Consider the following 115,343-nt stretch of genomic DNA (forward strand, 5'->3'; position numbering starts at 1 on the left):
CGCCGGCCCTCCGGCTCCCGGGCAGGCGACGGCGAGCGCCTCGCCGGCCGGTCCTGGTGCGCCCTCACCCGGGGCGGACGGCGGACGCCAGAGCGCCGGAACCGGCACGCCGGCCAACAGCCGGCCGGGAAGCGACGGGACGACGGGGCGCGCCGGGCCTGGACGGAGCGCGCCGGACGTCCCGAAATGGCAGACCGAGACGTGGGTGGTCGCCGGCGGCCTGCTCGGCGCCGCGTCCGTCGCCTCGGTCTCCTCCTCCCGGCGCCGCCGTCGGGAGGAGGAGGCAGCGGACACGATCTCGGTGGCCGGCTCCGACGGCCCTTACCCGGACGGCGGGCCGATCTCGGTGGAGGTGCTGCGGCCGGCCACCCCTCCCCCATCGCCACCCACCGTCGCGGCGGATGCCGACGCCGTCCGCCGCCACAAGGTCGTGCGGGCCGCGCTCCTTCTGGGTGAGCAACACCTGCGGTCCGGCAATCCCGACGCCGCCCTGGCCGCCACACAGCGTGGTCTCGCCGTCCATCCCGCGCATCCCGACCTGTTCGCGCTGCGGATGCGTGCCTACGCGGCAGCCGGCGATCACGTCGCGGTGACCGGCGAGTACGGCGCCTTTCTCTTCGCCGAACAGGCAAGCCCGTCGTGGACCGGCGAGACCAACCGGGGTCTGGAGAGTCTCTACTGGTCGCTGCGCCAGGAGCTGGAACCACCCGTCGGCTCCTGAACGAGCCGCGGGCGGACGGCCCGTCAGGCGGCGGCGGAGGCGACGGAGCGGAGCGAGGCGAGGGCGGAACTCCAGGCGACGACCTGGTCGAGCATCGTGCGCAGAGCGGCCAGGTCCTCGTCGCTGGCCTCGAAGCCGACGGAGGGTTCAAACGCGGCGGAGGGTTCGAAGGCGGCGGAGCGCCCGACATCGACCGTCGACGACAGCACGACCCGCTCACGGACATCGGCCATCATCAGCTCACCGGCGATCAGCCGCAGCCGTTCGACGGCCTGGACGTCCACATCGCCATACGACACGAACCCGACGGCCTTGTTGCTCCATTCCGTATGCACGCGATCGATATCCAGGCGGTCGATCGCGCCCTCGAACATTCTGGAGGTGCCGCGACCGCTGCCCGAGGCGACCATGACAAAACCGTCGAAAGACGCGATCTTGGCCGCCCACGCCGACGCGCGGTCGTGCTGGCAAGGGCCGGCCGATGACGGCGGCGCCGCGGCCGGCGCAGGCGGCGGGTAGTCGCCAGGGTCGACCAGTTCGAACTCGGCGTCATCGCGGCGCGAGGCCACCCCGCAGACCCAGGTCGCCACCTGCTCGCCGACCCGCCGTGGCCGCTCCGAACCCAGGATGACGCCGATCCTGATCGGCGCGGGTTCTCCTGATCGGCGCGGCCCCGTCAGCGCGGTACCGGTACCGGTGGCGGTGGCGGTCAGGGCTTGCGGACCAGCTGGTGGTCGGGGCGGCTCGGGATCGGCCCGAATCGGGCCTTGTTCCGACCGCGGCAGCGATGGAAGCAGCCGGTAGCCGCGGTAGATGAGGAAGGCGGCCAGGGGAAGCTCGACGAAACCTGCGAGCGCGGCCGACACCCAGACATCGGATGTGCCGACATCAAACGAGATGTCGAACCAGGCGTCACAGATGAGCAGGACAGCGGTGGCCGGCCCGGTCAGGAAAACAGCACGGTGGCGTCGCCAGCCGAGCACGGCCGTGGCCGCCATCGCCGCGATGAGCATCGCGTCGAAGCCCACCCACGCGGCACGCCACTGGTGGACCTCACGGTTCGCCGGCAGCGTCACGGCGAGAAGGATCGTCCACGGAACGAGGCTGGCGGCGCAGACCGCGAGAAGCTCCAGCGTGCGGCGGGACCGCGGCCCCATGGGGGCGGCCGGCGCGGCGCGGCGGGATGATCGGGGCGTCGCCGCCCGGGGCGTCGCCGCTCCGGCCGACGAGCCGCTTGACAGGTCAGGAACGACGCCGGCCTCGAGCAGAGCGCGCAGCCTCCCGGCCCGCCCGACGGCCCGCCCGACGAGCCCGGACACAACTCGTTCGATCTTGCCGTCGCCGCGGGCAGCCATGGTCGCCTCCTGGGCCGGGCCGTTGTCACACTGACGAGTACACGTCCGCCGACAGTCGACAACAATTGGAAACCGTCGCCTCGTTCTGACCGGTGCCGCCTGTCGCGGAGCTCACCCATCGCCAGCGCCGACCTGGTGACGGCGAGCGACGACACAAGTGGATCTTGAAGTGGCCACGGCGATGGCCACGGTGGACGACGCGGGCGGATCCGGGCCACCTGCGGCGGCACCGGATACCTGGCTTGGAGAGGCGGAAACGTGGGTGAGTTCGACGGTCTGACCCGTCCGGATCAGGTCGGTCCGTTACTGGCCGAGACGGTGGGCGACGACAGGTGGCGCACGATCGAGCCCCGGCTGATCGCGGGCGGGAAGTCGAACCTGACGTTCGAACTGGTGAGCCCGGCGGGGTCGGTCGTGCTACGGCGGCCCCCGTCGGGGCACATCCTGCGGGGCGCGCACGACATGGGCCGGGAGGCGCGGGTGCAGGCCGCACTCGCCGGCACGGACGTCCCGGTCGCGCGCGTCCTGCTCGTCCGCGACGAGTCCGGCCCGCTGGGCGTGCCGTTCTACGTGATGGAGAAGGTCGAGGGGCACGCGATCCGCGACGTGCTCCCGCCCGGTTACGCCGAGGACGACACCAGCAGGGCGGCGATCGCGAACGCGCTGGTCGACACGCTCGCGGCACTGCACGCGGTCGACCCGATCGCGGTCGGGCTGGGCGACTACGGGCGGCACTCCGGGTTCATGGCCAGGCAGGTGCGGACCTGGACGCGCCAGTGGGAGGCCGCGAAGACCCGCGACGTGCCGGTGATGGACGAGCTCGGACGCCGGCTGGCGGCGCACCCGTTCGCCGAGCCCACCCGCCCGTCCATCGTGCACGGCGACTACCGCCTCGACAACGTGCTCATGCACCCCGCGGACCCGAGCACGATCAGCGCGGTGCTGGACTGGGAGCTCTCCACGCTCGGCGACCCGCTGGCCGACCTGGGGATGCTCCTCTTCTACTGGACTGAGCCCGGGGAACAGTCACCGCTGCTGATCCCGGCGGTCGTCGCAAAACCTGGCTTCCCGGGCCGGGCCGCCCTCGTCGAGCGCTACGCGTCCCGCAGCGGCGCGGACCTGGCGGACCTCGGCGCCTACCTCGCCTTCGCTCACTTCAAGTTCGCCGCGATCGCGCAGGGTGTCGCCGCCCGGGTGGCCGCCGGCGTGATGGCCGGCCAGGACTTCGGCGACCTGTCCGACGCGCCCGAACGGATCGCCCGGGACGGCCTCGACCGCTGGAAAGGATGAACCTGCGCGCCGATGCGGCGATCATCCCGGGAGGGCCCGCACCGGTCGCCCGGGAGGGCGACGCCTGAACCGCCGAGAAAGGTTCGACCGCCGAGAAGGTTCGACTGCTGGGAAGGACGGGAGACGGCCATGGACTTCGAGCTGTCGGCCCAGGCGCACGACGCCTGCGAGCGGATGTGGGACTTCATGCGGGCGGAGGTGTTCCCGGCCGAGCCGGTGTGGCACGCCTGGCTGCGTGAGCATGGTGAGCACGCATACCCGCCGGTGATGGAGGACCTGAAGGCGTCGGCGCGCAAACGCGGCCTGTGGAACCTCTTCCTGCCAGCGTGGTCGGGCCTGTCGAACGTGGACTACGCGTCGGTGGCGGAGATCTCCGGCTGGTCGCCGGTAATCGCCCCGGAGGCGATCAACTGCCAGGCACCCGATACCGGCAACATGGAGACCCTGGAGCTTTTCGGCACGCCCGAGCAGAAGGACCGGTGGCTGGAGCCGCTGAAGGAGGGGCGGATCCGGTCGGCATTCGCGATGACCGAGCCCGCCGTCGCGTCGTCGGACGCGACGAATATCCGGACGTCGATCCTCCGCAACGGCGACGAGTACGTCATCAACGGACGCAAGTGGTTCATTACCGGGGTCGCGGACGAACGATGCGAAATCCTCATCGTGATGGGCCAGACCGATCCGGACGCCGACCCGCACCGACGGCAGTCGATGATCCTGGTGCCGCTGGCCACCCCGGGGGTCACCGTCGTGCGCCACCTGCCTGTGTTCGGCTTCCAGGACCAGCATGGCCATTCCGAGATCGTGTTCGAGGATGTCCGGGTGCCGGCCTCGAACCTGCTCTCGGGCGAGGGCCGGGGGTTCGCGATCTCGCAGGCGCGTCTCGGCCCCGGGCGCATCCACCACGCGATGCGGGCGATCGGGATGGCCGAACGGGCGCTCGCGCTGATGGTCGAGCGGGCCAAGAGCAGGACGGCGTTCGGCGGGCCGCTCTCCGACCAGGGCGTGGTCCGGGACCTGATCGCCCAGTCGCGGATCGAGATCGACCAGGTGCGGCTGTACGTGCTCAAGACGGCCTGGCTGATCGACCGGCACGGCGCCCGGGGTGCCGCCACGGAGATCTCCGGGATCAAGGTCGCCGCGCCGGCGGTGGCGACCGCGGTCATCGACCGGGCGATCGAGGTCCATGGCGCCGCCGGCGTCAGCGACGACACCCCGCTGGCCCATTTCTACGCCTCGGCGCGCGCCCTGCGCATCGTCGACGGCCCGGACGCGGTCCACCGCCGCACCATCGCCCGCCGCGAGCTGCGCGCCGACCGCCCCTACCTCGGCTGACGTCCGCGCCGAGCCGGTCAGTCGGCGGAGCCGGGGTGGGTGCGGATCCACTCGTCGATGAGGCAGGTCGCCAGCCAGTGGCCGCTGGCCACGGCCATATGCCGCGCGGACACGCCGCTTCCGCCCTCGGCCCGCCGGCGTGGGTCAGCCCCGCGGGCAAGAAGGTACGCCGTCATGTCGACATGAAGTGGTTCACCGGTCAACGAGTGCGCGTCCAACTCCATGTCTATCGCGCGGTGCAGGAGCGTAAGCCCGTCGCGTTCCTCGTGAATGTCGGCGCCGGCGTCCAGGAGGTCTCGAAGGGCGGGCAGGTCCTCCATCTCCACCGCGCGGTGCGTGGGAGTCAAGTCGTCGAGCATGCCGCTTACTCCTGAACCTTGCACCAGAGCCCACGAGCCCCTTCCTGGTGACGTGCCTCGACCGGGCACGGCTACAGATCGATGACCCTATCCGGGCCTCAGGAGCGACGTTCCGCCTGGTAGGCCGGATACGGCCTACCAGCGGATCAGCGTGAAGCCCTCATAGCGGAGCAACACCCGGTGGACTACTGTCCGCCAGGTATGCCCGCTGTCGCCAAGTGAATACCAAAGGTAAATGCGGTGCGAGCTCCGGGCGGATCCCGGGCCTACCCCGGTCTCGGGGCAGCCTGCCAGGTAAGGGCTTCCCGCCCATATCGGATAGATATACGGGTGTGGTCCGGCCGCGGCACTCGGGCGGACCTGGTAGGACATCGGAGCATGGCCAGAGTTGAGCTCGGGGTGCTTTACGTCCTCGTCTGCGGTGGGCAGCCGGCGCACGCGGTCGAGCCGTTCGTCGAGCGGTCACTCGCCGCCGGCTGGGACGTGTGCGTGATCGCGACGCCGTCCGGGACGAGGTTCCTGGACGTGGCGCGCCTGACCGAGCTGACGGGGCACCCGGTGCGCTCCGAATACAAGCGCCCCGAGGAGCCGGACGTGCTTCCGCCCCCGGACGCGTTCGTCGTGGCGCCGGCGACCTTCAACACGGTGAACAAGCTCGCCGCCGGCATCTCCGACACCCTCGTCCTCGGACTGGTCAACGAGGGCCTCGGCGCCGGCAGACCGATCCTGCTGGCGCCGTTTCCCAACCGGGACCTCGCGCGGCACCCCGCCTTCGCCGCGAGCCTCGCCGCGCTGCGTTCCTGGGGCGTGCGCGTCCTGTTCGACGAGGACGACTTCGCCCCGGTCCGGCCGGGCGAAACCGCCACGAGAGACGAAGCGGCCGGAAGAGACGAAGCGGTGGCCAGCGGCCCGCGGTTTCCCTGGGAGGCGCTGACCGCGGAGCTGGCCCACCTCGCCGCCGAGGTCCGCGCCCGGCCCACCGACTGACGCGCTACGGGCAGCCCGCGGCCGGCGGCCGGCCTGGTGGTCGGGGCACGGCGGTCGACGGCGGCGGTCGACGTTTGGCGGTCGACGTTTGACTTGGAGCACGCTCGAAGTTCTAGCGTCGAGGCATGGTCGATGGTCGCACCGCACCGAGGCTGCCCGAGCTATCCGCGCTGACCGAGCTGCCCGAGCTGCCCGAGCTGCCCGAGCTGCCCGAGCTCCGCGCCGCCGTCGGCGGCGGCGGCGTCCGGAGCGACGCGGACCGCCCGGACGCCGGCACCTCGTCCTGCGCCCTGGTCGACGCGCGGATCGGTCCCGGGCTGAGCATCACCGAGGCGGCCCGGGTCAGCGGCGTGACCGCGCACACGCTGCGCTACTACGAACGGGCCGGGCTGATGCGCGACCGGGTGGCCCGGGCGTCATCGAGCCACCGGCGCTATTCGGTCGACGACCTGCGCTGGATCGGCACGCTGACGGCGCTGCGGCGCACCGGGATGCCGATCCGCCAGATCGCCGAGTACGCGGCCCTGGTCCGGGCAGGGGACGGCAACGAGGCCCGGCGCCTGGAACTGCTCGCCGGGCACCGCCGCCGGGTCGCCGAGCGGCTGGCCGAGGTCAGCCGCCACCTCGAGGCCATCGACACCAAGATCGAGATGTATGCGAGCAAGAGCGAGCTCAAAACGGAGAGGACGCTCACCTGATGTCATCGACACCGCCATCCGCGTCGACCACGCCGACGCTGGCCCAGGTCCCGCTGGGCGGCCAGGGGCTGGTCGTCTCGGCCCAGGGCCTCGGCTGCATGGGGATGTCCGCCTTCTACAGCGGACGAGACGACGACGAGTCCATTGTCACCATCCACCGCGCGCTCGACCTGGGCGTGACGTTCCTCGACACCGCCGACATGTACGGCCCACACACCAACGAGCGGCTCGTCGGCCAGGCGATCGCAGGCCGCCGCGACGAGGTGGTCGTGGCGACGAAGTTCGGCATCGTCTACGACGCCGAGAACCCGCTGGCGCGCCCCGTCAACGGCAGGCCGGAGTACGTCAGGTCGGCCTGCGACGGGTCCCTGCGCCGGCTCGGGATCGACCACATCGACCTCTACTACCAGCACCGGGTCGACCCGAAGGTGCCGATCGAGGAGACCGTCGGCGCGATGGCCGAGCTGGTCGCCGCCGGCAAGGTCCGTTACCTGGGGCTGTCCGAGGCGGCGCCCGCGACGATCCGCCGGGCGCACGCGGTGCACCCGATCACCGCGCTGCAGACGGAGTACTCGATCTGGTCCCGTGAGCCGGAGGCGGAGATCCTGCCGACGACCCGCGAGCTCGGGATCGGCTTCGTGCCCTACAGCCCGCTCGGCCGTGGCTTCCTGACGGGCACCTTCCGCAAGGCGGCCGACATCGCCGCCGACGACTTCCGCGCGAACATGCCCCGGCTGACCGGTGACAACCTCGCCGCGAACCTCGCCGTGGTCGCGAAGGTCGAGCGGATCGCCGCGGCGCACGGCGCCACCCCGGCCCAGGTCGCGCTCGCCTGGGTGCTCGCCCAGGGCACCGACATGGTCCCCATCCCGGGGACGAAGCGGCGCCGTTACCTGGAGGAGAACGTGGCGGCGTCCGCCGTCGAGCTCACCCCGGAGGACCTGGCCGAGCTCGCCACGGCCGGCGACGCCGTCCAGGGCGACCGCTACGCCGACATGTCCACGGTCAACAGGTAGCCACGATCAACCGGTAGCCGCGGTCAATCCGTGGACCCGGTCACCCATAGGACCGGTCAGTAGAGCTCTCCGGCGGAGGCACGGGCGATGACCTGCGCGGCGATGACGCCCCGCTGGATCTCGTTCGTGCCCTCGCCGAGGATCATCAGCGGGGCGTCGCGGAAGTAGCGCTCGACGTCGAACTCCTGGGAGTAGCCGTAACCACCGTGCACCCGCATGGCGTCGAGCGCTACCTTCATCGCCGTCTCGGAGGCGAACAGCTTCGCCATCCCCGCCTCCAGGTCGGACCGCTTCCCGGAGTCGAACCGCGCCGCGGCATCGAGGGTCAGCAGGCGGGCGGCCCGCAGCTGGGTCGCCATGTCGGCGATCAGGTTGCCCACGCTCTGGTGCTTCCAGATCGGCTGCCCGAACGTCTCGCGCTGCTGGGCGTAGGAGACGGCCGCCTCCAGCGCCGCCTGGCCGACGCCGAGGGCGCGGGCGGCGACCTGGATGCGCCCGACCTCCAGGCCACGCATCATCTGCGCCCAGCCCCTGTTCGGTGGGCCGCCGAGCACGGCGTCCGCCGGGACTCGCATCGCGTCGAAGGAGAGCGTGCACGCCTCGACGCCCTTGTAGCCGAGTTTCGGGATCTTCCCGGAGATCTCCAGACCGGGGCCTGGCTCGACGAGCAGGACGCTGATCCCCCGGTGGGCCGGTCTCGCGTCCCGGTCGGTACGGCAGAGCAGGCCGATGAGGCCGGAATGGGCGGCGTTGGAGATCCAGGTCTTGGCGCCGTCGACCACCCAGGCGTCGCCGTCCCGGGCGGCGTGGGTCTTCATCCCCTGCAGGTCCGAGCCACCGGCCGGCTCGGTGAGCGCCATCGTCGCGCGGATCTCGCCGGTCGCCATCCGCGGCAGGTAACGCAACCTCTGCTCGTCGGTCCCGAACGTCCTGACGAGGTACGTGATGACGGAATGGCCGCCGACGGCGCCGGCGAGGCTCATCCAGCCGCGAGCCAGCTCCTCGGTCACCCGGGCGAACGCCGCCATCGAGATGTCCACTCCGCCGTGCTCGGCCGGCACGAGCAGGCCGAAGAAGCCGAGCTTCTTCATCTGTTCGATGAAGTCGTGCGGATAGGTGTCGGTCGCCTCGAAGCGGCGTACGTCCGGTCTGACCCGCTCGTCGACGAACTGCCGCACGACCGCGATCATGTCCAGCTCGTCCTGGGTCAGCTCGGTCACCGCTCTGTCCTCCCACCCGCCGATCTAGCTGGCGCCTCCGGTCATGCCCGGTCATGCCCCTGCCGACCGGAAACAGCCTGCCGGAGGTGCCGTTCCTGACGCTCGTCGACATTCTGGACGGCGGGACGACGGGACGCCCGCGGGACGATGGGACGCCCGGGCGGTTGCGCGCTCGCCGGGTGTTGCGTCAGAATGACGTTCCGATGAAAGAGAATGCAGTTCCCTTGCCGGGTGAGGTCAACGGGGCGGGGCCCGTCGGCGTCCCAACCCGGGTCGTGGCGCTCCAGGGAGCGGTGAACATCCGCGATCTCGGGGGTTACCCGACTCTCGACGGCGGCCGGGTGCGATGGGGCCAGGTATACCGGTCGGCGGGGCTGCACCGGCTCACCACCGAGGACGTGGCGACGCTGGAGCGACTCGGACTGCGCGTCGTCTACGACTTCCGCACCGAGGCCGAGCAGGTCAAGTCTCCCTCCTTGCTGCCCGTCGGGATCCGGCACGAGGCGCTGCCGATCGGCGGCACCGCGTCCCGCAACCAGGACCTGGCCGACCTGCTGGTCGCGGGCCGGTTGGGTGACGTCCCGCCGGACTTCCTGACGCGCACCTACGTCACCATGGCCGAGACCGCCGCGTCGACGTTCGGCAGCTTCCTCACGAAGCTCGCCGACCAGGACGGCTCGCCGGCCCTGTTCCACTGTCACGCGGGCAAGGACCGCACGGGCATGAGCGCGGCGCTGCTGCTCTCGGCGCTCGGCGTCGACGAGGCGACGATCCTCGACGACTACGAGCTCAGCGCCACCCACTTCACCGCGAGCCAGCTGGCGAAGCTCCAGGTCAAGCTCGACGCCGCGGGCATCGACCTGGCGCACTACGACGCCGTGTTCGGCGCCCCCCGCCACGCCATGGCGGTGACGCTGGATACCCTGCGCGCGCAACATGGCTCGGTCATCGCCTACCTGGAGGCCGAGGCGGGCGTGACCGCCGAGGTCGTGACCGCGCTGCGGGCCCGCCTCGTCGAAGCACCGACACCGGTGCTGGCACCGGACCGGGCCTGAGCCACCCGCGTCCACCCGGGCGCGGGTCTGTCGTTCCGTCTCTGCGCGAGGTGGCCGTGACCGATTCCGAGCCCGTCGTCCGCTACGAGGTGGCGGACCGCGTCGCGACCGTGACGCTGAACCGTCCCAAGGCGCGCAACGCGCTCAGCCGCGCGGTGACGTACGCGCTCTGGGACGCCGTGGGCGCCGCCGAGGACGATCCGGGCGTCGACGCGGTGATCATCACCGGCGCGGACCCGGCCTTCTGCGCGGGCGTCGATCTCAAGGAGATCTCGGGCGAGACCGCGCCCTCGGCCGAGCAACGGCCCGCGGACTCCGGCCCCACGCGCGGCGAGGACGGCCTCTTCCGGTTCCTGCCCGTCATCTCGAAGCCCGTGATCGGGGCCATCAACGGCGTCGCGGTCACCGGTGGCCTCGAGGTCGCCCTGCAGTGCACGTTCCTGGTCGCGTCGGAACGCGCCCGGTTCGCCGACACCCACGCCCGGGTCGGGATCATGCCCGGTGGCGGCCTCACCGTGCTGCTCGCCCAGTCCGTCGGCCTGCGCCGGGCGATCGAGATGTCGCTGACCGGCAACTTCGTCACGGCCGAGGAGGCCAGGGACCTCGGTCTCGTCAACCACGTCGTGCCGCACGAGGAGCTGCTGCCGTTCGCCCGGCGCCTGGCCGCCGACATCGTCAGCAACGACCAGCGCGGCGTGCGCCGGCTGCTGCGGCACTATCGCCAGCTGGCCGACACGGCCACCCTCACCGAGGCGCATCTGCTCGAAGGTGTGCTGGCCGAGACGTGGGTGCCGGGAACGCGCGACGTCGCGTCCAGGCGGGCCGCGGTCACCGCCCGCGGCCGCGCCCAGTCCACCTCCTGACCTGCGTCGCGGGCCTGTCCGCGCCATGGCGCATCCGGGATTCCCGCCGCCCAGCGGGCGCAGGCCGGCCCTCGACCGGCGTAACGATCGACAGGGACGAGACAGCGCGATCTACTGAATGAACGTTCAGCAACGGCGGCGCCGAGAGCCTCCGCGGTCTAGCGTGAAATGACCGGCGCTGCTCGAGGACGGAGGCGACGGTGGTGGCAGACAGACGGGCAATCATGCGGGTCGACCGGGGCGGGATCGGCGTCTACGTCGACCTCGCGGGGCCCGCTGACGGCCGGCCGGTCGTGTTCCTGCACGGCGTGGCCGCGAGCGGCACCGTGTGGGACTGGCTGCCGCCGGCGGTCACGGCCGGACGCCGGGTCGTCAAGATCGACTTCCGCGGGCATGGCCGCTCCGACCGCGCTCCCGGCACCTACCTGCTCCCCTACTTCGCCGACGACGTCGCCGCGGTGCTGCGGGACGTCGTCGGCGGCGCGGCGACGTTGGTGGGGCACTCGCTCGGCGGAGCTGTCGCCTGGTCCGTGGCCCAGCGCCACCCCGACCTCGCCACCGCGCTCTTCCTGGAGGACCCGCCGCTGTTCGCCGGGTCCCGCGCCGACACCGCCGGCTCGCCGGCCGGGGCCGTCTTCGCGGGGATGCGGTCCGCCGCCGACCAGTGGCAGCGCGAGGGGCTGTCCATCGACGAGATCGCGAAGCGGGTGGCCAGGACCTCGTTCGGCCCGCCGCCCACGCCGGCGATGGGCGCCGCCTACACCGCCGACGCGATCGAGGCGACCGCCTTCAACCTCAAGCACCTCGACGTGCGGGTGATCGACGCGGTCCTCGACGGCTCCATGCTGGCCGCGCTCGACACGTCCTCGCCCATGCCCGTGCCGGTCTTCCTGCTCGCCGCCGATGAGGCGCTCGGCGCCGCGTTCACCACCGCCCACACCAAGCAGCTGACTGAGGACCACCCGTCGGTCGAGGTCGTCCACCTGACCGGCGCCGGCCACCGCATCCACCTCGAACGCCGCACCCGCCCCGTCTTCACCCGCCACCTCGTCGACTTCCTCACCCGCCACGCCTGATCTGATCATGAAGACGGCGCCGGGCACGGCCGCTGACGGCGGGGTCAGTCCGCCTGCGGTCCGGTCGGGCGACGGGGTCCCCGCCGGGCGTGCGGCGTCCGAACGTGTCCCCTCCCGTCGAGCCGGCTGGGCGGGACGCCTACCGTGGTGGCCTTGCCAGCGGCGCGCCGCCGCCCCGGCGGTCCACACCGCCGCCTTTACCGGTCGTTTAATCCCGATCTCGGTAGGCTTGACAGGAGCTGGGTACCAGCGGTGCGGGGGACGGGAATGACGGGCGGTTCGGCGGGCTACAGGTCCGACCACGACCTCCCGCCCAACTTCCGCCAGTTGGTGCCCGTCGGGTCCGGGTCGGCCGGGCAGGTGTACCGGGCGTACGACGAGGCGCTGAGCCGCACCGTCGCGCTGAAGCTGTTCACCGGGCCGCTCACGGACGACCCGGCGGCGCTCGCCGCGTTCCGTCTCGAGTGCGCGACGCTGGGCCGCCTCTCAGCCCACCCGGGTGTCGTCTCCGTCCACAGCGCCGGGCTCACTCCCGGCGGCCGTCCCTGGCTGTGCATGCAGTTCGTCGCGGGCGGCACCCTGTCCAGGGCGCTGCGCCGCGACGGGCCGCTCGCCCGGGCCGAGGCCCTGCGGATCGGCGCCCTCCTCGCCGACACGCTCGCCTGGGCACACGAGCTCACCCCGCCGGTCCTGCACTGTGACGTGAAGCCGGGGAACATCCTGCTCACCGGCGACGGGCATCCTCTGCTCAGCGACTTCGGCGTCTCCGTCTGGGTGGCGTCGGGCCGCTCGTCCGTCACCGTCAAGGGCTTCACCCAGGCCTACGCGGCGCCGGAGGTGCTCTTCCATGGCCGGTTCTCGCCGCGGTCGGAGGTGTGGAGCCTCGCCGCGACGCTGTTCGAGATGCTGACGGGCGCACCGCCGTTCGAGCAGCTGCCCGGGGAGGGCACGGGCGCCTTCATCGAGCGGGTCGGCTACGGCCTGCCCAGCGACGCCGACCTGGGCCTGTCGGGGCCGCTGCGCACGCTGCTGCGCCGCGGCCTCGCCGTCGACCGGGAGATCCGGTGGCCGTCGGCAGCCGCCTTCGCCGCGGCGATCCGTGAGACACAGGCCATGCTCGGCCTGCCCGTCACGCCCGCCGTTCCGGCGCCGGCACCGTTCCCTTCCGACGACGTCCTCGTCGCCGACGCGCCCGCCATCCACGCCGCGCAACCGCAACCGCAACCGCAACCGGCCATCCTCGCCGGCCGGCCGATGTGGTCCAACGGGAGTGCACCCGCGCGCGGCACCGCCGCGGACGACCGGCCCCCGCACCCGAGCCAGGAGCCGGCGCGGCCGGGCCGGGAGCCCGGGGCCTCCGGCGACGGGGCCTCCGGCGACGGGACGGGCGCCGCGGGGCAGCTGGCGCCGGACACCGCCGGGAGGCAGCCAGGTACCGGGCCGCGCCGCGCGGTGCCGCACTGGTGGATACCGGCCGCGTTCACCGCCCTCGTGGTCGTCGCCCTCACCCTGATGCTGGTACCGCGCAGCCGTGGGCCGAGCACGCAAAGCGAGCCATCGCTTGGCACCACCCTCAGCGCCAGCCTGCCCGCCAGCGCGGTGCCGACGTCCTCGCCGCTGGCCGAGACGGAGACGGCGCCGGGGCCGGCGGCGGGCGGCACGCTCTCGCAGCTCCCGCCCTCGCAGGCCGGCCAGCCCGGCCCGGCACAGGCCGTCCTCCAGCCCGGCCAGCGGATGGAACGGGGCCAGCGGCTGGTGTCGGGCAACGGCCGGTTCGTCGCGGCCATGCAGTCCGACGGGAACCTCGTCGTGTACTCCGAAGGCTCCGGCGCGGTCACCCCCACCTGGCAGTCAGGGACCAGCGGAACCAGCGCGTCCTACGCCGCGATGCGCGACGACGGCGACCTCGTGCTCTACGGCGACGACGGGACGACCGTGTACTGGAGCTCGGGTACCCACGGGTCCGACGTCTACCTCTGGATGCGTGACAACGGTGAGCTCGTCGTCTGCCTCGAGGACGGCACCGTCCTGTGGGCCCGCCGGAGCGGGACCGGCTAGTCCCGGCCTCGGGGATCGCCGGCGAAACCGCCCGGCTCCTGTCCTGGACGCGATCGATGGTCGATGATGGCGGCATGCCCACGAGCACCTGGCCGGTTCGGGTCGTCCTCGCCGTCGTGACGCTCACGGCCGCGGTGACGCTGGCCGGCTGCGGTGGCGGGAACAAGGCCGCGAGCTCCGCGCCCGACGACGCCAAGGCCGCCTGCTCGGCGCTCGCGCGGACCAAGCCGAACCTGAACCATCCCGTCGACGTCGACTGGCGGCGGCTGCGGGCCGCCGGTGACCTCGGTGTCGCCGCCGCCACCGCCGACAAGAAGAAGTACGGCGACCTCTCCCAGCCGTTCGCTGTGGTCTACCGGGACGCGCTGAACTCCGAGACGACCTCCATCTACACCGACGTCCGCGCCGCCCTCTCCATCTGCGCCGACAAGAACCTGCCCCACTGACCCACTCGCGCCGGCTCGCTTGGCGGCCCGCGGCGCGAGGCGCCAGCCGTGGCGGCGGCCGTGGCGGCGGCGATCAGGCGACGGTGGCCGCGTTCGCGCGTTCGAGCAGGTAGTGGCCGGCGACGATCGGGGCGTAGGCCGTGCCGGCGACGAGTGGCTCGACGACCGTGTCGACGTCGGCCTCGAGGAACACGATGAGGGAGACCAGCTCCTCGTCGGGCGCCTCGGCCGGCGGCGGGAGCACCCGGTGGCGGGTGGACCGCCAGCGGTCGCCGGTCCAGCGGGCCAGCAGGTCGCCCACGTTGACGGTGAACGCGTCCGGCTCGTAGGGGGCGTCCATCCAGCGGCCGGCGCGATCCTCGACCTGGAGGCCGCCGTAGCCGGGCTGACGGTCGAGGATGGTGAGAACGCCCCAGTCGGTGTGCGGGGCGACCCGGAACTGGCCGTCGAGCGGGGTCCCGGTCTGCGAGCGCGCCGGGTAGCGGTTGATGTTGAGGGTGTGCGGGCTGGCGCGCACTCGCTCGGCGAACCACGGCTCGGGCAGGCCGAACGCGACGGCGCAGGCGCGCAGCAGGTCGTCGTAGAGGGCGCGGACCTCGTCCGTGTAGCGCTCGCACAGCGCCCTGAGCTCGGGGCTCTCGGCCGGCCAGACGTTTGCGGGAAACCACGTCCGGTCGAGATCCGCGTCGCCCGTGGAGAAGGCGCGCCCGAAGGTCAGGCTCTCCTTGAGGTCGGCGCGGGTGGAGTCGGCGACCTGGCCGTAGTAGGCGTTGGCCTCGCTGCCGGGCGGGATCCAGCCGCGCCCGCCGACCGACGTCGCGTAGGCGGTCTTCGCCCCGGGCGGCAGGGCGAAGAAGCGCGCGGCGGCGGCGCGGATGTCCGCCCGCAGCCCGGCGCTGATCCCGTGCCCCCCGACCAGCAGGAATCCGGACTGGCGCAGCGCCACATCCAGCTCGCAGGCGAACCGGTAGCGCTGGTCGCCGGTGCCCGCGCGCCAGCGGCCGATGTCGAGCAGCGGAAAGTCCGGTGTCGTCGTCACCTAGGTCCTCGCCTCCGCGGCCCCTGGTCAGGGCCGTCCAGTCCTCGGCCGGAGCGTTGGCGCGACCCGCCCTTACTCGGCCCACGCCGCGGCGGCGAACAGCCGCCACGCGGGGTCGGTACTGGCGGGCCGCGCGTCACCGGCAGGCAGCGGCGCCGCGCGGTGGTACCCGTCTACCTGCCATTACGGCCCATCGACGTTTCACCAGGCGGCCCCGCGGGTTACGGGACGGTGGCCATCAAGGACCCGGACGCGACACCCAGGCGCGCCGGCGCAGCCTCAGCCGTCGCGGTCGCGCCGGACCTGCTTGCAGGTGCAGCCCTGCGGTCGGCGGCCGGGCGGCCAGGTCAGCACGACCTGGCGGTCCAGTCCGCGTGCGCGCTCTCGTTGGAAGTCCCTGCAAGCCTCGCAGGGCAGGTTCACCTGCGGCCCGGTCGTCTCGCGATTTCTGTACGTGTCCCCCATGCTTCGGAGAGTAGCGCGATTGACGGGCGTTCCGGAGATGCGCAGCCTCGGCGTGGCTGCCTTCCGGCGGTTCGGACCACGGGCGGCACGGCCGATGGCCCGGTGGCGGCACGCGCGGGACCGGTCTCGCCCTGGTCCGGATGGTTGGCTCTCGCGCGCCCCCCGGCGGCCGGCGTGGCCGGGGGCCCGTCAGCGGGACAGGCGGTCGGTCGCGGGGCCGGCGAACGGGTCCGGGCCGGCGGGAAGGCGGATCCACGGTGCGCCGCCATTTGTCCCGGCCGCGGCCGTCCAATTGGACCGTCCAAAAGCGCCGATGTGCGCCTTACCACCCGGTGTACCAGCTCACACCGCGACGGCCGGCCGTCGGGAAATTGACAATTCCCGGGCCGATGACCACGACCGAGGGGCCGGGTGGCTAAACAGTGTCCGTACCCGGTGCAAACGGCGGGACAACCCGACACTCGTCGGCCGAGTACGGTTCAGGCGCTCCTGCGCGCCGAGGCGGTGGCCGGCTCGTCGGCGGTCGCGGGGTCGGCCCCGGTGATGGTCCAGCGGCGGTCGCGCGATGCCGCGACGCCGAGATCCTGCATGTGACGCAGCTCGGCGGTCACCTCGGCGGCGGGGAGGCCGAGGTCATAGGCGAGGGACCGAGCCCGAAGTGGGCGGTCAGCGCTGGCGAGGGCCGCGTGCAGGCGGACGGCCACCCAGCTGGGGCGGCCGGGCGCGGCCGCGGCGGGCGGCTGGTGAAGCCGCCTCGGCTGGCTTGGAACGGACGGGGCCTCGGCTACTAACCGAGGCTTCCGCCGAGCAGAAGAAGTGTTGCCGCTCACAGCATGCATCAGATTCACCCATCCAGAATTCGGTTCCCCCCAACAATGCTTCACGGCCGCCCCTCAGTCACGGTGAGGTTCATCGCGCAACAGCCCGTAACCACGCGAATACGTAATATTCAAGACATCTGAGCGAGCGCCCGCGGGACACCGGACAGCGGTCAGCCTCCCCCGGTCCGGCGCGGTCGGCGCCCACTCCAGTCGGCACCAGGTGAGGTTCACCGCCACCTCCAGCCCGCTCGCGACATCGCTCCGTGGTCGAGGGCCAACTCTATATGGCCACCGCCCGACCGCAAGACGTAGTCACGTCCGCGCCTTTCGTCGACCATTCGATCGAAAGGTGACAGAAAGACCACAGCGCGCGGCCACCGGCCGGAGCGGCGCCGCGACCGAGCGCGGCACGGCCGACCGAAGACGTGCCACCACGGCCGGCCGGCGAGGCGGGCACTCACGGTCGCGAGCCCACCTCTTTCGGCACCCTCAACGCCCGTCACCCCACCACCGGTAGCCGAACGTGACCACCCGCATCGGGCTTACCCGCCCGACCAAGCATCCACGTCGACAGCCCTTGCGGCGAAGCGCACATTAGGGAAACCTAACTTAACCAACCAACAACCTCGCCGATCAGGTCGGCGCGCCGCCTCACGGGTGGAGCCGCGAGCCCGGCTGGCAGGACAGCGATCGGAGGTCCGCCACGAGCCGCGAGCCCAACCCACCGACGAGCCCCGACGACGGCACGCAGTGGCGCGCTCCCGAGGCGCTGCCACATGACATCAACGGATGCTTAGGCTAGCCTAACTTTAGGAACCGCAAAATGCACCGGTCTGGTCACTATGCGTCTACCGACCCGAACCGAACCGACCGACCGACGCGTGCGCACCGCCGCCGCCAGCGCGCGGGTGCCACCAGGCCGCCGCCTCCGCGTGCCGTCGCACCAACCGCCGCTCGCGGCACCGCCCCACCCGCCGACCCGGCAGCACCGCTCCACCGCCGCGCCGCGGCACCGCCCAGCAGCCCGACGCCTCACCCAGGGAGTACATCCCCGTGTACCGGTCCTTGCTTACAAGCAAGATCCATCGTGCACCCGCACCCATATCCCACCGGAGGCACCCGTGGTAGGGCGACCGCATCCCGCGGTACCGCAGTCAACGCAGACGACGGAATCGGAGCTCTACGACGTCATCGGCGTCGGGTTCGGGCCGGCGAACCTGGCCCTGGCGATCGCGATCGAGGAACACAACGCGCGCGCCGACGAGCGGAACCATCGGCGCGCCGTCTTCCTGGAGACTCAGGAGCGGTTCGGCTGGCACCGCGGAATGCTCATCGACGGCGCCACGATGCAGGTCTCCTACCTCAAGGACCTGGTGACGCTGCGCAATCCGACGAGCGACTTCAGCTTTCTGGCCTACCTGCACGGCTGCGGGCGGCTGGTCGACTTCATCAACCACAAGACGATGTTCCCGTTGCGCCACGAGTTCCACGACTACCTGGAGTGGGCCGCCGGCCGGCTCGACCATCTGGTCGAGTATGGCCAGACCGTGACGGCCCTGCGCCCGGTCGTGGAGGAAGGCGAGATCACCCACGTCGATGTCGTGAGTCAGGACGGCGACGGCCGAACCGTCGTCCGCCGCGCCCGCGACGTCGTCGTCGCGCTCGGGCTGGAGCCGCGGCTCCCCACGGGCGTCGCGCTGGATGACCGGGTCTGGCACAACCGCGACCTGCTCGACCGGCTCGCCGACCTGCCGCCGCTGCGGCACCGCCGGTTCATGGTCATCGGTGCCGGCCAGAGCGGCGCGGAGGTCACCGATCACCTGCACCGGGCGTTCCCCACCGCCGAGGTCCACGCCGTCTTCTCCCGTTACGGCTACAGCCCGGCGGACAACAGCCCGTTCGCCAACCAGATCTTCGACCCGGACGCCGTCGACGACTTCTTCGAGGCGTCGCCGGACGTCCGCCGGATGCTCACCGACTACCACCGCTCGACCAACTACTCCGTCGTCGACATGGATCTCATCGAGGACCTGTACCGGCGGGTCTACCAGGAGAAGGTGCGCGGCCCGCGCCGCCTGCACCTGGTGCGTGCCTCCCGGCTCGCCCAACTGGAGCGGCTGGACGAGGGCGTGCGCGCGACGGTCGAGTTCCTGCCGACGGGCGAGCGACGCGACCTGGACGTCGACGTCGTCGTGTTCGCCACCGGTTACCGGCCGCGGGAGCCGCGGGCGCTGCTCGGTGAGGCCGCCGAGGCGTACCGGGTCGACGACGCGGGCCGTCCGCTGTTCACCCGCGACTACCGCCTGGTCGCCGCCGGTCCCGCCACCGCGGCCGTCTACATCACGGGAGCGACCGAGCACACCCACGGCATCTCGTCGACCCTGCTGTCCAACGTCGCCGTCCGCGCCGGCGAGATCCTCGCCTCCATCCTCGCCCGCGCCGGCTCGCCGGCCGGGGACGACGCCGTGGCTCGCGACCATCGCCTGGTCTCCGCGCTCGGCTGACGCCGCGGCCTCGGGCACAGCCCGGCCTCCCGTCCTTGGCCGGCACCCGCATTGGCTGGCGCCCGGAGTAGCTGGCCTACGCCGAGTGGCGGCCGCCGAGCAGGAGGTGCTGGTAGCTCGGGAGGTCGGGGTGGCCGGTGGCCTGGTAGAGCGCGTCGGCCACGGCGCGGGCGAAGGTGTCCGCGGCGGCGACCAGCAGCTCGTTGAGGTTGGCCGCCGGGCGGGCGCCGGTGGCCAGGGCGAAGACGGAGTCGCCGTCGACCATCGTGTGCGCCGGGCGGATCGCCCGCGCCATCCCGTCGTGCGCGCTCGAGGCGAGTCGCGAGCACTGCGCCTTCGTCAGCACCGCGTCGGTCGCGACGACACCGATCGTGGTGTTCATGAGCAGGCCCGGGATCGGCGGCGACGGGGGCGGAGACGGCGAACTCGGAGATGGGGAGTTCGGGGACGGCGGGTTCGGGTGGCGGGGGTCGGAGTCGCGGGCCGCCGTGGCGAAGTCGGGCGGGAACGGCCTCGGTGCTCGGTCCGAGGCCAGCCAGGCGGCGAGCAGCGCGGGGTCCGGCGGGGGAAGCTCGCCGTCCAGGTCGCCGTAGAGACGGCCGGTGCGCGGGTCGACGGCGGAGCCCGCCGAGTTGACCACGGCCAGCGCCGCCACGATCGTCCCGTCGCCCAGCACCGTCGACGCCCCGCCGACCCCGCCCGCGAGGGCGTCACTGACCGCGCCCGTCCCGGCGCCGACGGTGCCACGGGCCATGGGCCCGGCGGTCGCGTTGTCGTAGGCCAGCGCGCCCAGCTCCGGCCCGGGTACCGCGTGCGAGGCCGGCGAGGCGCCACCGCGACCCAGGTCGAAGATCACCGCCCCCGGGACGATCGGGACCACTCCCGCTGGCCCGACCGGGAAGCCGATGCCCGCGTCCGCGAGCCGGCGCATCACGCCGTCGGCGGCGGCCAGCCCGAAGGCGCTCCCCCCGGTCAGCACGACGGCGTGTACCAGCTCGACGGCGTTGCGGGGGTCGAGCAGGTCGGTCTCCCGCGTCCCCGGTGCTCCGCCGGCGACGTCGACCCCGCCGACCGCCCCGGCCGGCGGCGCGAGCACGACGGTCACCCCGGTCCGCCACCCGTCGCCGACCCGCTGCGCGTGCCCGACGGCGATTCCCGGCACGTCCGTCAGCGACCCGGCGAGACCCGAGGCGCCCCGGTCCCTGGCCGCGCCCGCAACCGCGTCCGGGGACCCGGCCCACGCTGGTCGGCCCGAATGCTTCATCACCCACATCCTGCCGACCCCCGACCGCTCGCGCGACCGGTGCCACGCCACGAGCCAGCTGGGCTTTCGTGAGCCTCGCCACCTGGCGGATGCGCTCCAGGGCGGGCTGGAGACCGGTGGGTGGGCTAGTTCAGCCGACGGAGGCCGGCAAGGCGGCGGTCGTCGATCGCGCGCAGCCGCTCGGCGACCCGCTCCAGCAATGCGGGGTCATCCAGGAACGTCACCGGATGCTGGGCGGGCGGCACCGGTTTGGCCACCCGCCGCGGCAACGGCGCGGCCTCTCCCCCGGGACGTCCTCCAGTCCGGCGCACGAGCTCCCTCCGCCCACATGGATCTACACATAGCCGACAAAAGCCCTGATTCCTCCACCTTGCCATCCCGGTCGGCTGGGTACCAGGGGAACCCCTGACATCATCGCCTATCGACCCGCTCATCGAGCGGCTCAGGGGAAGATCAGGAACGCAGCGCGTCGCGGCCCATATGCTCCACCAGGTCGTCGGGCAGATCCGGTGTTGGGGTCTCCTCGACCAGCTTCTGATGGTGGCGCTGCACCGAGCAGTCGCGGGGTCACAGGTCCAGGAAGGCCGACGCCTCGACGCTGAGGACCTGGTGACGCGGCGTACGGCAGGGGCAAAGCTGGGTCCGGGCTGACGAGGTGGCTTGGTTGGTGCCGCGCTGATGCGCCGTCGCCTTCGACCACCTGGGGACACCGTCGATGGGAATCCGCGCGCCACGGATTCCACTGAACCCGCGCGGTCACGGATGACGGCACGGCTATGATTCCGCTACGCGGCGCATCCGTGATCAACGGGGGTCCGGACGGCGTGGCATCGGGGGGTGCCATGCATATCCACATGTGGTCGTTACGGATGCCCTGGACACGGGCGGTAGCCGTTCTGGCCAGTCTGTTCCTAACGATCACGCTCGCCAGCTGTGGTGGGGAGTCGAACGGCGCGGAGCCGAACAGCGGGGACGGCGCGTCAGTGGAATCCTCGACACCGTCGGCCTCGACCCGTCCGCCGATATCGGGTTCGTCCTCGCCGACGCCGACGGCGACCGGGTGCCCGCGAGGTCCGGCCGCGCCGGACCTCGAACCGGCCGCTGACCAACGGGCCGGAGTGAAAGACCTGCGTGTGTCCCTGTAGCGGGCCGGCCACCGGGGCCGGCCCTGCTCGCCAGGGGATGATCGCCGGCCTGGTAACCACGCCCGTCAGATTCGGTGACGGGGACGCGTCACGAAGCTTCCACCCAATCGCGGTCGATCGTCACGCTGAGACCTCACGGAGCGAGGGATGCGCCCGGCGGGGTCGACATCAACGGTCCGCGGCACTCGTTCGGTGAAAGACGCGCCAGCACCCCCGCAGCCGGCATGAGCGGTGGTCCCGCCGGTCCGCGCCGCGGCTTTCCTCAGACTGAAGTTGCCTTCGTCTGAAAGAACGCCGAGGGCCATGATGATCACCGTGGAGAGGACGGTGAACGTCACGACGCATACCGCCAGGCTCATGGCGATGGGATCCGCGCCCGTCATCGGCGCGCTGCCGTCCATGTGCTCGACGCGCACAGCTGTCATCGCGGTGTAGTGCATCCCGCACACCGCGGCCGTCATAATCACCGAGGCAAGCACGACATGGGTCCGGCTACGCACGCGGAAGGCGATGACGAGCGCGGCGAGCGCGGCCCCGATGGCGATTCCGATCGACAGGACGACTCGCGTCGGGTCATAGGTGATCCTGGATCCAGTTTGCATCGCCGCCATCCCCGTGTAATGCATCGCGGCGATTCCGAGGCCCGCCGTGACTCCGCCGCCGAGGACACGGCCGAGACTGCGCGGGTTGGTGCCCACGATGCCGATTCCCAGCGCCGACGCCGCGACCGCGATGACGAGCGACAGGGCGGTCAGGGGCACGTTGTAGACGATTCCCATGGTGCCGAGGTGATAGGCGGCCATCCCGATGAAATGCATCGACCAGATCGCCCCGCCGCCGAGGCTGACCGAGGCGGCCATGATCCACCGCAGTCGGCGCCGGCCGGAGTTCAACGGGATCCTGATGGCGCTCACGAGCGCGGCGAAACAGCCCAGGAATGACAGTGCAACCGATATGGCCACGGACAGCGTGTCGAAGCTTGCGTGCTGGTACGTCATCCACTCTTCCCAAGGGGCATTTTCTGTCTCACCTGTGTCGATCGGGGTTCCGCGGGCCCGGAACCCCGGTGGAAAGAGTCCACCGGCCGGACGTCGCCTCGGCCCGCGGCGAGAGCAACGTCCCACCGATCCCCCTCCTGGAACGGAGGAACCGCTGCCCTCGCCGCTGAAAACGGGTCGCGCACTCCGGAACCGCGCGCCTGCGGCTAGCTCCCGTGACCGCCGGCCAGCTGCCCGAGGAAGCCGGTGTTGTCGTAGTAGTTGTGCACCTCGACGAGCCGGAGGTCATCGGACACGCGAGCCACGGTGACCCCGAACATCTCGATCCGATCACCGGTCGGCTGGACACCCTTGTACGGCCCGCTGAACGTCCCCCAGTGACGCCATTTGAACGTTATGGTGGGCGGCGCCGAGTAGACCTCGAGGACCTCCCAGAAGAATCCACCCGGGAACGCCTCATGGAAGATGTCGTGAGAGGACTCGAACGTCTCGTCGCCCGCGGAGTAGTACGGGTTCTCGCCGATGAGGATGTTGTAGCTTCCGCGCTCCGCCAGCTCCGCGCTACCGACGGCTTGGCCTCCGTTGACGCTGACCTGCAGCTGGTCGGTGACCGTGCTCACCCATTGCGCGGGATCCTTCTTGTGGGAAAGTTCCATCTCGAAGACCTGGACGACCCTCTCCACTACGTCGGAGAGCGAGCCGGCGGGGTGATGTACGGATTTCTCCAACGGCATCACCTGGTGGGACAGGTGGTAGTCGGGCGGGGCGCCGTCACGCCAGACCACACCCTCCGAGCCCGCGATTACCGCGTCTCGCCCGCGCAGGTGCGGTGGCGTGCTCTCGAGTCCGTCCTCGCTCACGTGGTCATTCTCCTTGTCGGTTGAACGAAGAAATCTGGACCGCGGACGCCGATGGCCAGGACGAAGCCAGGCGCGACCCGGCACTCTTGGACATGTCGGCGAGCGTCATGACAGAGTTGGGACCTCGTCGCTGGCGGCGCCCGCGCGCGACCGATCAGGAGATCGAGCGTTCCTGTTCGGTGGCGGAGGTCACCAAGCAGCCTCCTGGCCCGGGAAAGGCCGAGACCATGGACGCGCGGCGCCGAACGTCGCACTCATGGCCCCACAGAGCACGGAGTCATAGAGAAGGGAAGCCCTAGACCAGCGCCACACCGCGTAGCGCGGAGGCAGGCAGGAGAGCAAGCGCCTTCCCCCCATCGCCGATCTCCATCCCCGCTCCCCTGGGCCCCGTCCAGAGGCAAGCCCGATGGTGGCGACTCCGAGTCCGCGCACAGTCCGTGCGCCTGGAGCAACCGTCGCATCACGGTAGGCCAAGATCGAGAATGTCGAAACCCCCATTCGGGGGTATTCGATATCGTTTCTGGAACAACTTGTTGCGTTAAGTAACTGCAATCATGTAATCGTAACGACCAGTAAACGGCTAGACCGTTGCGTGCCGCCGACATCGTCGCGACCGGGCCCGGTACGCGCGGCCACGTGTCGCCGGTTTTGGAGAACGGCTACGTCGGACCGCGGACTGCGGACCGCGGACTGCGGACTGCGGACTGCCAGCACGAACGCGGGGCGTACATCGCGCCCCGCGTCGGCTGACGACACCGGTCAGCGCAGGATGCCGGCGGCGCGGGCGGCGGACAGCCAGGTGGGGAACTCGGCGAGGAGCTGGTCGTAGAGCTCGCCGGTAGGCAGTTCGCCCGGGACGCGGCCGGTGGCGAGGAAGCCGGCGTTGTCGACCAGCCGTCCTCCCATGGTGTCCAAATCCTGCAGGAACTTCAGGTGACGGCCCTTCCCGAATCCCACGAACTGCCAGAAGATCGGCAGGTTGCTGCTCTGCTGGATCAGGGAGCGCGCCGCGCGCCTGTCGAACGGCGCGCCGTCGGTCTGGAACACGACGAACGCCGGGTAGGCGCCACCGGTCGCCCGGTGGTGGTCGATCACCGCCCGCATCGCCGGGAGGTAGGTGGTGCCGCCCCACGGCAGCTTCGCGTGCAGCGCCTGGATCCTGCCGTGGTAGTTGTCCAGGCCGATCTCGTCGACCAGGCTGACCTTGTCGGAGAAGAACACCAGCGGCACGACGCCGTCGTCGTCGAGGTTCGCGGACAGGCCGAGCACCTGCTCCGCGAAGTGCTGCATCGTCCCGTTCCGGTAGTGGCCGGCCATGCTGTGCGAGTGGTCCAGGACCAGGTAGACGGCCGCGCGCAGCCCGGTCGCGCCCTGCTTGCGCAGGCTTACCCCGGCCGCCTTGTACAGGTCGACGAGGCCCGGCGCGGTCCGCGCGACCTTGTCGAGGCTGATGGCGGGCGCACCCGCCGGCACGGGGCCGCCAGGAGCGTTCCCCGGCGCGGGCTGCCACGGTCCCCCCACCGGCGCGGCCTGCCACCCGCCCGGAGTCGGCGGTCCCCAGGCCGGTGCTGGCTGCACGGGTGCCGGCCGCACGGGCTGTCCCGTCGGCGCGGGCCATGCCGCCGGGGCGGGCGGCGCGAACGGCGTGGCCGGCGTACTCGGCGGGCCGGGAGGCCGCGGCGTGGCTCCACCGGCCGTCCGGGTGGCCGGCGCGGTGGGCGTGCCGGGGTCGTCCACCACGACTCCGAAGTCGGCCGCCAGCCCCGCGAGGCCGGTCGCGTATCCCTGGCCGATGGCCCGGACCTTCCAACCGCCGTCGCGCCGGTAGAACTCCGCCAGCAGCACGACGGTCTCTCCGTGCGTGAGCGGCGTCGGGGTGAACTGATAGCGGCGCGCGCCGTCGTCGACGTCGACCCAGGGCGTCGTGGCGCCGTCGAACACCTCGCCGGGCCGCGCCGCGTCGACGCTCGCGGCGACCACCACCTTGGCGACGTCGCCCGGGACCCGCGCGAGGTCGACCGTCACGCACGCCCCGTCGAGTCGCACGCCGTCCTGCGCCGGATGGTTGAAGAAGACGAGGTCGTCGTCGCCACGCACCTTGCCCGCCGCCGCCAGCAGCACCGCGGACACGTCGATGGACCCACCGGCGACCGCGACCGTCGCCGCGGGCCGGCCGCCGACCAGCGGCGCGTTCGCGCCAGGCGTCAGGCGAGTCACTGCGTTCATGGCGGCGTCTCCCTGGCACTCGACGATGCGCGAGTCCAGGATGGGGGCCCGGCGCCGGGGCCGTCCAGCGGTCAGCCGGCCGGAGCGGCGCCGCCGGGCACGGCCGCCGCCGGCCCCGGCACCCCGGCGGCGAGGTCGGCCAGCAGCGTCCGGAGGACGAGTTCCTCGTCGACCCGGATGCCGTGGCGTTCGAGGGCGGGTCGCAGCGCGGGATCCCAGGACGCGTCGACGGGGCGGCCGGTCAGCGGTCCGCCGGTCGCGGTCGCGATTCCGGCCGCGGCTCTGGCCACGGTTCCCGCCACGGCTCTGGCCATGGTTCCCGTCGCTGTCCCGGCCCCAACCGTGGTCCCGCTTCCGGCCTCGGGCGTGGCCTCGCCCCCGGTCCCCGTCGTGGTCTCGCCTCCGGTCGCGGTCGCCAGGGCGAGGGCCGCGGCGTAGGCCTCGGCGTCGTAGCGCCAGGGGCGCCATCCGACGCGGTCGCGCAGGCCACCCGCGAGGCGCAGGGCGGCCCAGTCGAAGTCGCCGTGGTAGGCGAAGCTCGCGCCCTGGGCCGCGAGCAGCTCGAGCAGGCCCAGGACGGCCGCCGACGGATGCTCGCCCACGCAGACCAACGGCGGGGTGCCCGGCCCGAGCTCGTCGGCCGCGCTGGCGAGCACGATCGGCTGCTGGCAGACGAAGACGAGGCCGGCGCCGACGCCCAGGGCCGCCCGTTCGCCGCCCCGACCGATGACCTGGCGCAGCGTCAGCACGCACGGCTCGCCCGCCTCGTGGGCGGCGGCGAGGACACGGCCGGTCGCGTCCGTCGTACCACCCGGCAGCCCCAGGCACAGCACGGTCGACGTCAGCTCGTCCAGGTGCACCCCGACGGCGGCCCAGGCGGCACGCCGCCCGGCCGCCGACGCGTCGCCCGCCGGCTCGGACCCGGCGAGCACCCGAACGGCGGCGAGCGCCAGCGTCGCTAGCGGCCGGCCGTCGTCGAGCGCGTGCGCGTCGCCCGTGGCCGCCGCGGCCAGCCCGTCGAGCGCCACCCCGCCGGACGGCAGCGCGTCGAGCACCGCCACCAGCCGCGCGACCAGTCCTGCCGCCGTGTCCGGGTCGCCGGCGAGCCGGCGCAGCGCCCCCGTCCCGTCCAGCCAGGCGAGAAACGGCGAGAGCTCCGGGCGCCGGCTGGTGAACGTGTCCAGCGGTGCCCGGGCGGCCACCCAGACCGCGCTCCCGGTGGCGGGCACCGCGGCCTCATCGACTACCGGCCCGGTCAGCAGCACCACCGCAGCCGCGAGCCCCTCCGGGGCCGCACCGCTGGCCCGCAGGATCCGGTCCACCTCGTCCAGCGGGACCGACAGCGAATAGCCCCGACCGGCACGCCGTCCGAGCAGCCGCTCGGCGGCCCGGCGCTGCTCGTGGCTCGCCTTCGGCAGGGTCACGACGCCGGTCAACGGCTGTCTCTGGGCCATCCGCCTACGGGCACGATCGACCAGCCATGCCAGTTGCTCCCCGCCCAGCAGCCGCCGCAGCCGCTCGATGTCCCCGGCCACGCGAGCCGGTACCGATGCACCGCCGATGGCGGCGGTCTGTGAGGCCATGCCATCCCGGGAGGCCGCGGAGTCCGACGGCGGGATCTCGGTCTCAAGGTCGGGCGCGGGCTCGTCGGGTCCGACCGGGCCCGTCGCGACGACGGCGGGGCTCACCGCGCCGCCCACGCGCGCCTCGCGGGATGGTGCGCTGTCCGGTCTGTCCCCTGCTGCCTCATCACCCACGATGGTGGCACCCCCGGAGCGCCACGGTGACGCAGATGGGCACGCGATCGCCTGGGAGTATCGGTCACGCACGCCACCCGCCGCGGCACGCCGGGCTGGCACGGCGAGTTCGGACGTCCTCCTCGCCGCCCACCGTCACGGTCGCTACCCAACCCCGGGGCGCCCGGCGGCCCATGACCGTGATCTGGTGGGATCCTCGGGCCTAGAGCGAGGAAACGAATTACTCAAGTCCGGGCCAGCAGATCTGCGTGACGTCGGTCATGCCTGTACCTCGCCTGAACTACCTGTCTCTCCCGGTCAGCGGCGGTCTGCCACTCTCCTGACGGCGTTGTCGGCCGCCTCGTGTCTCGGGTCCGCGGGGCCTAGGTCCTTCATGCCCCGAGCTAAGCGGGGTTCCTGGGGCAACCCTCGGATGCTTGCTTGGCAGCAGAGACAGGCGTCGTCGCGCCTTTCCTCGCCGCTGGTGGCTGGTCGGCGTCCGGGGCTGAGCCCTGGGGCTCCTCCTTGACTATCGGCGACGGTGCCGGCGATGAGGGCTGCGCCCCTGACCTGCATGAGGATGAGATCGGGTCGGGCCGGTCAGGCTCTCTGCTGACCGGTCGAGGTCGGCCTGGGTGAGCACCGGACGCCCGAGTCGGGTCGACAGCCAACGGCGCTGGTAGGCGCTCAGATCATTGAGGAAGATGACGGCGTCGATGTTCCTGCTCGAACAGGTCGCCGCGATCTGGTCAAGTTTCCCCGGGCCGATGAGGAAGCGGCGGGACAGGGGGCGGTCATCAGCCGTACCCCGCCGTCGGAGACGCCCCGGCGCTGGACGAACCGCTCCAGCACATTTCCTCCCAGCGCCGTCACCCGCACGTCGAGGACATCGAGCCGGGCCTGGTAGTCGCGCTCCTTCGCCGAGAACAGCCCCACCAAAACCACGGAACGGATCGCGGTCACCTGGAAAGCATCCCAGGTCAGCAGCTTCGCGCCGCAGGGATATTCGACGGTCGGCGGGTGCCGCGGCCCCGCGTGAACGAGCGTGCATGATGGCCGACGGCCGGTCCGCCACCGGGTCGACCGGGTCACTAACCCGGCACAGATCGGGCGGACCTACCGCAAGCTGCACAGGAAACCCGACGAGCGCACGCCCCGGTTCACCGAGCGGATGGTGATGATCTCTGACCGGCCGGCCGAGATCGCCGACAGGGCCGTGCCCGGGCACTGGGAAGGCGACCTGATCATGGGTGCCGGCTACGCGTCGGCGATCGTGACCCTGGTCGAACGCACCACCCGCTTGTGTTGCTCGGGCACCTGCCTGGCGGGCACCGCCGAGGAGGTCCGGGACCTGCTCGTGCCCTGATCGGATCACTACCCGACCACCTGCGCGGCTCGCTGACCTGGACCAGGGCGCGGAGATGGCCGCACACCGACAGTTCTCCGTCGCCACCGGCGTCCCGGTCTACTTCTGCGACCCGCACCCCCTGGCAACGCGGATCGAACGAGAACACCGACGGACTGCTACGCCAGTACTTCCCCAAGAGAACCGACCTGTTTGCCCACAAACCCGAAGACCTCGAGCACGTCACCCAGGAACTCAACGGTCGACCACGACAGACACTCGACTGGGCTACCCCAGCCGAGCGCCTACGTGATCTACTGACAGCCACATAGACCATCAGGTGTTGCGAGGACCGCTAGAAACAGCCCTATCGGGAGAAGTATGCCTTGAGGCTGACGGCAGGCCCATCTGAGAACTTCTCCACGGCCACCTTGCCGTTTCCCGGCACAATTGTCGACGCCGCCTCCGGGCTGGACAACGAGGCTGCCTTGGTCGCTCCCGAAGGCGGTGGTGACACGCACGTCAGGCAGATCCCTCCCTGCGTTGTCCAACGCCGTGATCACCAGAGTTGGCACCACGCTCATCCGTCCGTCGTTGTTGATAGAGAGTGTCTGGTCGATGTACCCCGTCTTGCCGAACGCCTGGTAACTGAACGACAACGATGCGATCGTCGCCCTCGCAGAGGCACCACTTAGACTGCAGCCGGCCAGTGCCACGACGCTGAGGACAATGCCTGCGACTGTCGCACCCCACCAGCGCCGAACGAAAGATCGATCAATGCTTGGCATTGCCGGAGAGTAGCCCAATAGAGGGATACGAGAGTCAGCGCGCCTCACGCTTCGCTCCCGGTCTCAGTCGGAGTTCGGCTACACCAAGCGCTCGAGATGGTCACACCGTCGTCGGTGTTCCGGGCCCGGATCAAAACCGTCCGCTCGCACCGGTCCGTCGACGCCCTCGCCGCACGCGGCCGCCGCCCGGTCGACCTCGGTCCCGCTGCCTCCGGCCGAGCCCGGCACCGCGATCGAGGTCGACTGGACCCCCACCAACATCGACACGTTCGCACTCGGCGGGCGGACCTGACCACGGCCCAAGCGTCCACGCTCGCCCGTAGTCCTCCGCGCCAGATCGGCTGTCAGCCTGGCGGCCACAGCACTTGAGTGGGCGGTCTCGGTCTGCCTCGGGCACGGCTTCAGACCGCTTCGACCGCCGGCCCGCAGACCGTGGCGCGCTACACGGGGTCGCGGTCGTGCTGTACGAGGACGACGGCGCGAGCCGGGCCGTCGTCGGCCCATTCGACACGTCTATCGAAGCGGCTGCCCACGGCGCGCTGACGGGCGCGTCTACCCATGATCGGGTGGGATGTTCGGAGTCAGAGCGAGGAAACGAAATTACTCAAGCCCGGACCAGAAGATCCGCATGACGTCGGTCACCTACGCGTAGGGCACGCCGAAGCGGCATCCGACCCGCGCCGACTCGTGCTCCCACCAGCCCGGACGGCCTGCCTGCCACCAGCCTCTGGCGGACCGTGGCGGATGAATGACCCCATAGGCCCAATCATCTGACACACACCGACAGCAGTACGGCGAAGTGTGTTGGTTCAGGCTGTCTATGGACACGCCGAAATGCCACGATCCCGCTTCGGAACCAGGGCGCGGTCAAGGGCACTCCAGATTGCCCGCGGCGCGACCCAGGCAGTCACACCAGCCGGCCACAACGAGCCGTCAGCGACCACCTCAGCCGCGTTCTCCCAGTCACACCCCATACACCACGTCCGTCAGACTCCGCCCTCTGGGATCGTCAAGGCGTTCGTAAAGCAATTGGGTTCTCGCGTGCCAGAGCGAGGAAACCTAATTACCCAGTTCCCTCATCGGATCCGGTCATGGCTTGTGGGGCGGATTCCGGCTTTCCGCCCGCCACAGCCCATGGATGGATGAGCGGGCAGCGCGCAGCGCCACCCAGGCCGCCTCCGTCCCGCGTCGCGTCAGGCACCCGCGGGATCCCGGGCGTCGCGTCAGACGTCAGGGGCGCCAAACGGCGCTGGTCGTGACTCTGACGTCGGACAGGACGAGCACCCAGCCGCCCGAGCGCCCGAGCGGCACCCCGACCGAGCCCGGGCCGGGCTCCAAGCGGGGTTGACTCCGCGATCGCCAGGACGTTCCCAGGGTAATTGCGTTCTTGCGTGCCAGAGCGAGGAAACGAAATTACTCCGGTCGTTGCCTGGTCGGGTCCTTGGCCGAGCACATCTGAACTGGTTCGGAGATCCGCGGCGCTCATCTGCTGGTGGTGTGTGGGCCGGTCGCGGAACGGGGGCCAGCCGGCTTGGGCGCCTCGGGCTTGGCGAGGACGACCAACCGGTCGGCAATCGCCTCGAGATCGGCCTTGCCCTGTGCCGTGTCCATCACGAGGTCGAAGGCTGCGTCGTCAGTCATTTCCACGACCAACCCGTTGAGGTCGAGGAAGACGGCCGCCGCGAGCCAGGCGAGCCGCTTGTTTCCGTCGATCAGCGCGTGGTTGCGGACCAGCGACTGGAGCAGCGCGGCGGCCTTGAGCGTGATCGTCGGGTAGGCATCCCGTCCGAAGGCACTCGATCGGGGCCGGGCCGCGCCTGCGTCGAGCAGGCCCACATCGCGCACCGGACCCACGCCAAGAGTGCGGGTGAGCGCCAATAGGTCATCGAGATCCAGGTAAATCGCCGGGCTTCGCGTCACTCGCCCGCTCCGTCGTCCGCTTGCGCGGGCACGGTGCGGCCTCCCCCTGGGTGAGGCCGCCGTTCGCATGGTCCTGCGCCCACGAACGCTGTCACACCGTGCCAAGACGGTGCAGCACGTCGCCCCAACGTTCGATCATCCGGTTGGCGCTGTCCTGAACCTGGACGGCGTGGCCAGTGCGTTCGTACCGCTCCAGCACGGCCCGTCGGATGATCTCCTGGCGGGATGTCCCCTCGGCGGCGGCCAGCGCGGTGAGGGCGCGCTCAAGTTCGTCGTCTGTTCGCACGGTCAGCGCCATGGCCGACATGCTACCAATCTGATACCATGATCGACACTTGGCGTGATCGTGTGCCCGCCGCGCGGGCACGGCCGCGCCGAGACCGAGCTGGAAGCGAGGACCGCTCCGACGCCGCGCAGGCCGTTCGACGTTGCTTCCGGGCTGGCGGCCGAGCGGCCCGCTCATCTTGTCCCCGCACGCTCCAGCGGGATCCTCGGAGTCAGAGCGAGGAACCCTAATTACTCAGGTCTCGCATCGGATCTGGTCATGGGTTGTGGGGCGGATCCCGGCTTCCCGCCCGCCACAGCCCATGGGTGGATGGACGTGCGCAGCGGAGCGGCGGCCCGGGCGCCCGGGAAATCCCGGGCGTCGCGTCAGACGTCAGGGGCGCCAAACGGCGCTGGTCGTGACTCTGACGTCGGACAGGACGAGCACCCAGCCGCCCGAGCGCCCGGGCGGCGCCCCGACCGGGCCCGGGCCGGGCTCCAGGCGGGGTTGACTCCGCGATCGCCAAGACAATCCCAGGGCGATTGCGTTCTTGCGTGCCAGGACGCCGAAAATCCCACCGGATCGAGAAATCCGACGAGGTCCGAGCCCGCGCACCGCCCTAGCACTCGCCCGCTGGTGACTTCGGGTAACTCTTGAGCCCGGGCGCCCGAGACGAGGCGACGACGTGGCGGCCTACCCGCCGGCGCTCCTGGCGCCTCGCCCGGCCGGCCGTCCTGGATCACCGCGACAGCCGGCGCAGCGAGAGCAGACCATCGGGGTCGAGATCGAACCCGGCGCCGAACCGGCGGCTGATCCGGTCGAGCGTCGCGTGCAGCCACGCGGTGTCCTCGGCGAGTGCGCGGCCCAGCCGCATGCGCCACGTCCGCAGCGGCACCACCCGCAGGCCGGCCAGCCGGCCGGTGTCCGCCTCGACCGAGACCAGATAGGCGGGCCGCAGGTCGTCCCGGAAACTCTCGTAGCCGGTGATGCCCTCGTAGTCGTCGACGAAGTCCCCGCAGCCATAGAGGATCAGCCGATCCCGGTACACCTCGACCGGGCGCGGATGGTGCGACGAGTGCCCGTGCACGAGGTCGACGCCGCCGTCGACCAGCCGGTGCGCGAACCGGATCTGGTCGTCGTCGATGCCATACCCCCAGTTGTCCCCCCAGTGGATCGACGCGACGACCACGTCCCCTGGCTGCTTGTTCCGCCGCGCGCGGGCGGCGATCTCGTCGGCCGCCGCGTCCGACAGTTCCGGGACGACGTCGACGCCCGGCCGGTCGTCGACCGCGGCCCACGTCCGCGGGATGCCACTGGACGGGACACCGAACGCGAGAACCAGCAGACGCAGCCCGCCCTCGACGGGGACGATCGCCGGCTGGCGCGCCTCGTCCGCGCTCCGCCCGGCGCCCGCTGTCCTCAGCCCCGCGGCGGCCAGCGTGTCGAGCGTCTCGATGAGCCCGCGCCGCCCGAAGTCCAGCACATGATTGTTCGCCAGCACGCACACGTCGGGCCGGGCCGCGGCCAGGCAGGGAAGGTTGTCCGGATTCATCCGGTAGTGCACAGCTTTCCCCGGAGCAAAATCGTCGGATCGTGTAACGCTCGTCTCCAGGTTCACCACCCGGACATCGGGCGCGGCGCTCTCCAACGCGTCCAGCGCGTCTCCCCAGGGCCAGGAGAAGCCAACCGGATACCCGATCCGCCCGTTCACCGCCTCGGCCAGGTCGACGTAGGCCAGAGCATCCCGGCTGAACCCCTCGTGCAACGCCGGGTCGCCCGGATGCGGCAGGATCTGGTCGACTCCTCGCCCCAGCATCACGTCGCCGCACAGGAACACGGTCAGGACACCCGGATCCATCGCGTGCATCACGTCCCCCAGCCCGCGCCGTTCTCCTCCGGCGTTCCCGGCGTGCTCCGCCCGAACACACCGGCGGCGATGCTCGCCAGCCGACTCGCTTCGGCCCTCGACAGCCGCGGATCTCCCAGCCACGCCCGGCGCCGGAGCCGTGTCCCCGGCGCCGGGTGACGGCCTGAAAGCTCAGCGTCCCCGGCGCCGGCCGCCGGGGACGTCGGGATGCTTGGCTGTCAGTCGTCGATCAGTCGTCGACGAGCTCGACGAGGGTGGCGTTGGCGGTGCCACCGCCTTCGCACATGGTCTGCAGGCCGTAACGCAGGCCGTTGTCACGCAGGTGGTGGACGAGGCGGGTCATCAGGATCGCGCCGGAGGCGCCGAGCGGGTGGCCGACGGCGATCGCGCCGCCGAGCGGGTTCATCCGCTTCGGGTCGGCGCCGGTCTCGGCGAGCCAGGCCAGTGGCACGGAGGCGAACGCCTCGTTGACCTCGAACGCGTCGATGTCGTCGATCGTCAGGCCGGCCCTGGCCAGCAGCTTCCGGGTGGCCGGGATCGGCCCGGTCAGGACCATCACCGGGTCAGCGCCGACGACGGTGCCGGCGACATAGCGGGCGATCGGTGCGAGGCCCAGCTCGCGCGCCTTCTCCGGTGTGGTGATCAGAATCGCGGCGGCACCGTCGGAGATCTGCGACGAGCTGCCGGCGTGGTGCAGGCCGTCCGCGCCCGCCACCGCCTTGAGCGCGGCCAGCGTGTCGGCGGTGGTGCCACGTCGCAGGCCCTGGTCGACGCCGACCGGGCCGGCCTCGGTCGGCACGGTCACGATCTGGGCGTCGAAGGCGCCCGCGTCGATCGCGGCGGCGGCCCGCTCGTGGCTCTGCGCCGAGAACTCGTCGAGCTGGCGGCGGTCGAGCCCCCACCTGCGGGCGATCAGCTCGGCGCCGGTGAGCTGGTTGAAGTCGGAGCCGTCGTAGCGGTTACGGGCCGTGGCGCCGTAGGGCTCACCGCTCTGGCGGGAGGCGCCCAGCGGGATGCGGCTCATGCTCTCGATGCCGCCGGCGACGACGACTTCCTGCTGGCCGGACATCACGGCCATCGCGGCGTAGTCGATCGCCTGCTGGCTCGACCCGCAGGCCCGGTTGATCGTGACGGCGGGCACGGACTCCGGCCAGCCGGCGGCGAGCACGGCGAACCGGCCGACGTTGCTGGACTGGTCGCCGAGCTGCCCGACGCAGCCCCAGTGGACGTCGTCGACCACGGCCGGGTCGATCCCCGTCCGGGCGACCAGCTCCCGCAGGACGAGCGCGGACAGGTCCACCGGGTGCACCCCGGCGAGCGCCCCGTTCCGCTTGCCGATCGGCGTGCGCACCGCCTCGACGATCACCGCTTCCGGCACTGCCGTACCCCTTCCCGACGCTCACATCCCACGGCCCGGCACCACCGACCGAAATTCGCTTCTCGCCAGACGATAGGACGGTTTCCACTACCAGGCCGGCACATGTGCCGCACAGAACGTCGTACGCCGGCCACCCACGAGGCAACCAATGGCTTGCGCGAAGCCCGCTGGCGGCTCCCCGTCGAAGCCCGTCGGTGGTTCCTCGCAAAGCCCCACCGGGCGCGGGCTACGGTCAGGGCGTGCGCCTTGGGGTCTCTCCGTACGGCTCGGACCGCGACGAGACCGTCGCGTTCACGGACACGGCGGTCGCCGGCGGGCTCGACACCCTCTGGCTCGGCGACGGGATGTTCCGCCGGCCGGACTTCTCCGGCTGGCGGGGCGGCCTGGAGTCGATGGTCGAGCTCGCCTGGTTCGCCGGCCGGCACCCGGGCACGCGGATCGGGATCACGGCCGCCGTGCTGCCGGTGCGGGACATGGACTGGCTGACGCGCCAGGCGGCCACCCTCGACCAGCTCACCGCGGGCCGGTTCGTGCTCGCGGTCGCCGCCGGCTTCTGGGACGACGAGCTGGTCCACCGGGGCGTGGCGCCGGCCGAGCGCGGCCGTCGCTTCCGCGCCTGCCTGGACCAGCTGCGCGCCGGCCTGACCGGGGACGTCCTCTCGCCCGAGCCGTTCACGCCCGGTGGGCCACCGATCTGGCTCGCCGGCGCCGACGCGACGATGCGCCTGGCCGCCCGTCTCGGCCTGCCCTACCAGGCATCACGGGCGTTGCCGGACGACCTTGCCCCCCTCGCCGCCCGCTGGCGCGACCTCGGCGGTGGCCTGCTCGCCCACCGCATCTACGTCGAGGCCGGCACGGCCGTGCCCGACGGCGTCCAGGTCGCCCGCCACGTCCTCGCCGGCTCGGCCGGCCAGCTCCTCGACGGCCTGTCCCGCTACCGCGAGCTGGGCGTGGGCGACCTGTCGATGGTCCTCGGCCACGACGACGTCACCGCCCGCCGCACTCTCGACGTCCTGCTCGCCGACGTCCTCCCGGGCCTCCGGTAGCGGCCGGAGAGCTCGCCGCGCCGCCCACCAGGCCTGACGGGTAGTCAGGACGGGACGCGATCATCGGCGGGCACTCGACCGTGGTGCACGCAGGCAGGTAATGCGCGCAGGCAGGTAATAGGCGCGTCCACGTTGGCCTTCCGGCTGACCCCGGTGTTCACGGGCCGAGGTGACGCCCATTGACATCTAACATACTAGTCCCCTATACCTGACACCGCATCAGGAACAGGTCCGGGTCAGGTTGGGGGCGCCGGTGGACTTCGTCAACGACGTGGTGTGGCCGGGGCTGGTGTCCGGCTCCCTGTTCGCGCTGGTCGCGCTCGGGATCAACATGGTCGAGCGGGTCACGAAGGTGGTCAACTTCGCGCATGCGCAGCTGATCTACTGGGCGCCGCTGGCCACCCTCCTGCTGGCCCGTCAGTTCCACCTGCCGGTGGCGCTCGCGTTCGTGCTGGCGACGGTGGGCGTCGTCGCGGCGTCGCTCGTCGAGGAACGCGTCGCGATCCGGCCGTTCCTGCGGCGCGGGGCGGCGCTGCCGTGGATCCTGTCGACGCTCGCCGTCGGCACGCTGTTGGAGCGGGCGGCGCACTACCAGTTCTCCGGTGAGCCGCAGGCGTTCACCTACAACTTCGGCCAGGGGCCGGTCGACCTGTTCGGCATCCGCACCACCGGCGCCGAGATCGCGATCATCGTCGTCGCGCTGGTGCTCGTCGGCGTCGTGTCGCTGCTGTGGCGGATGACGCTGCTCGGCCGGCGGTTGCACGCGGTCGCCGAGGACCTCGACGGCGCGACCTCGGTCGGCATCTCGGCGGCCCGCGCCTCGCAGCTGGTCATGGCCGGCTCCGCGCTCGTCGCCGCCGTCACCGGCTTCGTCGCCGCGCCGTCGCTGCAGGTGGGCCCGTCGCTGGGGCTGACCCTGCTGTTCAACGGGTTCGTCGCCGCCGCGATCGGCGGGATCGGCAGCCTGCACGGCAGCCTGGTCGGCGGCCTGGTGCTCGGCTTCCTGCTGCAGTACGCGAACGCCAACTTCGGCACCCTCGCCCTGAACTCGGTCCTGTTCGGCACGCTCCTGGTCGTCTACCTGGTGCGCCCGCAGGGCCTGTTCGGCGATCGCGCGCTGCGGAGCGTGTGATGACGACGGCGAGGCGCGCGACCGCGCGGCTGTTACCCGCCGGCCGGGCCGCCGCCGGCCGGGCCGCGGTCGGGAAGGCCTGGACGGCGGCGGTGCCCGCCGGCAGCGCCCAGGCCCGGGTGCTCGGCACCGGGTGGTCCGTCGTCGCCCGGCCCTACGTCCACGTCGTCCTGCTGGCCGGCCTCGCCGTCCTGCTGGCAGGATCCTTCGGCTACGGCAGCTATCGCGGCGTCATCGTGCTCACCCTGGTGATGTACGCGACGGCCGCCCTCGGGCTCGACATCCCGGTCGGGTACTCCGGCGTGCTGTCGATCGGGCATGGTGCCTCGTTCGCCGTCGGCATGTACGCGGCGGCGGTCACGTCCGGAAGCCATGCCCTGCCGGTCTGGCTCGCGCTGCCGATCGCCTTCGGGGTCGGCGCCGCGATCGGGCTGCTCATGGCGATCCCCGCCGGCCGGCTCGGCGGCCTGGGGCTCGCCGTCGTCTCCCTCGGCTTCACCATCGTGCTCGCCGACGTCGTCCGCGGCTGGGACTCGCTGTCCGGCGGGAACAACGGCATCCCCAACATCGTGGCCCGCTGGGGCTTCGAGAAGGCCGACGGGCTGCTCGACGACGCCGAGCTGCTCTACGTCGCCGTCATCGCCTTCGTGCTGGCATATCTCGCCCACTGGTACTTCCGGTCGGCCACCGCCGGTCGGTCGGCCGTGGCCGCCAAGTGCGACCCGATCGGCGCCGGCGCGCTCGGCATCTCCGTCTACCGGACGCGGCTGCTGACGTTCACCCTGGGCTCCGGCATCGGCGCGGTCGCCGGCGGGATCAACGGCTACGTCGTCAGCTACGTGAGCCCGGCGAGCATCACCGTCGACCTGTCCTTCCTGTTCCTGGTCATGGTGGTGCTCGGCGGCGCCGGCAGCCGGATCGGCGCGGTGCTCGGCGCGGTGGTCATCGGTGGCCTGCCGATCTGGCTGGCCAAGTACCCCACCCTCAATGTCGTCCTCTACGCGGCGCTGCTGCTCGGCGTCGTCCTTTTCCGCCCGGCCGGCGTCGTCGCCCGGCGCGCCGTCGCCGTCCGGCTCCCCCGGCCCCCCGCCGAGCCGACGCGGCCGGCGCAGACGGAGGCCGCGGACGCGGCGGCCCCCGACCAGGCCCCGGTCCAGACCCCGGATGGGGGCACAGGCGAGGGTGCTGGCGAACAGCCGGTGCTGCGCTGCGAAGAGGTCACCAAGCGGTTCGGTGGACTGGTCGCGCTCGACGCGGTGACGCTGTCGGCGAAGGCCGGCGAGGTGATCGCGATCGTCGGGCCGAACGGGTCGGGCAAGACCACCCTGCTCAACGTGCTCTCGGGCATCTACCCGCTCGACGGCGGCGCCCTGGCGGTGGCGGGCGCGCGCGTCGACCGCCGCGGCCGCCGCGCGCTCGCCGCGCACGCGGTCGCCCGCACCTTCCAGACGCCGAAGGTGTTCGGCGACCTGTCCGTCGCCGAGCACCTGCATCTGGCCGCCCGCCGGCCGGTGCGGCACCGCGACGCCGCCGAGCGCGCCGCGTTCGAGCGGATCGCGTTCGCGCTGCTGGACGCCACCGATCTCCCGCTGGACCGCGTCAGCGGCGCCGCCGACCTCAGCCACGGGCAGCTGCGCTTCCTGGAGATCGCCATCGCCGTCAGCCGCGCGCCCCGGCTGCTGCTGCTCGACGAGCCGGCGACCGGCCTCGGCCCGAGCGAGATCGCGCTGCTGACCGACACGGTCCGGGCCGTCGCGGCGCTCGGCTGCGCGGTCCTGCTCGTCGAGCACCACCTGGAGCTGGTGCACGCCGTCGCCGGCCGCGTCGTCGTCCTGCACCTCGGCGAGTTGCTCTGGTCCGGTCCACCCGACCGGCTCGGCGACTCGGACGAGGTCCGCGACGCCTACCTGGGGGTGGGCGTATGAGCACCGCCGAGCGCCCAGACCGCCCAGACAGCGCCGGCGCCGTGGCCGAGGTCGCGCCGCCGCTGCGGGTGGCGAACCTGCGGGTCGACTACCGCGGTGTCGTCGCCGTCGACGGAGTCAGCCTGGACGTCGCCGAGGGGCGCTGCGTCGCGGTCATCGGGGCCAACGGAGCCGGCAAGACGTCGCTGCTGCGCGCCGTCGGCGGCTTCATCCCCGCGGGCTCCGGCTCGCGGATCCAGCTCGCCGGAGCCGACGTCGCCAGGCTGCCCGCGCATCGCAGGGTGCGCGCCGGCCTCGGCAGCGTGCTGGAGAACAGGCACCTGTTCGGGCACATGACCGTGCGCGACAACCTCGGCCTCGGCGCCGCCGCCGCGCCGGGCCGAAGCGGCGCCGGCCTGCGCCGGGCCCTCGAGCTGCTGCCGGAGCTCGAGGGCCTGCTGGACCGCAGGGCGGCGACCCTGTCCGGCGGCCAGCAGCAGTTCGTCGCCATCGGCCGGGCGCTGGCGGCCGAGCCGCGGGTGCTGCTGCTCGACGAGCCGACGAACGGGCTCGCGCCCCGGCTGGTCGAACGCGTCGTCGACATCGTCAGGGCGCTCGGCGCCACCGGGACGGCGCTGCTCCTCGTCGAGCAGCGCCTGGAGGTCGCCACCGCCATCACCACCGAGATCCATGTGCTCGCGCACGGCCGGGTCGTCCACGCGACCGGCGGCGACGTCTCCGACCTCGCCGAGATCGCCCACCGCGCCTACCTGGCCTGACCGCGCCCCGCGCGGGCCTGCCCACCCCCGGCGTCAGCGGAACACGAGGAAACCCGCGAAAGCGACGAGGAAGAAAAGGAAGAGGAACTGACATGCGATTAGGACAGCAACACCCAAGAAGGTCTCGCGTCGCCGTGCTGGCGGTGCCGCTGCTGCTCGCCGCGACGGCGCTGGCGGCCTGCGGCGGCGGCGATGACGACGACGGCACCGCCCCGGCGGCGTCGGCCGGCGGGACGCTGGCGCCGCAGACCGTCACCATCGGCCTGATCACGGCGCAGACGGGCCCGGCCGCGCCGGCGTACAAGCCGCTGGAGGACGCGGCGAAGGCGGCGATCGGCTACCTCAACGACGGCAAGGCGAAGGCGTCGGGCATCACCTACAAGCTGGAGATCCGCGACAGCGGCGCCGACCCGAACCGGGCCACCATCCTCGCCCGCGAGCTGATCAGCGGCGGCTCGAAGGTGATCATCGGCGACATCGCCTCGTCGCCCGGTTTCATCGCCGAGCAGACCACGTTCAACAAGGAGAAGGTCATCGGCTTCACCTCGACGCCCGCCGACGCGATCTGGAAGGACGCCGGCGCCGAGGGCTCCTACCCGTGGGCGTTCGGCATCAGCGGCAACGACACGATGTTCGTGACGCCCGAGTACCAGGCCGCCGCCGCGGGCAGCGCGAGCGGCAAGATCGCCCAGATCTACCTCGACCAGGGCTCGGTTCCCGGCTGGGCGAAGATCGCCAACGGCCTGGCCGAGAAGGATGGCAAGACCCTGACCACCAAGGCGTTCGCCGCGACCGCCACCGACGTCAAGGCCCAGCTGCGCGACCTGCAGGCCAGCGGCGCCGACACGCTGCTGGTCTGGGCCTACGGCGCCCCGCTGCAGCTGGTGCTGAGCAACCTCGACCAGGTCGGCTGGTACCCGAAGATCGTGACGCAGCCGGACGCGGCGCGCGCCAGCCTCCAGCAGGCCGTGCCGGCCAAGGTGATGGACAACGTCATCGCCGGCCCGATCACGGCGACGTTCGTGTCCAAGGACGGCGCGGCGCCCACCGGTGTCGTCGCCGACTACCTGGCGGCGATGACGAAGGTCACCGGCCGCGGGCCGGGCCAGTACGGCCAGAGCGACATCAGCGGGGCGTACACCTTCGACATGTTCCTCGCCTATGACGCCGCGGTCGCGAAGGCCGGCTCGACGGACTCGGCGAAGGTCCGCACGGCACTGGAGTCGGGAATGCAGGTCGAGGGCGTGATGGGCGTGCACACCTGGAGCCCGAGTGAGCGCAGTGGCCTCGAGTCGACCTCGTTCGCGGTCTTCGACCCGACCGAGTCCTGCGGCAAGGGCACCTGCGTCGCCGTCAAGTAACCCCGCCGCCGGCGCCGGATCCCCCTTGTCGCCTGCGCGGTTGCTTGCGCGCAGCGGGCCGGCGCCGGCGGTCCGCCCTCCCCCACTACCATCATCGAGCTGTGACCGATCGCATACGGACCGGCCGCATGGGCTCTGATCCCGCGCCGACACCCCCCGCCAGGACGCACCGGCACCGGCCCTCGCCGGCCGGCCGCCCGGCTGTCGTGCTGCCCAATCCTCCGGAGCGTCCCCGGGTGCCGACGGCCGTCGAGACCGCGTCGGACTACATCCGGGCGCTCATCTTCCGGGGGGTGCTGCGCGGCGGCGACCGGATCCCGATCGACCAGATCGCCAAGACGCTCGGCATCAGCCGTCAGCCCATCCGCGAGGCGCTGATCACTATGATCAACGACGACCTGGTGGTCGCCGAGCCGAAACGGGGGACGTTCGTCGCCACCTTCGGCCCGGAGGCGATCCTCGAACACTTCGACCTGTTCGGCGCCCTCGTCTCGCGTTCGATCGCCCGGCTGGTCGCCACCGCGGACGACGCCCTGATCGCCCAACTCCGCCAGATGCATGCGAAGGTCGACGCGCTCGCCGCGGCGGGCGACGTCGCGCGGGCGAACCAGGCGATGCTGGAGTTCCAGCGGTTCGTCTATCACCGCGCGGCGACGCCGCGGCTGTCGATGCTGGTGCGCTCGATGCAGCGGTTCGTTCCCGGTGAGGTCTACCTCGACACGGTCCCCACCGGCCTCGAGATCTCCCACCGCTTCCGCGTCACGCTCCTCGACGCGATCGAGCGCCGCGACCCCGAGGCCGGCGCCCGCGCCATCACCGACCAGATGGCGTCCGCCGGCCGCCGCTTCTGCGAGGAGCTGCGCAGCCGTGGCGTCTTCGCGCCATCGCCGGCCGCGCCACCGGCGGACAGCGACGATGCCTAACGGTCAGCGGATCGCCCGACAGCCTCCTCGTAGGCGGCGACCGCGGTCGGCAGGGTCGGGAAGATCAGGTCGGTGCCGATTCGGCCGGCCACGCCGTGCGCGACGAGGGCGTCGAGCAGCTCCTGCTTGACGCGGGCGAGCGCGACGACGATGCCGCGGCCGGTGAGTTCGACGCGCAGGTCCTCCAGCGCGTCCAGCCCGGTGATGTCGACCTCGGTGTTCGCCTCCATGTTGAGGACGAACCATTCGACGGGGCCTTGCCGTGTCATCGCATCGACGGCGGCGAGCGCGCGGCGGCGGAAGTTCTGCGCGTTGGCGAAGAAGATCGGCGAGTCGTAGCGGTACACGACGAGGCCCGCGATGAGCTCGGCGTCCGGGTAGTCGTCGATGTCGTGCATGCCGTCCACCTCGGGTACCCGCGCGAGGATGGCGTCGTGCGGGCGGGCCACCCGCGCCAGCAGGTCGGCCAGTGAGAGGGCGACGGCGATCAGGATGCCGTAGAGGATGTTGAACGCGAGCACGCCGGCGAGCGCGGCGAGCGCGAGCAGCAGCTCGCTGCGCCGGAACCGGGCCAGGCGCCGGAAGCCGGCCACGTCCACCAGCTGGACCGCGGCGTAGATGACGATCGCGCCGAGCACGGCCGTCGGGAAGGTGGCCAGCGCCGGGCGCAGGAACAGCAGCACACCCACCACGGCGCCGACGGCGACCAGCGAGTGCAGCTGGCTGCGGCTGCCGGCCGCCGCGCCCAGGGCGGTGCGGCTGCCGCTGCTGCTCACCGGGAACCCGGACAGGAGCCCGGTACCGAGGTTGGCCGCGCCGAGTCCCAGCAGCTCGCCGTTCGCGTCGATCTCACCGTGGCCGGCGCGGCTGGCGAACGCCCGGGCGGTCAGCATGTTGTCGGTGTAGCCGACGAACAGCACCCCGAAGGCGGGGATCACCAGCCTGGCCAGGTCCGCCGCGGCCGGCGGCGTCGGGCGGGGCAGGCCGCCGGGAACGTCACCGACCACCGCGATTCCATGCGCGTCCAGGTCGAAGACCGCGACGGCGACGGTCGCCAGCACGACGGCCAGCAGCGGCGCAGGCCCGCCGGGCCAGCGCCATCGGAGCAGGAACAGGAACACCAGCGCGGTCACGGCGAGCACGACGGTGCCCATCTGCGCTGCTCCGACGTGGCGTGCGAACGAGGCAAGCTCGCCGTACATGTTCGCCCCGGTGACGGGAACGCCGGTCGTCTTGCCGAGCTGACCGACGATCATGATGACGGCGACGCCAGCCAGGTAGCCGACCAGGATCGGCTGGGAGAGCAGGTCGGCGACGAACCCGAGCCGCGCCACCCGGGCCGCGAGCGCCAGCAACCCGACGACGAGGGCGAGCTCGGCGGCGAGCGCCGCGTACCGCGCAGGGTCCCCCGCGGCCAGCGGGCCGACGGCGGCGGCCGTCATGAGCGCCGTCGTCGACTCCGGGCCGACGGACAGCTGCCGCGACGACCCGAACACCGCGTAGAGCGCCAGTGCCGGCAGCGCCGCCCAGAGCCCGGCCACCGGGGTCAGGCCCGCGACCCCCGCATAGGCCATCACCTGCGGCACCAGGTAGGCCGCCACCGTCACTCCGGCGAGCACGTCGCCACGCAGCCACCCGCGCCGGTATCCGCGCACCCACCCGACCATCGGCACCCACCCGAGTGCCCGAACCACCCACCCCACCCGGGCCACCGCGCTCCTCGTCACCGTGGCGACCATGCTCGCCGTCCGCATCGGCCTCCGCGGGCGCGATCGGCGAGCATTGTCGCGCCTGGCCGCCCCGTCGCGCCCGGCTCGTTCGCCGCGTCGGTACCCACAGGTCCCGTGCGCGCGGGACGTCCGCACCGCGATCCACCCAGCCCGATGGCGCACAGTCAACAGACAGTGCCGGTGCTCGACGGACGGGAGAAGCGGTGTCATGAGCAGCTGGGCGATAGACCATGCGGGTATGCGGGTGTTGTCCGACGAGGACTGCGCGACGTTGCTGGGCAGCCGGCAGGTCGGGCGGGTGGCGTTCCTGCTGGATGGCGAGGTGGAGATCTTCCCCGTGGCCTTCGTGCTCGACGGCTCGGCGGTCGCGTTCCGCTCCACGATCGGCACGAAGCTCGCCGCCACGCTCGACCACGCCACCGTCGCCTTCGAGGTCGACCGGTTCGAGCCGGCTTCGCGCGCGGGCTGGAGCGTCGTCGTCAAGGGCACCTGCGAGGAGGTTCACGACGAGGCGGCCCAGGCCCGGCTGGACTCGATCGGGTTCCGCACCTGGATCGAGCGGCCGGAGACCGAGAGCCAGTTCCGCTGGGTGCGCATCCGCCCGTACTCCATCACCGGCCGGGCATTGCCGCCCCACCCGGCCTGAAGGTGCCGCTGGAAACCACCCACCTCCCAGCCAGTGAGGCGGACAGGAAAACCCGTCCGACGCGCCGCGACTTCTGATACCTGCCTATTTTCCCGCGGGCGCGCCATGATATCGGCAACGTCCGTACTCGCCCGGCGAGGGGAGGCCACGGTGACCAGAGCCGAACCAACCATCACCGTTTCGTTCGATGCCAGGCTGCTGGACGACGGAGGTAGGTTCCCCGCCGAACTGGGCTACCGGCCCGTCGATCCGTTCGCCGTCGTCATCCGCTTTGACGTCGGCAGCGGGCCGCGGGTCGAATGGGTTTTCGCCCGTGAGTTGCTCGAGGACGGCCTGCGCCGACCCGCCGGCATCGCGGACGTGCGGATAGCCCCGATCACCCATGCCGGCGAGCCCGTCGTCGAACTGTGGCTGACGAGCCCCGGCGGCCACGCCCGGATCGGCCTGCCGCGCTGGGCGGTACGCACCTTCCTGCGTCGCGTCGCCACCTCGGTGCCGTCGGGCACCGAGTCGGGCCACATCGACTGGGACCTGGAGCTCTCCCTCCTTTCCGAGGGTGGTCTCACCGGCGACGGACCCAGCATGACCAGCTGAGCAGGCGCGTTCATCGGTAAGGGGAGGCGCGCGTTCCCCGGCGCGCGCTGCCGCGTCGGCCCAGGGCCGTTTCAGTGAACGAGGGCTTTGGTGGCGGCGGTGAGAGCGGCGAGGCCGGCCTTTGCGTCGGCGAAGAGCACGCCGGTCTTCGGGTCGGTGTAGAGCTCGTTGTCGATACCGGTGTAGCCGGGTCCTAGCGAGCGTTTGACGACGACGACGCTGCGGGCCTTGTCGACATCGAGGATCGGCATGCCGGAAACAGGGTTGCCCTGGCGGCGGGCGGCCGGGTTCGTCACGTCGTTCGCGCCCACGACCAGGGCGACGTCCGCACGGGCGAGTTCGGCGTTCGCCTCGGCCAGCTCCAGCATCAACCGGTACGGGACGCGCGCCTCGGCGAGCAGCACGTTCATGTGCCCCGGCAGCCGACCGGCGACCGGATGGATCGCGTAGTGGACGTCGACCCCGAGCGAGGCGAGCAGCTCGGCGAGCTCGACGACCTCGTGCTGCGCCCGCGCCGCGGCGAGGCCGTAGCCCGGCACGATGACGACCCGAGCGGCATAGGCGAGCTGCAGCGCGACGTCGTCGGCCGCCGCCGCTCGCACCCACGCGGAACTGTCCCCGCCGCCGGTCCGGGAGGCGCCGCGCGTCGCAGGAGTGCCGCCGCCGTCGCCTGTCCCGAGCCCGCCGAGGACGATCGCGATGACCGAGCGGTTCATCGCCTCGGCCGTCAGTACGGTGAGGATCGCGCCGGACGCCCCGACCAGCGCGCCCGCGATGATCAGAATGTTCGTGTCGAGCACGAAGCCCGCCATCGCGACGGCGATGCCGGTGCAGGCGCCCAGCAGCGAGATGACGACCGGCATGTCGGCGCCGCCGATCGGCAGGACCGTCAGCACGCCGAAGGCCAGCGCCGCCACCGCCGCCGCCGTCAGCGCCGACGCTCCGCCGCGGCCGGCGACGACCGCCACGGCGCCGCCGACGGCCACTGCCGCCATCGCCGCGGCGAGCACCCGGCTCCCCCGGAAGGTCACCGGAGCGCCCAGGGCCGGTCCCCGCAGCTTGCCGGCCGCGACCAGTGAGCCGGAGAACGTCACGGCGCCGATGACCACGTCCAGCCCGGTGGCAACCGTCGTTCGCGTGGAGGCGTCGGCAAGTTCGGCCGCGCCGCCTAGGCGGACGACATTGGCGAACGCGACCAGTACCGCCGCCCCGCCGCCGACCGCGTTGAACAGGCTCACCAGCTGCGGCATCGCCGTCATCGGCACCGACCGGGCCGCAAAGAGGCCAGCTCCCCCGCCGACGAGCAGCCCGGCGACCAGCACCGCGAGGCCGGTCACGGTGATCAGGTGGTCGCGGGCGAGCAGCCCCGCCGCCGTGGCCACCGCGAGGATCATGCCGGCGGCGGACAGCTGGTTGCCGCGACGCGCCCGCGCCGGCGAGTTCAGCAGGCGCAGTCCCAGCACGAAGCACACCGCCGCGGCGACGAACAGCAGGTGGACCGCCGCGTCTGAGCCGCTCATGACCGCTTGTCGCCGCTCATGACCGCCCGGGTGCCCTCACGGCCGGCCCGTTCGGGATCCGCGCGCCTCGCGCGGGCCCCGCTCTCCGTCGGCCGCGTCGCCGGCGTCCTTGCCGCCAGCGCCCTCTCCGCCAGCGCCCTTGCCGCCGAGGTCCCCGGCGCGAACCGTGGGACGGCGGCGGAACATCTCCAGCATCCGGTCGGTGACGACGTAACCACCGACGACGTTGGCCGCGGCGAACGCGGCGGCGACGAAGACCAGCACGTAGCCGAGCGGAGAGTCCGCCCCGGCGGCGACGATCATCACACCGATGATCACGATGCCGTGGATCGCGTTCGCACCCGACATCAGCGGGGTGTGCAGCGTCGACGGAACCTTGCCGACGACCTCGAACCCGACCAGCAGGCTCAGCACCAGCACCGTCAGCCCGTTGACCAGCTCAGCGCTCATGACGCACACCCCAACTCGGCGCCGTGGAATTCCCCGATGCCGCCGCCCGCGCCGTCGTGGCGCTCGCCGTCGTGGCGCTCGCCGTCGTGGCGCTCGCCGTCGTGGCGCTCGCCGTCGGCGAGCAGTGCCGCGGTCGCGGGCTGGACGACGCTGCCGGCGTGGGTGATGACGACGCCGGCCTGGATCTCGTCCGTCAGGTCGACGGCAAGCGCGCCGTCGCTGACCAGGAGGCCGAGCAGCGCGGCGACGTTGCGGGCGTACGCCGTCGACGCGGCCGACGGGATGGTGGCCGGCAGGTTGCCGGCACCGATGACGGTGACGCCGCCCGCCGTCACGATGGTCTCGTCCGGCGCGGAGATCTCGACGTTGCCGCCGCGCGGACCCGCGGCCAGGTCGACGACCACCGAACCGGGGCGCATCGCATGGACGGCCTGTTCGGTGACCAGCAACGGCGGGCGACGTCCGGGTAGCTGAGCGGTCGTGATCACGACATCGTGTCGGGCGACCACCGCGGCGATGGCTTCCCGCTGCGCGGCCTGCTCGCCGGCGGTCAGCGCCCGCGCATGGCCGCCCCGCTCGGCGCCGCCCATCACCACGCCGCCCACGCCGCCCGGCCCGCCCAGCCCGTCGTCGCTGGCCGCGGCGAGGTCGAGGAAGGCGGCGCCCAGCGACTCGACCTCGCCGCGCGCCGCCGGGCGGATGTCATAGGCGCGCACGACCGCGCCGAGGCGGTGCGCGGTCCCGATCGCGGCAAGCCCCGCGACGCCGGCACCGAGCACCAGGACCTCGGCGGGGCAGGCGGTGCCGGCGGCCGTCATGAGCAGCGGGAAGTAGCGCGGGCTGGCATCCGCGGCGACCAGGACCGCCTTGTAGCCGGCGACGTTCGCCTGCGACATCAACGCGTCCATCGCCTGCGCGCGGCCGAGCGTGCGCGGCAGACCGTCGAGGCTGACCGCCGTCACGCCGCATTCGGCGAGCCTCGCCATCGTCCGCGGCCGCAGCAAGGGCGCGAGCAGGCCGACGAGGACCTGGCCGCGGCGCAGGGCCGCGAGCGTGTCCGGCCCTGGGAGCGCCACGCCCAGCACGACGTCGGCCCATTCCAGCAGCCACTGCCGCGTCCCCAGCACCGCGCCCGCGTCCGCGTACGCCCCGTCGGAGAACCAGGCGTCCCGGCCGGCACCGTTCTCGACGAGCACCCCGACCCCGAGTGCCTTCAGCCGCCCGACCACGTCGGGCACCATCGCGACCCGCCGCTCCCCCGGCTCGGTCTCCTTCAACACCCCCACGATCGGCGCCCGAACTCGCCCCCGGTGCCGGCGCCCAGCCTCGCCGGCCCGCGCGGTGCCGCCTTGCTCACGCGGGGCTCGGGGCGCGGTCGCCTCGGATAATCGCGGGTTCGCGTCTGCCTCCGAGGCCGAAGGCCGCGTGGCCTGGCGCTCGTCGCGCGGCCTGGGGCCGGGCACGGCCCTCATCGCGACCAGCTCCTCTCGGATGACCGGTGACTGGCGGTACGGCTGGCACCGGACCGTGGGAACCGGCGTCCGCCCGAAAGGCATCGTCCCGCACCGCGGCCGCCGGCGAAACAGCCTGGGGCCGACCACGCCTCGCCAATCTCGGCCCTGTTCAGGCCCGTTCGGTCAGGCGCATCTCGAAGGGGCCGGCTCAGGCCGCGGTCGGATCGGTGCGAGGCCCGCACCCGCGACAGGCAGGCGGGAGCACCGGACCCGCCGGTTGGCACGCGGCAGTGGACCGATCGGCGTGGCGAGAGGAGCGGTTCGGCCCCCCGCGACGAGAGACGGGCGGGGAACACTGGAAATGGCACCACGATCTGGACGATCCGCCGCCTGGGCGGCGGACGCGCACGGTGCCTGGTACGTGGGGACGTGGGGACGATGCGCCGACCCATGAGGATCCTGCTGGTGGCCGTGCTTGCTCTGGTTCCTGGGCTTGTCGCCTGCGGGAGCGAGGCGGCCGGGCCGCCCACGTCCGCGGCGCCGAGCGCCACGCAGACCGTGCCCGTCACCCCGACGAGCCCGACGAGCCCGACGAGCCCGACGACGGTCACGCCGACCAGCCCGACGACGGTTCCGACGCGGCCGTCTTCTCCGAGCACACCCCCGACGACGGCGCCGGCGACACCGCCGAGCCAGGTGCTGCGCGTCTCCGCCTGGTCGAGTGAGCCGCTGAGCGTCCAGCATCCGACGGTGCCGGTCGCCCGGCTGGTCGAGGTGCGTTCCGCCCACCACACGGAGGGCGCGATGGCCTACGACCGGCTGGTCTTCGAGTTCACCGGCTCGGTGCCGGGCTACAGCGTCCGGTACGTCACCGAGGTCGTCTCCCCTGGCCAGGGCGCGGTCGTCCCCCTGCGTGGTCAGGCCTTCGTCGAGGTGGTGTTCTACCCGGCGGCCGCGCACAACGACAACGGAGTGTCCACGCTGCGCACCAGCGGCAGTGGCGGCGGGCTGCCGGCCCTCGTCCAGTACCGGATGTCCGGGGACTACGAGGGCTACGTGCACTACGGCCTCGGCGTCGACGACCGGGTGGCCATCCGCGTGATGGAGCTCGCGAACCCGTACCGGGTCGCCGTGGACATCGCTTCCTAACCACCGCGAGCGGGGCCCGCTATACCCACAGGGGTATCTTGGAAGCAAGGTCCGGGGGCCGGGCCAGTGGCCCGGCCCCCGGCGCATGCCCGGTGCGGCAAGAAGCGGAGGTCGTTGGAATGCAGGCCGACGAGGCGGCGGTGGCCGACGTGATCAAGCGGCTGCGACGAGCCGAGGGGCAGATCAGGGGCATCATCGGCATGATCGAGGACAGGCGGGACTGCGCAGAAGTGATCACCCAGCTCGCCGCCGTGTCCCGCGCCCTCGACCGCACCGGCTTCAAGATCATATCCACGAACCTGCGGCAGTGCCTGGCTGCCCGCGAGAACGGCGAGCAGGCCGAAATCACCGAGGACGAGCTGGAGAAGCTCTTCCTCTCGCTCGCCTGACGAACCCGCGCTTCCCGCCTGACGAACCCGCCGCCGGGTGCGGCCGACATCTGCGCCCACCCCACCCGGCGCGCCAGGTCAGTGCGCGAACGTCACCCGGGGCAGGACGCGACGCAGCCAGACCGGGCTGTACCAGGCCGCGCGGCCGAAGACCCGCAGCAGCACCGGCAGCAGAACGAGGCGCACCAGCGCCGCGTCGAGCAGCACCGCGACACCGAGGGTGAAGCCCATCTCCTTGGGCGGCAGCGGCCCGGACAGCGCGAACGTGAAGAACACCGCCACCATCATCGCCGCGGCCGCGAAGATCACCCGGCCGGAGTGCGCCAACCCACCGACCATGGCCTCCCGCGGGTCGCCTGAGCGCTCCCAGTGCTCCTTGGCCGACGCCAGCAGGAAGACGGTGTAGTCCATCGAGATCGCAAAGATCATCGCGAAGAAGAAGATCGGACCCCAGGCGTCCATGAAGCCCTGCGAGGTGAAGCCGAGCAGCGAGGCGCCGTGCCCGTCGGCGAACACCAGCCGGGCCACCCCGAAGGCAGCGCCCGTCGCCAGCAGGTTCGTGGCCACGCCGAGCGCGGCGGCCAGCGGCGCGGCCAGCACCACCAACAGCAGCAGGAAGCCCATCGCCAGCACCACGCCCAGCACCAGGCCGGTGCGGCCGGACAGCGCCGTGTGCAGGTCGATGTTCTCCGCCGCGGCTCCCCCGACCAGCGCCGCCGGCGGCAGCGCGGCCCGCAGGCGGTCCAGGGTGCCCGCGAGCGCCGGGTCGGACGGGCCGACCCGCGGGGTCGCCTCGATGAGCACGTCCCCGCCGTCCGCCGAGGTGAGCGCGGGCCCGGCCGCCGCGATGCCCGGGTCGTGCGCGAGCACGACCGCGACCTGGTCGGCCTCCCCCGCGGGCGCCAGGACCTGGAGCGCGCCTGGGGCGCCCGGCCCGAACGCGGCCTGGACCTGCTCGTAGCCGACCCGGGAGGAGTCACCGGCCGGCACCACGGTGATCGACGGCATGCCGGTGCGCAGGCCGAGCACCGGCACCGCGAGCGCCACCAGCACGACGGCGGCGAGCAGGCCGTAGCGGGCCGGCCGGCTCCACAGCCGCTCGCCCCAGGCCGTGAAGCGGGCCGAGCGGTGCTCGCCACCATGCACCCAGCGCAGCGCCAGCGCGTCCACCCGGTCGCCGAGCCAGGCCAGCACCGCGGGGAGCAGGGTCAGCGTCGCGGCGAGGACGAAGACGACTGACAGCATGATTCCCGCGGCCACCGACCGGAAGGCGGGCGAGGGCACCAGCATCACCGCCGACAGGCTCGCGAGCACGGTGAGCCCGGAGAAGGCGACGGCCTTGCCGGCCGTGTCCATCGTCTCCGCGACCGCGGCCACGGGGTCGGCGCCGCGGCCGAAGCGCGCGGCGCGGAACCGGACGACCATGAACAGCGCGTAGTCGATGCCCAGGGCGAGCGCGAACATCATCGCGAAGTTCATCGCCCAGATCGACATGTCGAACACCGAGCCGAGCACGGTGAGGCTGCCGGCGGCGGCGACCAGACCGGCCAGAGTGAGCAGCAGCGGCAGACCGGCGGCGACCAGCGAGCCGAACGCGACCACCAGGATCACCATGGTCACCGGCCAGCTGAAGATCTCGGAGTGCACCATCGCGGCCAGGTTCGCCTGGTTGAAGTCCGACCACATCCCGGACGCGCCGGTCAGCGAGACCGTCACCCCCGGCCCGTCGAGGCCGCGCAGCCTGTCCTTCAGGTCGTCCGCCGCCCGGACCATGTCGCTCGTCCCAGCCGCCGCGCCGCCGAGCAGGACGGCGGTGTGCCCGTCCGGCGCGACGCGCGCCGGCATGACCTGGGAGACCCGCTCATCGGCCTCGAGCAGGTCGGTGGCGGCGGCGAGCGCCCGCTGCCCATCCGGCCCGGCGACCGGTCCAGTGGTGTGCACGACGACCATGAGCGCCGCGCTGTTCGCCCCGGCGAACTCGGCGCCGGCGGCCTCGCGGACCGCCACCGACTCCGATCCGTTCGCCTGCCAGCCCGCGCCGGACAGGGTCTTCTCGACCCTCGGCGCGAACACCCCGAGCGCGACGACCACGACCAGCCAGGCGATGACCGTGACCCGCCGGTGCCGCGCCGCCCACGTGCCGAGCCGGCCCAGCGGCCCAGGACCGGCGGGCCGGGCGGGTCCGCCATCCGGCCCTCGCGCGCCGACATCGGCCTCGGCAGGCGGCCGGTCACCACCGGCAAGGCCCGGGCCCTGCCCCATCAGTCGCACCTGCGCCATCACTGACCTCCCAGTTCCGATTCCATCGCGCGAGGCTGGATACCCCACCGGGTACGGTACCCAATACCCCCGGGGGTACCAGACCGGTGACCGGAACCGGACAGCGGCGCACAGGCCGCCGACGAGAACCCCGGTCGAGTCCGGGTCCCGCCATGGGCGTCTCTCGGCGCGGGGCACCCGCCCGCGACCTCAGCAGGACGTCGATGGTCCGCCGCCCGTCGCGGGCGTCGAGCCCGTCCGGGCGGCCGTGACCTGGGCGTTTCCGGCTGGTAACCGGGGAGGTCGGCTCGGCTCCTACGGTGGGCGGGCGGCTGGCCGAGGGCCGACGACGGCTCGGCCGGTCGTCGCCCACCGGGCGGACCAGGCGGACAGCGAGGCGTTGACGGTGTGGGAGGCGAGCACGCGATGGATTACCCCGAGTACCTGCGGTCGGTGCCGAAGGTCGAGCTGCACTGCCACTTCGAGGGCACGGTGCGGGCGGCGACGTTCGCCGACCTGGCCCGCAGGCACGACGTCGCGCTGCCTACGGACGAGGTGGCCCGGCTCTACGACTACGACACCATCTACGAGTTCCTGAAGATCTTCGGGATGGTGTCCTCGACGCTGATCGACCGCGCGGACTTCGCCCGCTGCGCCTACGAGTCGCTCGAGGACGGCGTGAAGCTAGGCAACCTGCGCTACCGGGAGATGTTCTTCAACCCGACGCTGCACACCCGGCGCGGTGTTCCGATGGCGACCGTCATCGGCGGCCTGGTCGACGGCATCCGGGCGGCCGAGACCGATCTCGGGGTGCGCTGCCGGCTCATCGCCGACGTCTACCGGCAGGACCCGCCCGAGATGGCCAGGCAGATGGTCGAGGAGGTGCTGGCGAACCGGGTGGACGAGCTGATCGGGCTCGGGATGGACGGCGCCGAGGCCCCCGACCCGCCGGAGAAGTTCGCCCTGGCCTACCAGGCCGCGAAGGCCGGCGGCCTGCGGCTGACGAGCCACGCCAGCGAGGACGCCCCGCCCGTCAACATCACCACCTGCCTGGACGTGCTCGGCTGCGAGCGGATCGACCACGGCTACCACATCATGTCCGACGACACGGTCGTGCGCCGCTGCCGGGACGAGGGCATCTACTTCACCTGCTGCCCGACGTCGACCGCCGTCGTCTACGGATGGCCGGACCTGACCGCCCATCCGATCAAGGACATGGTGGCGGCCGGCCTGAACGTGATGCTCAACTCCGACGACCCGACGATGTTCCACACCGACATCGGCCGCGAGTACGTCGAGCTGTGCACCGCGCTCGGCTATGGGCAGGAAACCGTGCGCACGCTCGTCCTCAACGGCGTCGACGCCACCTGGCTCGACGACACCGACAAGACCGCGCTGCGCGCCGCCTTCACCGCCGAGCTCGACGTGCTCGACGCCCGCCTGGCCGCCGGCACCGACTGACCGGGCGCATCGCGACACCCACGGCCTACGGTTCATCCACGGCCCACGGTTCAGGGCCTACGGTTCACGCGGCCGTGCCCCGTCCCGCGCGAACGCGGGACGGGGCAGGCCCGACACCGCCGGCAGGCGATGTCGGCGTCTCTACCTGGGGAGCCAACCGGCGGTGCCGCCGCCCAGGCCGACCTTCTTGTTGTCGAACATGTTCAGATGATAGTTGAAGTAGACGGGGCTTTGTATGTCGACGGTCCCGTCACCGCGCTGGGTCCACGTCCAGTCGAATTCCGCCCCGGAGCCGCAGGTGTACTGCAGGACCCAATAGAATGGCTCCTCCCAGGCATTGGGCTGAAGACACAGACTTCCGTGCAGGAGGTGGTAGGTGCCGGGTTTGGAACCGGGTGCCAGGTAGAACTTCTGCGCCGCGCTGTTGTTGCAGGCGTACACCTGGTAGTGGACGTTGATATCGGAGCTGTTTCCCGGGTCGTCGAGGCAGCCGTAGCCAGTCCGCTGGAGGCTGAAGGTGACGGGGCCGCCGCCCCCACCGCCGCCCGGGTCGGTGGGGATGATGGCGTTCGCCGGGCCGGCGGCAGCGATCCCGGCGAACGCCAGGCACAACGTCGCCGATGCCAGGAACCCCAGCCACGTGAGCCGCCGGCGCCGGCCACGGCCGGTCCGCTGGGCGGCGGGAGTTGACGAGGATTTCACGAAAGACAACCGTCCCACCGTTGACTCGCGGGCCGGCGCCTAGACGATGGTCCAGGCGTAGAAGGCGTACGCCGCGCCGACCTTCCCGTTGTCATACATCTCGAGACCGAAGCCGTAGTAGAAGGGACTCGTTATGTACACGGTCCCGTCGCCTGGCCGGTTCCAGCCCCAGTCGAATTCCGCCCCGGAACCGCAGGACCGTTGCGTGACGAGCAGGAGGGGATCGTTGCCATCGGGCACCAGGCACAGGTTTCCGTGCACGAGGTGAACGAGGCCAGGTGCGGAGCCGGCCTCCAGGTGGAACTTCTGGGCGGCGGTCTGGTTACACGAGTACACCTGGTAGTGGATCGTGGTGCTGGAGCTGTTCTGCGGGTCGTCGAGGCAGCCGGAGTTGCCGACCCGCTTGAGGCCGAAGGTGGAAATGCCGCCACCGCCGCCGCCCGGGTCGGTTATCAGACCCGGGTCGGCGGTAAACGCGTTCGCCTGGCCGGCGGACGCTACCCCGGCCAACGCCAGGCACAGCGTCGCCGACGCCAGAAATGCCAGCCATGCGAGCCGGCGGCGCCGGCCGCGGCCCGGCGCCGGGCCGCGGCCGGCGGGAACTGACCAGGATTTCATGAGGACAACCATCCCATCATGGACCCGCGGGACGGCCGAATGCCATCCCGACGTCGCAGGCTGCCTCCAGAACCGTTCACCTTTCGTTCCTCCGGAAACAGTCGCTTCTCTCGACAGCCGCGGCGCCCTCCGCCCGCGCCTCTCGAACACCGAACATTTCCAGTCGATGACGCGACGGCCTCGAAAAGGCCCGCCGGATGAATCGGTCTCCTGCGTCGCATCAGGCTAACGCGGCCGACCTGGGCACCAATACACCTGCCCGCCGGAAAGGGCGTCGGATAACGGACATCCTTCTTACCAGTTCTTTTCTTCTTGCCAATTCCTTGTAGGCGGCGTCCGCGTCGCCGGCGTCCGCCCGAGGTCGGCCGTGGCGGCTCGGAGGCGGGACTCCGGCGCGGGCACCCGCTCGCGGGATCGCCATCCAGGCCGGTGGCTGGAGCGGTGACGCATCGGTGGCGCATCGGTGGCGCATCGGTGGCGCCGTGGATCACGACGGTCAACTATGGGCCGACCACGTATCCCACCGGGCCGGCCGCTCGGCGGATCGAGAGGAAACGATGACGGTCCCATTACCGCTCGCCGCCCGAACCGACGCCCACGTCGGCTACGAAGCGGCCCCGCCGGAGAAGGCCCGCCCCGGTCGTCCCAGGAGGTTGCGGGACGCGGCGGCGGTGTTCGCGGTCGCCACGGTGGTCGCCGGCGGGGCGGCCGCCTGCTCGGGGTCGGCCATCCCGGGCGATGGGCACTCCCCCGCCCCGGCAGGGAGCGAGGGCACGGCCGCCCAGCGGCGGCCAGCCGTCCCGGCGGCCGCGCTCTCCGGACCGGCCACCGGGGGCGCCATCTCGGAACCGGTGGGCGCCGGGCCCGACCTGGCCGCGCACGGCTACGCCGAGCAGGAGTACTTCGCCGCCGGCACGGCGACCGCCTACACGGCCGTGGGCGCGCTGGGCGCCGATGGAGCCTGGCGGGTCAACCCGTCGACGACCGCCCCCTACAAGACCCGCCTGATCGTCCGGCGGCCGGCGAACCTCGACGAGTTCACCGGGACCGTCGTCGTCGAGTGGCTCAACGAGACCGCCGGAGTCGACACCTCGGCCGAATGGACGTCCTTCGGCGAGGAGGTGATGCGGTCCGGCTCGATCTACGTCGGCCTGTCCGTCCAGGCGCTCGGTGTCGTCGGCGGCAAGAGCCTGCTCCCGATCCCGGGCGCGCCGCCCGCGATCGGCATCCGGGGCACCGACCCCGAACGTTACGGATCGCTGGCGCACCCGGGTGACAGGTACGCCTTCGACATCCTGTCCCAGGTGGGCGCGGCGCTGCGCGCCCCGGGTGACGTGCCTGCCCTCGGTGGCGCGCACGCCGCCCGGCTGCTCGCCGCCGGCGAGTCACAGTCGGCGTTCTTCATGACGACCTATGTCAACGCCGTGCACCCGGTGGCCAACGTCTACGACGGGTTCTTCATCCACAGCCGCGCCGGCTCGGCGGCGAGCCTGGACGGCATGAGCGGTGTCGGCGGCTCCGGGCCGCCCGTCGCGCGGATTCGTTCCGACCTCAACGCGAAGGTCTTCATCTTCGAGACGGAGACCGACGTCGGCCCGACGCTCGGCTACGCCGTCGCCCGCCAGGACGACACCGACCAGCTGCGTACCTGGGAGGTCGCCGGGACCGCGCACGCCGACGCGAGCCTCACCGGCTCCCCCGACGCGTCCGGCCTCGGCTGCCCCGGGCGCATCAACACCGGGCCGCAGCACTACGTCGCCAGCGCCGCCTTCGCCGCCCTGGTCCGCTGGGTCACCGACGGCACCCAGCCGCCGCGCGCCGACCCGCTGGTCCTGAACGGCACCGGCACGGGCGCGACCCTCGCCCGAGACGCCCGCGGCATCGCCCGGGGCGGCGTGCGCACGCCGCCGGTGGACGTCCCGGTCGCGGTCCTGTCGGGTGACCCGTCCCCCGACTCCAGCAGCGTCCTGTGCAGCCTCTTCGGCTCGACGACCCCGTTCGACGCGGCGACCCTCGCGTCGCTGTACCCAACCCGGGACTCCTACCTGTCCGCCTTCGACAAGTCCCTCGACGGCGCGATCGCCGCCCGCTTCCTCCTGGAAGCCGACCGCGCCGCGCTCGCCGCCGAAGCCCGCGCCGTTCCCCTCACGGCCTGAACGCGGTCCTCTCGTCGATCGGTCCGTGCCGGGCACGTCGCGCCGACGTGCCCGGCACGACGGATGCCGCCCAAGAACCGAGAGCCCGGGCCGGCCCGGGTTGCGAAAATGAACAAGGTGAGAGAAGTCCGCCCTGCGCCGCAGCAGCGGCGTTTAGGTGATGCACGGTGCGGGGATCACGCCCTTTCGGCGCGTCCACTTCTCCATGCCATTCTCGTGGCGGCTTCTCTCACCTGCTCTCGTTATACCCGCCCCTGCGCGGCTGCACAACCCCCCAGGAAGCCTGCGGCGCCCGGCCCCGGCCGACCGACGCGCTCGCGACCGGGGCTCTCGCGACCGGCGCCCACTAGCTCCACGACCAGCGGTTTCTCCCCTTCGCCGGAACCGTCCGGCCTGCGAGCAAAATCCGAATGGACCGTTTCACCGTCTTGCGGCGCCCGTTTCCTCATTGCGATCCGGCCCGACCCGACAGGCGGGCGGATCGTCAGCCGAAAACGCGACACGGCGGGATGACGACACCGAAGAACCAAGGAGGAGCCACCAACGCATTCCCGACACGACCGAGCGCGGCGATCGTATGTCCACGATCGATCCGATCGATCCGGCGGCGGATCCAAGATCACAGATGTCGGACAGGGCTGGGACGGGAGCCGCCTGGCGCGTCAGCCCGCGGTGACACCGCCGTCGGTGGAGAGGATCGCGCCGTGGATGTTGCGACCGTCGTCGCTGGCGACGAAGGCGAACAGCTTGGCGATGTCGTCGGGCTTGGCCATCGGGCGCGGGACCATGTAGCGGCCGACGAGGTCGTAGTCGACGTCGTCGGGGAACGTCGTGCCGGCGACCAGCGCCGTCTCGGTGCCGCCGGGCGCGATCGCGTTGATGCGGATCTTCTTCTTGAGGAACTCCATCGCCAGCGCGCGGGTGAGCTGGACGACCGCGCCCTTGGTCATGCAGTACAGGACGGTGTAGGCACCGCCCATCAGGCCCGAGTTCGAGGCGATGTTGACGATGTTGCCCTTGGTCGTCAGCAGGTGCGGGATGGCGGCCTGTGCGAAGAAGAAGTAGGCGTCGGTGTTGACCGCGAACAACAGCCGGTACTCGTCCTCGGTCACGTCCGTGACGTGGCCCGTGCGCAGGATCCCGGCGACGTTGCCGAGAACGTCGAGGCGGCCGAACTCCGCGACCGCGTCCGCGACGGCGGCGCGGCATTCGCCACTCTCCCGCACGTCGGTGACCCTGGTGACGATCCGGCCGCCCCCCTCCGGCTCCTCCTTGGCCAGCGCGTCCAGGCCCGCCGCGTCGATGTCGCAGGCGAACACCGACGCGCCCTCGGCGGCCAGCCGTAGTGCCACCGCGTGGCCGATCCCGGACGCGGCACCGGTGACGAGCGCGGCGCGGCCCTCGAACCGGCGCAGCTGGCTCCCCTGAGACATGCGGGCACCTCCCTGACGCGCGGCCTGGCCGCGCCCTGACTAGAACCGGTTCCAGTATTGAGCGAGCTGGCCTTTGTGTGCACGTTTCTCCCGATCCGGTGGACCGAACCAGGCGGGATCAGGCCTCAGGCCTCAGGCCTCGGGCCTCGGGTCTCAGGTCTCCAGCTTCTTGGGGTCGGGGACCGTGGCGGGGGTGCCCTGGTGATATTCGATGAGCTCCAGGAGGTAGCCGTCGAGGTCCTTGACGAAGGCGACGGTGACGGGCCACCGGTCGAGACGGGCCGGCGCGGCGACGACCTCGCAGCCGGCCGCGACGGTCTTCTCGAACAGCGCGGCGCAGTCGTCGGTGTTCACGTAGAGCTTCCAGATCGCGGTGCCCATGTCGACCGGGCCGGCCTGGGCGAGCTGCTGGGCGAGCTGCATCCGGCTCCCGCCGTGGGGTGACTGGATGACCGCCTCGCGCGCCGTCTCGATCTCGGTGCGACTGACGACGGGAATGCCGACGACGCCCTCCCAGAACGCCACCGAGCGCTCCAGATCCGACACGTTGATGCAGTACTGGCCAAGGATCGCTACCACCGACGTCCTCCTACGCTGGTTGGACCGGGCTGGGCTGGGCTGGCGACGATCACGCATGATCGTCGCGAACGTGTGGTGGCGGTTGTGATGTCGCCGGATCCGCAACCGCGACGACACGGCCGCGACGATCAACGTGTCGGGCGGGTGGGTGGAAGTGGCGCTGGTCGGGTGTTCACGACGCCGGCTTGCCCCCGGCGGGGCGGCCGGTCATCAGGTTGGCTTCGAGCAGGTAGGTCGGCTCGGTGCGCTCGACCTGGGAGTGGGCGCGGGCGAGGATCTTCGTGTTCTGCGCGTCGCTCGGCACGGTGATCCAGAAGGTCTCGGCGCGGATGCCCGCCAGGCACAGGTCGGCGACCTCGGACAGCGGCGCGAACGTGACCGGCAGGCCGGCCGCGTCCATGCGCGCCTGGAAAGCCCCCAGCGAGTCACGCCCCTCCTTCGGCGGGGCGCCTGGCCGGTCGTACCGGTCGGGCCGGTTCGCGCCGGGACGCCAGATCCCCGTGTTGAGCAGGCCGGGGGTGACGGTCGACGGGTAGAGCAACGAGGCACCGACCAGGGCGCCCGCCTCACGCAGCTGCCCCCACAGGCACTCGGTGATCGTCGTGACCGCGGCCTTCGTCGCCGCGTAGACCGCGCTGTTGATGAGCGGGGTGAAACCGCCGTTGCCCGACGTGGTGTTGACGATGTGCCCCTCGACGCCCTGGTCGATCATCGCTTGAGTGAAGGCGCGGATGCCGTTGACGACGCCCAGCACGTTGACGTCGAACGACCATCGCCAGTCGTTGACGTGGTGCTCCCAGATCCGCCCCTCCGAGCCGGAGCCGATGCCCGCGTTGTTGCACAGGACGTGCACGGCCCCGTAGGCGCCCAGAGCCGCGTCTCGCAAGGCCTCGACGGACTCAAGCGAGGTCACGTCCGTGACGACGCCGGTCACCTCGCTGCCGGCGGCGCGAAGTTCGGCGGTGGTCTTGTCGACCAGATCGGGCACGACGTCGGCTACGACAACCTTCATGCCCTCGGCGCAGAAGCGTTCGACGAGGGCACGGCCAATCCCCTGGCCGGCGCCCGTCACCACCGCGACCCTGCCGGCGAAGTCCTTCACAGCGCACCCCTCTGCCGTCGCGTCCGCCCGTGACGTCCTACCTGCGGGAGCACCACCCGTTACCCGAGGGAGCACCGCCCAACTCAGGTAGAACGCGTTCTACCCAACCGTCAGACCACCCGCAACGCAAGACCTGGCCGACAGCGGCCCCGCGCCTTGGCCGGCGCGGCGCCGCGCCGGCCAAGGCCAGGACAGACGCTCGTCACGCAAGCGCTTGTGACGTGAGCCACGTTTGGATAAGATATTCAGTATCAGATTGACGGCGCCCGATGACACTGGGTGATACCACCGGCTCCGTACCTCCAACGCGACCCGAAATCATCACGTATCGGACACGGTCGGTACGTTCTCGTCACAGCGGCCCGGATCTCGGCAGGTCGCCGTCTCAGTCGCCTCAGCCGCGCCAGCCCATTCCAGCCCACGTCTGCGCCCTGCCGGCACGACGTCAGCGCAAGAAAGGTGTTCGCCCATGCGGGCCTCACGATTAGTCACGGCCGTCGCGTTCACGGCCGCGCTCGCGACCAGCCTGGTCGCGTGCGGCGGTGGCGACGACGGCACCGCGCAACCGGGCGCGCCGACCGTCGCCGCCAACGACGTCACCCCGGGGCCGCCGACCGACTGGAGCGACGGTGGCTGGAAACCGCCGGTGTCCACCCTGAAGTGCGCGCAGACGGCCTCGAACCCGACCCGCGGCGTCACCGCCACCTCCATCAAGGTCGGCGGCCTCGGCTACCTGACCAGCCCGAACGGCAGCACGATGAGCGGCAGCGACATCGGCGCGAAGGTGCGGTTCCAACGGGCCAACGACTCCGGCGGCATCAACGGCCGGAAGGTCGACTTCGTCGGCATGCTCGACGACGGCAACGACCCGGGCCGCAACGGCTCGCAGGCCAAGGTCCTCGCCCAGCAGGAGCAGGTCTTCGCCGCAGTCCCCGTGATGGCCTCCCGCTCCAACTACCTCGACACGTTCTGCGCCGACACGGTGCCCTTCTTCGGCTGGGGCTTCAACACCGCCTTCTGCGGCACGTCGATCGGCTTCGGCATCACCGGCTGCCTGCTGCCCACGCTGAAGGACGTCTCGTCGAACACCTATGGCCTGATGCTCAAGGGCATGTTCAACGGCGACGTCAGCGGGAAGACGACCGCACTGATCGGCCAGGACGACGACTCGGCCCGCGCCGGCCTGGGCAGCCTGAACAAGCAGATCAAATCCGTCGGCATCGACGTCTCGTACTCGGAGAACCCGATCCCGGACTCCGGTCTCTCCGACACGACCGCGATCGTGTCGGCCGTGATGCAGTCCAACAAGGGCGCCCCGCCGGACGTCATCCTCCCGGTCACCGACTTCGCGACCACGGTGAAGCTCACCCAGGCGTTCGTCGCCGCCGGCTACAAGGGGAAGTTCCTCAACGCGGTCGGCTACGACCCGCGGCTGGCCGGTTTCGACGGCCTCGCCGGCTCCTACACGCTGCTGCAGTGGTCGCCCGGTGAGGACACCTCGTCAACCGCCGTCCAACAGCTCGTCGCCGACTTCAAGAAATACGCGCCCGACCAGGCCACCAGCCTGCCGGCCATGGCCGGCTACTGGGCCGCCGACATGTTCGTCACCGCGGCCACCAAGGTGGGCCCGAACCTGACGGTCGACGCGCTGCTGAAACTGCTCAACAACAACTACTCGAACTCCGTCGAGGGAGCGCTGCCGGAGGCCCGCTACCCGCTGAACCACTTCATCGGCGTGCCGTGCGCCTCGATCGTCCAGCTGACGGGCAAGACCTACGCCGTCCCGACCAAGCTCTCCTGCGGTTCACTCCTCAAGCAGTGACCTGACCCAATGCCAGGCCGGGCGGCACGGGCTCCCCAGTCCCGTGCCGCCCGGCCCAGCCGACCCTGCCCAGCCAAGCGAACCCAGGACAGGCAGATGGGAAGGGAAGGGACCCTGCGCAGGCTCCTACCCACCCCCTCGACGAGTTTGCGACCCGCGGACCCGACATGCGACGATCATGGCCATGGCACGACGGCCCTTGCCGGCCTTGGCGACCACCCTCAGTTTCATCGACCGCGTCAACCAGATGGACCTCGCGGGGCTCGCCGATCTGATGCACCCAGATCACTGCCTCGTGGTGCTCGACGAACCTCCGATCGTCGGCCGGGACGCCAATGTCGACGCCTGGCGGGGCTACTTCACCGCCTTTCCGCGGTACGTGATCTACCCGCGCTTCCTGACTGCCAAGACGGACCGTGTCGCCGTTCTCGGGAACACGACCGGATCGCACCTCAACCTCGCGGACGATGACGAGCTCAACCTCAACGTCATCTGGATCGCCGAAGCCGACCAGGGTCTCCTGACCCGCTGGCAGGTATGCGATGACACGCCTGTTCTGCGGCGAGAGCTGAGCATCCCCGGCACCGTATGAGTCCTCGACCGAGGTGGCCGGGCCCGCCGACGCACCCCCACGCTCACCCGTCGACACAACCAGTGGTCACACGCACACGCCTGAAATGGCCGTAGCAGGACAAGCGAAGACAGCCCCCAGGTCCCACGCCGCCACGCTTCGAAGCGCGCCTCGGGATTGATTCAGCGGATCGCCGTGTGGCTGTCGGGCGGCCGACGACGCAGTTGGGTGGCCCAGACAGTGGCCGGGGCCGAGGCCATGAGCGCAGCCATGGCTGTCATGGCACGTCGGCGTCGTCGGCGAGCGCGCCTGCGCACCTGTTCGGCGAAGTCCGCCTGCACGGATGGGGGAGGCATCTCGCTGAGCAGGGTGCCAAGTAGGCGTTGGAGATCCGAGGTCATGATCACCGCCGATCAGGGAGCGGGCGCGGTCTCGTCGAGGTTGCGGCGGTGAGGGTCTTGAGGGCGTTGACGGAGGTGGAGCGGAGGTACTCGGGCTCGCTGGTGATGGTCAGGTCTGGGAGGTGGTGGAAGATCTCGCGGAACATGGCGGTGATCTCGGCTCGGGCGAGGGGCGCTCCGAGGCAGTAGTGGGGGCCCGGTCCGCCGAGGCCGAGGTGGGGGTTGGGCGAGCGGGTGAGATCGAGCTGGTCGGGGTTGGTGAAGACGGCGGGGTCGTGGTTGGCGGCGGCGTAGTAGAGGACGACCTTGTCCCCGGTGGCGAGTGGGTGGCCGTTCAGGGTGGTGTCGCGGGTGACGGTGCGACGCATGAGGGCGACGGGGCTGGTGTAGCGGATGAGCTCTTCGACGGCGGTGGGGGCGAGCCGGTCGAAGTCGGCGGCCCAGGCGGCGCGGGCATCCGGGTGGGTGTGCAGGGCGTGGAGACCCAGGGCGATGGCGTTGCGGGTTGTCTCCTGGCCGGCGAAGGCAAGAAGGGTGAAGAACGCGGCGATGTCGTGGGTGGTCAGGCGTTCTCCGTCGACCTCGGCGTGGACCAGGGCGGTGAGCAGGTCGTCTGTGGGGTGGTGGTGGCGGTGTTCGGCGAGGTCGGTGGCGAGGGTGGCCAGGAAGGTGCCCGCGTCGAGGAAGGCACGGACGGGGTCCTGCTGGTCGGGGACCAGGTCGGGATCGCCGCCGGACACGATCACGTTGGAGGCGGCGAGCAGGGCGGCGCGGTGGCTTTCCGGGACGCCGAGCAGGTCGCAGATCACGGTCAGTGTGAACGGTGTGGCGAGGTCGGCGACGATGTCGATGTCCTGGCGGGTCGCGGCGGCGATGACGGTGTCGGCGGCGGCCCGGTCGATGTAATCGCGCAGGCCGCGCACGGCCCGTGGGGTGAAGGCGGCGGCGACGATGCGCCGCAGGCGGCTGTGGCGGGGGGCGTCCATGTTGATGATCGAGCCGAAGAACTCGTTGAAGTCCTGGCTCAGGTCGTTGATCCACAGGGCGCCGTGGCTGGAGCAGAAGTCGCCGGGGCGGCGGGAGACCTCGACGACGTCGGCGTGACGGGTCAGTGCCCAGTAGCCGTTGCCATGGGACAGGCCAGGGATCCGCGGCTCGTCGAAGCGCACAAGCTTCGGGTCATCGCGCAGCTTGGCCAGGTAGGCGAGCTTGTCCTGCGGGCTGGCGTCGCGGAAACGGCGGCTCGACGGCCACACCCAAGGCGACTGCGCCCCGGTGGTAAGCGCCGCCGAGAGGCCGGCCTCGACGAGGATCATGGCCTTACGCCTGGTAGGTGTAACGGATCGTCGGCGGCTGGCCGACGAACGAGACGATCGAGGTCAGCCGGGCCTCGGGGGTGAAACGGACGATCTCGAGGCCGCCGAGGACGGCCTGGCCAGCGCGGTCGCGTAGCGCCCACTCGTAGCGGGCGGCGTCGTGGTGGGCATCGACGCCGGAGGTGCGGACCGGCAGGTAGCCGGGGTAGGTGGCGGTCAGCTCGGAGATCAGCGCGGCGAGGGCCTGGACGCCGACGCAGCTCTTGACCGGGTTGGCGTAGGCGACATCCTCGGCGCAGGCCTCGGCGAGCAGGGCGACCCGGCGGTCGGTGTCACGGGCGGTCCAGGCCTCATGGACTCGGCCGGCGGCGGCGGCGACGGCTTGGGCCGTCTGCTGGGTGATGTCGGCACCGAGAGCGGGGGCCTCCTGGCGGGTGACGGTTCCACCACTCGCTGTTTTCCCGGTCACTGTTGTTCTCCCCACAGCCGCGCGGCTTCGGCGCGCCGCAGCTTCCCGGACGGTGTCTTCGGGACCGATCCCGGTGACAGCGCGTGGACAGCGGCCGGCCGGACGCCAACGGCGGCGAGCACGGCCGCGGTGACCTGCTCCCGAACGACGGCCTCGTCGTGGCCGGGCCGGAGCTCGAACACAACCGTGACGCTGTCGGTTCCCGAGCCGTGACGGCGGGTCGCGAAGGCGACGACGTTGCCCGGGCGGACACCTGGCACGGGTACGGCGGCCTGTTCGATTTCCTCGGGGTGGATGTTCCGCCCGCCACTGATGATCAGGTCCTTGGCACGTCCGCAGACGACCAGCTCGCCGCCGGCGAGGTAGCCCAGGTCCCCGGTCGCCAGCCAGCCGTCTCCGCCATGTCTGACCTGATGGCCCTCTTCGGCATCCTCGTCGTCGAGGTATCCGGCAACGGATGGACCCCAGACGTGGACCTCGCCGACGACCCGCTGCGGGCAGTCCGCGCTCGTGTCCGGGTCGACGATCCGGATCCGGGTGCCGGGGACGGGCCGTCCGAGGCGCACGAACCGGCGGGCCCGGCCGCCGTCGGCGACGGGAACCGCGTGTCCCTTGTTGGCGAGCGCGTCGGGGTCGATCTCATCCACGCGCAGACCCTGGTACGGGCCCGGCATGGCGACGGCAAGGGTCGCCTCGGCCAGGCCGTAGGCAGGCAGGAAAGCCTCCCGCCGGAAACCATGCCGCGCGGCGGCATCCAGGAAGCCCTCGATCGCCGCCGGCTCGATCGGTTCGCCGCCACAAAGCGCCACCTTGACCGACGACAGGTCCAGCGTCGGCCCAACGGTCAGCAGCCTGCCAGCCAAGGCGTAGGCCGACGCCGGGCCCATCAGCACCGTCGCCTGGTAGCGGGCCGCGTTACGCATCCACGACGACGGCGCCGCCAGATAGTCCGTCGGCGAACCGACCAGCACATCGCAGTGCCCGCAGGTCAGCTGGACCGCCAACGCACCGATCAGGCCCATGTCGTGGGAAAGCGGCAGCCAGGTCAGCAGCCTGCCGTGCACCTCGTCGTGGCGGATCCGTTCCCGGATCGCCGCGATGTTCGCCGCGAGGTTCCCATGACTGACCCTGACGATCTTCGGCGCGGAGGTCGTGCCGCTGGTGAACTGGAGGATCGCCGAGTCCTCGTCGGACAGGTCCGGTGTCTTCCACACACCGACTTCCTCCGCGGCCAGCACATCGGACAACATCTCGACTCGGGCACCGCCCTCGGCTACCACGCCGGCCAGCGCCTGATAGGGAGGGCCCAGGAGGACGAGCGGGTCACCCAGTGCCGCGATCCGGTCGCGGGTCTGCTCGAAATAGGTCGCCATGTCCGTCGACCGTGCCGGCGTCGGCAGGCACGTCACGCTCGCTCCGGCCATCCACGTCGCGACCAGCGCGGAGACCACCGCAGGCGACGGCAACGCCACGACCGCGACCCGGCCGCCCGGTCCGACGCCACGGGCGTTCTGCAGCCAGGCCGCTACCCGCTCCGCCTTCTCGAAGAATTCCGACCAGCCGACGTCGATGTCTGCATCCGGCCCGAGAAACACCACTCGGCCCGGCCCGTACCTTGCCTTGGCGATTCCGTCCAACAGACCAACCACAGGCTTACCTCACCCCTTCTGACAGGAGAGCCGCGACAGGACGGCGCGCCAGCGAGACGACCTGGAGGTCTAGCGGGTGAACTCGTCGGTGGCTGCCGGTTCCTCGCCGGGTCGGTAGGCGGCGAGGGTCAGACGGTCCCAGCGGCGGCCTTGGTAGTAGTCGTGGTCGCGTAGCCGAGCCTCGATGTGTAGCGCCCGGCCCGCCGCGCTGGCGAACTGGGTGAAGTTGAACTCCGGCAGTTCCAGGTAGAGCTTGCGAAGTGGCCAGACGTCGAACAGGTAGTTGATGAACAGCCGGACCGGCTCGGCGGCGAGGCCCGTGCCCAGATACTGGCCGGCCATCACGGCGCCGACGTAGGCGTGACCGAGGTTGAGGTCCGGGTTGTAGCAGATCACGTGCCCGGCCGGCTGGCTCGTCTCGATCGACTCGACCAGAAACTGCGCGAGCATGCCCTGCCAGAGTTCCTGCTCGAACTGCTGGTACGCCGGCACCGACCCGCGATAACGCCAGCGGAACCCGATATCCGGGCTGACCGACAGGCTGTAGAGAAACGGCGTCGCCTGCGGCAGTACCGGCGTCAACCGAAAGTACTTTCCTTCCAGGCGGACAGGCGACACATCATTGTCCGTCGCACCAAGATCCGCTACTGCCGCGGGCAGCGAACCGGTGACGGCCTTGGAACGATCGAGATAGTGATCGTAAAGCTCGCCGACCGTGGTGGACGAAAGCCACTCCCGCTCGCCCAGATCCACCCCGAGCTCGGCGATTCCCCCGGCCAGTTCCAGCAGTCCGAACGAGTCCAGTCCCAGGTCGGCATCCAGCCTCGATCCACCGGTCAACCTGGCCCGCGGCACCCCAGTCCGTCTACTGACCAGATCCTCGAAGTCGTCCTTGGTAAGCATCGGTCCTCCGATACGGAAACTGGGCCCGCGAGGGCCGGGGGCAGCACTGTCCCCGGCCCTCGACCTCAGGATCGTCGGGCGCGTCGACTACCAGTCGCGCCGGTCACGCACAGTTAAGGATGTTACTAGTGCAGGCCGCAGTAAATGGAGGCCACCGGGGAGACCGCGCCTCGGGTTATGGACCCAGAAGTCGCGATCACCGAAGTTTGGAAGTTCCAGGGACCGACGTCCAACCCGGAGCAGTCATAGTTCTGGAACTCGTACCAGGAAAGATGATTGAGGGCTCCCGCGTGGCCGGTGTAGCTGCCCGATGAGAAGTCCACCCAGTCGCCGTTCACCGCCTGCTTCTTAACGACGATCGTCGCGCTGAAGGAGATCTCACCCAGTGAGGCACAGACTACCCCAGCATACCCGTGGACGTGGAAGGTGCCCGCTGGTTCTTCGACAGGCTTGAATGACTTGAGATTGCAGGTATCCCTGAAAGCCACCTCGGTGGCCGGCGTGTTTGCCGGCGGCGGCCCCGATTCCGCCCAGGCTGGGCTGATCATGGCGGTGGAGCCGACGGCCAGCGCCACCGGCCCGGCGGCGCCGATCGTAATGCGTCGCAGCGTCTGTCCTCGCATGACACCTCAGTTCCTCAAGGATGTGATGGCCGTGAAGGATGTGACGGACGTGCTGGATCTAGGTGTACTTCAGGAATTGGTAGATGGCCGCGGTCGCTCTGTCGCCCGTGTTGCAGTACACGGTCGAGGGGTTGGGAATGCCAGTCCACGGCCCGTAGCGCAGGTAGGTGGTCGTGGTACTCCCCAACCTGCAGGTCACCCTGACCCGATGGTTCCCGGTGCCCGTCTTGCAGATCGATGTGCCGTACCCGGTCGAGCCGCTGGTACCGATCCGGGCAGTGCAGTTCTGTGGGATCGCCTGCGCGGGTGCGGCCAGGGTCAACGAGACGATGGCGAGCATGATGAATCCGAACATGACAACCGCGATCTTCTTAAATTCCCGCAATTTACCTCGTCTCCGTCGGGGGCGCCTTAATACCCAGGATGACGATGCAAAGATACAGGAAATGAACATCTCGGACTATTAGGGGAAACCCTAGATCATGGCCGCGCCGACCGAGTTCAGCGGCAGGGAGATGATGAGGCTGGTTCCACTCCCCGCCGCGCTACGCAGGGATAGCGAGCCACCGGCGGCCGTCACCCGCTCCTGAAGGCCGGCGAGTCCCCCGCCAGGGGGGATGTGAGCGCCGCCGCGGCCGTCGTCGGCGACCTCCCCGACCAGGCGACCTGTCGTCACGTGGACCCGCACCCGCACGGCGTCGGTCGCGGCGTGTTTGGCGGCGTTGGTCAGGCCTTCAAGCAGTGCGAAGTACATCAGCCGCTCGGTGGCGGGCGCGAGCGTCGGTTCGTCAGCGTCCATCCGCGGCCGAAGGCCCAGCCGGGTTCCCACGGCCAGCACCGCCGCCCGCAGGCCGACCTCACTGAGTTCGACCGGATGCAGACCGCGGGCGACGTCCCGGGCCTCGTCCCCGACCGCGCGGATACCGTCGCGGATGTCGGCGACCAGGCGCCCAGCCGCCGGAGCGGACGATGATTCGGCCAACCGGACCGCCAGCGCGTCAAGGTCGGCGAGTCGGCTGGCCAGGCCGGTGGCAAGGTCTCGTTCGAGCCGGCGACGCTCGTCGGCTTCGGCGTCGGCCACCCGCTGGTTGGCCTGTGCCGTCTGCGCCAGTCTCGCCTGCAACCCGCTCTGCAATGCGATGTTGCGCAGCCAGGGGGTACTGGTCGTCAGGATAGAAAGGACGGCGACCTCGTGGCCGCGCAGGCGTTGGTCGCAGTCGATCAGCGCGACCGGCTCTGGACCGGATACGGGGACTGCGACTCGCCAGCGCCCGCCGGATGGCGTTCGCGCGCCGATGGTCGCGATCGACCTGGGCTTGTGACGGTGGCTGGATGCGGCACCGAGGCCGGTCGCTGGTGTTCGGGAACCGAGGACGACCTTGTCGGGAGCGGGCTCGCCGTCGACGTCGACGTACCGGTTCTCGTCCGTGAGCCAGAGGTAGACATCGAGCGACGGGTCGCGCAGGACGGCACGCAGCGTCGTCCTCGTGGTGGTCGCCGTCGGTGGGTGGGTCTGCCGCAGCAACCGTTGTGCCCGCGACGGGAGTGCGAGGCGCAGGTAGGCCGTGGCGACGAGCAGCGCGGCCGGTCCGACGGCCAGTGCCCCGCCTTGCAGCGCGAAGCCATGCGGCAGCCCGTCCAGCTGGGATGGGCGGATGGGATCCGTGACGACCAGTGCGGTACCGAATCCGGCGAGACCGGTCGCGAGCAGTACCGGAACGAACACGACTCGGTCGAGACCGTGAACGTGATCCAGGCGTCGACGGAGCGCCAGCATAGTGATCACGATGCAGAGCAGGACGCATCCTCCGGCGACGGCTACCAGCAGCGGGTGGAACAGCCGGAGCGAGATCAGCGCCGGTCTCGGCCAGTAGGTGTCAGGGTCGAAACCGTTCCACTCGGGGCGCGAGGTCACCACGATCAGGATGTGGCCGCCAACGAGAGCCGGCCCGCTGGCGGTGACGACCGCCGTGTCGAGCCGGCCGAGTATCCGCCCGTCGGGATAGGTCAGCACCAGCCAGGCCTGGAAGAACCAGCACAACGGCTGGATCAGGAACCCGGCCAGCGGAGCGGGTCCGGCGTCCCAGCTCATCAGCCACGACAGGGACCAGCAGACACCTGTGGCCAGGAGCAGGAAGCCCAGCACACGGGACCGGGCGGACAGACAGCGGGCTGAGAGGACGAGTGCCGCCATGTTCAGGGCGTTCACGACGGCGAGCGCCGGATGATCGGACCAGAACGGCCAACCCGCCAGGAGGCCAAGCACGGCGGCCACGGCGGCCACCGCCCCGCCGAACCGGTGTCGCTGGCCGGCTGGCGGCGCGACGGGATCCGACGGTCGCGCCCCCGCTGGCCATCCCTCTCGAACGGCCCGTCGTGCCTGCGCCTGCGCCTGCGCCCGCGCCGCCTCCGCCGGTGTCGCGGGTGGGGCCGCGGTCGCCCAATGCGCCTGCCTCACGCGCACGGAACACGCACCTGGACGCCGACGCCGCGCCGAGGTCGGGCGAAGCGCGTCACGCTGCCGCCGAGCGCGCGAATGCGGTCGGCCGCCACCCCCAGCTCACCCTCGTGGAAACCATTCGGACGCTCGCGGCTGGCGGGACGGTCCATCGCGGCGGGAGCCGCCCACACGATGTCGCCCACGAGCTCGGTGCCGGCGACCCGGACGTCGATGCGCACGTACCCCGGTGGCCTGAGACCGAGGTCGTCGAAGCCGGCTCGGTCCAGATCGGGCTCGTCCTGTGGGGCCCGCAGGGCGAGATCGTCCAGTACCGCGGTCAGGGCCAGGTACATGGCGAGCTCGACGCCCGGGCGGTACCGCCGGTCACTGATGCGAAACACCACCGGGAGGGCCATTGAACCGGCAGCCTGCTCGAGCGCGACGCGCAACCCGTCCCGGCCCAGTTCGACGGGGTGTAGCCCCTGGCCGATGGCACGCAACCAGCCGGTCGCCGCACGTAGCCGGTGACGCATCTCCCGCAGGATGTCCGCGTCCGCGGGATCGGTGACCATGCCCTCGAGAACACTGGTCGTCATGGTCAGAGCGATCAGCCGTTGCTGGAGCCCATCGTGGAGCTCCCGCTCGATCCGGGCCCGCTCCCGCGCCGCCGCGTCCGCGGTCCGCCGCCTCGCGTCCGCCAGGCGGGTGAGCTCCGTCTGGAGAGCGGACTGCAGCTGTGCATTCTCCAGCGCGAGCATGATCGTCGAGATCGCGGCGTCGACCAGCACGCCGTGGCGACGGAGCGCTGGATCCACGCTGATCGTCGCGACGATCCCGTCCTGCGGGGAACGGACGTCGACGAGCCAGCGGACTTCGTCCCGTTTCGGCTCCGGCCTCTGGTGGGACCCGCTGGGCGGCTCGGACGGCCGAGCCGCGCTGTTCTGGTGCCAGCCCGCCTCGTCGGGTGCGCCCCGGCGGCTGGCGGCCCGACCCGCGACGAGCTGACCGGTGACTGGGTCGAGCCGCTCGTGCCGCGGGTCCCAGTAGTGGATCTCCAGGGTGTCGTCGCGCAGCACCGTCCGCAGGCCGGCCCGGACGGCGGCGACCGTCGGCGTTCGCACCAGCTCTCCGAGGCGGTCCGCGGCGCTCGCCGCGGTGTAGTGCCGGTGGATCGTCACACTGACCAGGGCCAGCGGGGCGACGCTGGACGCGGCGCCCTGCACTGCCAGTGTGTCGAGGGTGTCGGCCAGGCTCACGTACGTGGCCTGGTATCCGCGCGTAATCATGGCGGCCATGGCGGCCATGGCGGCCGGACCCGCCGACAGCAGCACCGGACCGGCGAGGCGTCGTTCGAGTCCTCTCATCGCACGGAAGCTACGTACGGTGAGCACGACGAACATCGTTATGAGCGTGACGTCGCACGCGGCGACAACCTGGTACACCCGCTCGAACGCTTCCCGGTCGGCCAGTAGCGCCGGCCAGATGGCGGCGGGAGAGAACCCGTTCCAGCTTGGACGCGACGTCACCGTGATCGCGATCTGACCACCAAAGAGGTCCGCCGCCAGCAGAGCGACGAAAATCCGATCCCATCGTGAAGGGAGCCGATCGGTGGGGTAGGTCAGCACGCCCCAGAGGAAAGTGAGCCAGTAAAGGCACCAGGCGAACGTCGCGAGCACCGGCAGAGCACCGACGTTCCAGGCCATGAGCCAGGACAGCGCCAATGACAGCCCCGCCGTGGTGAAAAGCAGACCGTGACGCCGCGTGGTGGCGCTGGTCAGGGCCACCACGCCGGCCACCGATATGGACGTACCGACGGTGACGTTCACGGCCGCCATCAGCGGACGGGCCGACCAATAGGGCCAGCTGGCTTCGGTTGTCACCGCGACGGTAAGCACGGCGGTGGCGAGCACGGTGCCGGCTAGCCGGAGCCGACGCGACCGCATCTCCACGCCGGCCCCAGCTCGCATGATTCAGATCTACCGTTTGGCCGGCGTTCTGACCACTTTTGTCGGGTTCGCGCTTGTCGCGGCGGCGTTCCCCGCGGGCGATCTGGTCCGAGGGCCCGGATCGCCGCGTGTGCCGGATCCGGATGCGAGACTGGACCGCGCGACGGCCCTGGGCGGCGACGGCCGCGACCGCCCGCACCGCTCAGCCCGTCCCACACGTCGAAAGCGAGAAACCACCTGTGCCTCCGAAGCCGATGCGGGTGGCGATCGCCGAGGACAGTGGTGTCATCCGGGAGGCACTCGGTCTGCTCCTGACCAGCATCGGTGTCGACGTCACCGGCTCTACTGCCACCGGTGAGGAACTGCTGGCCGCCGCCCTGACGGACCCGCCCGACGTGGCGATCGTGGACATGCGCATGCCGCCGACACGCACCAACGAAGGCGTCGTCACCGCGCTCGCGCTGAAGGCGTCCCAGCCGCGAATGGGGGTGCTCGTCGTAACAGCGCACGACGACGATCCCTTTACTTCGGGCCTGTTCGCGAATGGAGCCGCCGGTCTCGGATACATGCGAAAGGACAACATCGCCGACCGGACCGCGCTGCAGCAGGTGCTCCTCCGACTGGCGAACGGCGAAGCCGTGATCGACGCCGGCGTCACGACACGAGCACTGCACCGTACCCGCGATATCGATCGAACCCATACGCTGTCCGACCGTGAACGCCTCATCCTCGACCTGATGGCGCAGGGCCGTTCCAATGCCGGCATTGCCAAGCAGACGCACGTCAGCCTGAAGACCGTCGAGGCTCACATCGCGAAAATCTTCCTGAAGCTGGGCCTGCGTTCCGGAGATGCCGACAACCGCCGGGTGCTGGCGGTACTGACCTGGTTGCAGGCGGCCGCTGGCCCACCGGCGGGGCCGCTCACGACCGGCTCGGTCGCCGGGGAGGCCCGCCTACCGCCGTGAGGGAGGCTCGGCTACCGCCGCGAGCAGGGTGGGCACGGAGGTGCGTCGACGTCCTCCAGCGCCGGGACACTCACGTCCACGATGACGATCCCGGCCTTCTCGCGCCCCCATGCTTCCCCGTGGGCACCATCGTCGGGGTCGCCGCCGCGCTCACCGACGTCAGACCCAGCGTGATTACGATCCGTCGTCAATCATGCACGGCTCAACCGGCCTCTGATGGCCGATCGCGAGGACCCTGGACTAGTCCCCTGGGGTCCTGACCGCCACCCGCGAGGTGCGGCCTCCCCCCAGAAAGCTGATCCGTGGTAGATGAGTCAGCCCATAGACGCGGCTATCCGACACACTCACCCACTGCCTTGGTCGATCGTGTCAGCTCAGCCGGTCCATGGGCACCGTCATCTGCCACAGAACACGGTGGAGGAGTGTTCGGTTGGACGGGTGGCCCGCCTTGTCAGCCGTCTGCCGCGCGGCTTCCGGTCCGGTCCGGTCCCGCCCGCTTTCAGCGGCGCGAGGGTCAGTGAGTATCGAGGAGCGTCGGGTCGGCGCGGAGCTCGGCGCGGACGGCGGACTCCCAGAAGCCGATGAAGCCGTTGCCGTCAGAGTTCTTCATGTGGTTCAGGAAGCCGGTCGGTAGCACCGGCGCCGGGGCGGCGCCGAGGGCACGGACGTGCCAGGCACGCTGGCAGCGCTGTTCGAGCGCGACGGCGCGCTGGAACAGCGCCCGTGCCGAGGTGCCGAGGACGAAGACGCCGTGGCCGGCGAGCAGCGCGAGGTGGCCGCCGTGCAGGGCGTCGACCGCGCCGCGGGCGGTGGCGAGATCGTTGACGGGGCCCTCGTACTCGTTCACCAGCACCAGGTCGCCACCGCCGCCGAGCGCGGAGCTCTGGTCGTAGATCGGTGGGATCTCGCCCAGGTCCGCCCAGACCGTGCCGTACAGCGGGTGGTTGTGGACGGCCCAGGTGACGTCGGTGCGGGCGGCGTGCAGGGCGAGGTGCAGCGGGATGCCGAGCGGGACCGGCCAGTCGCCCTCGAGCAGCTTGCCGTCCAGGTCGATCCGGATGATCTGCTCGGGGCGCAGCTCGTCCCAGCGGACCAGCCACGGGTTGCACAGCAGGGTGCCGTCGGGCTGTAACGCGGTGATGTGGCCGGCCAGGTGGTCGTTGTAGCCCTCCCGCCACAGGGCGCGGGCGAGCAGGACGATCTCCTCGCGGGTGGTGAGCTCCGGCATCAGCTTCTCGGCCGTCGGGATGAACGTCACGGGTTTGCCCTCCAGGCGGTCCAGGGGGATCAGGGGGTTCAGCCGGCCGGCAGGACGGTCGGCGGGAGGGGGTGGCGGAACAGGGCCGCGGCGTTCTCGCTGCACATCGCCCGGATCTCGGCGGGCGGGATGTGGCCCCAGGCGTCGGCGAGGACCTGCTGGGTGTCAGGCCAGGTGCCGTCACCGTGCGGGTAGTCGGTCTCGACCATGATGTTCTCGACGCCGATGTGGTGGCGGGTGTCGATCGTCGACGGGTCGTCGATGGTGCAGAACCAGAAGTTGCGGCGCAGCACCTCGGCGGGGCGAAGGTCCCAGCCGAGGCCGTAGCCGGACCGGTCGACGATGTTGTCGAGCCGGTCGAGCAGCATCGCGACCCAGCCGATCCCGCCCTCGCTCATCGCGATCTTCAGGGTCGGGAACCGGGCCGGGTACTCCGACCACAGCCACTCGGCGCAGGCGGTGAGCGACGCCTGGCCGAACAGCGTCGAGCCGAGCTGCAGGCCGGGCGCACCCGGCGGCTTCTCGGACAGGCCGGCGCTGCCGACGTGCAGGGTGACGACGGTGTCGGTCTCGACGCAGGCCTGGATGATCGGGTCCCAGTGGTCGCGGTCCCACAGCGACGGCAGGCCGATGACGTGTGGGCGTTCCGGGAAGGTGACGGCGGTGAACCCGCGGGCGGAGTTCCGCCGGATCTCGGCGACGGCCAGTGCCGGGTCGGACAGGTGGGTGATGCCCATCGGGACGACCCGCTCGGGGTACGCCTGGAACCACTCCTCGTACAGCCAGTCGTTCCAGGCCCGCACGCAGGCGAGGCCCAGCTCCTGGTCGCGGGCGCCGAAGAACACCCGGCCGCAGAACCCGGTGATCTGCGAGGGGAAGTTCACCGACGCCCAGACCCCGCTCACGTCCATGTCCCGCACCCGGGCGTCGATGTCGTAGCAGCCGGGACGCATGTGCTCGAACCGGAACGGCTCGAGCTTCACCGAGTCGGGCCGCCGGCCGGCCACGGCGTTCATGCCGACCTGGGTGAACGTCTGTTCCTCGAACCGCCACACCTGGTGACCGCGTTCCGTCTCGACGATCCGCGGCGCCGCGTCGGCGAACCGGGCCGGGACCCGCCCGGCGAACAGGTGCGGCGGTTCCACGACGTGGTCGTCGACCGAGATGATCGTGTAGCGGACCTCGCGGGGCTCAGGCTCGGGCAGGAACAGGCTCGGGTCGAGGGCGGCCTCGCTGACGGTGGGGACGGGGGTGGTGGCCACGGCTGCCTCCGGGCGGGTGCGTAGGGGTCGGGCTGCCGGTCAAGGCCGAGGGACGCACGATGGTGGCGGAGCCTCGCGTCCGGGGGCCCTTCAGGGATACGGGCGGGCGCGGCCGAGCAGGACGAGGTGGAGGAACAGTGCGCCGGCTCCGCCGGCCGTGCACAGGGCGACGTGGGCGTCGGGAACCTGCAGGTCGGGGCCGCAGTCGCCGCGCAGCTGCTCGGCGCCGCGGATGACGCGTTGCAACATCTGGACGGACGAGCCGGCGTGGCTGAACGACATCGTGCCGCCGTCGGTGGTGACCGGGTGGCTGCCGGTGACGGCGATGTGGCCGTCCTCGACGAACGGGCCGCCCTCCCCCGGCCCGCAGAAGCCGAACGCCTCCAGCTGACGGATGATCTCGAACGAGAACGGGTCGTAGAGCTCCAGCACGTCGACGTCGTCGCGGCGCAGCCCGGCGGTCGCGAGTGCCCGTTCGAACGCGCGCCGCCCGACCTGGCCGTTGACCGGCACGTCCGCGCCACCCGCCCCGGACGCGGCGACTCGGCCGGCGCGGCGGGCGTGGCCGGTGTGGTCCCAGGCCGGCGGGAAGCGATAGCTGGGCCCGTAGTGGTCGGCGCCGCCGGCGAGGACGTGCACGGGTGGGCGGGGCAGGTCGGCCGCGCGCTCGGCGGTGGTGAGCAGCAGGGCGCAGCCGCCCTCGGAGGTCGTCGAGCAGTCGAGCAGGTGGAACGGGTCGGCGACCATCCGGGAGGCGAGCACGTCGGCGGCGCTGAAGGGGCCGCGGCCCGCGTAGACCGCGGCGGGGTTCGCGTGGCCGTTGTTGCGGATGGTCGCCGCGACCGTGGCGAGCTGCTCCGGCGTGGTGCCGTAGGTGGTCATGTGCCGGCGGGCGATGAGGGCGAACTCGGCGGCGGTGAACATGCCCCAGGGGATGACGAACTCGTTCTCCGGGCGGGTCCATGGGGCGGTGGAGGCACGCTCGGTGTAGGTACCGGCGGCGGCGGAGGCGACCAGGACCGTGTCCGCCTCGCCGGAGGCGATCGCCGCGGCCGCCTCGAGCACCGCGGCGACGCCGTGCTGGGCGCCCTGCCAGGCGGGGCCGAGGCCGAGGTCGTAGACGAACCCGCCGGACATGCCGGGGGTGGACAGGCCGTCGACGTCGGCGAGGCCCAGCCCGGCGTCGGCGAGGACACCGGCGACCGCGTCGACCAGCAGGGCCGTCGACGTCTGGTCCGGCAGCCGCCGGGCCTGCGCGGTGTTGTGGATGCCGACGATCGCGGCGGATCTCGGGCGGGCCACGCTCAGCTCCTCTCCCCCGGCGACCCGGTGCCGTCCGCCCCGGCACCGCGCTCGCGCCCGCGCGCGTCGTCAGGGTGTTCGTCGTCAGGGTGTTCGTAGTCGTGCAGCGGGGGCGGGCCGGCGAACGGCGGCCGCGGGGTGGTGGGCAGGTCGGCGAGCTCGTCGCGCAGCTGGGCGACGTTCGCCAGCTCCGCGTACATCCGGCGCAGCACGTAGTCGCCGACGGCGCGGGAGTAGCGCAGCTCGGGCCGGCTGTCCAACCGCACCTCCTGGGCACGGCGCCGGCCCCAGCGCAGCTCGTCGACGGCCGCCCGGGTCTGCTCCACGTAGCGGTCGAGGATCTCCACGACCCGCTCCGGCTCGGTCTCGGCGCCCAGCCACACCCGCAGCAGCACCGGATGCTTGATGACCACCGGCTCCTCGTCGGCCGTCTGGTGCAGCCAGTCGCGCAGCACCGTCCGGCCGGCCGGGGTGATCTCGTGCACGAGGGTGCGCCGGATCCGGCGGCCGGGCGCCGGGCTCGCGGTGACGAGGCCGAGCGCCTCCAGCCGCGCCAGTTCCTTGCGGATGTGGCTGATCGCCGGCGCCCAGTAGAAGAAGCGCAGGCTGAAGTCGGCCCTGGTCTTGAGCTCCACCGGCGACAGCGGCACGTCGGCGACCGCCAGCATCCCCAGCACGGCGTACGCGGTCGTCGGCAGGCCGTCCGCCGCACCGGCTCCCGCACCGGTGGTCGGTGATGGTGGACCGGTCATGCGCCGGCCGGCCGGTCGCCGAGGACGCGGCGGGCGCGCAGGCCGTCGAGCTCGGCCGGGGTCAGGCCGAGCAGGCCGCCGTACACCTCGTCGTCGTGCTGACCGAAGACGGGCGCCGGGCGGCGCAGCAGCGGCCCGGGGTGGCTGGCGAGGCGGAACGCGACGCCCGGCATCGGGTGCTCGCCGACCACCGGGTGGGCCAGCCTCTCGAAGAAGCCTCGGGCCGCGAGCTGCGGGTTGGCCAGCAGGTCGGCGGCCGGGATGACCGGCGCGGCCGGGACGCCACCGGCGGCGAGGGCGGCGAGCGCCGTGGCCCGGTCGGGCGCCGCCGCCGTCCAGGCGGCGATCGCCTCGTCGACCCGGTCGTGCGCGGCGGTGACCCGGCGGCCGGCCAGGGTCGCGAGGCCCGCGTCCGCGGCGAGGTCGGGGCGGCCGAGCACAGCGCACAGGTCCCGCCACTGCACGTCGTCGGTGATGGCGAGCGCGAGCCAGACGTCGGGGCCTGCCGGGTCGCGGGCACAGCGGTAGACACCCTGCGGCGCCGCCAGCGGGCCGAGCGGGCCGCGGTTGCCGTCACGGCGCAGCGACGCCCCGCTCTCGGTGTACTCGACGGTCAGCTCGGCCGCGACGTTGAGCACCGACTCGATCATCGTCGCCTCGACCAGCGCGCCGGAGCCGTCGCCGTCCGGGCGGTCCCGGGCGGCCAGCGCCACCAGGGTGGCGAACGCGGCGTGCAGGCCGGCGATCGGGTCGCAGGCGCCGCGCGGGATCACCGGCGGGCCGTCGGCGGTGCCGGTCAGCCAGGCCATGCCGCTGGCCTGCTCCATCGTCTGGGCGAAGCCGGTGCGGTCGCGCCACGGGCCGTCCAGCCCGAAGGCCGGCATGCGGGTGAGCACGGCCGACGGGTTCGCGGCGTGCACCGCCTCCCAGTCGAGGCCGAGGTTGGGCAGCACCCGGGGGGTGAAGTTCTCGATGACGACGTCGCAGGCGCCGACGAGCCGGCGGGCCAGGCCGAGCCCCTCCGCGGTGGAAAGCTCGAGGCTGACCGCCCGCTTGTTGGCGTTCGTGGCGAGGAACATCGTTCCCCATTCCCACCAGCTCGGCTCGGTCGGTGGCTTGCCGCCCGCGAACCGCATGCCGTCGGGGCGGGACACCCCCTCGACCTTGACGACGTCGGCGCCCAGCGAGCCGAGCAGCATCGTCGCCGACGGCCCGGCCCAGAAGGCGGTCAGGTCGAGGACCCTCAGCCCGTCCAGCGGCAGCGGCCGGACCGCCGGGCGGGCGGTCCTGGCCAGGCCGTCGTCGTCGGTGGCGGCGGCGGCATCGGCGGCCGCGGTGGCGGGCCAGCGCGCGGTGGCGGTGTGCTCGCCGAGGGCGGGGGCCGGGGCGAGCGGCCGGCCGCGGAAGTCGCCGACGCGGTAGGGGGTGCGGGGCTGGTGGAAGCCGCCGCGGGGGTTGGGGACGAACACGCCGCGGGCCGTGAACTGGTCGATCGTCGTCACCGTCTCCGGGGTGCCGACGGGGGTGGCCGGGATGCGCAGGGCGGCGGCGAGCTCGACGACCTCCTCGGTGGTGTGCCGGGTGGTCCAGGCGTGCACGGCGGCCTGGAACTCGGCCCTCCGGGCATGCCGGCGCGGCAGCAGGGCCAGGTCGCGGTCGCCGAGCAGGTCGGGCCGTTCGATGAGGACCAGGAAGTCCTGGAACTGCTGCGCGGTGATGGTGCAGAAACCGACCAGGCCGTCCTTCGTCGGCTCGATCGACGGCGTCTCGGGGATGCGGCCGGGTGAGCCCGGGGTGCCGCCGGGCCTGGTGCCGCCCATGATGGTCGGCCCGACGACGGACAGCCCGCCCATCATGATCGCCATGCATTCGAGCATCGAGACGTCGACGAGGTCACCGACGCCGTCGCGCCGGGAACCGCGCAGCGCGGCGAGCCCGACGACGGCGGCGTAGACGCCGGACGCCCACTCGCCGATCCGCCCGCCGGCCTGCAGCGGGGCGGCGTCCGGCTCGCCCCGGCCGGCGGTGGATCCGCAGAGCGCCTGCAGGAGGAACTCGGTGACCGCCCCTCGGTTCGGCGCCACCGCGCTGGCCGGGAAGCCCGGTCGCCAGCCGTCGTCCGCCCAGGGCCCGGTAAGGCCGAACGGGCTGATCGACAGGATCACGGCGCGCGGGTTGTCGGCGTGCAGGCGCCGGACGGCCGCCGGGCCCGCATCGGCATCGGCGTCAGCGGCGGCTCCCGCTCCAGCCCCCGCGCCCGCGAAGATCCCGTTGCCCGCGAGGGCGCCGTCCACGGTCGCCCCGTCGCCACCGTGATTACCGCTACCGGGAGTTCCGCCGCCGGCGAGGGCGCCGCCGACGATGACGAGGTCGGCGGCGGCGGCCAGGGCGCGAACCCGCGAGCTGTCCGGGTCGGCCGCGACGGACCGCTTGGAGGTGTTGAGGAACCGGAACAGCGCGCCGTCCCCGTCGGGGCGGGAGCCCGAGGCGGACCAGGCGCGCATCGGGTCGCCGGAGCCGGGCGGCTCCACCTTCACGACGTCGGCGCCGGCGTCGGCGAACAGCTTCCCGCAGTATGGCCCGGCGATCTGCGTCGCCAGTTCCAGGACGCGGACGCCGGCGAGCGGCCCGAGAGCCGACGGCCCCGACGCGCCGGCGGATGCCCCGGCGGCCGGGTCGGCCGATGGGTCGGCGGATGCGGCATGTGACACCTTGACCGCCCCTAGGCCCGCGGGGCGCCGGGAACCGCCGGCGCGGCCGGCGCGGCGGGCGCGGCCGGCGCGGCGGGGAACGACGGCGCGGTGCGGGTGGTGAGGCGCTTCCAGGACTGGAGGTCACGCTCGCTGGCGAGGCGGCCGACCCGGGTGACGACGTCGACGTCGGTCGCCTCGGCGCGCAGCGCGCCGGCGGTGGCGCGCTCGCGCGGGCGGGTCGCGAACGGGTCGAACTGGAAGTGCCGCAGGGCGTTCTCGTGGGTGATCCGGTTGATGGTGTCGTCGGGCAGGTGGCCGAGGTTGGCGATGACGTCCTCGGGGGCGTTCGGCCAGTTGGAGTCGGAGTGCGGGAAGTCGGACTCCCAGCAGACGTTGTCGACGTCGAACCAGTCGAGCAGCCGCGGGCCGACCGTGTCGCTGATGAAGCAGGTCAGGATGTGCTTGCGGAAGATGTCCGACGGCCCGTCGATCCCGGCGGGGAAGGACGGCCGGGTCCAGGCGGAGTGGCGGCGCTGGACGTGCTCGCTGCGCCACAGGAAGTACGGGATCCAGCCGATGTCGCCCTCGGTCAGCGAGAACCGCAGGTCCGGGAAGTCGGCCCAGAACTCGGCCCAGATCAATTCGAGGAGCGAGTAGATCGAGGCGATCGACGAGCCGGACATGTTGACGCTGGCCGGGGCGTCGGAGGAGAACATCGGGGAGCGCGACGCCGAGCCGAGGTGCAGGCACAGCACGGTGCCGGCGTCGCTGGCGGCGCGGAACAGCGGGCTCCAGTAGCCGCTGTGGATGCTCGGCATCTTCAGCGCCTCGGGGTTCTCGGAGAACGTGACGGCGTGGCAGCCCTTGCCCGCCAGCCGCCGCAGCTCCCTGGCCGCCTCCTCGACGTCGAACAGGGGCAGGATGCCGCACGGAATGAACCGGTCGGGGTAGGCGCCGCACCACTCGTCGACGTGCCAGTCGTTGTACGCCTTGATCATGACGAGGTTGACGTCGCGGTCCGGGCCCTGGTTGAGCACCTGGCCGGAGAAGCCGGTCCAGTTCGGGAAGTTCAGCCCGGCGAGCTGCCCGCCGGCGTTCATGTCCCGGACCCGTTCGTGCACGTCGTAGCAGCCGGGCCGCATCTCGTCGTAGCGGCTGGCGTCGACGTTGAACATCTCCGGCGGCTTGCCGGCGACCGCGTTCAGGCCGAGGTTGCGGCCGCGCTGGGTGCCGTAGTACCACTGCTGGACGCCGTCGGGCTCGTCGACGACGCGCGGGGCTAAGTCCCTGTACTTCGCCGGGACGTGCGCGTCGAACATGCCGGCCGGCTCGGCGATGTGGTCGTCGACGCTGACCAGGATCAGGTCTTCTGGCTTCATGCGGCTGGTCTCCCGTTCAGGCTCGGCCGGCGGGTTCGAAGTAGGGCAGTGTCGTCGCCGCCGGCTGGCCGGCCGCCTCCACGGTGACGGCGGGGGCCGCGGGTATGGCTGGGGCCGCGGGTACGACGGAGTGGAACGCGACGCGCAGCCGCAGCTCCGGGCGGATCTCGGCGATCGTCAGGCCGACCAGGCAGGTCATCAGCTGGTAGCCCTCGTCCAGGGTCACGATGGCCGGCGCGTACGGGGTGCGGAACGCGGGGCTCACCGGGCGGTGCACGACCGTCCAGCTGTAGAGGGTGCCGAAGCCCGCGGACCGTTCCCAGCGCAGGTCGCGCGACAGGCAGGCCCGGCAGGCCTCGGTCGGCGGGAAGCCGGGGGTGGCGCAGGCGGCACAGCGCTGGAACAGCAGCTCACCGCGGGCGCAGCCCGCCCAGAACGGCTCGGTGACCGGCGTCCGCGGCGCGAACGGCACCCCGTCGACCTGCGGGCGAAGAAGGGTGTCCGCGTCGCCGCCGACGACGACGCCCCGGCCATTCACGACCACCTCACTCGGACTAATAGTCCGAGATAGAGGCCGGATGCCCGCCACGATCTCATCACCCATGGTGAAATTCACCGCCCTTCCCCTGACGGATGGACCCCACCGGCCCGCCCGACCAACCCATCAGATGGGCAACTGAGACCCGCGGCGCCGACAGTGTGCCCGGCATCACCTGCTCCAGGTCAGGAAGATTAGCTCAATAGTCCGGCCGCGCACACCCCTGCCACGCCTCGACCACCCTCGTGGATCTTTGCCGGCCACGCGCGGGCGTCGATCCGCTCGCCAGAATGATCTCCGGGTCGCGGCGGGCGGGGACTTCTTGCCCGGTCAGGGTGACGGTGGTAGACGTACCGCTGAGCAGTGGTTCTCTGTACTGAACGATCGTTCGCCAGCCGCCGGGCAGGCGGCGACGGCGAGTGAGCGGCGAGGAGTCTGGATGAGCGAGCAGGTCTCAACCGGCCAGGACCAGCCTGGGCAGGAGAACGCCGGACGGTATGCCGAGCGCCTCTTCCCGGCGCCAGTGGATCACGGGATCGCCCAGCCGGACCGGGCCGTCTCGACGGTCGAGCGCGGGACGGACACCGTCGCCTACAACGACCCGGCGGGCCGCTGGTACGAGGGCGGCGGCCGGGTGGGCGAGAAGGCGGTCGAGTCGATCGTCGTGTATCCGCCGACGCGGGGCCTCGTCACCCAGGGGGATCCGTTCGAGCCGGTGAAGATCGGCATCCTGGTCGACATGGACCTCGGCCAGCTGCTGTCCGACTGGGTCGACTCCACGATTCTCGCGGTCGAGGACGCGCTGAACGAGGGCGTCTACGACCGGCCGGTCGAGATCCGCACCGTCGACGCGCGCGGGCTGCCCAGGGAGAACTACCTCAAGGTCCGCCGGGGATACCAGCAGCTCGTCGACGACGGCTGCGTCGTCGTGCTCGGCCCGATGATCTCCGACAACTCGCTGAACCTGCAGGACACCGCCAACCGCACCGGCGTCTCCTGCATCGGCTGGACCGGCAGCGTGAAGTTCGCCGGTGACTACTGCTTCACCGTCGCGAACGGCGACATCCCGACGGAGTCGGTGATGGGCGCGAACTGGTGCGCCCAGCAGGGTCACACCAAGGTCGGCTTCTTCTGGGAGAAGGGCTCGTCCGGCGACCACTACTCGGACTTCTTCCGGACGGCGGCGCAGCAGGTCGGCGTCGAGATCGTCAAGGAGGTCAGCCTGGGGCCGAATCCGAAGGGCCTCCAGCAGCACCTCGAGACGATGCGCGCCCAGGGTGCCGAGGCCATCGTCTACATGGGCTACGGCTACTCCACCTTCCATTTCGCCGCGGCGTTCAAGGCCCTCGACTGGGATCCGCCGCGGTTCATGGGCACGGCGTTCATGTTCTACTCGAACTCGAACGCCTGGGCGGAGGGCCTGGAGGGCTGGCACGGCGTCGACCAGCTCGGCGAGGACGGCGCGAACCCGAACTACGAGGCGATGGTCCGCCGGTTCGAGGCGCGGTTCGGCCGGGTCACCCGCAACGTCGTCGTGGCCCTCGGCTACGACACGGCGCGGGCCGCGATCCACGGCATCGCGAACGCGGCGATCCCCACGCCCGAGCAGGTCCGGCTCGGGCTGGAGAAGATCAAGTGGATGCCGTGCACCAACGGCGGCCCCGGCGCGTACATCACGTTCGCGCCCTACGACCACCGCGGCTACAAGGGTGACTTCCTGACGATCCGCGAGCTGCGCGGCGGTGAGCTGCACTTCCGCGGCTACTACCGTCCCCAGTGGCCCTCCAACACCACGTCCCCGCTGCTCGCCCCCCAGCCCAAGCCGATCGACGCCGGGGGTGTCACCCAGGGCTGATGCCGAAGCCGGCCGGCGCGGGGCCGGGGAAGGCCTCGCCGTCGAAGGTGTCGAGCCGGGCGAACTCCTCGACCGGGCGGCGGGTGAGCTTCGTGGCCCGCCGCTCGGGGTGGCCGAGGGCGACGACTGCCGCGATCGCGTGGTCCGGCGGGATGGCGAGCAGCTTGGCGGCCTCCGGCTCCCGGCGGACGAGGAACGTCGTCAGCACGCCGCCCAGGCCCTCGGCCCGGGCCGCGAGCAGGAGGTTCTGGGCGAACGGGTAGACCGAGGCGCCGCCGACGATGCTCTGCCGCTCCAGGTCCACGTCCATGACGGCGAGCGCCGTGAGCCGCGCACACAGGACCAGCAGCACCGGCACCTCGTCGAGGTTGTCGGCGAACGACGACGGCGCGGGGGTGGCCGCCGCCTCGGCGAGGTCGATCGCCGGCCCGTGCCAGCGGCCGTCCGGGCCCGGCGCGAACGGGCGCACCCCGGCCTGGACCTGCGCCCGGTACTCGCGCCAGCCGAGCACCACCAGGTCGCGGATGGCCCGGCGGATCCCCGGGTCGCGCAGGACGAGCACCGTCCACGGCTGGGTGTTGCCGCCGCTGGGCGCGAACCTGGCCTCGTCGAGCACCCGCGCGAGCACCTCGTCCGACACCGGCTCGTCGGTGAACTTACGCACGGCCCCCGACGTGCGCATCGCCTCGCGCAGCTCCATCCCGTCCGCCTCCCGCCCGTCCCGGCCGCGGCCTGTCCCGCGGCCCGGGCATGACGGTAGTCCTGGTGGATCGGCAGTCCTGGTGGATCGGCGGATGGGAGCGTCAACGCGGCGGGCCACCCATGGTAATCTTCGGCCAAATAAAGTATCCAATATTAAGTCTGCAATGCTTTGCCACCGCGCGGCCAGGCCGTCCAGGTGGCGCATGCCGCGGGGGCCCGCCTGTCCGGGCCGTGCGCGGCCAGCCGGTTCACGTATCCCGTTCACCTATCCCGCGCTCGCCGCTGGCGGGCGCGTCGGTCATACGAGGGAGTTCCCGATGCGAGCCCTGCGGCTCATGACCGTCCTCGCCGCCGCGACGGCCCTGACCACGGGCCTCGCCGCCTGCGGTGGCGACGGCGGTTCCACGACGACGAGCAGCGGCCCGACCGTCGCCGCCGGCGCCATCAAGGCCGTCCCGCCGTCCGACTGGAGTGACGGCGGCATCACGGTAGACGCGAGCTCGCTGAAGTGCGGCCAGACCGCCGCCGACCCAGCCCGCGGCGTCACCGACACCTCCATCAAGGTCGGCGGCCTCGCCTACCTGACCAGCCCCAGCGGCAGCACCATGGCCGGCACCGAGATCGGCGCCAAGGTCCGCTTCGACCGGGCCAACGACGCCGGCGGCATCAACGGCCGCAAGATCGACTACATCGGCACGCTCGACGACGGCAACGACTCGAGCCGCAACGCCAGCCAGGCCAAGGTCCTCGCCGACCAGGAGAAGGTCTTCGCCGTCGTCCCCGAGATGACCAGCTCCGCCAGCTACCTCGACACCTTCTGCTCCGAGGCCGTGCCGTTCTTCGGCTGGGGCTTCAACGGCGGCTACTGCGGCAACACGGTCGGCTTCGGCATCACCGGCTGCCTCACCAACCTGACCGTGAGCACGTCCTCGCTGTACGGCGTGATGATCCAGAACCTCTTCGACGGCGACGCCCAGGGCCGCACGGTCGCGCTCATCGGCAACGACGACGACTCGGCCCGCACCGGCCTGTCCGACATCAAACTCCAGGTCCAGTCCGTAGGCGCGAAGGTCGTCTACGCCGAGAACCCGATCCCCGACTCCGGCCTCACCGACGCCACCCCGATCGTCAGCAAGATCATGACGGCCGCCAGCGGCGCGCCCCCGCAGGTGGTCCTCTACGTCACCGACTTCACCTCGACCACCAAGCTGATCCAGGCACTGGGCGCGGCCGGCTTCCCCGGCAAGCACATCTCCGCCGTCGGCTACGACCCACGACTGGCCGCCGCCAACTTCGCCGGGCTGCAGAAGTCCTACGCCCTGCTGCAGTGGTCACCGACCGAGGACACCTCGTCGGCCGGCGTCCAGCAGCTCGTCGCCGACTTCAAGAAGTACGCCCCCGACGCCACGCTCAGCCTGCCCACCATGGCCGGCTACTGGGCCGCCGACATGTTCGTCGACGCCGCCACCAAGACCGGCAAGGACCTCACCGTCGACAGCTTCCTGAAGACCCTGAACAGCGACTACAGCTACTACGTCGACGGCGCGGTACCGCAGACCCGGTACCCCCTCAACCACGTCGTCAACGCGCCCTGCGGGTCGCTCGTGCAGCTGAACGGAACGAAGTACGACGTCACGAGCAAACTCGCCTGCGGCCAGGTCCTCAAGAAGTAACCGGTCCCTGAGAAGCGGTCAGCGAAGAGCCATCCAGTGCCGGCGGGCGGTCCACGGTCGCCCGCCGGCACCCGTTTCCCTGAGCATCCCCTCGACCGCCTGTCGATGGATCAGACAAGCGACCGTCCAGGGCCCGGACCGGTCTCGGGCTGCCGCGCGTGGCCAGTCCCATCGAGCTCCATGGGCGCGGCGGTCATCACGGGTGGGTCGGTCTGGTGATGGTCGGTCTGGTGATGGGGGCATCGGCTTGATCACGACGGTCCCGTTCAAGCCGCTTCCGCTCCAGTAGTGCTGCCACGCCGCCAACGTCACCGATAACGTGAACGCAACTGTTCATGACGGCTTCGGCATCGGAGCGCGGATGTCGCGAAGATGCGGCCCGACGGGCAACACGGGGGCGACGAGGAATGCGGGAGCGTTTAATCGCGCGGCTGTGGGCACGACTGGACCAGTTTGAGATCGACCAGAATCCGGCGACTGTCTTGGACCCTGAGGCGTTGGCCGAAGTAGCGGCGTTGCTGGAGACGGTCTCCGACCCGGCCGCGGACCTGGAGATCGCGCGGGCAGTCGGATGGCTGCACTTCGCGCGTTACTGGGCCCCCGACACCGGCGAGGACCAGCAGGACCTCGAGACCGCACTGGCATTTCTCGAACCGGTGTACGAGGCCCACCCGGACGCCGTCCCCGACGAGGTGCGCGCCTACTTCGACGAGCAGCGACACGGCGCCACCGATACTCCCCAGCTCCTGTCCGACCGCGCTGTCGACCTGATGGAGGCGACGATGCGGACAGGCGACCCGTCCGCGCTTGACGGGGCCATCGACCTGTTCCGACAGGCACTGGACGCCGTCCCCGGCGACCACCCCGACCGCGCCGCGATGCTGTCCAACGTCACCAATGCCCTGCTGACCCGGTTCGAGCGGACCGGGGAGCTGGCGGACCTGGATGCCGCGATCGAGGCCGGCCAGACCGCGGCGGACGCCGTCTCACCCGACGACCTCAACCGCGCCGTGCTGCAGTCCACCTTTGGGGGCGCCCTCTGGACCCGGTTCCGCCAAGGCGGGGTGTTGGCGGACCTGGACAACGCGATCGAGGCCTTTCGGGTCGCCGTGGAGGCCACCCCGTCCGACCACCCCAACCTCGCCGCGATACTGGCCAACCTTGGTACCGCGCTTCACACCAGGTTCCAATGGACCGGGGAGTTGGCGGACCTGGAGGCCGCGATCGAGGCCGGCCAGATCACAGTGGATGCCACCCATATCGATCATCCCAGTCGCGGCCAGCGGCTGGACCATTTCAGTGTCGTCCTACAAACGCGGTTCGGGCACCATGGCGACCTAGCGGACCTGGACGCCGCGATCGAGGCCGGACAAGCGGCCGTGGAGACCACCCCACCCGACCACCCCCGTCGCGCCGCGATGCTGTCCAATCTCGGCATCGCCCTTCGCACCAGGTTCGAGCGAGGTGGACAGCCAGCCGACCTGGATGGCGCGATCGAGGCCGGACAGGGAGCGGTGGATACCACCCCACCCGACCACCCCGACCGCGCCGCGATGCTGTCCAATCTCGGCGTCGCCCTTCGCACCAGGTTCGAGCAGGGCGGACGGCAGGCAGACCTGGACGACGCGATCCAGGCCGCCCAGGCAGCCGTCGCCGCCACCCCACCCGACCACCCCGACCGCGCGGGGCGCCTGTCCAACCTCGCCGACTCGTTGCAGACCCGGTTCGAGCGGGGCGGACGTCCGGCGGACCTCGACGCCGCGATCGACGCCTACCAGGCGGCCGCCGAGACGTTGGGGGCGCCGCCACGGATTCGAGCGGGTGCGGCGCGCGGCTGGGGCCTCGCGGCGGCGGGCGGCGGGCGATGGTCGGAGGCGATGACGGGGTTCACGACGGCGATCGAGCTGCTGGGACAGGTGGCGCCGCGCCGCCTGGCACGCCGCGATCAGGAGCATCTGCTGGCGGAGCTCGCGGGCTTGGGCGCGGACGCGGCGGCCTGCTGCCTGCGAGTCGGTCTGGTCGAACGGGCGGTGGAGCTGTTCGAGCAGGGCCGAGGGGTGCTGCTGGGCCAGGCGCTGGACACCCGCACCGACCTGACCGCCCTGGCGGAGCGGCATCCGGAGCTGGCGGCGTCGTTCACCAACCTGCGCGACGTTCTGGACCGGGCCGACGACCAGGCAGGACCGGGGCGGACCGAGCCTGGTGAGGGTCCGTCCGCGCCGACCGGCACCGAACGGCGGGCGGCGGGCGTGGCGTTCGACGACCTGATCGCGAACATCCGCGGCCTCGATGGGTTCGAACGGTTCCTTCGACCGCCACCGGCCGCCGAACTGCTGGTGACCGCCTCCAACGGCCCGGTGGTAATCGTGGCGGTCTCGGAGTTCGGTTCGTACGCGCTGCTCCTGACCGGCGGCGGGGTGGACGCGGTGCGGCTGGCCGGGCTGACCCCGCAGACCGTGTACGACCAGGTCGTCGCCCTCCTCGCGGCGCTGGACGGCCAGGCCTCTTCCCGCGTCGCGGCGCAGGAGCGGATAGGTGAGATCCTCGGCTGGCTGTGGGACGTCCTCGCCGGTCCGGTCCTAGACCGGCTGGGCATCGTCGGCCCGCCGGGTGACGGTGGCCGGTGGCCGCGGCTGTGGTGGTGTACCTCAGATCTGTTGTCGTTCTTGCCGGTGCACGCCGCCGGGTATCACCGCGCCCCGTCCGGGTTGGCCGCGGCCACGGTCCTGGACAGGGTGATCTCGTCCTACACCCCGACTGTCCGCGCCCTGGCGCACGCCCGCGCTGCCAGCCCCGTGGACGCTGGCGGCCGTGTCGAACTCGGCCGTGGGCGGATGGTGGCGGTGGCCATGCCACACACCCCCGGCGCCTCCGACCTGCCCGGCGCCGAGGTCGAGACCGCCGCCCTGCGGGCCCGGTTCCCCGGCCAGGTCGACCTGCTGACCGGCACGCGGGCCACCCGGCAGGCGGTCCTCAGCCGACTGCCGACCGCCAGATGGGCGCATTTCGCCTGCCACGCCACCGCCGATCTGGACGCCCCCTCGGCCGGCCGGCTCCTGCTGGCCGACCACCGGGTCCGGCCACTCTCCGTGCTCGACGTCGCCCGGCTACGCCTGCACGACGTCGAACTGGCATTCCTGTCGGCCTGTTCCACCGCCCGGCCCGGGGGCCCGCTGGCCGACGAGGCGATCCATCTGGCCTCCGCGTTCCAGCTCGCCGGTTACCGGCATGTGATCGCCACGCTGTGGCCGATCGGCGACCAGCACGCCGCCTACATCGCCGAGGACATCTACGGTGCCCTCGCCGAGGGTGGAGACGTCTCCACCGCCGTCCACGCCGCCGCCCGCGCGTCCCGCGGGAGGTGGGCTCGCATGCCCCTGGTATGGGCGTCTCACATCCACGTCGGTGCCTGACAACCACGTTCCGCGCCAACACCCGGCGCTCCTCGCCGCCGGAGATCCCATGACGACGCCGTGCCGGACCACGCGTCTGGCCGCCACGCGTCACGAGACGGTCTGCCGGACCCGTCGGGGCCGGATCGGTCAGGAATCGAGAAGCACGGACTGTCGTGCTCTCGCTAGCGTGACTTTCATGGAGACACGATGAGCACGGCCACGAGGACGGACACGCGGGCACCCGCGCAGCGCGGCGCCGGCGGCCGCGACGCCGACAGCCACGATCTGATCCGGGTGCGGGGTGCGCGCGAGCACAACCTCAAGGACGTCAGTATCGAGATCCCGAAGCGCCGCCTCACAGTGTTCACCGGCGTCTCCGGCTCGGGCAAGAGCTCGCTGGTGTTCGGCACGATCGCCGCCGAGTCACAGCGGCTGATCAACGAGACCTACAGCACCTTCGTGCAGGGCTTCATGCCGACGCTGGCGCGGCCCGAGGTCGACCTGCTGGAGGGCCTGACGACGGCGATCATCGTCGACCAGGAGCGGATGGGTGGCAACCCACGCTCCACGGTCGGCACCGCCACCGACGCGGGCGTGATGCTGCGGATCGTCTTCAGCCGCCTCGGCAAGCCGTATGTCGGCTCGCCGAACGCGTTCTCCTTCAACGTCGCCTCGGTCCGGGCGAGTGGCGCGATCACCGTCGAGCGCGGTGCCAAGAAGACCGTGAAGGCGACCTTCAACCGCATCGGCGGCATGTGCCCCCGCTGCGAGGGCATGGGGTCGGTGTCCGACATCGACCTGGCGCAGCTGTTCGACGAGAGCAAGTCGCTGTCCGAGGGTGCGATCACCGTGCCGGGCTACAGCGCCGACGGCTGGTTCGGCCGGATCTTCGCCGCGGTGGTGCCCGCCGACATACCCATCGCCAGGTTCACCAGGAAGCAGCGCGAGGAGTTCCTGTACGGCGAGGCCCGCAGGATCAAGGTCGACAACGTCAACCTGACCTACGAGGGGCTGATCCCGCGAATCCAGAAGTCGCATCTCTCCAAGGACATCGACTCCCTGCAGCCGCACGTCCGCGCGTTCGTCGAGCGGGCGGTGACGTTCACCGTCTGCCCCGAGTGCGGCGGCACCCGGCTGTCCGAGGCGGCCCGGTCGTCGAAGATCAACGGCATCAGCATCGCCGACGCCTGCGCGATGCAGATCAGTGACCTGGCCGAGTGGGTGCGCGGCCTCGACGAGCCCTCCGTGGCGCCGCTGCTCGCGGCGCTGCGGCACGCCCTCGACTCGTTCACCGACATCGGCCTGGGCTACCTCTCGCTCGATCGCGCCACCGGGACCCTGTCCGGTGGCGAGGCGCAGCGCACCAAGATGATCCGTCACCTCGGGTCGTCGCTGACCGACGTCACCTACGTCTTCGACGAGCCGACCATCGGGCTGCACCCGCACGACATCGCGCGGATGAACGACCTCCTGCTGCGGCTGCGCGACAAGGGCAACACCGTCCTCGTCGTGGAGCACAAGCCGGAGGTCATCGCGATCGCCGACCACGTCGTCGACCTCGGCCCCGGCGCGGGTACGGCCGGCGGCACCGTCTGTTTCGAGGGCACCGTCGACGGGCTGCGGGCCAGCGGGACGCTCACCGGGCGGCACCTGGACGACCGGGCCTCCCTCAAGTCGTCGGTGCGCACGCCGTTGGGAGCACTGGAGATCCGCGGCGCCGACGCCCACAACCTGCGGGATGTCGACGTCGACATCCCGCAGGGCGTGCTGGTCGTCGTCACCGGGGTCGCGGGCTCGGGCAAGAGCTCGCTCATCCATGGCTCGGTGTCCGGCCGGGACGGGGTGGTGTCGGTCGACCAGACCCCGATCCGCGGCTCGCGGCGGAGCAACCCGGCGACCTACACCGGTCTGCTCGACCCGATCCGCAAGGCGTTCGCCAAGGTGAACGGCGTGAAGCCGGCGTTGTTCAGCGCCAACTCCGAGGGTGCCTGCCCCGCCTGCAACGGCGCCGGCGTCATCTACACCGACCTGGCGATGATGGCCGGCGTCGCCACCACCTGCGAGGAGTGCGAGGGGAAGCGGTACCAGGCGTCGGTGCTCGAATACCACCTCGGGGGCCGCGACATCAGCGAGGTGCTCGCGATGCCGGTGACCGAGGCGGAGGAGTTCTTCGGTGCCGGCGAGGCGCACACGCCGGCCGCGCACAGCATCCTGGGCCGGCTCGCCGACGTCGGGCTCGGCTACCTCAGCCTCGGCCAGCCGCTCACCACCCTGTCCGGCGGTGAGCGCCAGCGCCTGAAACTCGCCACCCGGATGGCCGACAAGGGGGGCGTCTACGTCCTCGACGAGCCGACCACCGGCCTGCACCTCGCCGACGTCGAGCAGTTGCTCGGCCTGCTCGACCGGCTCGTCGACGCCGGCAAGTCGGTCATCGTCATCGAGCACCACCAGGCGGTCATGGCCCACGCCGACTGGATCATCGACCTCGGCCCCGGCGCCGGCCACGACGGCGGCCGGATCGTCTTCGAGGGCACCCCCGCCGACCTCGTCGCCGCCCGCTGCACCCTCACCGGCGAGCACCTCGCCGCCTACGTCGGGCGCTGAGCGCCCGGCCCGGGCGGCGGTGGCCTTCGTCGAGGCAGGTGGGGTTGGGGCCGACGGGCGGGGCGGAGCCCCGATGTGGCCTGCCGGGATGGGGCGGGCGCTCCGGGTGACGGGCGCCGCGAGGCCCGCGGCGAGTGGCGGCGCGATCAACGGGGCGTCACGCTCGCGTTGTTACGCTGGGGTTCGTGACGCCGGAGGAGCTCGCCAACCTCGCGCACCTGCGTCGCGCCCGCGATCTGATGGACCGCGAGTACGCGAGCCCGCTCGACGTCGCCGCGCTCGCTCGCGCCGCGCTGATGTCGAACGCGCACTTCTCCCGGCAGTTCCGCGCGACGTACGGGGAGACGCCCTACTCCTATCTGATGACGCGGCGCATCGAGCGGGCGAAGGCGCTGCTGCGCCGCGGCGACATGTCGGTCACCGACGTCTGCATGGCGGTCGGGTGTACGTCGCTCGGCTCGTTCAGCGCGCGTTTCACCGAGCTGGTGGGCGAGACGCCGACGGCCTACCGGGCCCGGGACCACAGCGCGCTCGCGAACGTGCCGGGCTGCGTCGCGAAGGACCTCACCCGCCCCAGCCGTGGTCCGAGCAGGATCGGAGAAGCACTCCCGACGCCGGCGCCCTAGCGTTGCGGACATGGATCTCACACTTGCTCGCTGCTTCGTCCAGGTGCAGGACCCGGACCTCTCGCTGGCCTTCTACCGCGACGCGCTCGGCCTCGAGCTGCGCAACGACGTCGCCCGCGAGGGCTTCCGCTGGATCACCGTCGGCTCGGCCGCCCAGCCCGGCGTCGAGATCGTCCTCACGAACTACCTGGCCGGTAGCCCCGCCGACGGCGACGCGATCACCGCTCTCGTCGCCAAGGGCGCCATGAACGGCGTCCACTTCCACAGCGACGATCTCGACGCCATTTTCGAGAAGATCCGCGCCTCGGGTGCCGAGATCGTGCAGGAGCCGACCGACCAGCCATGGGGCACCCGGGACTGCGCCGTCCGCGACCCTTCCGGAAACCTGGTCCGCATCGACCAGCCGCCCGCCGCGAAGTAGCCGCCGGACGCCCCGGCTAGCCGTCGGCGCGGAAAGGGTTGGGTCCCGCGATGACGGTGACCCCGGTGCGGCCGCCGTCGACGTCCATGACCGTTCCGTGCACGAAGGCCGCGTCCTCGGACGCGAGGTAGACGGCCGCCGCGCCGATGGCGTCGGGGTGCCCGGGTGACCCGGCGGGCGTGCCGAGCATGAGCGCGTCGGCGGGATGCTCGACGGCGGGATCCCGGTCGGGATCGGCGATGACCCCCGGGGAGATGGCGTTGACCCGCACGCCCTGGGGCCCGAACTCGGCGGACCAGGCGCGGGTGAGCGTCTCCAGCGCACCCTTGGTCGACGCGTAGAGGGCGCCGACAGGAAGGCCGAGCCGGGCACCCCAGGAACCGAGGTTGATGATGACCCCGCCGCCCGCGGCGACCATCCGCGGCGCGACAGCCTGGGTGAGGAAGAACGGCGCCTTGACGTTGACGGCGTATACCCGGTCGAACATCGCGTCGTCCGCGGTCAGGGTGGTCGCCGGCGGATAGATGCCCGCGTTGTTGACCAGGATTTCGATGCGCCCGCCCAGCAGGTCGCTCGCCGCGTCGGCGAGTGACCTGCTGGCGCTCGCCGTGCCGTCGAGGTCGGCGTGGAGGTAGTCGGCGGTGCCGCCCGCGGCGCGGATCTGGGCGACCACCGCCTTGCCGCGAGTGTCGTCGCGCCCGGAGACGATGACGTGGGCGCCTTCGGCACCGAAGGCGACCGCGATGGACCGGCCGATGTTGCTGGTGGATCCGGTGACGAGTGCCGTCCTGTGTTCGAGTCGCTGTGACATGCGGGCGAAGCTACGGAGATATTTTTGGACCCGCAAGTCCAAAAATCTTGCCCGGCCCGCCTGGCCCGCCCGGCGCTGACGCCAGCGGCTGTCGGCCGCGGCGCGGAGCTCAGACGCCGCGCAGGTGGTCGATCAGCGCGTCCAGTGTCGCCTCCAGGTGCCAGGTGCTCCCGGACGACCTGAGCACCTGGACCCCACCCTGGATGCCGGCGACGAAGGCAGCGGCGACCCGGTCGGCGTCGAGGCGCGGGCGGATCTCGCCGGCAGCCTGCATCTGCTCGATACCGCGCCGGATGTGGGCCCGCCAGTTCGCCAGCAGGGTGCCGGTGACCTCGGCCGCGCCCGGTGTGCCGCCGACCTGGCTCATCAGCGACCCCAGGGGACAGTTGCGTCCCTGTGCCCGGTAGCGGGCCAGGACCGCGTCCCGCCAGCGCTCCCAGGCCGCCCATGAGGTCAGCGCGCCGAGGTGCGGCTGCTGGTCGGCGAGGACCCGCTCCGACTCGTACCGCGCCACCGCGAGCAGCAGCTCCTCCTTGCCGCCCGGGAAGTAGTGGAAGATCTGGCCCTTGCTCGTGCCCGTGATGGCGCGGATGTCGTCGAGGGTCGCCTCGCCGGGGTCGTCGCCGCGCAGGTACACAGCCGCGCCCTCGATGATCCGTTGCCGGGTCGCCTGCCCCTTCGTGGTGAGCGCCATCCGCTGACGCTAGCTCTTTATGGACCAGATAGTCCACTTCTTGATCCCTGGCCCACGGTCACCCACCCGCGGGAGGCCTGTGGCGGCGTTCCGTGGAAGGTTGCTCTTGGGGGTGCCGTTACCTAGGTAGCGGATCGACGGAGGAGTAACGCATGACGACCACTGAACCGACGACCACTACGACCGAGACGACAGCCAACCCGGCCACAGCACAACCGTCGGCGGACGCCGGCGCACCCGCGACAGGCAAGGGATCAGCGGCAGCGTCGGGCGCGCGCGGGCGGGTTCGGGTCGAGCAGGCGCACAAGCGGGTACGGCCACTGCTGGGCGGTGTGGTCGTCGTCGACACGGTCCGGCCGCTGCTGGTCTGGGAAGGCCCGCACTACCCCGTCTACTACCTGCCGCTGGCCGATCTGAAGGCCACGCTGGAGCCCACCGGGGAGATCGTGCGCTCCCCCAGCCGCGGCGACGCGCACCGCCACGACGTGGTCGCGGGTGAGCACCGCGCGGCCGGGGCCGCCCTGACCTACCCGGACTCGCCGTTCCCGGAGCTGCGCGACATGGTCCGGCTCGACTGGGACTCTTTTGACACCTGGCTGGAGGAGGACGAGCCGGTCTACGTCCACGCCCGCAACCCCTTCCACCGGGTCGACATCCTCTCCAGCTCCCGGCACGTCCGGGTCGAGATCGACGGGGTGACGGTCGCCGAGTCGACCCGCCCGACCGTGCTGTTCGAGACCAACATCCGCCCCCGCTACTACCTCCCGCTGAGCGACGTCCGCACCGAGCTGCTCCGCGGGTCGTCCACCAGCACCGGCTGCCCGTACAAGGGCACGGCCAGCTACTACGGGGTCGAGGTCAACGGCAAGGTCCACGAGGACGTCGTCTGGTACTACCCGGCCCCGCTGCTGGAGAGCATCCGCGTCGCGGGCCTGGTCTGCTTCTACGACGAGAAGGTCGACGTCTACGTCGACGGCGTCCACACCTGAGCGAACGCCGGCCGCGCTCGCACCGCGCGGGTATGGACGCCGGACAGCTCAGCGCGGTCGGTCGGGAGTCACCGCGTCGATGAGGGTGTCGAGGGTGTGGTCGAGCTCGGCGCGCAGGCCCGCGGGCAGCGACAAGGCGTCCTCCCACTCGTGGAGCCGGTCGTTGACGCCGCGGCTCAGGGCGTCGCCGACGTCGGTGAGCCGGACGACGACGCGGCGGCGGTCCGTCGGGTCGGGGGCCCGGTGGACCAGGCCCGCGGCGGCGAGCCGGTCGAGGGTGAGCGTCATGCCGCCGCTCGTGCGGCCGAGCACCCGGCACAGGCGGCTCGGCGCGCCTCGTCCACCGGGCGAGTGCCGGATGGTGCCGAGAACCAGGTAGTCGGCCACCGTCAGGCCGAACGGTTCAACCAGACCCTCGAGCGCGGTCGAGACGAGCATGTTGAGCCGAACCAGCCTGGCGAGCAGGCCGGCTCCCCCGGTCAGGCCGACCTCGTCCACCCACCTGGGCTCGCCCGCCGGCCCCGCCGCCTGGGTTGGCCCCGCCAGGTCCGTTCTGGTCACCGCGCTCTCAGCCATCCCGGCCGACTGTAGCGCCCGTCGGCGTCATTCCTTGATCCCAAAGCGTTCGAGGCCGAAGGCGCGGATGGCGTTGCCGCGGACGAACTTGCGGACCTCGCCCGCGTCCATGCCGGCGCCCGCGCACAGGCGGTGGGCGACGGCGCGGGAGTTCGGCCAGGTGCCGTCGGTGTGCGGGTAGTCGGTCTCGAAGACGATCTGGTCGAGTCCGACCTCGTTCCGCGAGATCAGCCCGTGCTGGTCGTCGAACAGGCAGCCGTAGACGCGGCCCTTGATGTAGCTGCTCGGCGGGTTCGGCAGGGTGGCTCCGCCACCGACGCCACCCTTCCAGACGAGGTCCATCCGCTCCAGCAGGTATGGCATCCAGCCGACCTGACTCTCGGCGTAGACGATCGTCAGGCTCGGGAATCGGTCGAGCGTGCCGGAGAAGATCCAGTCGCACAGCGACCCCTCGGCGTTCTGCGAGGAAAGCGACATGCTGACCGCCAGCGGCGCGTCCGGGGACGTCGACGGCAGCGTCGACGACGAGCCGATGTGCATCGTCACGACGGTTCCGGTCTCCTCGCAGGCCTGGAACAGCGGGTCCCACGCGCCGGAGTGGATGGAGTCGAACCCGAGCTTGCTCGGGTTCTCGGAGAACGACACCGCGTAGGAGCCCTTCGCCGCGCACCGGCGCACCTCGGCGGCGGCGAGCTCGGGATCCCACAACGGGATGAGCGACAGCGGGATCAACCGGCCCCGCCCGGCGCCGCCCGCCCATTCGTCGATCATCCAGTCGTTGTAGATCTGGATGCAGGCGAGCGCCACGTCCTTGTCCGGCCGCTCGGAGAAGCCCTGGCCGCAGAACCGCGGGAACGTGTTCGGGAAGTTGATGGCCGCCTCGACATGGTTGGCGTCCATGTCGGCGAGGCGGGCGTCGCGCTCGTAGGTGCCCGGCCGGAAGTCCTCGTAGATGGCGGGGAGGTTCTTGACCTCGGCCGGCGGTACCCCGGCCGAGGCGTGCAGCAGGCCGGTCGGGTAGACGAGGTCGCCGTAGAGCCACAGGTCGCACCAGTGGCCGTCGGGCGCGTCGCGCTCGAAGCCGTAGTGGCCGCCGGCGAAGTGCAGCTTGAGCTTCTCCCGCACCACCTTCGGCCCACGGTCACGCATCGCCGCCGGCAGCTCCCGCTGCCACAGGTCGCGCGGCTCCAGGATGTGGTCGTCCACGGAAATGATCTTCGGCAGTTCCTCCGGGGCCGGGGTGACCGGTCCGGTGACGGTCGTGGGCGCGGTGGTGTCGATGACGGCCATGGCCATTCCCCCTTGCGCTGTGCGGCGTGCTCCGTGCGAGGCGAGGATTGCGAATCGCTTTTCGGAAAGTTACTTTTCGCCGAGCGACCTGTCGAGACCCACGCCACACCCATCGCCGCGACGGCGGGATGGCCTGGCGTCAAAGCCCTGGGATCAGGAAGGGGGAACGGTGCCGGAAGCGAAGCCGGAGGTAAAGATCGTCTCAGTGGGGGACGTGCCGTGGAACGAGGTGAAGGCGCAGACGCACGCCGACGGGCGGCGGGTGTCGGTCTGGGAGAAGTTCCTCGAGTGGTCAGGGGAACGGATGGTCATCTACGCCCGCTACGACCCGGGGATGATCGTCGAGCGACACGGCCACCTGTCGGACCACTTCGTCTTCGTCGTCGCCGGCGAGGTCCTCATCGGCGACCGCCCCTGCCCCGCGGGCACGCACATCACCCTGGAGCACGGCGCGGTCTTCGGACCACTGGTGGCCGGGCCCGAAGGCGCCACCCTCTACGAGATCATGACCGGGGACCCACGGGCCGTGCCCGCTGACCCCACGGGATTTACCGAGCTCCTGACCAGGCAGGGCGTCCAACCGCTACCCAACCCACCCGTACCGTGGCCCGACTGGCTGGCGCCGCGTACCGATTCGGAGGCCGCCCCAGAATCCGCTTCAGATCGGCCAGGCTGATCCGGCGGGCCCGGTCGCCGGGTCCGGTCGCCGGGTCCGCCATAGTCGCGGCCGATTTGTGTCGACGAATCATCCTTGGGAGGCACGGCACTTGTCCCGGTGCTGGCAGGTAGCGTCGGCACGTCCACGGGAACCGTGGACCAGGCCGACCATCGGTTCTCGCCCCGACACGGCCAGGAAGACCGGCGAAAAGTGTCGGTAGCGACCGCGACAATCACCCGGCAGCGCCGAACACAAGGAGACCGCTGTGGGTGCGTGGGGACCGGGACACTTCGACAACGACGGCGCGCTCGACTTTGTCGATGACCTCCTCGACGCGCCGGCCGAGAACCGGGTCGATCTGGTCGAACGGTTGCTGGCGCGGGTCGTCGACGGCGAGCACCACCCCGCCATCGACGACGGCTCGCACGTCGTCGTCGCGGCGGCGCTGATCGCCGCGCAGTGTCCGGGTGGCGAGCCGGTCAGCGACGCCCGCTGGCCGCTGGAGCCGCTGCCCGCGTTCCCCGCCGACCTTCGCTCGCTCGCGGTCGAGGCGCTGGACAGGGTGCTCTCCGACGGCTCCGAACTGGCCGAGCTGTGGTCGGAGGCCGCGGGCGCCGAGGACTGGCGGCGGGCGGTCCTGCGGCTTCGCCGCGTTCTGGACCAGCCGATGCCGGGCGAGGTCCCGTTGTTCGAGGTGTAGCGACGGCCACCCGCCGCCGTGCCCACGGCCTTCGGTCACCGTTCCGGGCGAGCCCGACCCAGCTCCGCGCCACCGCGAGAAGTCGCCTGGTCCGTGCACGGTAACGTCGCAGGGTCAGCCATACCGGGGACAAGCCGGACGGCACGTGACGTCGATGGGAAGGGCGGATCAGTGACGCAGCCGGGGATCTTCGGGCTTGGGGCGCCGGAGCACAGCTACCTGGAGTTCGACCTCCGGGACGGCATTTCCGCGGTGGACCTGGCGAAGGCGGTCGCGGGGCTGGTCGGGCCGCTGTCGACCGGGGGTGGCGTCAACCTGGTGGTCGGGTTCCGGCCGGAACTGTGGGCGCAGGTCGCGCCCGATGGCCTGCCCGCCGGCGTCACCGGCTTCAACGAGCCGATCGTCGGTGCCGACGGCTTCGAGATGCCCGCCACCCAGCACGACGCCCTGCTGTGGATCGCCGGGGCCAACCGGACCGCCGTCTACACCAACGGCCTCGACGTGATCAGCGCGCTCGACGGCGTCGCCACGGTCGCCACCGAGGTCGGTGGCTGGGTGTACGCCCACGACCGCGACCTCACCGGCTTCATCGACGGCACCGAGAACCCGTCGATGCTGGCGGCGCCCGGCGTCGCGATCGTCCCCGACGGGCCGGGTGCCGGCGGCAGCGTGCTGCTGTTCCAGAAGTGGACGCACGACACGGCGAGCTTCGCGGCGATCGGTGTCACCGAGCAGGAGAAGGTCATCGGCCGCACCAAGGCCGACAGCGTCGAGCTCGACGAGTCCGTCATGCCGGCGACCTCGCACGTCTCGCGCACCGTCGTCGAGGAGGACGGCGAGGAGCTGAAGATCTTCCGCCGCAACACCGCCTACGGCACGGTCACCGACCACGGCACGATGTTCGTCGGCTTCGCCGCCGAGCAACGCATCCTCGACCTCATGCTGCGCCGCATGGCGGGCGCCACCGAGGACGGCCTGCGCGACGCGCTGACCCGGTTCACCACCCCGGTCAGCGGCGCCTACTACTTCATCCCGGCCGTCCCGGCCCTCTCCGGCTTCGCCCCCGAAGACGCCGGCTAAGGCTGGCGGGGACGCACACCTCAGCGGGCGGCCGGCTCGTCGGGAGCGCGGAAGGGCGAGCCAGGGGTGTAGGCATCGGTGCGGACGAGACGGTGGGCGAACAGCCACCGCCCCTCGGCCGGGACCAGGATGTCGCGATAACGGCCCCAGTGGTCCGGGCCGGTGGCCGTCAGCACGGCGAAGTAGGCCGACGTGGTGATCCGCTCGGGCGTCACTGAGTCGAACCGCAGATTCGCGACGAAGTGTCGAATGAACGCCCTACCCGCCGCCGGACCGCTGCCCGCCGGCGCGGCGCCGTTGCCTGCCGGCGCACCGACCTCGGCCCCGAGGCCACCGACGCCGCCAAGACCGGAGCCCGGCCTTGGCGCCGTGGTGGCGGCGGTCAGGGCCTGCACCCCGGAAAGCCGGGCGATGATCTCCGCTCGGCCGCGGGCCGTCCAGCCGCCCTTGGTCTCCAGCACGCCGTCGGCGGTGAAACAGGCCGCGAGATCGTCGAGCAGAAGCCGGTCGCCGCTGTGGCTGTACGTCGCCACCGTGTCCCGTACCTGCTCGCGCGCGACCAGCTCCCACAGTTCCATGGCGCGTCAGCCTATGGCGCCCGATCCCGGCGAGTCGCCCGGTTCGACCCTCGCGGTGCCGGTCAGCGGCGGCGCGGGCCGGGTCAATGATCATTTGGGAACGCCGACGGGCGCCTGTCAACAGCGTGGACAACGCCGCCTCGCCTCGCGGTCCGGCGTGCCCCGGCAGAGGAGAGCCGCCGTCGGCGTTACGTTTCCCGGGTAGCGGACCCTCGTCCGCCGCCCGGCCTCACCACCGCGATCGAGGCCTCCTGGGATCCCCCGACGGACGAAGGAAGCGAACTGCGTTGAGCTGGAACGACACCGTCATCGCGGAATTCCGCGCGAACAACGGGACCGTCACCACTGGCGGCTTCGGCCGCAGCCTGATCCTGCTGCACAGCATCGGCGTGCGCACCGGCGTCGAACGCGTCAACCCGGTGCTGGGCCGCCGATCCGGCGACGACTGGGTCGTCGCCGCGTCGTTCGCCGGAGCCCCCACGCATCCGGCCTGGTATCACAACCTGATCGCCCACCCCGACACGACGATCGAGACCAGCGACGGCGCCGTCGAGGTCACCGCGACCGAGATCACCGGCGCCGATTACGACGACGAGTGGTCCGGGTTCGTCGCCCAGTCGGACGCCTTCGCCGAGTACCAGAAGAAGGCCGGCGACCGCCGCATCCCCCTCCTCCGCCTCCGCCGCCGCGTCCCCGCGGCAGCCTGACGGCCGTCGCCGGCCGGCGGCCGGCGGCCCACCGCGAACACCAGGAAATTCGGCGTCGAAACCGGTGCCGGAAGAGCCCGCGGACGACGACGAGGCCTCCCCGAACTCGGGGAGGCCTCGCGTCATTCGGTCCTTCGGTCGTTCGGTCCTTCGGTCGTTCGGCCCGAGCTGGTCGGGCTCCGCTCAGACCTTTGCGGCGGCCGCGTGGCCCCGGGCCAGGAAGTGCTTGTAGGCGCCGTTGGTGTAGGTCGACCAGGCGGTCGGGCCCTGGCGGTGGCAGACGCGCTTGGCGGCCCAGGCGTTGTTGGAGATGTCGTAGAGGTTGCGCCCGCCGACGAGGTCGCTGTTGGCCCACAGGTTGACCTGCCACAGGCCACGCGAGTCCTCGATCCCGGTCGCGTGGGCGTGCGTGTTGCCACGCGACTCGGCCAGGGCGATGGCCACCCAGGTGCCCGTCGACACGCCACGGCAGCCGGCAAGGCCTGCCCGCTTCGCGGCGGCGGCGATGGTGGTGTCGGAGACGGTCGCGGCGCTGGCCGGAGAGGCAGCCATCAGCCCGCCGGTAGTGACGACGGCCCCCGCCGCGACGATGGCGGCGAGGCGGTTGCGCAGGCTGCTCTTGCGGTTGCGTCGGATCGACAAGAAATGGCTTTCCCGCTACACCAACGGAACACGCGCACACCAACAGCGAGAACGATGCTGGAATGGCGCGGTGGCGCCCTGGCCATCCTGAGGCCGGGACGCGCCTGGAGAACGCAGCTTCCCTGCTGGCATCCTTCCGGCTGAGCCCGGTTCCGGGCTCCTCCGTTTCTGCCCCGCGATAAAGAGACGACATGCACCGGGACCGTGGGCAGACGCGGCGTCGGTCCGGTGTTTCGCACGGCCCGGGAAAGGTGCGCCCCGGGCCGGACGAGAGCAAACATAAGCGGGTGCGGGCCCCGAAGGCAAACACGAATCGTGGCCTCCTACGGTCCCGATCGTTGACCCTCCGTGTCTCTCGCTCTCCTTCAGCGCTTTCCATTACACCATCGTGACCGGCGCCACAATCAGCCTCGAATTCCACCTGTCCACAACGCGACCGATCGGCCACCTTCCGCGATACACATTCACGTATTGAACAGAGTCTGATGCACAACGTCTTCACCCGAAGATTTCGATCTCATCATGAACGCCACCCGCTCTCGCTTCATCTCGCTCCGCTATCGGAAGAGGGTGGCGCCGGTCTGGACCGGTCGGGGACGACGAGCCTCCCGCGAGGCGTTCGGGATCAATGCCGGGAATGCGCGCGGCACGGGCTGAGGCGGCGCCGCGGGATGCCGGGGAAAGTGCCGCACGGGGGCGAGGATGGACGCCTGCCCACTGGCTCGCGTCATCCACTCCCGGCCGAGAACCGTCGGCATGCGCGAAACGAGGTATTTCATGTCCCGACGCCTTTTCACCTCGGAATCGGTCACCGAGGGCCATCCCGACAAAGCGGCCGACCAGATCAGCGACGCACTACTCGACGCCTACCTCGGCGGTGACCGGCGTTCCCGGGTCGCGGTGGAGACGCTGCTCGCCGCCGGCCGGGTCCACGTCGCCGGCGAGGTGACGACCAGCGCGGACGTCGACGTCGTCGCCACCGTGCGCCGCACGCTCGCCGGCATCGGCTACGACGCGGCCACCGGTTTCGACGCCGCCACGGTCGACGTGCTGGTCTCCATCGGCGCCCAGTCGCCCGACATCGCCCAGGGCGTCGACAACGCCTACGAGGCCCGCACCGGGCTCGGCCCCGCTGGCCGCCAGGGCTCGCGAGCCGGCGAGGACAGCGGTGACGTCGACGAGCTGTCCCGTCAGGGTGCCGGCGACCAGGGCATCATGTTCGGCTACGCCACCGACGAGACGCCGGACCTGATGCCGCTGCCGATCACGCTCGCGCACCGGCTGGCCAGCCGCCTCGCCGCCGCCCGGCATGACGGCGCGCTCCCCTACCTGCGTCCCGACGGCAAGACCCAGGTCACGATCGAGTACGACGGCGACCGGCCGATCCGCCTCGACACGGTCGTCCTCTCCGCCCACCACGCCCCCGGCGTCGACCTGGACGGACAGCTGGCACCCGACGTCCGCTCCCAGGTCGTCGAGCCTGAGCTCAAGCGGCTGGTCGAGGAGATCAGCGGCCTGGGCGGCCGGCTCGGCGAGCTGGAGGTGGACGGATACCGCCTGCTGGTGAACCCGACCGGCCGGTTCGAGGTCGGCGGCCCGGTCGGCGACGCGGGCCTCACCGGCCGCAAGATCATCATTGACACCTATGGCGGCTCGGCCCGGCACGGCGGCGGCGCGTTCTCCGGCAAGGACCCGTCGAAGGTCGACCGGTCGGCGGCGTACGCGCTGCGCTGGGTCGCGAAGAACGTGGTGGCGGCGGGCCTGGCCCACCGGGTGGAGCTGCAGGTCGCCTATGCCATCGGCAAGGCCGAGCCGGTCGGGCTGTTCGTCGAGACGTTCGGCACCGAGCAGGTGCCGCCGGCCGCGATCGCCCGGGCCGTCGCCGAGGTGTTCGACCTGCGCCCGGCGGCGATCATCCGCGACCTCGACCTGCTGCGCCCGATCTACCGGCAGACCGCCGCCTACGGCCACTTCGGCCGTTCGCTGCCCGACCTCACCTGGGAGCGCACCGACCGCGCCGCCGCCCTGCGGGCCGCCACCTAAGACCAAGTCCGAACCGTGGCGGATGGCCGTCCCTATAGGCGTCCTGAGGTGACACGGTCCACACCCGGTCGTCCGAAGTGTGTCAGTTCGACGTGCCTATGGGCACGTCCATCCGCCACGGTCGGCGCTCGGCCGGCCGGGATGTCGTCGTGAGGCCAAGGGATGACCTCGGCCCAACCTCGACCGGCCGGCCAGCGGCCACTCAGCCGTGTCGACCCGGATACTCAGTGTGAGAATGCGGGAAGGCGGCGAGCTCTTTCACAACGGACAGGCCGGGTCAGTGGCCGCCGGCGGCCTCGACCAGCTCGGTGAGGACGCCTCCGAGGCCCTTCGGGTGGATGAAGGCGATGCGGCTGCCCGAGGTGCCGTGCACCGGGGTCTTGTTCACCAGGTCGAAGCCGGTGACGGTGAGCGACGCGAGCGCCGCGTCGATGTCGTCGACGCCGTAGGCGATGTGGTGGATGCCCGGGCCACGCTTGGCCAGGAACTTGCCCACCGGGGTGTCGTCCCGGATCGGCTCCAGCAGCTGGACGTAGGAGCCACCGGTGTCACCCGCGTGCACCAGCAGCATCGCCTCGCGCACGCCCTGGCGCTCGTTGGTCTCCTGATGCACGCACTTCAGGTTGAACGCCTGCTCGTAGATCGGGATGGTCTCGGTCAGCGACGCCACCGCGATCCCAACGTGATCAATCCTGGTCAGCACGCCAGCCAGCGTCCCGCGCTACCGCCCGCCGCGTCCACCGATACACGAGGTGACCTAGCGGACGTCGCCCCCAATCCCACGCTTTCCCACCAGCGAATCCCCGCTCCCGCTGCCGGTCACGGGCACCGTCCGGGCCCGGTCGGTCGTTCGGGAGCCCTTCGGACTCGTTCACCGATCGCTGTCGGAGAGCCGACCACCGCGTTGCCGGCGCCAAATGCCGCCGATAGTCATAGTGTTCGCGAGGCCATCGACCCGGGTGAGAACACCACAGGCCCACCGTTTCCCGCCCGTACCGCCTTCCGCACGCTCCAGGACCTCCAGGAACTTCAGGAACTTCAGGAACTCCAGGACCTTCCAGAACTCCACGAACCCGTCGAGACTCCGAACGGACCCACCGACTCCGTTCGGAGACACGAGGAGAGCTGACGAGCGTGGCGAGCGACGCCGGGGAACGGCAACGCCGATCGCGTCGGACACGCCGTGACACGGTCACGGACGGATTACGCACGCTGCTCGTCGACCCGCGCGGGTGGCGGGTGCTGTGCGGGGCCGCGGCCGTCGCCGCGATGTGCCTGGGGATTGCCGGCCAGTGGCTGATGTACACGGCGGCCGGCGGCGGCGGGCCGTTCGGCGGCCATTTCCTCGACCTGCTCTACGGCTCCCTCGGCCTGTTCGTCTTCCAGCCGCCCGACCTGCCCGACACGGCACTGTCGGCGCCCCTGCAGGTGGCACGGTTCCTCGCCCCGGCGGCGACGCTGTACGCGCTCGCCGACGCGCTCGTGCTGCCGGTCGCCCGGCTGCGGGCCCGGCTCGCCCATGGCCACGCGGTCGTCTGCGGCGACGGGCCAGGCGCGCTCGCGCTCATCGCGAAGCTGCGCGCCGAGCGCGCCCAGGTGGTGCTCGTGGCTCCCGGCGCCCACGCGGAGCTCGCCGGCCTGGTCGGCGACCAGCGGGTCACCGTGCTCGCCGGTGACCCGACCGTCGCGGCGGTGCTGCGCCGCGCCGGCGTCGCCCGCGCCGACCGGCTCTACGTGACCGGGCCCGCGACCGGCCGCAACGCGGCCGTGTTGATCACCGCCGCCACCATCGCCACCACCGCCGGGCGCCACCGGTCCACCCCGTTGCGCTGCTACGCCGAGGAGTCCGACCCGGACGTACTCGACGCGCTGTGGATCCTGCTGCTACGCCAGCCGGCGAGTGACGCGGTCACCGTCGGCTTCTTCAACACGGCGCGCCTCGGCGCCCGGCTGCTGCTCGACGACCTCGCGCCGGCCTGGACGCCGGCGGGCGGCGGGCCTGTCGTCGTCGCGGGCCTGTCGCCGTTCGGCCAGGAGCTGCTGCTCCAGATCGCCCGGCGACGCAGGCAGATCCTCGGCGAGAACGCCTCCCGGCTGCCCGTCGTCGTCGTCGACGAGCGCGCGAGCGCGGCCGTGCACGCGCTGCGCGCCCGCTACGAGGTCCTCGACGCGCTGCTCGACCTGGACTGCCACGACGTCCGCGCCGACGAGGCGGACCTTGACCGGCGCGCGCATGCCCGCGCGACCGGCGCCGGCTTCGTCGAGCAGATCTTCGTCTGCTACGGCGACGAGGAGTTGGCGTTGCGCAAGGCACTCGCGACGGCCCGGCCGCCGACCCGCCGGTCGGTCGTGGTCCGGGTGGACAGGGGAAGCCCGCTCGGGGACGCGCTGCGCCCGGGCAGGCAGGAGGGGCAGGGCCCGATGGACGCGCTCTACGACGACATGGTCATCTTTCCGCAGCTCGATGCCGCCTGCGATCCTGATGACGTGTCCGACGACCGGCTGGAGGCCTGGGCCGAGGCGATCCACGCCGACTACTGCCGCCAGCGGCTGGAGTCCGGCGAGGCCAGCGACGACAACGAGGCGCTGGTCGCGTGGGAGAACCTGCCGGAGAAGTACCGCTCCAACAACTACGACCAGGCCCGGGACATCGAGACCAAGCTGAACCTGATCGGCTGCGCCAGCGCCCGGATGACGTCGGACGCGCCGTCGTTCACGTTCACCCCGGAGGAGGTGGAGCTGCTGGCCCGCCACGAGCACGAGCGCTGGATGCGCAACCGGCTCGCGCACGGCTGGCGCGGCGGCGACGCCCGGGACAACGAACGGCTGATCCACCCCGACATCCGGCCGTATGACGAACTGTCCACGGAGACGAAGGACAAGGACGCCCAGATGGTGCGCCTGATCCCCCGGCTGCTCGCCAGCGCCGGTTACCGCGTCGTCCGGTCCGCCGACGCGCCCTCCTCCTAGGAGGTTGCGACCCGGACCTGAGCCAGCCCCGACGGGTGGACGGCTGGGATCCTGGAGGAGTGACCATCCTGCCGATCCGGGTCCTGGGTGACCCCATCCTTCGCACCCCCGCCGACCCTGTCACGGACTTCGACGACCGGCTGCGCCGCCTCGTCGACGACCTGATCGAGACGATGTACGCGGCGCCGGGGGTGGGGCTGGCCGCGCCGCAGGTCGGCGTCGGCCTGCGGCTGTTCGTGTTCGACACCGACTGGCAACCGAACCGGCCGGACCGGCACGAGGACGACGACGCCGCCGACGATGCAGACCGGCCACGGCGGCGGCGACCGCGGGTCGTCGCGAACCCGGTCCTCGAGCTCGGCCCCGGTGAGCAGACCGACCAGGAGGGCTGCCTGTCGGTGCCCGGCCACCACTACGCGACGACCCGGGCGGCAAGCGCCACGGTGCGCGGCGTGGACGCGCGCGGCGAGCCGGTCGAGTACTCCGGCACCGGCCTGCTCGCCCGCTGCCTGCAGCACGAGTCCGACCACCTGGCCGGCTCGCTCTACCTCGACCGGCTCACCGGCCTCGCCCGCCGTTCCGCGGCCCGCGCCCTGCGCGACCCGGCGTTCCCCGCGCCGGGCCAGCCGGGCGCGCAGCTACAGCCGGACCCCGGCCAGCCAGGCGACGACGACGGGGGTGGCTTCCTCGCGGCCCTGCGGCGCCGTCGCTGACGTCGGCCACCGGCGCGGCGCAGGGTGGGTCGTATCGTGCGAGACATGGCGATCGACCTGCGCAGCGACACGGTGACCCGGCCGACGGCGGACATGCGCCGAGCGATGGCCGAGGCCGAGGTCGGCGACGACGTCTACGGCGAGGACCCGTCGGTGCGCGCGCTGGAGGAGCACACGGCCGACCTGCTCGGCCACGAGGCCGCGGTGTTCGTCCCGAGCGGGACGATGGGCAACTTCTGCGCGCTGCGAGCGAGCGCCGAGATCGGCACGGAGATCATCGCCGACGCCGAGGCGCACATCGTCACCTACGAGCTCGGCGGCCTCGCCGCGCTCGGCGGGGTGCAGACCCGGACGCTGCCAGGGCTCGCCGGCCCGTTGGACCTCGCCGAGCTCGCCGCGCAGATCCGGCCGCGCACCGCGCCGAAGACCTACAACATGGTCCCGACCAGCGTCGTCGCCGTGGAGAACACCCAGGCCCGCGCCGGCGGGCGGATCTGGCCGCTCGACCGGCTGGAGCGGCTGCGGGAGATCACCGACGACGCCGGCGTGGTGCTGCACTGCGACGGCGCCCGGATCTGGAACGCGGCGGTCGGCCTCGGGGTGGAGCCGCGCCGCCTCGGCGAGTTGTTCGGCACGCTGTCGGTCTGCCTGTCGAAGGGGCTGGGTGCCCCGGTCGGCTCGCTCGTCGTCGGCGACGCCGAGCACATCGACCGGGCCCGGGTGTGGCGCAAGCGGCTTGGCGGCGGGATGCGCCAGGCCGGTGTGCTCGCCGCGGCCGGCCTGTACGCGCTGCGTCACCACCTGGATCGGCTCGCCGACGACCACCGGCGCGCCGCCGAGCTCGCCGCGACGCTCGCGGACGCGGCTCCCGGCCGCGTCGAGCCGAAGCTGGTCGAGACGAACATGATCTTCGTCTCGGTCCCGGACGCGGAGGACTTCGCCGCGCGGGCGGCCGCGGCGGGGGTGCTCGTCGGCACCTCCGGGCCGACGTCGCTGCGGCTGCTCACCCATCTCGACGTGGACGATGACGATATCCGCGCGGCGGGCGCCGTTCTGGCCCGGCTGCTGACCGCTTAGGCCACCCACCCGACAGTCAGTAACGATCGGTGACGACACCGCCGGCCCGAACGGGCCAACGTGTCGGCTGGGTTACGTAACCGGGACGCGCCCTAGACGCGGAAACGACACCCCCGCGCGGTTTCGGACGGACAATCGCCGCCATGACCCTTCCCGCGCCCGCAGCCGCGGGCGGCGCCATCGCCACCGACCCGACCGCGGCCGACGTCACGACGGCCCAGACCGCGGCCTGCCTCACCGCGGAGGCACCCGGTGACGGCGGCTCGGGCACCTCCGGGGCGCGAGGCATGGTGACGCCGGGCTTCGAGCCGGTGCGAGTGGCGTTCGAACGGGTCCTGGCCGAGGCGGCGGGCACCGGCGCGGCCGTGGCGGCCTGGCACGAGGGCGCCTGGGTCGTCGACCTGTGGGGCGGAACCGTGGACGCGGCCGGCACGGCGCCGTGGGACCGCGACAGCATCGTCATGCCGTACTCGGTGACGAAGCCGTTCGCCGCCGTGTGCGCGCTGCTGCTGGTGGAACGCGGCCAGCTCGACCTCGACAGCCGCGTCGACCGGTACTGGCCGGGCTTCGCCTCGCCAGCGACCGTCCGGCATGTGCTGGCCCACCAGGCAGGTCTCGTCACGCTGGACCGGCCGCTGCCGACGGCGGCGCTGTTCGACTGGGACCTGGTCTGCGCCGCGCTCGCGGCCCAACAGCCCCTGTGGACGCCTGGGACGGCGCACGGCGAGTCGGCGTTGTTCTACGGCCACCTCGTCGGCGAGCTGGTCCGGCGCGTCGACGGCCGTCGGCTCGGCACGTTCCTGCGCGAGGAGGTGTGCGAGCCGCTCGGGCTCGATTTCGCGGTCGGTCTCACGCCCGCGGAGCAGGCCAGGGCCGTCGAGCTCACCGGGCTGGACGCGGCGTTCCGCCTACGGACCGCCGACGGGCGTCCCGAGCTCTACCGGCGGGCGATCGGCAACCCGCCCGGCATCCAGGACGGTGCCGTGGTCAACAGCGCCGCGCTGCGGGTCGCCGAGATCCCGGCGGTCAACGGGCACGGCACCGCCCGCGCCGTCGCCGGGCTGTACGCCGCGCTGCTGTCCGGCCAGTTGCTCGGCCCCGACCTGCTCGCCGAGGCCACGACGGCGCAGTGCAGCGGTCCCGACCGGGTCATGGGCGGCATGAACGCCTGGGGGCTGGGTTTCGGCGTCGACGGCGACGGTTTCGGCATGGGCGGCCTTGGCGGCAGCCTCGGCTGGGCCAGCCGGTCCGGCCACTACGCCTATGCCTTCGTCACCGGATCCCTGGGCGATCACGCTCGTTCCGACGCCGTCGAGAACGTGCTGCGCGGCTGCCTCGGCCTCCCGCCGCTCGCCGAGTAACCGTCAGCCGGGTAACCGTCAGTCGCCGCGGCCCGCCCACCTGGACGGCTTGCCTGGCCGCAAGTCACGCTGGCAGGAAGCTGCCGGGCGATCGTCGGGGCTCCTGGGCCCGTGCGCCATCGGGCCCCGTTAGCGTGCGCGGTGAGGAATCCGGCTCATGGCCATGGCCGGGCCCACGCGCACAGGGAGGTACCCGGTGATGACCGCGCTCGCGGTGGTAGCCCTGGTGCTGGCCGGACTGGTCGCCGGCACGATGACGGTCGGGCTGGTGGCGATCCGGCCGGCGATGCACTCGTTGCCGGTGGCGTCGTACATCACCGTCAAGCAGGCGTTCGACGCCAGCTACCCACGGTTCATGGTGCCGCTGCAGCTCGCGGCGCTGGTCACGTCGCTCGCGCTGACGGTCACCGCCGCCGTCGACGACTCCACCACCTCGGCGGCGCTCGCGGGCGTCGGGTTCGTCCTGCTGCTGGTCAACGTCGTCGTCACGGTCCGCGGCGACCTGCCGATCAACATCGCGATGGCGTCCTGGCGCCCGGAGGAGCCGCCGGCGGACTGGGAGCGGCACCGGGTGCGCTGGGACCGGTTCAACGCGATCCGCACCGCCGCCGCCGTGACGGGCCTCGTCCTGCTCGCCGCCGCGGCCACCGGCGTCTGACACTCGTCGGCTGCCGCCGCGTCGCGGATGTCACTCCCAGTGGGATGGCCCGCGCGCGACCGATACCATCACGGCGGGGCGGTGTTCCGTCCCACCGGCCGCGCGCGACGCATGCACGAAGGGTCCACGGTGAGCGACATCGACTCGGCACACCACTCCAAGCCCATGTCCTGGGTCATGGTGCTGGTCATCACCATCGGTACCGTCATCGGCACCGTCGGAGTCTGCATGGCCTCCTGGCCGGTCTCGATCATCGGGGCCGCCATCGTCGTCCTCGGTGGCATCGCCGCCCTGGTCACCGGGATCATGGAAGACGTGGACGAGCACCCCAGCCGCGACCTCTGGCCGATCGGCGGGCGCGACGCCTCGTACCGGCGCCAGATCTCTGCCTGAAGCCGGCCTGACCGCCGAGGTCGAGCACCGATCGACGACCGACATCGATCGACGACCGAACCGGCCACCGCGAGACCCGGCCGATGCCCGGCAAACGAAGCGGCCTAGTTCCCTGACGGGGAGCGGGCCGCTTCGTCGTCTTCGGTAACCTGGCCCGATTCCGGCTCCGGAGCCGCCGGGCCGTGCGATCATCGCCGGTAACCGCGCCGCGCCCGGCGGGGCGGACGGACCCGTGAAGGGCCGCCGGTGAGCGACTTACCCACGCCACACCACTCCAAGCCGCTGTCCTGGGCCATGGTGCTGATCATCAGCATCGGCTTCGCCGTCGGGACCGTCGGCGTCTGCATGGCCTCCTGGACGATCTCGATCGTCGGCGCGGCGGTCGCCCTCGTCGGCGCCATTGCCGCCCTGGCCACCGGGATCATGGAGGACGTCGACGAGCACCCCAGCCGCGACCTCTGGCCGATCGGCGGGCGTGACCCGTCCCGCCGCCGGCCGCGCCAGCTCTCCCCCTAGACGGGGTCGGTGAGGACGCAGCGCGACCGCGAGTAGATCGTCGGCATGCACTTGTTGCAGTGCACGCACAGCGACCTCGTGCTCGCGTTCGCGCGCAGCCGGTTGACGAGGTCCGGCTCGCGCAGCAGCGCCCGCGCCATGGCGACGAACTGGAAGCCCTCGGCCATCGCCGTGTCCATCCCGGCCTTGTCGGTCACGCCGCCAAGCAGCACCAGCGGCATCGTCAGCGCGGCCCGGAACTGGCGGGCGTGGTCGAGCATGTACAGCGGCTGGTACGGATAGGCCTTCAGGAACCTCGGGCCGACCAGCCGCAGCCCCGCCCTCGTCACGCCGTGGAACGCGCCCGCGAACTCGCGCACCGGCGCGTCCCCCCGGAACAGGTACATCGGGTTGAGCAGCGAGCTGCCGCAGGTGAGGACCAGCGCGTCCAGCGACCCGTCGTCCTGTAACAGGCGGGCCACCTCGACCGACTCGTCCAGCCACAGGCCGCCGTCGACCCCGTCGTCCATGTTCAGCTTCGCCAGGATCGCGAGCTGACCGCCGACCTCGGCCCGCACCGCGGCGGCGATCTCGCGGGCGAACCGCGCCCGGCCCTCGAGGTTCCCGCCGTAGCCGTCGGTGCGGTGGTTCAGCTTGGGCGAGAGGAAGGCGCTGGCCAGGTAGTTGTGGCCGAAGTGCAGCTCGACGGCGTCGAAGCCGGCGTCGGCGGCGAACCGGGCGGCCTCGGCGTGCGCCTTGACGATCCGCTCGATGTCGTCGGTGCTGGTCGCCCTGGTCATCGAGCCGAACGGGCTGAACCGCCGGGTCGGGGCGAGCGACGGCAGCCGGTTCGAGGCGCCGTTGGCGACCGGGCCGGCGTGGCCGAGCTGCGCGGACACGGCGGCCCCGGTGGCGTGCACCGCGTCCGTGAGCCGGCGCAGGCCAGGCACGGCCTCCGGGCGCATCCAGATCTGGTGGCGGTCGGTGCGGCCCTCGGGCGCGACGGCGCAGTACGCCACCGTCGTCATGCCGACGCCGCCCGAGGCGGGCGCGACGTGATAGGCAATCAGATCGTCGGTCACCAGCGCCTTGGGCGTCCGGCCCTCGAAGGTCGCCGACTTGATCACCCGGTTGCGCAGGGTGATGGGTCCGAGCCGCGCGGGCGCGAACACGTCCGGCGCGGCCGACGGCGACACCAGGGCGCCCCCGGTGGGCAGGTCCTTCGGAGTCGTTCCGTTCGAGGTCGTGCCGGAGGCGTTCGCGCTGCTCGCGGCCTGGCCGGGCGGCGGCGCCGGATCCGCCGCGGCGGGGCCGGCGTCCCAGGCGGCGGCCTCGCCGCCGGTCCAGCCGGCCGGCGCGGAACCAGTGGCGTGGATCATAGGGGTCACTATCCTCCGCGCACGCCGCGCGCGGCACCGTTCGCGCGCATTCGGGCCACCGAATCTGATGGACCGTCAGAAACGATGGTCGAGGGGTTCATGGTGCGGACGACCCCGCTTCCGCGCGCGTCGCCGTGGCCGCCACCGCCAGTCGCGGGTCAGCGCCGACTACTCTCGACGGAGGAGCAAGAGTCGGTGCGGCCACCGTTGCGGACGATTCGTCGGCGCCCGGCGAGTGCTTCGCGTTTGGGCGCGCTCGTCGCGCCCAAAGTCAGGCTGTGGCAGGAACGGAGACGACGACGGAGACAACAGCGACGCCGGCGACCGCAGCCGGTCCGGCAGTACCAATCCCCGCCCAGCCGGAGGCCGAATCGCAGACCGATCCGGAGTCCCTGGTCGCCAGCATCCTGGACGACGTCGCGCATCTTCTGCCCGAGCAAGCACCGCTGAGCTTCTTCGTGCATCACAACACGCTGCACGCATTCGAGGATCTCCCCTTCCAGGACGGCGTCGTGCACGCCTCCGAGTTGTTGGGCACGCAGCCCTTCCAGACCGAGCGGGCGTTCTCCGAGCACCTGCGCAGCGGCCGGATCCGTGAGGACGACGTACGCGCCGTACTTGCCCCCCATGACGAGGTTGACGGCGACGTCGAGGTGGTACCCGGCGGGCCGACTCTGGCCGAGTTTCGGCGTCGGCGTCTCACCACCCTGTTTGAGATCCCGCACGGCGCCGGGCTGCGCTGGCTGCTGGAGGACGACGACGCCCGTCATCGCTGCCACCCCTTGGTGGACGACGCCCGCCGGGCCGCGCTCCGGCGCCAGGCCGGACGGATCTTTGAGGCGCGCGGCGGCGGTGGCCAGGACACCCCCGGATTCCCCGACACCGCCGGCTCCCCTGCGTCCGGCCGTCCGGATGGTCAGCGTCAGGCCCAGGTCCGCCGCCCCGCGACGGGCAGTCGTGGACCGCGCCACAACAGCCCGGGCCGCCACGAAGCAGCGCGGAGCGCGTCCCGGCGAGGCGCTGCCCGGACCGCCGGGCGATGGGGACGCCCCAGGTGGACAGGACACGGTCAGGCCCTGCCCGGTCAGCCGATGCCCAAGGCTCGGCTCCTGGCCGAGGTATGGGAGACCCTGGAACGCCAGCGCCCGCCAGCACCCGCCGTTGCCGCGCCGGTTCGGCGCCGCGACCAGATTCTGCGCCTGCTGGGTGTGGACACGGATGAGTTCGTGCATCCGGTGCTGATTCGGTTGTGCTCCGCTTTTCTTGATCAAGGTATCGCGTACTGGCAGATGCCGCAGCGCGAGGACGGTCTGCTGGGCGTTTTCCGGCGGCTGTTCAGCCTGCCCGGCGGTCGGCCGGACCCGGTCTGGCGTGGGCTCGATGTAGTTCTTCGCGAGCAGGCGGCGCAGGGATGGACGGCGACACGGACCGTGTTGTGGGCGCTTCGTGCGTTGCAGCTACCCGAGTCGGTCTGGCC

General features: G+C 71.7%; 99 protein-coding genes and 1 pseudogene (1 of these 100 only partly in view). 49 read left to right on the top strand and 51 right to left on the bottom strand.

The genetic code is table 11. The features are described from left to right. Positions 1–721 (top strand): bacterial transcriptional activator domain-containing protein (locus FRCN3DRAFT_RS55355; RefSeq protein ID WP_232794147.1); only part of this gene is annotated, 721 nt, incomplete at its 5' end. 23 nt (positions 722–744) lie between these two features. Here the strand turns inward: FRCN3DRAFT_RS55355 and FRCN3DRAFT_RS55360 are convergent. Next, positions 745–2,076, bottom strand: coding sequence for an NAD(P)H-dependent oxidoreductase (locus tag FRCN3DRAFT_RS55360; RefSeq protein ID WP_007509666.1), 1,332 nt, complete (start codon positions 2,074–2,076; stop codon positions 745–747). Positions 2,077–2,334: 258 nt separating this feature from the next. On the opposite strand from FRCN3DRAFT_RS55360, the gene FRCN3DRAFT_RS0225890 reads away from it, so the two are divergent. Together FRCN3DRAFT_RS0225890 and FRCN3DRAFT_RS0225895 are read left to right on the top strand one after the other, a co-directional pair. Next, positions 2,335–3,366, top strand: a complete 1,032-nt coding sequence (locus FRCN3DRAFT_RS0225890) for a phosphotransferase family protein (RefSeq protein WP_007509665.1) — start codon at positions 2,335–2,337, stop codon at positions 3,364–3,366. A gap of 129 nt (positions 3,367–3,495) precedes the next feature. Beyond that, complete coding sequence (locus tag FRCN3DRAFT_RS0225895; RefSeq protein WP_007509663.1) at positions 3,496–4,701, top strand: acyl-CoA dehydrogenase family protein; 1,206 nt, start codon at positions 3,496–3,498, stop codon at positions 4,699–4,701. 17 nt (positions 4,702–4,718) lie between these two features. Here FRCN3DRAFT_RS0225895 and FRCN3DRAFT_RS0225900 read toward each other — a convergent pair whose 3' ends face one another. Beyond that, on the bottom strand, positions 4,719–5,060 hold the full coding sequence (locus tag FRCN3DRAFT_RS0225900; RefSeq protein ID WP_007509661.1) for an ankyrin repeat domain-containing protein: 342 nt from the start codon (positions 5,058–5,060) through the stop codon (positions 4,719–4,721). Positions 5,061–5,438: 378 nt separating this feature from the next. Here FRCN3DRAFT_RS0225900 and FRCN3DRAFT_RS46295 point away from each other — a divergent pair, with 378 nt between their 5' ends. The 3 genes from FRCN3DRAFT_RS46295 to FRCN3DRAFT_RS0225915 all read left to right on the top strand — a co-directional run bounded on the left by FRCN3DRAFT_RS46295 (position 5,439) and on the right by FRCN3DRAFT_RS0225915 (position 7,761). Continuing rightward, positions 5,439–6,047, top strand: coding sequence for a flavoprotein (locus tag FRCN3DRAFT_RS46295; RefSeq protein ID WP_007509659.1), 609 nt, complete (start codon positions 5,439–5,441; stop codon positions 6,045–6,047). A gap of 125 nt (positions 6,048–6,172) precedes the next feature. Further along, on the top strand, positions 6,173–6,745 hold the full coding sequence (locus FRCN3DRAFT_RS0225910) for a MerR family transcriptional regulator (protein WP_007509657.1): 573 nt from the start codon (positions 6,173–6,175) through the stop codon (positions 6,743–6,745). Beyond that, a complete protein-coding gene (locus FRCN3DRAFT_RS0225915) occupies positions 6,745–7,761 on the top strand; it encodes an aldo/keto reductase (protein WP_007509655.1) in 1,017 nt (338 codons plus the stop codon). Before FRCN3DRAFT_RS0225910 ends, FRCN3DRAFT_RS0225915 begins: the two co-directional genes overlap by 1 nt. Before the next feature lie 56 nt (positions 7,762–7,817). Here FRCN3DRAFT_RS0225915 and FRCN3DRAFT_RS0225920 read toward each other — a convergent pair whose 3' ends face one another. After that, on the bottom strand, positions 7,818–8,981 hold the full coding sequence (locus tag FRCN3DRAFT_RS0225920; protein ID WP_007509653.1) for an acyl-CoA dehydrogenase family protein: 1,164 nt from the start codon (positions 8,979–8,981) through the stop codon (positions 7,818–7,820). Positions 8,982–9,184: 203 nt separating this feature from the next. Here FRCN3DRAFT_RS0225920 and FRCN3DRAFT_RS0225925 point away from each other — a divergent pair, with 203 nt between their 5' ends. From FRCN3DRAFT_RS0225925 to FRCN3DRAFT_RS0225945, 5 genes are all read left to right on the top strand, one after another. Next, positions 9,185–10,036 carry a tyrosine-protein phosphatase gene (locus FRCN3DRAFT_RS0225925; protein ID WP_106410524.1) on the top strand — a complete coding sequence of 284 codons (852 nt, stop codon included), beginning with the start codon at positions 9,185–9,187 and terminating at the stop codon, positions 10,034–10,036. Between the two features lie 56 nt (positions 10,037–10,092). Further along, positions 10,093–10,899, top strand: coding sequence for an enoyl-CoA hydratase (locus FRCN3DRAFT_RS0225930; RefSeq protein WP_007509649.1), 807 nt, complete (start codon positions 10,093–10,095; stop codon positions 10,897–10,899). A 200-nt stretch (positions 10,900–11,099) separates the two neighbouring features. Next, positions 11,100–11,975 (top strand): alpha/beta fold hydrolase, encoded by an 876-nt coding sequence (locus FRCN3DRAFT_RS49840; RefSeq protein ID WP_007509647.1) that lies wholly within the window; start codon positions 11,100–11,102, stop codon positions 11,973–11,975. Positions 11,976–12,242: 267 nt separating this feature from the next. After that, a complete protein-coding gene (locus tag FRCN3DRAFT_RS49845) occupies positions 12,243–14,033 on the top strand; it encodes a protein kinase domain-containing protein (protein ID WP_007509645.1) in 1,791 nt (596 codons plus the stop codon). A gap of 74 nt (positions 14,034–14,107) precedes the next feature. Beyond that, on the top strand, positions 14,108–14,479 hold the full coding sequence (locus FRCN3DRAFT_RS0225945) for a hypothetical protein (RefSeq protein WP_131803361.1): 372 nt from the start codon (positions 14,108–14,110) through the stop codon (positions 14,477–14,479). A 73-nt stretch (positions 14,480–14,552) separates the two neighbouring features. On the opposite strand, the gene FRCN3DRAFT_RS0225950 is transcribed toward FRCN3DRAFT_RS0225945, so the two are convergent. Further along, positions 14,553–15,518: an isopenicillin N synthase family dioxygenase gene (locus FRCN3DRAFT_RS0225950; protein ID WP_007509641.1), complete on the bottom strand. Its 966-nt coding sequence runs from the start codon at positions 15,516–15,518 to the stop codon at positions 14,553–14,555. Positions 15,519–16,462: 944 nt separating this feature from the next. Then, a complete protein-coding gene (locus tag FRCN3DRAFT_RS55365; RefSeq protein ID WP_198536039.1) occupies positions 16,463–16,687 on the bottom strand; it encodes a hypothetical protein in 225 nt (74 codons plus the stop codon). Between the two features lie 1,238 nt (positions 16,688–17,925). On the opposite strand from FRCN3DRAFT_RS55365, the gene FRCN3DRAFT_RS0225960 reads away from it, so the two are divergent. Continuing rightward, entirely contained in the window at positions 17,926–19,308 is a 1,383-nt protein-coding gene (locus FRCN3DRAFT_RS0225960) for a lysine N(6)-hydroxylase/L-ornithine N(5)-oxygenase family protein (protein WP_007509637.1), read from the top strand. 76 nt (positions 19,309–19,384) lie between these two features. On the opposite strand, the gene FRCN3DRAFT_RS0225965 is transcribed toward FRCN3DRAFT_RS0225960, so the two are convergent. From FRCN3DRAFT_RS0225965 to FRCN3DRAFT_RS56530, 9 genes are all read right to left on the bottom strand, one after another. After that, a complete protein-coding gene (locus tag FRCN3DRAFT_RS0225965) occupies positions 19,385–20,572 on the bottom strand; it encodes a P1 family peptidase (RefSeq protein ID WP_007509635.1) in 1,188 nt (395 codons plus the stop codon). A gap of 125 nt (positions 20,573–20,697) precedes the next feature. Beyond that, positions 20,698–20,883, bottom strand: a complete 186-nt coding sequence (locus tag FRCN3DRAFT_RS0225970; RefSeq protein WP_007509633.1) for a hypothetical protein — start codon at positions 20,881–20,883, stop codon at positions 20,698–20,700. 142 nt (positions 20,884–21,025) lie between these two features. Next, on the bottom strand, positions 21,026–21,124 hold the full coding sequence (locus tag FRCN3DRAFT_RS57215) for a hypothetical protein (protein WP_116439366.1): 99 nt from the start codon (positions 21,122–21,124) through the stop codon (positions 21,026–21,028). A 658-nt stretch (positions 21,125–21,782) separates the two neighbouring features. Then, positions 21,783–22,715, bottom strand: a complete 933-nt coding sequence (locus FRCN3DRAFT_RS0225980; RefSeq protein ID WP_007509631.1) for an MHYT domain-containing protein — start codon at positions 22,713–22,715, stop codon at positions 21,783–21,785. 206 nt (positions 22,716–22,921) lie between these two features. Next, complete coding sequence (locus FRCN3DRAFT_RS0225985; RefSeq protein ID WP_007509630.1) at positions 22,922–23,575, bottom strand: ester cyclase; 654 nt, start codon at positions 23,573–23,575, stop codon at positions 22,922–22,924. 759 nt (positions 23,576–24,334) lie between these two features. Next, a complete protein-coding gene (locus tag FRCN3DRAFT_RS57220) occupies positions 24,335–25,801 on the bottom strand; it encodes a VWA domain-containing protein (protein WP_007509627.1) in 1,467 nt (488 codons plus the stop codon). 71 nt (positions 25,802–25,872) lie between these two features. Continuing rightward, complete coding sequence (locus FRCN3DRAFT_RS46315; protein ID WP_232794148.1) at positions 25,873–27,558, bottom strand: TIGR02679 family protein; 1,686 nt, start codon at positions 27,556–27,558, stop codon at positions 25,873–25,875. Between the two features lie 508 nt (positions 27,559–28,066). After that, positions 28,067–28,324: an HflX-like GTP-binding protein gene (locus FRCN3DRAFT_RS57915; protein ID WP_425343354.1), complete on the bottom strand. Its 258-nt coding sequence runs from the start codon at positions 28,322–28,324 to the stop codon at positions 28,067–28,069. Next, positions 28,225–28,500, bottom strand: coding sequence for a hypothetical protein (locus FRCN3DRAFT_RS56530; protein ID WP_232794149.1), 276 nt, complete (start codon positions 28,498–28,500; stop codon positions 28,225–28,227). Before FRCN3DRAFT_RS56530 ends, FRCN3DRAFT_RS57915 begins: the two co-directional genes overlap by 100 nt. A 124-nt stretch (positions 28,501–28,624) precedes the next feature. Between FRCN3DRAFT_RS56530 and FRCN3DRAFT_RS46320 the strand changes: the two are divergent. After that, positions 28,625–29,214, top strand: a pseudogene (locus tag FRCN3DRAFT_RS46320) (IS30 family transposase); the annotation flags it as partial. 1,938 nt (positions 29,215–31,152) lie between these two features. Here FRCN3DRAFT_RS46320 and FRCN3DRAFT_RS46325 read toward each other — a convergent pair. From FRCN3DRAFT_RS46325 to FRCN3DRAFT_RS0226025, 4 genes are all read right to left on the bottom strand, one after another. Beyond that, on the bottom strand, positions 31,153–31,590 hold the full coding sequence (locus FRCN3DRAFT_RS46325; protein ID WP_007509621.1) for a type II toxin-antitoxin system death-on-curing family toxin: 438 nt from the start codon (positions 31,588–31,590) through the stop codon (positions 31,153–31,155). 91 nt (positions 31,591–31,681) lie between these two features. Then, positions 31,682–31,888 (bottom strand): ribbon-helix-helix domain-containing protein, encoded by a 207-nt coding sequence (locus tag FRCN3DRAFT_RS0226015; RefSeq protein WP_027140946.1) that lies wholly within the window; start codon positions 31,886–31,888, stop codon positions 31,682–31,684. 706 nt (positions 31,889–32,594) lie between these two features. After that, on the bottom strand, positions 32,595–33,713 hold the full coding sequence (locus FRCN3DRAFT_RS0226020; RefSeq protein WP_051467159.1) for a CapA family protein: 1,119 nt from the start codon (positions 33,711–33,713) through the stop codon (positions 32,595–32,597). A gap of 238 nt (positions 33,714–33,951) precedes the next feature. Beyond that, positions 33,952–35,100, bottom strand: coding sequence for a thiolase family protein (locus FRCN3DRAFT_RS0226025; protein ID WP_007509615.1), 1,149 nt, complete (start codon positions 35,098–35,100; stop codon positions 33,952–33,954). 239 nt (positions 35,101–35,339) lie between these two features. Between FRCN3DRAFT_RS0226025 and FRCN3DRAFT_RS0226030 the strand changes: the two genes are divergently transcribed. The 6 genes from FRCN3DRAFT_RS0226030 (at position 35,340) to FRCN3DRAFT_RS46335 (ending at position 42,245) form a co-directional block, all read left to right on the top strand. Further along, positions 35,340–36,146: an LLM class flavin-dependent oxidoreductase gene (locus tag FRCN3DRAFT_RS0226030; RefSeq protein ID WP_007509613.1), complete on the top strand. Its 807-nt coding sequence runs from the start codon at positions 35,340–35,342 to the stop codon at positions 36,144–36,146. Between the two features lie 253 nt (positions 36,147–36,399). Next, a complete protein-coding gene (locus FRCN3DRAFT_RS0226035; RefSeq protein ID WP_007509611.1) occupies positions 36,400–37,278 on the top strand; it encodes a branched-chain amino acid ABC transporter permease in 879 nt (292 codons plus the stop codon). Next, on the top strand, positions 37,278–39,203 hold the full coding sequence (locus tag FRCN3DRAFT_RS46330) for a branched-chain amino acid ABC transporter ATP-binding protein/permease (protein ID WP_007509609.1): 1,926 nt from the start codon (positions 37,278–37,280) through the stop codon (positions 39,201–39,203). The genes FRCN3DRAFT_RS0226035 and FRCN3DRAFT_RS46330 overlap by 1 nt, the downstream gene beginning before the upstream one ends. Further along, positions 39,200–39,961, top strand: coding sequence for an ABC transporter ATP-binding protein (locus FRCN3DRAFT_RS0226045; protein ID WP_007509607.1), 762 nt, complete (start codon positions 39,200–39,202; stop codon positions 39,959–39,961). The genes FRCN3DRAFT_RS46330 and FRCN3DRAFT_RS0226045 overlap by 4 nt, the downstream gene beginning before the upstream one ends. Positions 39,962–40,053: 92 nt before the next feature. Beyond that, on the top strand, positions 40,054–41,322 hold the full coding sequence (locus FRCN3DRAFT_RS0226050) for an ABC transporter substrate-binding protein (RefSeq protein WP_007509605.1): 1,269 nt from the start codon (positions 40,054–40,056) through the stop codon (positions 41,320–41,322). Between the two features lie 236 nt (positions 41,323–41,558). After that, complete coding sequence (locus FRCN3DRAFT_RS46335; RefSeq protein ID WP_007509604.1) at positions 41,559–42,245, top strand: GntR family transcriptional regulator; 687 nt, start codon at positions 41,559–41,561, stop codon at positions 42,243–42,245. On the opposite strand, the gene sulP is transcribed toward FRCN3DRAFT_RS46335, so the two are convergent. Beyond that, positions 42,242–43,999, bottom strand: a complete 1,758-nt coding sequence (gene sulP / locus FRCN3DRAFT_RS0226060) for a sulfate permease (protein ID WP_007509602.1) — start codon at positions 43,997–43,999, stop codon at positions 42,242–42,244. The genes FRCN3DRAFT_RS46335 and sulP overlap by 4 nt on opposite strands. A gap of 214 nt (positions 44,000–44,213) precedes the next feature. Between sulP and FRCN3DRAFT_RS46340 the strand changes: the two genes are divergently transcribed. Together FRCN3DRAFT_RS46340 and FRCN3DRAFT_RS0226070 are read left to right on the top strand one after the other, a co-directional pair. Then, a complete protein-coding gene (locus tag FRCN3DRAFT_RS46340; RefSeq protein ID WP_051466374.1) occupies positions 44,214–44,621 on the top strand; it encodes a pyridoxamine 5'-phosphate oxidase family protein in 408 nt (135 codons plus the stop codon). 150 nt (positions 44,622–44,771) lie between these two features. Then, entirely contained in the window at positions 44,772–45,215 is a 444-nt protein-coding gene (locus FRCN3DRAFT_RS0226070; protein ID WP_007509598.1) for an SsgA family sporulation/cell division regulator, read from the top strand. 71 nt (positions 45,216–45,286) lie between these two features. Here FRCN3DRAFT_RS0226070 and FRCN3DRAFT_RS0226075 read toward each other — a convergent pair whose 3' ends face one another. The 3 genes from FRCN3DRAFT_RS0226075 to FRCN3DRAFT_RS46350 are packed head-to-tail and all read right to left on the bottom strand — an operon-like array spanning position 45,287 to position 48,465. Further along, positions 45,287–46,735 (bottom strand): NAD(P)(+) transhydrogenase (Re/Si-specific) subunit beta, encoded by a 1,449-nt coding sequence (locus tag FRCN3DRAFT_RS0226075; RefSeq protein WP_007509596.1) that lies wholly within the window; start codon positions 46,733–46,735, stop codon positions 45,287–45,289. A 36-nt stretch (positions 46,736–46,771) separates the two neighbouring features. Beyond that, positions 46,772–47,185, bottom strand: coding sequence for an NAD(P) transhydrogenase subunit alpha part 2 (locus tag FRCN3DRAFT_RS46345; RefSeq protein ID WP_007509595.1), 414 nt, complete (start codon positions 47,183–47,185; stop codon positions 46,772–46,774). Next, positions 47,182–48,465: an NAD(P) transhydrogenase subunit alpha gene (locus tag FRCN3DRAFT_RS46350; protein ID WP_232794150.1), complete on the bottom strand. Its 1,284-nt coding sequence runs from the start codon at positions 48,463–48,465 to the stop codon at positions 47,182–47,184. Before FRCN3DRAFT_RS46350 ends, FRCN3DRAFT_RS46345 begins: the two co-directional genes overlap by 4 nt. A 612-nt stretch (positions 48,466–49,077) precedes the next feature. On the opposite strand from FRCN3DRAFT_RS46350, the gene FRCN3DRAFT_RS54335 reads away from it, so the two are divergent. Further along, positions 49,078–49,788: an AMIN-like domain-containing (lipo)protein gene (locus FRCN3DRAFT_RS54335; protein WP_007509592.1), complete on the top strand. Its 711-nt coding sequence runs from the start codon at positions 49,078–49,080 to the stop codon at positions 49,786–49,788. Positions 49,789–49,907: 119 nt separating this feature from the next. Continuing rightward, on the top strand, positions 49,908–50,177 hold the full coding sequence (locus FRCN3DRAFT_RS0226095; RefSeq protein ID WP_007509590.1) for a metal-sensitive transcriptional regulator: 270 nt from the start codon (positions 49,908–49,910) through the stop codon (positions 50,175–50,177). Between the two features lie 78 nt (positions 50,178–50,255). Here the strand turns inward: FRCN3DRAFT_RS0226095 and FRCN3DRAFT_RS0226100 are convergent, their stop codons facing one another. Then, positions 50,256–52,457, bottom strand: coding sequence for an MMPL family transporter (locus FRCN3DRAFT_RS0226100; RefSeq protein ID WP_007509588.1), 2,202 nt, complete (start codon positions 52,455–52,457; stop codon positions 50,256–50,258). Between the two features lie 405 nt (positions 52,458–52,862). Here FRCN3DRAFT_RS0226100 and add point away from each other — a divergent pair, with 405 nt between their 5' ends. Then, complete coding sequence (add, locus tag FRCN3DRAFT_RS0226105) at positions 52,863–53,897, top strand: adenosine deaminase (RefSeq protein WP_007509586.1); 1,035 nt, start codon at positions 52,863–52,865, stop codon at positions 53,895–53,897. A gap of 141 nt (positions 53,898–54,038) precedes the next feature. Here add and FRCN3DRAFT_RS0226110 read toward each other — a convergent pair whose 3' ends face one another. Together FRCN3DRAFT_RS0226110 and FRCN3DRAFT_RS0226115 are read right to left on the bottom strand one after the other, a co-directional pair. After that, a complete protein-coding gene (locus FRCN3DRAFT_RS0226110) occupies positions 54,039–54,599 on the bottom strand; it encodes an RICIN domain-containing protein (protein WP_027140950.1) in 561 nt (186 codons plus the stop codon). Positions 54,600–54,638: 39 nt separating this feature from the next. Further along, positions 54,639–55,217 carry an RICIN domain-containing protein gene (locus FRCN3DRAFT_RS0226115; RefSeq protein ID WP_007509583.1) on the bottom strand — a complete coding sequence of 193 codons (579 nt, stop codon included), beginning with the start codon at positions 55,215–55,217 and terminating at the stop codon, positions 54,639–54,641. 557 nt (positions 55,218–55,774) lie between these two features. On the opposite strand from FRCN3DRAFT_RS0226115, the gene FRCN3DRAFT_RS46355 reads away from it, so the two are divergent. Continuing rightward, positions 55,775–57,373, top strand: a complete 1,599-nt coding sequence (locus FRCN3DRAFT_RS46355; RefSeq protein WP_007509581.1) for an alpha/beta hydrolase domain-containing protein — start codon at positions 55,775–55,777, stop codon at positions 57,371–57,373. A 662-nt stretch (positions 57,374–58,035) separates the two neighbouring features. On the opposite strand, the gene FRCN3DRAFT_RS0226125 is transcribed toward FRCN3DRAFT_RS46355, so the two are convergent. From FRCN3DRAFT_RS0226125 to FRCN3DRAFT_RS0226135, 3 genes are all read right to left on the bottom strand, one after another. Next, positions 58,036–58,806: an SDR family NAD(P)-dependent oxidoreductase gene (locus FRCN3DRAFT_RS0226125; RefSeq protein ID WP_007509579.1), complete on the bottom strand. Its 771-nt coding sequence runs from the start codon at positions 58,804–58,806 to the stop codon at positions 58,036–58,038. Between the two features lie 153 nt (positions 58,807–58,959). After that, positions 58,960–59,385 (bottom strand): VOC family protein, encoded by a 426-nt coding sequence (locus tag FRCN3DRAFT_RS49850; RefSeq protein WP_007509577.1) that lies wholly within the window; start codon positions 59,383–59,385, stop codon positions 58,960–58,962. A 172-nt stretch (positions 59,386–59,557) separates the two neighbouring features. Beyond that, positions 59,558–60,487, bottom strand: coding sequence for an SDR family NAD(P)-dependent oxidoreductase (locus tag FRCN3DRAFT_RS0226135; RefSeq protein ID WP_007509575.1), 930 nt, complete (start codon positions 60,485–60,487; stop codon positions 59,558–59,560). 469 nt (positions 60,488–60,956) lie between these two features. On the opposite strand from FRCN3DRAFT_RS0226135, the gene FRCN3DRAFT_RS0226140 reads away from it, so the two are divergent. Together FRCN3DRAFT_RS0226140 and FRCN3DRAFT_RS0226145 are read left to right on the top strand one after the other, a co-directional pair. Further along, positions 60,957–62,309 carry an ABC transporter substrate-binding protein gene (locus tag FRCN3DRAFT_RS0226140; RefSeq protein WP_007509573.1) on the top strand — a complete coding sequence of 451 codons (1,353 nt, stop codon included), beginning with the start codon at positions 60,957–60,959 and terminating at the stop codon, positions 62,307–62,309. Positions 62,310–62,493: 184 nt separating this feature from the next. Beyond that, complete coding sequence (locus tag FRCN3DRAFT_RS0226145; RefSeq protein WP_157845263.1) at positions 62,494–62,901, top strand: nuclear transport factor 2 family protein; 408 nt, start codon at positions 62,494–62,496, stop codon at positions 62,899–62,901. A gap of 382 nt (positions 62,902–63,283) precedes the next feature. Here the strand turns inward: FRCN3DRAFT_RS0226145 and FRCN3DRAFT_RS0226150 are convergent, their stop codons facing one another. From FRCN3DRAFT_RS0226150 to FRCN3DRAFT_RS0226170, 5 genes are all read right to left on the bottom strand, one after another. Then, positions 63,284–64,597, bottom strand: coding sequence for a cytochrome P450 (locus tag FRCN3DRAFT_RS0226150; protein WP_007509570.1), 1,314 nt, complete (start codon positions 64,595–64,597; stop codon positions 63,284–63,286). Positions 64,598–64,601: 4 nt separating this feature from the next. Continuing rightward, on the bottom strand, positions 64,602–65,066 hold the full coding sequence (locus FRCN3DRAFT_RS0226155; protein WP_007509568.1) for a hypothetical protein: 465 nt from the start codon (positions 65,064–65,066) through the stop codon (positions 64,602–64,604). Then, positions 65,063–66,715, bottom strand: coding sequence for a long-chain-fatty-acid--CoA ligase (locus tag FRCN3DRAFT_RS0226160; protein WP_007509566.1), 1,653 nt, complete (start codon positions 66,713–66,715; stop codon positions 65,063–65,065). The genes FRCN3DRAFT_RS0226155 and FRCN3DRAFT_RS0226160 overlap by 4 nt, the downstream gene beginning before the upstream one ends. 69 nt (positions 66,716–66,784) lie before the next feature. Next, positions 66,785–67,618 carry a phosphopantetheine-binding protein gene (locus FRCN3DRAFT_RS0226165; protein ID WP_007509564.1) on the bottom strand — a complete coding sequence of 278 codons (834 nt, stop codon included), beginning with the start codon at positions 67,616–67,618 and terminating at the stop codon, positions 66,785–66,787. A 125-nt stretch (positions 67,619–67,743) separates the two neighbouring features. Further along, positions 67,744–68,241, bottom strand: a complete 498-nt coding sequence (locus FRCN3DRAFT_RS0226170; protein ID WP_007509562.1) for a hypothetical protein — start codon at positions 68,239–68,241, stop codon at positions 67,744–67,746. A 167-nt stretch (positions 68,242–68,408) separates the two neighbouring features. On the opposite strand from FRCN3DRAFT_RS0226170, the gene FRCN3DRAFT_RS55370 reads away from it, so the two are divergent. Further along, positions 68,409–68,708 carry a hypothetical protein gene (locus tag FRCN3DRAFT_RS55370; protein WP_131803365.1) on the top strand — a complete coding sequence of 100 codons (300 nt, stop codon included), beginning with the start codon at positions 68,409–68,411 and terminating at the stop codon, positions 68,706–68,708. An 8-nt stretch (positions 68,709–68,716) separates the two neighbouring features. On the opposite strand, the gene FRCN3DRAFT_RS0226180 is transcribed toward FRCN3DRAFT_RS55370, so the two are convergent. Together FRCN3DRAFT_RS0226180 and FRCN3DRAFT_RS0226185 are read right to left on the bottom strand one after the other, a co-directional pair. After that, positions 68,717–70,516: a sensor histidine kinase gene (locus FRCN3DRAFT_RS0226180; protein ID WP_027140954.1), complete on the bottom strand. Its 1,800-nt coding sequence runs from the start codon at positions 70,514–70,516 to the stop codon at positions 68,717–68,719. Positions 70,517–70,695: 179 nt separating this feature from the next. Next, positions 70,696–72,648: a histidine kinase gene (locus tag FRCN3DRAFT_RS0226185; RefSeq protein WP_007509556.1), complete on the bottom strand. Its 1,953-nt coding sequence runs from the start codon at positions 72,646–72,648 to the stop codon at positions 70,696–70,698. A 233-nt stretch (positions 72,649–72,881) separates the two neighbouring features. On the opposite strand from FRCN3DRAFT_RS0226185, the gene FRCN3DRAFT_RS0226190 reads away from it, so the two are divergent. Continuing rightward, positions 72,882–73,592 (top strand): LuxR C-terminal-related transcriptional regulator, encoded by a 711-nt coding sequence (locus FRCN3DRAFT_RS0226190; protein WP_035925227.1) that lies wholly within the window; start codon positions 72,882–72,884, stop codon positions 73,590–73,592. Positions 73,593–74,106: 514 nt separating this feature from the next. On the opposite strand, the gene FRCN3DRAFT_RS0226195 is transcribed toward FRCN3DRAFT_RS0226190, so the two are convergent. From FRCN3DRAFT_RS0226195 to FRCN3DRAFT_RS46370, 7 genes are all read right to left on the bottom strand, one after another. Beyond that, a complete protein-coding gene (locus tag FRCN3DRAFT_RS0226195) occupies positions 74,107–74,850 on the bottom strand; it encodes a class II aldolase/adducin family protein (RefSeq protein WP_007509552.1) in 744 nt (247 codons plus the stop codon). A gap of 38 nt (positions 74,851–74,888) precedes the next feature. Next, positions 74,889–76,112 (bottom strand): amidohydrolase family protein, encoded by a 1,224-nt coding sequence (locus FRCN3DRAFT_RS0226200; protein ID WP_007509550.1) that lies wholly within the window; start codon positions 76,110–76,112, stop codon positions 74,889–74,891. A gap of 90 nt (positions 76,113–76,202) precedes the next feature. Further along, positions 76,203–77,414 carry a thiolase family protein gene (locus FRCN3DRAFT_RS0226205; protein ID WP_007509548.1) on the bottom strand — a complete coding sequence of 404 codons (1,212 nt, stop codon included), beginning with the start codon at positions 77,412–77,414 and terminating at the stop codon, positions 76,203–76,205. Between the two features lie 2 nt (positions 77,415–77,416). Then, positions 77,417–78,166, bottom strand: coding sequence for a PadR family transcriptional regulator (locus tag FRCN3DRAFT_RS46365; protein WP_007509546.1), 750 nt, complete (start codon positions 78,164–78,166; stop codon positions 77,417–77,419). After that, positions 78,163–80,877, bottom strand: a complete 2,715-nt coding sequence (locus FRCN3DRAFT_RS0226215) for a CaiB/BaiF CoA transferase family protein (RefSeq protein WP_007509544.1) — start codon at positions 80,875–80,877, stop codon at positions 78,163–78,165. The genes FRCN3DRAFT_RS46365 and FRCN3DRAFT_RS0226215 overlap by 4 nt, the downstream gene beginning before the upstream one ends. A gap of 11 nt (positions 80,878–80,888) precedes the next feature. Then, positions 80,889–82,238 (bottom strand): amidohydrolase family protein, encoded by a 1,350-nt coding sequence (locus tag FRCN3DRAFT_RS0226220; protein ID WP_007509542.1) that lies wholly within the window; start codon positions 82,236–82,238, stop codon positions 80,889–80,891. Between the two features lie 16 nt (positions 82,239–82,254). Further along, positions 82,255–82,776: a Zn-ribbon domain-containing OB-fold protein gene (locus tag FRCN3DRAFT_RS46370; RefSeq protein WP_007509540.1), complete on the bottom strand. Its 522-nt coding sequence runs from the start codon at positions 82,774–82,776 to the stop codon at positions 82,255–82,257. Between the two features lie 439 nt (positions 82,777–83,215). On the opposite strand from FRCN3DRAFT_RS46370, the gene FRCN3DRAFT_RS0226230 reads away from it, so the two are divergent. After that, on the top strand, positions 83,216–84,631 hold the full coding sequence (locus tag FRCN3DRAFT_RS0226230) for an ABC transporter substrate-binding protein (RefSeq protein WP_007509538.1): 1,416 nt from the start codon (positions 83,216–83,218) through the stop codon (positions 84,629–84,631). Here FRCN3DRAFT_RS0226230 and FRCN3DRAFT_RS0226235 read toward each other — a convergent pair. Then, positions 84,618–85,331, bottom strand: a complete 714-nt coding sequence (locus FRCN3DRAFT_RS0226235) for a nitroreductase family protein (RefSeq protein ID WP_007509537.1) — start codon at positions 85,329–85,331, stop codon at positions 84,618–84,620. The two genes, FRCN3DRAFT_RS0226230 and FRCN3DRAFT_RS0226235, sit on opposite strands and share 14 nt — an antisense overlap. Positions 85,332–85,650: 319 nt before the next feature. On the opposite strand from FRCN3DRAFT_RS0226235, the gene FRCN3DRAFT_RS0226240 reads away from it, so the two are divergent. From FRCN3DRAFT_RS0226240 to FRCN3DRAFT_RS0226260, 5 genes are all read left to right on the top strand, one after another. Then, a complete protein-coding gene (locus FRCN3DRAFT_RS0226240; RefSeq protein WP_007509535.1) occupies positions 85,651–87,006 on the top strand; it encodes an ABC transporter substrate-binding protein in 1,356 nt (451 codons plus the stop codon). A 497-nt stretch (positions 87,007–87,503) separates the two neighbouring features. After that, positions 87,504–90,419, top strand: a complete 2,916-nt coding sequence (locus tag FRCN3DRAFT_RS0226245; RefSeq protein ID WP_232794151.1) for a CHAT domain-containing tetratricopeptide repeat protein — start codon at positions 87,504–87,506, stop codon at positions 90,417–90,419. 189 nt (positions 90,420–90,608) lie between these two features. Continuing rightward, a complete protein-coding gene (locus tag FRCN3DRAFT_RS0226250) occupies positions 90,609–93,005 on the top strand; it encodes an ATP-binding cassette domain-containing protein (protein ID WP_007509531.1) in 2,397 nt (798 codons plus the stop codon). A 185-nt stretch (positions 93,006–93,190) separates the two neighbouring features. Beyond that, positions 93,191–93,631 carry a helix-turn-helix transcriptional regulator gene (locus tag FRCN3DRAFT_RS0226255; protein WP_007509530.1) on the top strand — a complete coding sequence of 147 codons (441 nt, stop codon included), beginning with the start codon at positions 93,191–93,193 and terminating at the stop codon, positions 93,629–93,631. A gap of 10 nt (positions 93,632–93,641) precedes the next feature. Further along, on the top strand, positions 93,642–94,052 hold the full coding sequence (locus FRCN3DRAFT_RS0226260; RefSeq protein WP_007509528.1) for a VOC family protein: 411 nt from the start codon (positions 93,642–93,644) through the stop codon (positions 94,050–94,052). Positions 94,053–94,068: 16 nt separating this feature from the next. Here the strand turns inward: FRCN3DRAFT_RS0226260 and FRCN3DRAFT_RS0226265 are convergent, their stop codons facing one another. Both FRCN3DRAFT_RS0226265 and FRCN3DRAFT_RS0226270 read right to left on the bottom strand, forming a co-directional pair. After that, on the bottom strand, positions 94,069–94,863 hold the full coding sequence (locus FRCN3DRAFT_RS0226265; RefSeq protein ID WP_007509527.1) for an SDR family NAD(P)-dependent oxidoreductase: 795 nt from the start codon (positions 94,861–94,863) through the stop codon (positions 94,069–94,071). A 109-nt stretch (positions 94,864–94,972) separates the two neighbouring features. After that, a complete protein-coding gene (locus FRCN3DRAFT_RS0226270; protein WP_007509526.1) occupies positions 94,973–95,557 on the bottom strand; it encodes a TetR/AcrR family transcriptional regulator in 585 nt (194 codons plus the stop codon). A 152-nt stretch (positions 95,558–95,709) separates the two neighbouring features. Here FRCN3DRAFT_RS0226270 and FRCN3DRAFT_RS0226275 point away from each other — a divergent pair, with 152 nt between their 5' ends. Then, complete coding sequence (locus FRCN3DRAFT_RS0226275) at positions 95,710–96,546, top strand: DUF427 domain-containing protein (RefSeq protein ID WP_007509525.1); 837 nt, start codon at positions 95,710–95,712, stop codon at positions 96,544–96,546. Between the two features lie 48 nt (positions 96,547–96,594). Here the strand turns inward: FRCN3DRAFT_RS0226275 and FRCN3DRAFT_RS0226280 are convergent, their stop codons facing one another. Both FRCN3DRAFT_RS0226280 and FRCN3DRAFT_RS0226285 read right to left on the bottom strand, forming a co-directional pair. After that, positions 96,595–97,122, bottom strand: a complete 528-nt coding sequence (locus tag FRCN3DRAFT_RS0226280; RefSeq protein ID WP_007509523.1) for a MarR family winged helix-turn-helix transcriptional regulator — start codon at positions 97,120–97,122, stop codon at positions 96,595–96,597. Positions 97,123–97,149: 27 nt separating this feature from the next. Then, a complete protein-coding gene (locus tag FRCN3DRAFT_RS0226285; protein WP_007509522.1) occupies positions 97,150–98,412 on the bottom strand; it encodes an amidohydrolase family protein in 1,263 nt (420 codons plus the stop codon). Between the two features lie 169 nt (positions 98,413–98,581). On the opposite strand from FRCN3DRAFT_RS0226285, the gene FRCN3DRAFT_RS0226290 reads away from it, so the two are divergent. The 3 genes from FRCN3DRAFT_RS0226290 (at position 98,582) to FRCN3DRAFT_RS0226300 (ending at position 100,850) form a co-directional block, all read left to right on the top strand. After that, the gene (locus FRCN3DRAFT_RS0226290) at positions 98,582–99,088 is read left to right on the top strand and encodes a hypothetical protein (RefSeq protein WP_007509520.1); all 507 of its coding nucleotides are present in this window, start codon (positions 98,582–98,584) and stop codon (positions 99,086–99,088) included. 247 nt (positions 99,089–99,335) lie between these two features. Further along, a complete protein-coding gene (locus FRCN3DRAFT_RS0226295; RefSeq protein ID WP_007509519.1) occupies positions 99,336–99,770 on the top strand; it encodes a DUF4259 domain-containing protein in 435 nt (144 codons plus the stop codon). Between the two features lie 171 nt (positions 99,771–99,941). After that, the gene (locus FRCN3DRAFT_RS0226300) at positions 99,942–100,850 is read left to right on the top strand and encodes a Dyp-type peroxidase (protein WP_007509518.1); all 909 of its coding nucleotides are present in this window, start codon (positions 99,942–99,944) and stop codon (positions 100,848–100,850) included. A 20-nt stretch (positions 100,851–100,870) separates the two neighbouring features. Here the strand turns inward: FRCN3DRAFT_RS0226300 and FRCN3DRAFT_RS0226305 are convergent, their stop codons facing one another. Further along, positions 100,871–101,428, bottom strand: a complete 558-nt coding sequence (locus tag FRCN3DRAFT_RS0226305; RefSeq protein ID WP_007509516.1) for a nuclear transport factor 2 family protein — start codon at positions 101,426–101,428, stop codon at positions 100,871–100,873. 287 nt (positions 101,429–101,715) lie between these two features. Between FRCN3DRAFT_RS0226305 and FRCN3DRAFT_RS0226310 the strand changes: the two genes are divergently transcribed. Further along, positions 101,716–102,135, top strand: coding sequence for a nitroreductase/quinone reductase family protein (locus FRCN3DRAFT_RS0226310; RefSeq protein WP_007509515.1), 420 nt, complete (start codon positions 101,716–101,718; stop codon positions 102,133–102,135). 183 nt (positions 102,136–102,318) lie between these two features. On the opposite strand, the gene FRCN3DRAFT_RS0226315 is transcribed toward FRCN3DRAFT_RS0226310, so the two are convergent. Further along, positions 102,319–102,777, bottom strand: a complete 459-nt coding sequence (locus FRCN3DRAFT_RS0226315) for a transglycosylase SLT domain-containing protein (protein ID WP_007509513.1) — start codon at positions 102,775–102,777, stop codon at positions 102,319–102,321. Positions 102,778–103,554: 777 nt separating this feature from the next. Here FRCN3DRAFT_RS0226315 and metK point away from each other — a divergent pair. Further along, the gene (metK, locus tag FRCN3DRAFT_RS0226320) at positions 103,555–104,820 is read left to right on the top strand and encodes a methionine adenosyltransferase (RefSeq protein ID WP_007509512.1); all 1,266 of its coding nucleotides are present in this window, start codon (positions 103,555–103,557) and stop codon (positions 104,818–104,820) included. A gap of 277 nt (positions 104,821–105,097) precedes the next feature. Here metK and mce read toward each other — a convergent pair whose 3' ends face one another. Beyond that, the gene (mce, locus tag FRCN3DRAFT_RS0226325; RefSeq protein ID WP_007509510.1) at positions 105,098–105,523 is read right to left on the bottom strand and encodes a methylmalonyl-CoA epimerase; all 426 of its coding nucleotides are present in this window, start codon (positions 105,521–105,523) and stop codon (positions 105,098–105,100) included. A 431-nt stretch (positions 105,524–105,954) separates the two neighbouring features. On the opposite strand from mce, the gene FRCN3DRAFT_RS0226335 reads away from it, so the two are divergent. The 7 genes from FRCN3DRAFT_RS0226335 to FRCN3DRAFT_RS0226365 all read left to right on the top strand — a co-directional run bounded on the left by FRCN3DRAFT_RS0226335 (position 105,955) and on the right by FRCN3DRAFT_RS0226365 (position 112,508). Next, complete coding sequence (locus FRCN3DRAFT_RS0226335; RefSeq protein WP_007509506.1) at positions 105,955–107,790, top strand: RyR domain-containing protein; 1,836 nt, start codon at positions 105,955–105,957, stop codon at positions 107,788–107,790. Positions 107,791–107,849: 59 nt separating this feature from the next. Next, positions 107,850–108,503 (top strand): peptide deformylase, encoded by a 654-nt coding sequence (locus tag FRCN3DRAFT_RS0226340; protein ID WP_007509504.1) that lies wholly within the window; start codon positions 107,850–107,852, stop codon positions 108,501–108,503. Positions 108,504–108,548: 45 nt separating this feature from the next. Beyond that, a complete protein-coding gene (locus FRCN3DRAFT_RS0226345; RefSeq protein ID WP_027140959.1) occupies positions 108,549–109,580 on the top strand; it encodes a threonine aldolase family protein in 1,032 nt (343 codons plus the stop codon). A gap of 143 nt (positions 109,581–109,723) precedes the next feature. Beyond that, entirely contained in the window at positions 109,724–110,941 is a 1,218-nt protein-coding gene (locus FRCN3DRAFT_RS46375; RefSeq protein ID WP_007509501.1) for a serine hydrolase domain-containing protein, read from the top strand. Positions 110,942–111,140: 199 nt separating this feature from the next. After that, positions 111,141–111,599 (top strand): anthrone oxygenase family protein, encoded by a 459-nt coding sequence (locus FRCN3DRAFT_RS0226355; protein WP_007509499.1) that lies wholly within the window; start codon positions 111,141–111,143, stop codon positions 111,597–111,599. A 129-nt stretch (positions 111,600–111,728) separates the two neighbouring features. After that, complete coding sequence (locus FRCN3DRAFT_RS0226360; protein WP_035929586.1) at positions 111,729–111,992, top strand: HGxxPAAW family protein; 264 nt, start codon at positions 111,729–111,731, stop codon at positions 111,990–111,992. A gap of 246 nt (positions 111,993–112,238) precedes the next feature. Continuing rightward, positions 112,239–112,508: an HGxxPAAW family protein gene (locus FRCN3DRAFT_RS0226365; RefSeq protein WP_007509496.1), complete on the top strand. Its 270-nt coding sequence runs from the start codon at positions 112,239–112,241 to the stop codon at positions 112,506–112,508. Here the strand turns inward: FRCN3DRAFT_RS0226365 and FRCN3DRAFT_RS0226370 are convergent. Next, complete coding sequence (locus FRCN3DRAFT_RS0226370; protein ID WP_007509494.1) at positions 112,505–113,866, bottom strand: NADH:flavin oxidoreductase; 1,362 nt, start codon at positions 113,864–113,866, stop codon at positions 112,505–112,507. The genes FRCN3DRAFT_RS0226365 and FRCN3DRAFT_RS0226370 overlap by 4 nt on opposite strands. A gap of 278 nt (positions 113,867–114,144) precedes the next feature. On the opposite strand from FRCN3DRAFT_RS0226370, the gene FRCN3DRAFT_RS0226375 reads away from it, so the two are divergent. Next, on the top strand, positions 114,145–115,343 hold the start of the coding sequence (locus FRCN3DRAFT_RS0226375; protein ID WP_007509492.1) for a DUF2309 domain-containing protein. Its footprint extends 2,212 nt past the window's final position; 1,199 of the gene's 3,411 nt are visible here — the first part of the coding sequence; it begins with the start codon at positions 114,145–114,147; its stop codon lies off the right edge, out of view.

This window comes from Pseudofrankia saprophytica (genome assembly GCF_000235425.2).
In the GTDB taxonomy this organism is placed as follows: domain Bacteria; phylum Actinomycetota; class Actinomycetes; order Frankiales; family Frankiaceae; genus Pseudofrankia; species Pseudofrankia saprophytica.

Bases quoted from the DNA above. Each gene is read 5' to 3' on its own strand.
- FRCN3DRAFT_RS0226020 (WP_051467159.1), bottom strand. From the start codon at position 33,713: ATGGATCCGGGTGTCCTGACCGTGTTCCTGTGCGGCGACGTGATGCTG.
- FRCN3DRAFT_RS0226230 (WP_007509538.1), top strand. From the start codon at position 83,216: ATGAGCGAGCAGGTCTCAACCGGCCAGGACCAGCCTGGGCAGGAGAAC.
- FRCN3DRAFT_RS0226125 (WP_007509579.1), bottom strand. From the start codon at position 58,806: ATGTCTCAGGGGAGCCAGCTGCGCCGGTTCGAGGGCCGCGCCGCGCTC.
- FRCN3DRAFT_RS0226240 (WP_007509535.1), top strand. From the start codon at position 85,651: ATGCGAGCCCTGCGGCTCATGACCGTCCTCGCCGCCGCGACGGCCCTG.
- FRCN3DRAFT_RS0226170 (WP_007509562.1), bottom strand. From the start codon at position 68,241: ATGCGAGGACAGACGCTGCGACGCATTACGATCGGCGCCGCCGGGCCG.
- add (WP_007509586.1), top strand. From the start codon at position 52,863: ATGGATTACCCCGAGTACCTGCGGTCGGTGCCGAAGGTCGAGCTGCAC.
- FRCN3DRAFT_RS0225915 (WP_007509655.1), top strand. From the start codon at position 6,745: ATGTCATCGACACCGCCATCCGCGTCGACCACGCCGACGCTGGCCCAG.
- FRCN3DRAFT_RS0226270 (WP_007509526.1), bottom strand. From the start codon at position 95,557: ATGGCGCTCACCACGAAGGGGCAGGCGACCCGGCAACGGATCATCGAG.
- FRCN3DRAFT_RS0226305 (WP_007509516.1), bottom strand. From the start codon at position 101,428: ATGGAACTGTGGGAGCTGGTCGCGCGCGAGCAGGTACGGGACACGGTG.
- FRCN3DRAFT_RS46345 (WP_007509595.1), bottom strand. From the start codon at position 47,185: ATGAGCGCTGAGCTGGTCAACGGGCTGACGGTGCTGGTGCTGAGCCTG.
- FRCN3DRAFT_RS0226285 (WP_007509522.1), bottom strand. From the start codon at position 98,412: ATGGCCGTCATCGACACCACCGCGCCCACGACCGTCACCGGACCGGTC.
- FRCN3DRAFT_RS0226235 (WP_007509537.1), bottom strand. From the start codon at position 85,331: ATGGAGCTGCGCGAGGCGATGCGCACGTCGGGGGCCGTGCGTAAGTTC.
- FRCN3DRAFT_RS46295 (WP_007509659.1), top strand. From the start codon at position 5,439: ATGGCCAGAGTTGAGCTCGGGGTGCTTTACGTCCTCGTCTGCGGTGGG.
- FRCN3DRAFT_RS0225945 (WP_131803361.1), top strand. From the start codon at position 14,108: ATGCCCACGAGCACCTGGCCGGTTCGGGTCGTCCTCGCCGTCGTGACG.
- FRCN3DRAFT_RS0226265 (WP_007509527.1), bottom strand. From the start codon at position 94,863: ATGTCACAGCGACTCGAACACAGGACGGCACTCGTCACCGGATCCACC.
- FRCN3DRAFT_RS0226275 (WP_007509525.1), top strand. From the start codon at position 95,710: ATGACGACCACTGAACCGACGACCACTACGACCGAGACGACAGCCAAC.
- FRCN3DRAFT_RS0226345 (WP_027140959.1), top strand. From the start codon at position 108,549: ATGGCGATCGACCTGCGCAGCGACACGGTGACCCGGCCGACGGCGGAC.
- FRCN3DRAFT_RS0225965 (WP_007509635.1), bottom strand. From the start codon at position 20,572: ATGAAGCATTCGGGCCGACCAGCGTGGGCCGGGTCCCCGGACGCGGTT.
- FRCN3DRAFT_RS0226280 (WP_007509523.1), bottom strand. From the start codon at position 97,122: ATGGCTGAGAGCGCGGTGACCAGAACGGACCTGGCGGGGCCAACCCAG.
- FRCN3DRAFT_RS0225895 (WP_007509663.1), top strand. From the start codon at position 3,496: ATGGACTTCGAGCTGTCGGCCCAGGCGCACGACGCCTGCGAGCGGATG.
- FRCN3DRAFT_RS0226045 (WP_007509607.1), top strand. From the start codon at position 39,200: ATGAGCACCGCCGAGCGCCCAGACCGCCCAGACAGCGCCGGCGCCGTG.
- FRCN3DRAFT_RS46365 (WP_007509546.1), bottom strand. From the start codon at position 78,166: ATGACCGGTCCACCATCACCGACCACCGGTGCGGGAGCCGGTGCGGCG.
- metK (WP_007509512.1), top strand. From the start codon at position 103,555: ATGTCCCGACGCCTTTTCACCTCGGAATCGGTCACCGAGGGCCATCCC.
- FRCN3DRAFT_RS0226115 (WP_007509583.1), bottom strand. From the start codon at position 55,217: ATGAAATCCTGGTCAGTTCCCGCCGGCCGCGGCCCGGCGCCGGGCCGC.
- FRCN3DRAFT_RS0226370 (WP_007509494.1), bottom strand. From the start codon at position 113,866: ATGATCCACGCCACTGGTTCCGCGCCGGCCGGCTGGACCGGCGGCGAG.
- FRCN3DRAFT_RS0226190 (WP_035925227.1), top strand. From the start codon at position 72,882: ATGCGGGTGGCGATCGCCGAGGACAGTGGTGTCATCCGGGAGGCACTC.
- FRCN3DRAFT_RS0226075 (WP_007509596.1), bottom strand. From the start codon at position 46,735: ATGAGCGGCTCAGACGCGGCGGTCCACCTGCTGTTCGTCGCCGCGGCG.
- FRCN3DRAFT_RS0225925 (WP_106410524.1), top strand. From the start codon at position 9,185: ATGAAAGAGAATGCAGTTCCCTTGCCGGGTGAGGTCAACGGGGCGGGG.
- FRCN3DRAFT_RS0226050 (WP_007509605.1), top strand. From the start codon at position 40,054: ATGCGATTAGGACAGCAACACCCAAGAAGGTCTCGCGTCGCCGTGCTG.
- FRCN3DRAFT_RS0226140 (WP_007509573.1), top strand. From the start codon at position 60,957: ATGCGGGCCTCACGATTAGTCACGGCCGTCGCGTTCACGGCCGCGCTC.
- FRCN3DRAFT_RS57220 (WP_007509627.1), bottom strand. From the start codon at position 25,801: ATGAACGCAGTGACTCGCCTGACGCCTGGCGCGAACGCGCCGCTGGTC.
- FRCN3DRAFT_RS0226150 (WP_007509570.1), bottom strand. From the start codon at position 64,597: ATGATCCTCGTCGAGGCCGGCCTCTCGGCGGCGCTTACCACCGGGGCG.
- FRCN3DRAFT_RS0226165 (WP_007509564.1), bottom strand. From the start codon at position 67,618: ATGCTTACCAAGGACGACTTCGAGGATCTGGTCAGTAGACGGACTGGG.
- FRCN3DRAFT_RS0226260 (WP_007509528.1), top strand. From the start codon at position 93,642: ATGGATCTCACACTTGCTCGCTGCTTCGTCCAGGTGCAGGACCCGGAC.
- FRCN3DRAFT_RS46330 (WP_007509609.1), top strand. From the start codon at position 37,278: ATGACGACGGCGAGGCGCGCGACCGCGCGGCTGTTACCCGCCGGCCGG.
- FRCN3DRAFT_RS0226095 (WP_007509590.1), top strand. From the start codon at position 49,908: ATGCAGGCCGACGAGGCGGCGGTGGCCGACGTGATCAAGCGGCTGCGA.
- FRCN3DRAFT_RS54335 (WP_007509592.1), top strand. From the start codon at position 49,078: ATGCGCCGACCCATGAGGATCCTGCTGGTGGCCGTGCTTGCTCTGGTT.
- FRCN3DRAFT_RS0226250 (WP_007509531.1), top strand. From the start codon at position 90,609: ATGAGCACGGCCACGAGGACGGACACGCGGGCACCCGCGCAGCGCGGC.
- FRCN3DRAFT_RS0226220 (WP_007509542.1), bottom strand. From the start codon at position 82,238: ATGAAGCCAGAAGACCTGATCCTGGTCAGCGTCGACGACCACATCGCC.
- FRCN3DRAFT_RS0226145 (WP_157845263.1), top strand. From the start codon at position 62,494: ATGGCACGACGGCCCTTGCCGGCCTTGGCGACCACCCTCAGTTTCATC.
- FRCN3DRAFT_RS46340 (WP_051466374.1), top strand. From the start codon at position 44,214: ATGCGGGTGTTGTCCGACGAGGACTGCGCGACGTTGCTGGGCAGCCGG.
- FRCN3DRAFT_RS46355 (WP_007509581.1), top strand. From the start codon at position 55,775: ATGACGGTCCCATTACCGCTCGCCGCCCGAACCGACGCCCACGTCGGC.
- FRCN3DRAFT_RS0225900 (WP_007509661.1), bottom strand. From the start codon at position 5,060: ATGCTCGACGACTTGACTCCCACGCACCGCGCGGTGGAGATGGAGGAC.
- FRCN3DRAFT_RS46375 (WP_007509501.1), top strand. From the start codon at position 109,724: ATGACCCTTCCCGCGCCCGCAGCCGCGGGCGGCGCCATCGCCACCGAC.
- FRCN3DRAFT_RS0225910 (WP_007509657.1), top strand. From the start codon at position 6,173: ATGGTCGATGGTCGCACCGCACCGAGGCTGCCCGAGCTATCCGCGCTG.
- FRCN3DRAFT_RS55360 (WP_007509666.1), bottom strand. From the start codon at position 2,076: ATGGCTGCCCGCGGCGACGGCAAGATCGAACGAGTTGTGTCCGGGCTC.
- sulP (WP_007509602.1), bottom strand. From the start codon at position 43,999: ATGCGGACGGCGAGCATGGTCGCCACGGTGACGAGGAGCGCGGTGGCC.
- FRCN3DRAFT_RS0226185 (WP_007509556.1), bottom strand. From the start codon at position 72,648: ATGCGAGCTGGGGCCGGCGTGGAGATGCGGTCGCGTCGGCTCCGGCTA.
- FRCN3DRAFT_RS0226355 (WP_007509499.1), top strand. From the start codon at position 111,141: ATGACCGCGCTCGCGGTGGTAGCCCTGGTGCTGGCCGGACTGGTCGCC.
- FRCN3DRAFT_RS0225980 (WP_007509631.1), bottom strand. From the start codon at position 22,715: ATGACGTACCAGCACGCAAGCTTCGACACGCTGTCCGTGGCCATATCG.
- FRCN3DRAFT_RS0226015 (WP_027140946.1), bottom strand. From the start codon at position 31,888: ATGGCGCTGACCGTGCGAACAGACGACGAACTTGAGCGCGCCCTCACC.
- FRCN3DRAFT_RS49845 (WP_007509645.1), top strand. From the start codon at position 12,243: ATGACGGGCGGTTCGGCGGGCTACAGGTCCGACCACGACCTCCCGCCC.
- FRCN3DRAFT_RS0226100 (WP_007509588.1), bottom strand. From the start codon at position 52,457: ATGGCGCAGGTGCGACTGATGGGGCAGGGCCCGGGCCTTGCCGGTGGT.